The organism is Methylobacterium sp. 37f, from assembly GCF_023093475.1.
Lineage (GTDB): Bacteria > Pseudomonadota > Alphaproteobacteria > Rhizobiales > Beijerinckiaceae > Methylobacterium.
Map to the genome: position 1 here is coordinate 56,512 of NZ_JAGHKN010000004.1, position 114,445 is coordinate 170,956.

The following is a 114,445-nucleotide window of genomic DNA, read 5'->3' on the forward strand; positions in this document are numbered from 1 at the left end:
TCCAGCGCGCCAACACCTCGAAGCCGATCAGGTCTCGGCCGGGCAGCGAGACCACCGGCTGGTAGAACGGCTCGATTTCCCCGCGTTCGATTCCGACCCGCAGTTCGCCCTCCAGGCGTGCCCGCGCCTTGAGGGCGTGGCCCATGTCGAGGTGGAAGAACCGGAAGGTGGCGCGGCCGTCGCGTTTGCCCTGATCCATCGCGACGTCGGCGGAATGCAGCAGGGCTTCCGCGCTTCGGCATTCCTCCGTCGCCGTCGTGATCCCGACGGTGGCGCCGATCTCCAGATGCCCCTGTTCCCAGGCGATCGGTTGCGAGATCGAAGCGATGATCCCTTGCGCCAGGCGCGCCAGAACCTCCAGATCGTCACCGGGATCGACCAGGAGGGCGAATTCGTCGCCGCCGAGACGGGCGAGGAAACCCTGGGCGGGCCGCAGAAGGCGGAGCCGGTCGGCCACCACGCACAGGGCGGCATCGCCGGCGGCATGGCCGTGGAGGTCGTTGACCGGCTTGAAGCGATCGAGGTCGATCAGCATCACGGCGATGCGCGGAACGCCCGCCGCATCCGAACTGCCCTGAATGCGGGCCTCAAGGGTTTCGCGGAACAGGCGCCGGTTGGCGAGCCCGGTCAGCGCGTCATGGCGCGCCACCGATTCGGCCTGCGCCTCGGCGCCGTCGCGATCCCGCATGGCCCGGCGCAGTTTCAGCGATTTGCGCACGCTCGCCGCGACAAGGCCCAGGCTCATGCACAGCGACAGCATCAGGAGGTCCTGAAGCTCGTAGGTCCGGGTCGCTTCGCCGAGGAAAGTGAAGAAACCGAGTCGCGTTCCGAGAAGCCAGACGCAGGTTCCGATCATCATGAGACAGAGGAGCTCGCGAAGCTCCCCTTCCCCCCATGACTTATGACCGTGATCGGGCATCGACCGCTCCTTGCGCGCGGCGATCCTGCGGAGACAAGTCTTGCTTAGGCGTAAAGTTTACAGAGGAAGTCCGCCGAAACGGACGCAAATACGCTGGCTCACGCCGATGCCTGGGGCCTTATCGCAGAAAGGCCGCGCTGACCCACCAGTTCGGTTGTGCCGCCGACAGGTGCCGGGCCGCCCGCGCCGCGTCGGAGCGATGATCGAACAGCGCGAAGACCGTGGCGCCCGACCCCGACATGCGGGCGAGCCGGCATCCGGGTTCCTGGCGCAAGGCGGCCAACGCCACGTCGATGACGGGAGCGAGGGTCCGGGCCGGTGCCTCCAGGTCGTTGCGGGCGGGGCCGATTGCCTCGAGCAGGCCTGAGCGGGACAGGCGAGCCGCGATGACCGGATGTGCATCGGTGCCGTAGCGCTCGCCCACCGCGAGGCCGAGCGCCCGGAAGATCGGTGCGGTCTCGACCGGAACGCCCGGATTGACCAGCACTGCGGGAATGGGGGTGAGGTCGAGGGCCGGGCCGATCGATTCGCCCGCCCCTCGCATCATCCGGGCGCGCGGCATCAGGCAGACGGGAACGTCGGCACCGGTGGTGCGCGCGGCGGCGATCAGGTCGGGATGATCGGGCGCGAGATCGTTCCAGCGGCCGAGGAGGCGCAGGGCCGCCGCCGCGTCGGAGGAGCCGCCGCCGATGCCGGCAGCCACCGGAAGGCGCTTGACCAGGTGGAAGGCCCCGTGGCGAAGGCCGGGGCGCAGGCGCGCCAGATTGCGGGTCGCCTTGATGACGAGGTTGTCGTCGAGAGGGCCGGCAGGGCCAGCGGTCGGCCCGGTGACCGTCAGGGTCAGGTCGGGGCCGGGCTCCAGGGTCAGGGTGTCGCCGGCGCCCGTGAAGGCCACCAGACTCTCCAGCTCGTGATAGCCGTCGCCGGCCCTCCGGCCGAGGACGTGGAGCGTCAGGTTGATCTTCGCCGGAGCGCGGGTGACGAGGAGGGACACGGCGCCTCGGAGCTTGAGCGTGGAACGGGTGCGGGGCCGGTCTGGCCTCGCAACCCGCGCCGCGTCAAGCGTCCCGTGTCAGCCGCCGCTCTTCTTGTCGGCAGCGCCCGGAGGCTCGCTCGGGGCCGGGGCGCCCTTCGGCAGTTCCGGGTTCACCTTGCCCTCGGGCGGGTTCTCGGCCGTGGCCGCCGGCTTCTCCAGCTCGGGCAGCCCGTCCTTGAGCTTGGCGTTGATCTTCTCGAGTTCGTCCGGCTCGGGGTTCAGGTCCTTGGCATGCTGCCACTGGAACTTGCCCTCCAGGCGGCGCCCGGCACGCCAATAGGCGTCGCCCAGGTGATCGTTGATGGTGGGATCGCCGGGCTTCAGCTCGATCGCCTTCTCCAGCTCGCGCACGGCATCGTCCCAACGGCCGAGGCGGAAATAGGCCCAGCCCAGGCTGTCGATGATCATGCCGTCGCGCGGAGCCGCATCGACGGCCTGCTTCAGCATCGTGAAGGCCTCGTCGATGTTCAAGTTCTGGTCGACCCAGGAATAGGCCAGATAGTTCAGCACCTGCGCCCGGGCGCCGGGCTGGCTGGCCGGCACGAGTTCCAGCGCCTTCTTCAGGTCGGCCTCGGCCTTCGGCCATTGCTTGGCCCGCTCGTAGGCGGTGCCGCGGAAGTAGAAGGTCGTCCAGTAATTCGAGGCCGGGCGGTCGCCGATCAGCGCGATGGCGCGGCTGTAGGTCTCCGCGGCCTCCTCGTACTTCTTGCGCGAGCGCTGGACATTGCCGAGGGCCGTGATGACCTCGATGTCGTCCGGATGCGCCTTCATGGCGGCATCGAGGTGGGCGATGGCCTCCTCGCCCTTGCCCATCTGCTCGAGGTTCAGGCCGACCTGCACGTCGGCATTGAGGCGGAGCGGCGAGGTGGTGGGGATCTGCGCGTAGGCTTCGTTCGCCCGGTCGGTTTGCTTCATGCGGTCGAGAAGGTCGGCCAGGGTCAGGCGGGCCAGCGCGTGCTCCGGGGCGAGGTAGAGGGCGAGGCGCAGGTAGACCACCGCCGGCAGCTCGTCGCCCTGCGTCGAACCCGCCGAACCGAGCCCGTACAGCACCTCTCCGGCGCCCTCCTGCGCGGTGTTGACCAGGCGGTTGAGGGGCTTGCCCTCCTTCAGCTTGGTCAGGGCATCGCGCACGATCGGGTGGCGCGGCAGCAGCTTGTCGAACTCGGTATAGGCCTGGATCGCCAGATCGGTGCGGCCGGCCTGCGCCTCGAAGCGCGCATAGGCATCGACGATGCGCAGGGTGTTGCGGTCGGCGTCGTAGGCGGCCTTGAGCCGGCGCTCGGCCTCGGCCTGATCCCCCACGAGGCTGGCGATCAGCCCGGCGTGGAAGTCCCGGAAGGTGTTGTAGTAGCGCTCGCCCTTGAGTTTGTTGATGGTGTCCAGCGCGCGCTTGCCGTCATTGGCCCCGGCATAGGCCCAGGCGGTCAGCAGCGTGCCGGTCAGGTCGGCGGCGGCACCCCGGCCGCTACGGGCGAAGTTCTGGCGGGCCTGGGCGAACTGCCCGGCCTTGATCTGACGGACACCGAGGGCGAGCTGGGCGAGGCCGTTCGAGCCGTCGCGGCTGGTCAGGCGTTCGGCCGCCCGGAACGCGTCCGGCAGGGACCCGTCGGCGAGCAGGGACACGAAGGCGCGCTCCAGCAGCTCGGCGTTGCGCGGGTCGGCCTTCACCGCCTCGCGGTAGTAGCTCGCGGCGGCGGCCGTGTCCTTGGAAGCGCCGGCGATGTAGGCCGAGAGGAAGTTGCCTTCGAGCGATTCGGCGGGCTCGTACTCGGAGATCGGCGCGGATTCGCGCGGTTGGGCCGCGTAGGCGGCGGGCGAGACCGCGAGGCCGATCGCGAGAGCCGAGAGAACCCGGCGACCCGTCCGGGTGGTTTTGGCGTTTCCGTTCATGGGCACCGATCACGGCTCCTGCGCACCGGCCGCGTCGGCGGCCGCGCTCGATTGCGGCGGGACACTGGACTCTTAGCGCCATCCTCGCAAGGCGTGAGCAAGGCAGCAGGATGGCGCGCGGCGGGATCGGGCCCCGCCGCGCGAAGCCGTGACGGGGTGGGTTTCCGCAGGGCGGACGCGCGATCACATGTTCGGATAGTTCGGTCCGCCCGGTCCCTCCGGCGTCTCCCAGTTGATGTTCTGGTTGGGATCCTTGATGTCGCACGTCTTGCAGTGGACGCAGTTCTGGGCGTTGATCTGGTAGCGGACGCCGTCGCTGGCTCCCGCATCCGCGACCCACTCATAGACGCCGGCCGGGCAATAGCGCGCCGATGGACCGCCATAGACGTCGTGCTCCGACGCCTTCTGCAATTCGAGGTTGCGAACCTTGAGGTGGGCCGGCTGGTCCTCCTCGTGGTTGGTGTTCGACAGGTAGACCGAAGACAGGCGGTCGAAGGTCAGCTTGCCATCGGGCTTCGGGTAGACGATCGGCTTGACCTCACTGAGAGGCTTCAGCGTGGCGTGATCCGGCTTGCCGTGCTTGAGCGTCCCGAAGGGCGAGGCATCCAGGATGGTGTTCGACCACATGTCGAGACCGCCGAGGCCGACGCCGATCAGGGTGCCGTATTTCGACCAGAGCGGCTTGACGTTGCGCACGCGCTTCAGGTCCTGGCCGATGGCGCTGTCGCGCCAGCCGTGCTCGTAGGTGCTGAGCTCGTCGCCCTGGCGCCCGGATTCCAGCGCTTGCGCCAGGGCTTCGGCCGCCTGCATGCCGGACAGGACCGCGTTGTGCGAGCCCTTGATGCGCGGCACGTTGACGAAGCCGGCGGAGTCGCCGACGAGGCAGCCGCCCGGGAAGACGAGCTTCGGCACCGATTGCCAGCCGCCCTCCATGATGGCGCGGGCGCCGTAGCCGATGCGCTTGGCCCCCTCGAAGGTCTCGCGGATCATCGGGTGGGTCTTGAAGCGCTGGAACTCGTCGAACGGCGACAGGGTCGGGTTCTCGTAGTTCAGGTGCGTGACGAAGCCGACCGAGAGCAGGCCGTCGTCGAAATGATAGAGCCAGGAGCCGCCGCCGGCCTTGTTCGGCAGGGGCCACCCCATGGTGTGCTGGACGAGGCCGGACTGGAACCTGTCGGGCGCCAGCTGCCACAGTTCCTTGACGCCCAGACCGTATTTCTGGTGGTCGCTGTGGGCGTTCAGCTTGAAGCGGTCGATGACGGTCTTGGTCAGGGAGCCGCGGGCCCCCTCGCCGAAGACCGTGTATTTGGCCCGCAATTCCATGCCGCGGGTATAGTCGTCGCGCGGTTCGCCGGACTTGCCGATGCCGAGGTCGCCGGTGGCGACACCCACCACGATCCCGGAATCGTCGTACAGAACCTCGGAGGCGGGAAAGCCCGGGTAGATCTCGACGCCGAGTTCCTCGGCCTTGGCACCGAGATACTTCGTCACGTTGGACAGCGACCCGACGAAGTTGCCGTGGTTCGACATCAGCTTGGGGAAGAACAGGTTCGGCATGGTGACGCCGCTGTTCTTGGTCAGGAACATGAACTCGTCACGCTCCACGGCCGTCTTCAGCGGGCGCGCGTCATCCGTGCGCCAGTCGGGCAGCAGGCTGTCGAGCCCGGAGGGATCGATCACCGCGCCCGACAGGATATGGGCGCCGACCTCGGACCCCTTCTCCACCACCACGATGCTGGCATCGGCGGAAAGCTGCTTGAGGCGGATGGCGGTCGCGAGTCCGGCCGGGCCGGCTCCCACGATCACCACGTCGAACTCCATCGCCTCGCGTTCGGGCAGCGCCATCCGTCATCCTCCTGTGAGGCCCTGCTGTGCCGCCGGGCCTTCGTATTGCGTTTCGCACGTCCGACCGTAGGACCGGACGCTCACGTGTCTGGCGATCACTCTCAACCCATTCCAACCTGAGAACGCAAGCGCCGCCAAGGTCCAGAGGGCGCCCGGTGACGATGTCGCGCGGGGCAAATGCCGGTGCGCAGCGTCGCATGCGCGGTTGTCCACAGCCGCGTGAGGCGCCACATCGGATGGATGAGCCAGAGCGACGACCGACAGCGGGATCTCATCGCCAGCCTCGATTTCCATGTCGAGGCCGGACTCGACCTGTTCCTCGACGAGGCGCCCCACGACCGCTTCTCGGAAGCGGAGGCGCCCGAGCTGGTGCCGGCGGCGCCCCAGCTGGTGCCGGCAGCGCCCGCGCGGCTCGCCCCGACGCGCGACGGTCCGGCCCCGCAGCGCCCCCCGTTGCGCGGTGCCGACATGGTCCTGGCGGACCTGCCCGAGCGCGGTGCGGCCCCGCCTCCGCCGGCCCGGACCTTCGGCCAGTCGGCCTCGGCCAAGCCCGGAGAGGCGGCCGGCGATGCCCGGGCGCGGGCTCGCGAGGTGCAGACCCTGGAGGAACTGGAAGCGCTGCTCGCCGGCTTCGACGGCTGTCCCCTCAAGTTCACCGCCAAGAACCTCGTCTTCGCCGACGGCAATCCGGCGGCCAAGCTGATGTTCATCGGCGAGGCGCCGGGCGCCGACGAGGATCGCGTCGGCAAGCCGTTCATGGGCCGCTCGGGCAAGCTCCTCGACCGGATGATGGCCGCCATCGGCCTCGACCGGACGGCGGCCTACGTCACCAACATCGTGCCGTGGCGCCCGCCGGGCAATCGCAACCCGACCCCGCAGGAAGTCGCGATCTGCCGGCCGTTCATCGAGCGGCAGATCGAACTGGCCGATCCCGACCTGATCGTGTGCCTGGGAAGCCCGGCGACCCAGACCATCACGGGCACCAAGGACGGCATCCTCAAGGCGCGGGGCCGGTTCTATCCCTACCGGGTCGGGACGCGCGAGATCCGCGCGCTGGCGACCCTGCATCCGGCCTATCTGCTGCGGCAGCCCCTGCAGAAGCGCCTCGCCTGGCGGGACTTCCGCACCCTGCGGGCCGCCCTCGACGGAAAGGCCTGAGCCCGCTACGGCGTCTGCACAAGCGGAACCGTATTTGCGGGCTGCGACTTAACTCACGCGGTCGTGTTCCTTGCCGCGCGTCCGAACAGGGTGTCACGAGATCATGCGCTGGGAAGATTTCCGTTCTTCGGACAACGTCGAGGACCGGCGCGGTGAAGGTGGCGGCGGTGGTGGATTCGGATTCCCCGGCGGTGGTGCAGGCGGCCTCGGCATCGGCGCCATCGTGATCCTGACCATCATCGGATGGGTCACGGGCATCAACCCCGCGATCCTGATCAGCGGGGCCGAGCAGATGTCGGGCGGCGGGCGTCCGCGCCAGGAGCAGGTCGATCCGCAGACCCAGGCCCAGCGCAAGACCAAGCCCACGGATGAGAGCGGCCGTTTCGCCGCTGCGATCCTCGGCAACACCGAGGATGTGTGGAAAGAGATCATGCCGAACCAGACGGGACGCCAGTACCGGCCGACCGCGATGGTGCTCTATACCGGCGGCACCCGCAGCGGCTGCGGTTCGGCCCAGGCCGCCATGGGTCCGTTCTACTGCCCGCTCGACAAGAAGGTCTATCTCGACACCTCCTTCTTCAAGGAGATGGAGCAGAAGTTCGGCGTAAAGGGCGACTTCGCCTACGCCTACGTCATCGCCCACGAGGTCGGTCACCACGTCCAGGACGAACTCGGCATCCTCGGCAAGGTCCAGAGCCGCCAGCAGAGCGCATCGAGCAAGACCGAGGCGAATCAGCTTTCCGTGCGCGTCGAGCTGATGGCCGACTGCCTTGCCGGCGTCTGGGCCAAGAACTCGAACGACAAGTACAATGCCCTGGAGCCGGGCGACATCGAGGAGGCCATGCGGGCCGCGAGCGCTATCGGCGACGACAAGCTGCAGAAGCAGTCGCAGGGCTATGCGGTGCCGGACTCGTTCACCCACGGCTCGTCCGAGCAGCGGATGCGCTGGTTCATGACCGGCTATCGCAGCGGCCAGACCAAGTCCTGCGACACGTTTCGCGCGGCGCGTAACTGAGCCGCGTCCACCACGCTGTCGGGAGGAAGGCGGTTCGGCTAGACTCGTGGCCGTTCCACACCCATCCGATTGAAGGCACATCACGATGGTCGCATCGGACAAGACCCGCAGCTTCATCCCGCTGACCATCGCGGTCCTGACCGTGTCCGACACCCGCGGCGCCGAGGATGACCGCTCCGGCGACACCCTCGTCGAGCGTCTCAAGGCGGCGGGTCACGAATTGGCGGCCCGGGCCATCGTGCCGGACGAAGTCGAGGCGATCCGGAACCAGGTCGAGTCCTGGTGCCGCGACCCTGCGGTGGACGTGGTCATCACCACCGGCGGAACCGGCTTCACCGGTCGCGATGTGACTCCGGAGGCGATCGAGCCACTGTTCGAAAAGCGCATGGACGGCTTCTCGGCCGTGTTCCACCGCATCTCCTACGACAAGATCGGGACCTCGACGCTGCAATCGCGCGCCACTGCCGGCGTCGCCAAGGCCACCTACATCTTCGTGCTGCCGGGCTCGCCGGGCGCCTGCCGCGATGCCTGGGACGGAATCCTCGCCGCCCAGCTCGATTACCGGCACCGCCCCTGCAACTTCGTCGAGATCATGCCGCGCCTCGACGAGCATCTGCGTCGCGGCGCGTCGATCACGGTCTAGCCGATCGTCCGGCTTCGGACGGGCTGGTGTATTTCGGCTTTCGAACGCGTCGTTAACCGTACCGCAAGCGCCGCGCCGTCTCATGCGGAAGCATCGTCACCGTTCGGTTCTGCAGGGACATCATGGTCGCAAAGCACGCGTCGAACCTGGATCAGTTTCGCAGCCGCCGAAAATTCGAGCGGGTGGAGATGGCCGAGCAGGCGACGGCTGTCTTCGATGACGGAACCCGTCTCACCTGTTTGATCCACGACATGTCGAATGGCGCCGACGCGCGAATCGGGATGCGCATCGAACTGTTCGACTGTCCCGCCTCCGGCGTGCCGAAAAGCTTTCTGGTAATCATGAAATCCGGACGGGTGATCCGCTACACGCCGGGCTGGAACGAGCGCCTTTAGGCGCCCTCGCTCACCTCATGATCGCTCGAGACGGGCCGGAACCCGGCGGACCTTGAGCCGCCGCGCGAATTTCGGCCCCGACAGCAGCCGGTCCCGGCGTACGAGATCGCCCGGTCGCGGCGCGGTCACGCCGATGACGCTCTCGCCCCGCGCGGCGAGCCGGGAGGGCAGGCCGGTATGCGGACGGCGCAGGCGCGCCAGGGACACCTCCGGTCGGGCGGTGCCGATGAAGCGGTCGAGCAGGCGGATCCAGCCCTCCGCCGGGACATCGCCGGCTTCGAGGCAGAGCACCCAGTCCCGCCGCGCCGCTCTGGCGCCGGCCGACCACGGCGACGCGCCGCGTCCGCGCAGGACCACCTTGGCGCCCGTCGCCTCCGCGACCGTCTCGATCGCCGGGTTCGCACCGGCCACGATGATCACCGCATCGCCGACGAGGCCCGCCGCCACACCCGCCACCAGAGCGCCAAGGGTGTCGGCCAGCCGATCGATCGCTTCCGGGTCGTTGGGCCGCGTGATGGAGATCAGTGCCGAAATCATGCGCGCGCATACCGCATTTTTGCGTGAGGCCAAATTTCAACGTCTCTGATGGGCCATCTCACACAACGGAGGCGCGTGCAGGGGGGGAGGAATGCTGGCCTCGGACCAGACGGCCTCGCGAGTTCCCTGGGACGTACCTATTCGTTCGTGTTATGTTCTCGTCCGGGCAACGGGAATACTGGAGCGGATGCGGAACACGCGAACGGCCGATCTCACGGTGACGGAGAGCGCGCCCCGGCGTCTCGCCGAGACCACGCCCCTGCCGTCGGGCCGCCGCGGCCGGGGCGCCACGGCCAATCCGGGCAGCCGCTTCGAGTCGACGGGGCGGGAGGCCTTCGCGGATGGCTGGCCGGATCGCGATGCACCGGCGCCTCTGCGCACCGAGGTCCTGCCGGAGCAAGCGCGCACCCTGATCACCCGCAACACCTCGCCCGACATCTCGTTCGATCGCTCGATCAACCCCTATCGGGGCTGCGAGCACGGCTGCGTCTACTGCTTCGCCCGTCCGAACCACGCCTATGTCGGACTCTCGCCCGGCCTCGATTTCGAGACCAAGCTATTTCAGAAGGCGAATGCGGCCGTCCTGCTGGAGCGGGAACTGTCGGCTGCAAACTATCGCCCGGCCACCATCGCCCTCGGGACCGCCACCGATCCCTACCAGCCGATCGAGCGCGAGCATCGCCTGACCCGCTCGGTGCTCGAAATCCTGGCCCGTTTCCGCCACCCGGTCGGCATCGTCACGAAGTCGAACCTCGTCCTGCGCGACATCGACCTCCTGGCCGAGATGGCGCGGGACGGGCTCGTGAAGGTCGCGGTGTCGGTCACCACCCTGGATCCGGAGCTGGCGCGCCGCCTGGAACCGCGCGCCCCGCATCCGGAGAAGCGCCTGGAAGCGATCGGCCGGCTGAGCGAAGCCGGCATTCCCGTGATGGTGATTGCGGCACCGATCATCCCGTCGCTGAACGATCACGAGGTCGAGGCGATCCTGACCCGGGCGCGCGCCCTCGGGGCCATCGAGGCGAGCCATGTCCTGCTGCGGCTGCCCCTCGAACTCGATGCCCTGGTCGACGACTGGTTCGCCGAGCATTACCCGGGGCGGCGCCGGCACGTGATGTCGCTCGTCCGGCAGGCCCGGGGTGGCAAGGCCTACGACGCCGCCTTCGGCACCCGCATGACCGGCACCGGCGCCTATGCCGACCTGATCCGCGACCGCATGCGCCTCGCCCGGCAGCGTCTCGGTTATCCCGAAGAGCGCCGCCGCCTGCGCACCGACCTGTTCAGGGTGCCGACCGACCAGCTGTCCCTGTTCTGAGATCGTAGGCACGGGTGAAGCTGAGGCGGTGATGCGGCGAGCGGCCGACAGCCGCCAGCCCCGCCAGGTGCGTGCGGGTGCCGTAGCCGACATTGCTGGCCCAGCCGTAATCCGGATAGCGCCCGGCGAGGCGCCGCATTAGCGCATCGCGCAGGGTCTTGGCGACGATCGAGGCGGCGGCGATCTGCGGCACGAGCCGGTCGCCTCCAACGACGGCGCGGCAGGGCAAGGCGCGGCAGGGCAAGGCGAGGCCCGGAACCGGGTCGCGGCCGTCGACCCAGACCGGCGCATCGAGTTGCAGGGCCAGGACGGCCCGCCGCATGGCGTCGAGGGTGGCGCCGCGGACATTGATGCGATCCACGAGGGCGCGGGAGCCCGCGGCCACGGCGACGCGGGCATGGCGGCGGATCAGCGGCGTCAACGCCTCCCGTTCGGCCGCCTTCAGGCGCTTGCTGTCGTCGAGGCGTGCCAGGAGGTCGGGGGGGAGGGCGTCGGGCCGAAACCACACGGCCGCGACCACGACGGGGCCGCACAAGGCCCCGCGCCCCACCTCGTCGCATCCGATCACGGCTGGATAGGTCGCCGCCAGAAGCGGGTCGAACGGCGGCATCGCGGCAAGATCCGTGCACAGGGGGCCTGTTGGCCCGTCCCTAGCCCGGCCACGGCAACCCGTCCACGCCTCAACCGAGATGGATCGCCGCTTCCGCCTGAGTTTCCAGGGCTGGCCGGCGCGCCGGTACGGTGCCGTGCGCGACGGCGATGTTGTCGTAGAACTGGCGCGCGCTCTCCGCCCACGTATAGCGCAGGGCCTCCGCGCGGCACCGCGCCCGCGGCAGGTCCAGGGCCGCCATAGCCGCTGCCCGCAGATCGTGGTCGAGGATGCCGGCGCCGGAACCGCCGATGACGTCGAGGGGCCCCGTCACCGGATAGGCGGCCACCGGCACCCCGCAGGCCAGGGCTTCGAGGAGCACGATGCCGAAGGTGTCGGTTAGGCTCGGGAAGACGAAGACGTCGGCGCCGGCATAGAGGGCGGCGAGGTCGGCGCCGGTCCGGGTCCCGAGGAAGCGCGCGCCCGGATCGATGGCGGCGAGGCGCGCCCGATCCGGACCGTCCCCGATCACGACCTTGGTGCCGGGCAGGTCGAGGCGCAGGAAGGCCTCCAGGTTCTTCTCGACCGCGAGGCGACCGACCGAGAGGAAGATCGGTCGGGGCAGCCCGGCGAGATCGGCCGGTTCCGGCGCATTCGTCGGCCGGGGCTGGAACAGGTCGGTGTCGACGCCGCGCGTCCAGCGCATCAGCTTGGTGAAGCCGCGCGCGTCGAGGTCGCGTTCCAGGGAGGGGGTCGACACCATCGTGCCGTTCGAGGCTCCGTGGAACCGGCGCAGCCAGGCGTAGCTCCAGGCCTCCGGCACGGGCGCGCGCGCGGAGAGGTATTCGGGGAAGCGGGTGTGATAGCTCGTGGTGAACGGCCGGCAATGGGCGAGGCAGTAGCGGCGGGTGGCGTAGCCGACCGTGCCCTCGGTCGAGATATGCACATGGGTCGGGCGCAGATCGTCCCACAGCCGCGCGACGTGGCGCTTGGTGGCGTAGGCCAGCCGGATCTCCCGATATCCGGGCAGCGGCACGGAGGCGAAGTCCTGATGCGTCAGGAACACGGTCTCGAAGCCGAAAGCCGCGCCGGCCGCCGCCATGTTCTCCAGGGAGCGGACGACGCCATTGACCTGCGGGTGCCAGGCATCCGTGGCGATGAGGAGTCTCACGCGACGGCCCGGGCTCCGTCGGGGCGGGGATGCCCGACCAGATCGGCGCGGGCGGCGCGGGCGCGCAGCAGGCTCGGGTAGTGCAACACCTCCATGGTGCCGTCGTAATGCTCGACGATGGCGGTGCAGGATTCGACCCAGTCGCCGGTGTTCAGGTAGGTCAGCCCGTTGATCTGGCGGTTGGCGGCGTGATGGATGTGGCCGCAGATGACCCCGTCAGCCCCAACGCGCCGGGCTTCGGCGCTCAGCAATTCCTCGAACTTGCCGATGAAGTTGACCGCATTCTTCACCTTGAGCTTGGCCCAGGCCGAGAGCGACCAGTAGGCGAGTCCGAGGCGCCGGCGCGCGGTGTTGACGTAGGTGTTGATGAACAGCGCGAAGGTGTAGGCGCCGTCGCCCAGGAAGGCGAGCCACTTGGCGTGGCGCACCACCATGTCGAACTGGTCGCCGTGGATGACGAGGTAGCGCTTGCCGTCGGCGGCCACATGCAGGCGCTGGTCGGCGACCTCGATGCCCCCGAAGGTCATGCCGATGTAGTCGCGCAGGAATTCGTCGTGGTTGCCCGGCACGTAGACCAGGGTGGAGCCCTTGCGCACCTTGCGCATCAACTTCTGCACCACGTCGTTGTGGCTCTGGGGCCAGTACCAGCCCGACTTGAGCTGCCAGCCGTCGACGATGTCCCCAACAAGATAGATCTCGTCCGCATCGTAATCGCGCAGGAATTCGAGCAACAGATCGGCCTGACAGCCCTTGGTGCCGAGATGCATGTCCGACAGAAACAAGGTCCGGACGCGGGTCGTCTCGGTATCTTCGCCCACGCTCGCCTCCGGGACAGCCTCAGATGTGGCGAGCCAAACCGGATTCCCGTATCAGTTTGATGACGCCGACCCGTGCGTCGGCGAGGGTACCGCAACGCGACGTAAGCCCTTCTTCCACGAAAAAAATTTTGATTTGGAAGTAAGTATTTCGGGTTTTCCTTTCCCCGCGAAGGCGGGCATAGTCCTCCGCAAGGTGCCCCACCGGGCGGCGTTCGAAAACGCATGGCCGGAGCCCATCGAGGCAAATCAAGGGTGCCGTTCCCGGGGACGACGACGCTGAAACGGCCCAGCGGCGCGCGCATATCCAGCGTGCGACCCGGCCCATGGAGAAGAGGCGTGAGGCATTCGGTGGCGCGCGGGACGGAGGATGTCGGAGGTCGAACTCCGGCCGGCTCATCCGTCCGCACGGCGCGCGACCGGGTCCCGAACGCCGGCGGGCTCGTCCCACAATCCGGCACATCGGCGGCCGCGTCGGCCTAGTCCCGGACGTCTCGGGACAGAGCCGCGCGGTTCGTTCAAACCATCCAGAACCTTGCATGCCGCAGGTGAATGCCTGCGGAGACGAAGAGAAAGCGGAGAAACATCATGGCGGCAACGCGACGTCCCGGCCGGAACCACCTGTTCGTCCCGGGCCCGACGAACATCCCGGATCGCGTGATGCGCGCGATGATGGTGCAGTCCGAGGATCACCGTTCGGTGGACTTCCCCTCGCTGACCAAGCCGCTCTTCCAGGACACGAAGGCCGTCTACGGTTCGACCGAGGGCACCATCTTCCTGTTCCCGGCCTCCGGCACCGGCATCTGGGAATCCGCCCTGTCGAACACCCTGTCGCGCGGCGACAAGGTCCTGGCCGCCCGCTTCGGCCAGTTCAGCCACCTCTGGATCGACATGGCCCAGCGCCTCGGCCTGGAAGTCATCGTCCAGGACGAGGAGTGGGGCACGGGTGCGAGCCCGGAGCGGATCGGCGAGGCCCTGCGCGCCGACAAGAACCACGAGATCAAGGCCGTCATGGTCGTCCATAACGAGACGGCGACCGGCGTCACCAGCGATATCGGCGCCGTGCGCAAGGCGATCGACGCCGCCGGCCACCCGGCCCTGCTGTTCGTCGACGGCGTGTCCTCGATCGGCTCGCTCCCCTTCAAGATGGACGAGTGGAAGGTCGATTGCGCCATCGCCGGCTCGCAGAAGGGCCTGATGCTCCCCGCCGGCCTCGGCGTGATCTGCGTCAGCCAGAAGGCGCTCAAGGCCGCCGACACCTCGTCGGGCCAGAACGACCGCCTCGCGCACGTGTACTTCGACTGGGCCGACCACCAGAAGCAGAACCCGTCGGGCTACTTCCCCTACACCCCGTCGCTGCCGCTGCTCTACGGCCTGCGCGAGGCCCTGGCCTGCCTCAACGAGGAAGGCCTGGAGAACGTCTATCACCGCCACCACGTGCTCGGTGAGGCGACCCGCCAGGCCGTGGCGGCCTGGGGCCTGAAGACCTGCGCCAAGGAGCCCAAGTGGAACTCCGACACGGTCACCGCCATCCTGGTGCCGGAGGGCGTCGACGCCGCCGCGATCATCAAGCACGCCTACGTGCGCTACAACCTGGCGCTGGGCGCCGGTCTGAGCCAGGTGGCCGGCAAGGTGTTCCGCATCGGCCACGTCGGTGACATGAACGAGCTGTCGCTGCTGGGTGCCATCGCGGGTGCCGAGATGTCGATGCTCGACCATGGCATGAAGGTCCAGCCCGGCTCCGGCGTCGCCGCCGCGTCGAGCTACCTGCGCGAGAACCCGCTCCACAAGGCCTGAGCTTCTCGAAGCCCGACACGCGACCGGGATGGGTTCGCCCATCCCGGTCACACCCGCGACCCTATCGGTGACGTGCCCAAGCGGTGACGCGCCCTATCCGAGACTTGGCCGGATCGGCCAGAGGATTCCATGACGAAGAAGATCGTGTTCCTCGACCGCGAGTCCCTGGACGCCAAGGTCCGTGAATTCAACTTCCCGCACGAGTACGTCGAGTACGAGTCGACCTGGACGCCGGAAGAGATCGTCGAGCGCTTGAAGGGCGCCGAGATCGCCCTGATCAACAAGGTCCCGATGCGGGCCGACACCCTGAAGCAGCTTCCCGACCTCAAGTTGATCGCGGTCGCCGCCACCGGAACCGACGTGGTCGACAAGGAGGCCACCAAGGCCCAGGGCATCACCGTCGTCAACATCCGCGGCTATGCCTTCAACACCGTGCCCGAGCACGTCATCGGCCTGATGTTCGCGCTGCGCCGGGCCATCGTGCCCTATGCCAACTCGGTGCGCCGGGGCGATTGGGCGAAATCGACCCAGTTCTGCTACTTCGACTACCCGATCCACGACATCGCCGGCTCGACCCTGGGCATCGTCGGCTACGGCGCCCTCGGCAAGTCCATCGCCAAGCGGGCCGAAGCCCTCGGCATGACGGTCATCGCCTACGACGTGTTCCCCCAGGAGGGCCTCGTCGATTTCGAGACGATCCTGCGCGAGTCCGACGTCATTACGCTGCACGCGCCGCTGACGCCCGAGACCCGCAACATGATCGGGCGCGAACAGCTCGCGAAGATGAAGAAGCATGCGCTTCTCATCAACACCGCGCGCGGCGGCCTCGTGGACGAAGAGGCTCTGGCCGAGGCCCTGAAGGCGGGCACCATCGGCGGCGCCGGCTTCGATGTGGTGATGACCGAGCCGCCGAAGAACGGCAACATCCTGTGCGAGCTCGACCTGCCCAACCTCATCGTCACGCCGCACGTGGCCTGGGCCAGCAAGGAGGCCATGCAGATCCTCGCCGACCAGCTCGTCGACAATGTCGAGGCTTTCGTGGCGGGCAAGCCGCAGAACGTGGTCTAACCTGACCTCGACGTGGTCGAGGACCGAACTGCGCATCCATAAGAACCGATCGTCATTCCGGGGCCGCGAAGTGGAACCCGGAATCCCAGAACACAGGTGGTATTCCAGTCGGTGACCTCGGCGACTCTGCATTCCGGGCTCGACGTCGGCGCCCTGGATTGACAGCGCGGGACGTGCCGCCGAACGGACATACCAACACGAACGCCAGCCGCGCCGAGACGCGGGCGAGAGGACGCCAAATGAAGAAGCTTCTGTTCCAATTCGATACCGACGCCGTTCCGAGCGTGTTCGACGTGGTGGTGGGCTACGATGGCGGCGCCGACCACATTACCGGCTACGGCAACGTCACCCCGGAAAATGTCGGCGCCCTGGTCGACGGCACGATCTACACCCGCGGCGGCTCCGAGAAGAAGTCGACGGCGATCTTCGTCGGCGGCGGCAGCATGGCGGCCGGCGAGGCCGTGTTCGAGGCGGTGAAGAAGCGCTTCTTCGGCCCCTTCCGCGTGTCGATCATGCTCGATTCCAACGGCTCCAACACCACCGCCGCCGCCGGCGTCGCGCTGGTCCAGAAGGCCGCCGGTTCGCTCCAGGGCAAGAAGGCCGTCGTGCTCGCCGGCACCGGCCCGGTCGGCATGCGCTCGGCCGCGCTCCTCGCCCAGGAAGGCGCCGAGGTCATCCTGTGCGGTCGGTCGCTCGACAAGGCTCAGGCCGCCGCCGACCAGATCAACACCCGCTTCAAGGTGAGCATCAAGGCCGCCGAGACGCCCGACGCCGCCTCGCGCGCCCAGATCGTCAAGGGCCAGAACCTCGTGTTCTCCGCCGGCGCCATCGGCCTCGAGCTGCTGCCCGAGGATGCCTGGAAGGACGAGGCCAGCATCGAGTTCGTGGCCGATTACAACGCTCAGCCACCCCTCGGCTTCGGCGGCATCGAGGCCATGGACAAGGGCAAGGACCGGCACGGCAAGAAGGTGTTCGGCGCCCTCGGCATCGGCGGCCTGAAGCTCAAGCTGCACCGCGCCTGCGTCGGCCAGCTCTTCGACAACACCGAGCAGGTGCTGGACGCCGAGGCGATCTACGCCCTCGCCAAGAAGATGGCCTGATCGCCATGGCCGAGAAGGAAAATCCCGCGCACGAGACGATCCAGACCTTCCTTGACGGTCTCGCGAGTTCGGCGCCCACCCCCGGCGGGGGTGGTGCCGCCGCCATCTCGGGCGCCATGGGCGCCGCCCTCCTCAGCATGGTGTGCAACCTCACCATCGGGAAGAAGAAGTACGTCGAGGTCGAGGGTGAGCTGAAGGACATCCTCGGCAAGTCCGAGGCCCTGCGCGCCGAACTCACCGGCATGATCGCCGACGATGTCGCCGCCTTCGACGCGGTGATGGGCGCCTACGGGCTTCCCAAGACCACCGACGAAGAAAAGGCCGCGCGGGCGGACACGATCCAGGCCGCCCTCAAGGTCGCCACCGACGTGCCGCTCGAATGCTGCCGCGCCTGCCGCAAGGTCATCGACCTCGCCCAGATCGTGGCCGACAAGGGCAACCTCAACGTCATCTCGGATGCCGGCGTGGCGGTGCTCTCCGCCCATGCGGGCCTGCGCAGTGCCGCCCTCAACGTCTACGTCAACGCCAAGGGCCTCGACGACCGGGCCTTCGCCGACGAGCGCCTGCGCGAGCTGGAAACCCTGATGGGCTCGGCCGGTCCGCTGAACGAGTCCATCTACGAGATCGTCAAGGCCAAGGTGAACTGACGCCTCGGGTCAACTGGGGCGGTTAAACCCCCAGGCTAAGCCGCAAGGCATCGGGCCAAGACAAACCGGACGATCGGCGATATCAAGAGCTGCTCCCGACGCCATCGGGGCAGCTCTTGTGCAAACTGAATACAGTTCACCGCCCCTCAAGGCAGAGTGAACGCCAATGTAAAAAAATATAAACGGCCAAGCACTTTCCGTGAAGTGAAATTTACGAGACAGTCGGGCCAACGAAGAAACGCCGAGGAGAACGCTGATGGACGTGCACGAGTACCAGGCCAAGGAACTGCTTGCCGGCTTCGGTGTCGCCGTTCCAAAGGGCGCCGTCGCCTTCAGCGCCGATCAGGCGGTCTATGCCGCCACCGAGCTCGGCGGATCGTTCTGGGCCGTCAAGGCGCAGATCCATGCCGGTGCCCGCGGCAAGGCCGGCGGCATCAAGCTGTGCCGGACCTACAACGAGGTTCGCGACGCCGCCAAGGACCTCCTCGGCAAGCGCCTGGTGACGCTCCAGACGGGGCCCGAGGGCAAGCCCGTCCAGCGCGTCTATGTCGAGACCGCCGACCCGTTCGAGCGCGAACTCTACCTCGGCTACGTCCTCGACCGGAAGGCCGAGCGCGTCCGGGTCATCGCCTCCCAGCGCGGCGGCATGGACATCGAGGAGATCGCCGCCAACGAGCCGGAGGCGCTGATCCAGGTGGTGGTCGAGCCCGCCGTCGGCCTGCAGCAGTTCCAGGCCCGCGAGATCGCCTTCCAGCTCGGTCTCAACATCAAGCAGGTCTCGGCCGCCGTGAAGACGATCATGAACGCCTACCGGGCGTTCCGCGATTGCGACGGCACCATGCTGGAGATCAACCCCCTCGTCGTCACCAAGGACGATCGGGTGCTGGCCCTCGACGCCAAGATGTCCTTCGACGACAACGCCATGTTCCGCCGGCGCAACATCGCCGACATGCACGATCCCTCGCAGGGCGACCCGCGCGAGGCCCAGGCCGCCGAGCACAACCTCTCCTATATCGGCCTCGAGGGTGAAATCGGCTGCATCGTCAACGGTGCCGGTCTGGCCATGGCCACCATGGATATGATCAAGCATGCCGGCGGCGAGCCCGCGAACTTCCTCGATGTCGGCGGCGGCGCCTCGCCGGACCGGGTCGCCACGGCCTTCCGCCTCGTCCTGTCGGATCGCAACGTGAAGGCGATCCTCGTCAACATCTTCGCCGGCATCAATCGCTGCGACTGGGTCGCCCAGGGCGTGATCCAGGCGGCGCGCGAGGTGAAGATCGACGTGCCTCTGATCGTCCGGCTCGCCGGCACCAATGTCGAGGCCGGCCAGAAGATCCTGGCCGAGAGCGGCCTCGATCTCATCACCGCCAACAGCCTGTCCGACGCCGCCGCCAAGGCCGTCGAGGCCTGCGCCGCCGCCAAGAACAACCGCTAAGAGAGGGGAGGATACGTCATGAGCATTCTGATCGACGAGAAGACCCCGATCCTCATCCAGGGCATCACGGGCGACAAGGGCACCTTCCACGCCAAGGAGATGATGGAGTACGGCTCCAACGTCGTCGGCGGCGTCACCCCGGGCAAGGGTGGCAAGACCCATCTGGGCGTGCCGGTGTTCAACACCGTCAAGGAGGCCGTCGAGGCGACCGGCGCCACCACCTCCATCACCTTCGTGGCCCCGCCCTTCGCGGCCGATGCCATCATGGAAGGCGCCGATGCCGGCCTCGCGCTGATCTGCTCGATCACCGATGGCATCCCGGCCCAGGACATGATGCGGGTGAAGCGGTATCTGCGCCGCTACCCCAAGGATCGGCGCACCATGGTGGTCGGCCCGAACTGTGCCGGCATCATCTCGCCCGGCAAGTCGATGCTCGGCATCATGCCCGGCCACATCTACCTCAAGGGCAATGTCGGGGTGATTTCGCGCTCGGGCACCCTCGGGTACGAGGCGGCCGCCCAGATGATGGAAGAGGGCATCGGCATCACCACCTCGGTGGGCATCGGCGGCGACCCGATCAACGGCTCGTCCTTCCTCGACCATCTCGCCCTGTTCGAGCAGGACCCGGAGACCAAGGCGGTTCTGATGATCGGTGAGATCGGCGGCCCGCAGGAAGCCGAGGCCTCGGCCTGGATCAAGGAGAACATGACGAAGCCGGTCATCGGCTTCGTCGCCGGCCTTACCGCCCCGAAGGGCCGCCGCATGGGCCATGCCGGCGCGATCATCTCGGCGACCGGCGATTCCGCCGCCGAGAAGGCCGAGATCATGCGCTCCTACGGACTGACCGTCGCTCCGAGCCCCGGCGAGTTCGGTTCCACGGTGGCGCAGGTGATGCGCAAGCTGGCCGCGTGAGATCGAAAACCCTCTCCCATCCGTGGGGGAGGGTGGTCGCGGAGCGACCGGGAGAGCGGTAGGCCATCCGCGAAGCGGTCGCCTCCTCTCCCGCCTGCTCCGCAGGCACCCTCTCCCGCAGAGGGGGAGGGGGTCCGTCGCGCTTCCAGGCCCGAAGCTTGATCGTCCTGATCGCCGATCGCATGAGCCCGGCGGCTGCAACACACCAATCCATTGCCCGCCTCCGTCGCGGTCAATCGGCTGATACTCCCCTCGAGGTGGCCTTCGATGACGGATACCCTTCACGCCCCGGTCGGAGCCGTCGACCTCACCTTCGCGCCGCCCGTGATCACGGGCACCTCGTCGAAGGAAGCGCTCGACATCCTGTTCCATGCTCTCCTGGCTGTGGCGCGCCGCCATGAGCCCGAGCTTGAGGACGTGCTGCACGGCCGCGCCAACATCTCGGAATTCTCGCCCGAACTGCTGGCCCGCGCGCTGCAGGTGCAGGGCATCTGGTTTCAGCTTCTCTCGATCGCCGAGCAGAACGCCGCCATGCGCCGGCGCCGGCAGGTGGAGCGCACCAAGGGCCGCGAGGCGCTGAGCGGCAGCTTCAGCGCCGTCCTGGCCGACGCGGCGGCGAACGGCATCAAGGCGCCGGAGATCCACGCGCTGCTCAAGGACCTGCGCATCCGCCCGACGATCACCGCGCATCCCACCGAGGGCAAGCGCGTCACCGTGCTGGAGAAGTTCCGCCGCATCTACCTGGTGCTGCGTGAGCTGGAACTGCCGCGCTGGACCGAGCGCGAGCGCAACGGCCTGATGAACGAGCTGCGGGACCAGATCGAACTCGTCTGGATGACCGGCGAACTCCATCTGGAGAAGGCCACCGTCGAGCGTGAGGTCGCCTGGGGCCTGCACTTCTTCGACGAGACGCTGTTCGAGATGCTGCCCGAAGTGCTCTACTCCCTGGAGGAGAGCCTGGCGCAGTATTACCCCGACGAGAAGTTCGAGGTGCCGGCCTTCTTCCAGTTCGGCTCCTGGATCGGCGGCGACCGCGACGGCAATCCCTACGTCACCTCCTCGGTCACCCGCACCACCCTGCAGCGCAACGCGCTCGCCTCCCTGCGGCGCTACCGTGACGGCGTCACCGCGCTCGGACGGACGCTGTCCCTTACCGAACGCTCGCTGCCGGTGCCCCCGACCTTCAAGACCGAGCTGGCGCAGATGCTCGCCGAGAGCGGTGACGGCCGCGCCATCGCCAACCGCAACCCGGGCGAGGCCTATCGCCAGTTCCTCACCTGCATCCTGCGCAAGCTCGAGGCGACGATCCTGCGCAACAAGGGCCAGCGCTCGACCGGACCCGATTATCCGAGCGCCGACGCCCTCATCAACGACCTGCGCATTCTGGAACAGGGCCTCGCCGACGCGAAATGCGCGTCGCTGGCGGTCGACCTGGTGCGCCCGGTGCGCCGCATGGTCGAGATCTTCCGATTCTCCACCGTCCGCCTCGACCTGCGCGAGAACACCACCCGCACCACGAAGACCCTGCAGGCCCTGTGGGTTCAGTCGAACGGGCAGAACCGCACCCCGCCCGACGTCGATTCTCCCGAGTGGAAGAAGTGGCTCATCGACGAGCTGGCCAAGCCGCGCACGGGCGAGCGCAGCTTCGAAGACCTGCCGGACGACGCCCGCGAGACCCTGGAGACCTTCGCGCTGGTCGGCGAGATGCGCGAGCAGCTCGACCGCGAGGCCTTCGGCTCGTTCATCCTGTCGATGACCCGCTCGGTGCAGGACATCCTCGGCGCCTATCTGCTGGCCAAGGAGGCCGGCAACTTCCTCGACGCCGCCGGCACCGAGATCTGCTGCCTGCCGGTGGTGCCCCTGTTCGAGACCATCGACGATCTGCGCGCCGCACCGGCGATCATGAAGGAGCTGTTCTCGATCCCGGTCGTGCGCCGCTCCACCCGCTGGCAGGGCGGCGTGCAGGAGGTGATGATCGGCTACTCGGATTCGAACAAGGACGGGGGCTTCGTCGCCTCGAACTGGGAGCTGTACAAGGCGCAGGACAAGCTGACCCAGCTCGGCAAGGCCTCCGGCGTGCCGATCGCGTTCTTCCACGGCCGCGGTGGCTCGGTCAGCCGTGGCGGCGCCCCGACCGCGCGGGCCATCGCGGCCCAGCCGCCCGGCTCGATCAACGGCCGCTTCCGCACCACCGAGCAGGGCGAGGTGGTCTCGTTCAAATACGCCAACCGGGGCACCGCCGCCTACCAGATGGAGCTTCTGGCCTCCTCGGTGTTCGAGCACGCTTTGAAGTCGGAGCGCGAGGCCGCCAAGATCCCCCGCAATGAATTCGACGACTGCCTGGAGGCGCTGTCCGGCGCCTCGCGCGCGGCCTACGTCAACCTGATCCAGCACCCCGATCTGGTGACCTATTTCGGTGCCGCGAGCCCCCTCGACGAGATCGCGCTTCTCAACATCGGCTCGCGCCCGGCCCGCCGCTTCGGCGCCCGCTCGCTCTCCGACCTGCGCGCCATCCCGTGGGTGTTCGCCTGGTCGCAGAACCGCCACGTCATCACGGGCTGGTACGGCGTCGGTTCGGGCCTGAAAAGCTTCCTCGACGTGCGCGGTCAGCAGGGCGAGGCTCAGCTGAAGCGCCTGTTTGCCGAATCGAAGCCGTTCCGGCTCATCCTCGACGAGGTCGAGAAGACGCTGCTGATGGTCGATCTGGAGATCGCCCGCGATTACGCGAGCCTCGTCCCCGACGAGGGGGCGCGCAACAGCATCTTCCCGCTGATCGAGGCCGAATACGCCCTGACCCGCGAGATGGCCCTGCGGGTCAGCGGCGGCAGCGAACTGGCGGAGCGCTTCCCCCTGTTCCGCGATCGCCTCAACGGGCGCCTGCCGACGATCAACCAGGTCAGCCGCGAGCAGGTGGAACTCCTCCGCCGCTTCCGCTCGGAAGAGGACGAGGACCAGCGCGAGGCGGTGAAATCCGCCTTGCTGCTCTCGATCAACTGCATCGCCGTCGGCTTCGGTGCGACGGGGTGAGGATGCTGTCAGGAAACCGAGGGCCGCCCCAGGCCCTCGGGCTTGCGCTCAGGCGCATCCGGACCGGTATGGTGGCCCGACCGTCGGGTCTCATGAACGACCAGAACACTCCCAACAGGAAGGAATCCCAATGAGCTTCACCCTGATCCAGCAGGCCACCCCGCGCCTTCACCGTTCGGAGCTCGCCGTTCCGGGCTCCAACCCGACCTTCATGGAAAAGTCCGCCACCTCGAAGGCCGACGTGATCTTCCTCGATCTCGAGGACGCGGTCGCTCCGGACGACAAGGAGCAGGCCCGCAAGAACATCATCCAGGCGCTCAACGAGATCGACTGGGGCAACAAGACCATGATGATCCGCATCAACGGTCTCGACACCCACTACATGTACCGCGACGTGGTCGACATCGTTGAGGCCTGCCCGCGCCTCGACATGATCCTGATCCCCAAGGTCGGAGTGCCGGCCGACGTCTACGCCATCGACGTGATGGTGACGCAGATCGAGCAGGCCAAGAAGCGCGAGAAGAAGATCGGCTTCGAGGTCCTGATCGAGACCGCGCTCGGCATGGCCAACGTCGAGGCGATCGCGACCTCATCGAAGCGCCTCGAAGCCATGTCGTTCGGCGTCGCCGATTACGCCGCTTCGACCCGCGCCCGCTCGACCGTCATCGGCGGCGTCAACAAGGACTACTCGGTCCTGACCGATAAGGACGAGTCCGGCAACCGCGAGACCCATTGGCAGGACCCGTGGCTGTTCGCCCAGGCCCGCATGATGGTCGCCTGCCGCGCCTACGGCCTGCGTCCCATCGACGGCCCCTTCGGCGACTTCTCCGATCCGGACGGCTACACCTCCGCCGCCCGCCGCTGCGCCGCGCTCGGCTTCGAGGGCAAGTGGGCGATCCACCCCTCGCAGATCGATCTCGCCAACGAGGTGTTCACCCCGTCGGCCGCCGAAGTCGACAAGGCCCGCCGCATCCTGGCGGCCATGGAAGACGCCGCCAAGGCCGGCAAGGGCGCCGTGTCCCTTGATGGCCGCCTGATCGACATCGCCTCCATCCGCATGGCCGAGGCACTGATCGAGAAGGCCAACGCGATGTCGGCGAGCTGACACGCGAGCGACCAGACGAACTAACCCGCACCTTGGCCGCCTCTTCGGGGGCGGCCCTTTTGTTTGGCGAGGGTTCTGGGGATGCCAGGGCACCGAATCGGGCCCTCGTCCGTTAGCAGACCGCCGTCATCGGCAAGCGTTGCTGAAAATCTACAAGATCAGCGTGTCACGCTCTCGCATGACACGACACCACGACTAGGTATTCAGGGAGATCCGATCATGCACGTGACCATCGAAGACGCGCACAAGGCTATCGAGGCAGCGCGCGCCAAGGCCGTCGAGCTCGGCACACAGATGTGCATCGCCGTGGTTGATTCGGGTGGAAACCTGAAGGCGTTCTACCGGATGGACGGCGCCTGGGTCGGCTCCATCGATATTTCGCACAAGAAGGCCAAGACCTCCGTGTTCTTCGGCATGATGACCGGCCAGATCGGCCAGCTCTCGCAGCCGGGCGGGCCGCTTTACGGCATCGAGCACTCGAACGACGGGCTCATCACCTTCCCGGGCGGCATCCCGATCGTCGACAAGGACGGTGAGATGTCCGGCGCCATCGGCGTCAGCGGCTCCACCGTCGAGAACGACCACGCGGTGGCGCTGGCCGGTGCCAGCTCGATCGGATCGACGGAACTGCCTGCCCACCCCTGGCGGACCTGACCCGACCCCGTCACCGACGCGGGCGATCCGGCACCGAACAGCAAAAAGCCCCGCTCGCGAGAGCGGGGCTTTTCTCGTCCGGGACGTCCCGGTCCGGCGACCCCGCAGGGCCGCCGGACCGAATGATCCTAGTACGAGCCGAATTTGTAGTTGAAGCCGGCCTTGATGAGGTTGCCCTCGGTGTTGAAGCGCGAGGTGTACGAGCCGGTGGCGGGCGCACCCAGACCGGTGTTGTTCACCAGCACGTTGCGGCTGCCGAGGTCGTAGCGCAGGTACTCGGCCTTCAGCGTGATGGCGCTGGCGCCGATGAGACCGCCGATGAAGTTGAAGCGGTTCAGGAAGCTGTCGGTGGGGATCGCGTACTCGACGCCGCCGCCGTAGACGTAGCCCGTCTCCATGCCCTTGTAGCGGCCGAAATAGGCGAGCTGGCCGGCCGTGTTGAAGAAGTCGGCCTGATACTTGACCTCGCCGTAGGCGAAGCCGCCGGTCCCGTAGACCAGGAACCGGTCGAAGGCGTAGCCGAGGCGGCCCTGCACGGTGCCGAGGTAGTTCAGGCGGTTCCGGTAGCTGCTCGGATCCGGGATGAAGTTGTTCTGCGCGATGGCCGGGCCGAGATAGTCGCGGCGCTTGCCGATATCCGTCCAGGTCACGTCGGCCTCGGCGCCGATGACGAAGCCGGAGCCCGGGGTGAGCTGATAGTTGTAGCCGATGCCACCGCCGATATTGCCGATGCCGTCCTGCTCGGCCTTGAAGTTCGGCGCGCGGCGGCCGAGAGCGACGTTCCTGGCAGTGTTGTCGTTGTTGCCCAGCGTCCGGATGTTCTGGCTGTCGCTGAAGGTGTAGGAGCTGTGCGTTCCCACATAGATGCCGGTCCAGGTAAAGACCGGGATCGGGGTGAAGACCGGCGCCACTTCGCGGCGCGGAAGGTCAGCAGCGTTGGCCGCGCCGAGGGCGACGAGCGAAGCAACGCCGGCCAGGAGGAATTTTGAGATCATCGGGGTGTCTGTCCCAGGGTCGGAGAGTTGTTGGCCAAGCTATCCTCGGTTGTTCATCTCGACTATGCCCCGCAAGACACACCCCCCTCGGAAGCGTCTCAGGCCGTACCGAATTTCTACGCCCGGACTTCGCGGATCGGAGAATGTGGGACGATGCGCGAGGCGGTGCGATGCCGGATCCGACAACGGCCGGTTAAGCACGTTGCGCTAGATCGATCCGGCACCCCTCCAGCCGTGACAGGAGCGACGATGACACGGGACCAGCTCGCCGCCGAACTGAAGCGCATCGCCACCGACCAGGTGAGCGACATCGAGCGCGCGGTGAAGGACGGCCACAAGACGATCGCGCTGAACGAGATCGCCGATCTCAACCGGAACCTCAAAGCCCTCGCGGCGGCCGTTAAAGGAAAGGGGCTCGTGCGAGCCTGAAACCGGCTCGTGCGCGCATAAGAATCAACGCGTGCGCGCTGCGGAAAGCGCGTGCGTTTCTTAACGATCCCGCGCCGACACATCGTTCTGTGGCGGCGCCTTTCGAACCGACCTCGGGGAAAACCTGCGAATCCCGGTTGACCCACCCTGGCGGGTCGGATCATGTTCCTGATCTGTTCTCAATCAGGATCCGCGATGCAGCCTCGTCCCAACACCCTGTCCGAGTGGGCGGCTCCGGCGGAGGCCATCGTGTCCGCTTACCTGGAGGAGGCTGGCGGCGATGCGATCCTGGCCCTGCACCGCGCCGTGGCCGATGCCCTGACGGATCTGTGCGAGGCCGAGCGGCGAACCCTGCGGCGGGACCGCCTGATCTCGCACGGCTACGTCCGGGGCCGGGCGGATTCCGCGGGCTGAGCCCGGCTCACGCCTCGCCGTCCGATTCCTTCTGGGCCTCGACCTCCGGAGCGACCTGGCCGAAATTGAGCACCGCCACCAGGGCCGTGCCGCCGAAGACGTTGCCGATCAGCGTCGGCAGGAAGAAGCGCCAAACATAGTCGACCATCGAGGCCTCGCCGGTGAAGACGAGGTAGAACGTATCCACCGATCCGGCGACGATGTGGCTGAGGCCGCACATCGAGACCAGCCACGTGATCAGGATGACGACGAACACCGCCGCCGAACCGGTCGCGGGCAGCATCCAGACCATCAGGGCGATGAGCCACCCGGCGAACCCCGCCTTGATCACCGTGGTGGCGAAGGCCGAGGCCAGCGCGTGATGGCTGATCTGCGTGAAGGCGGCATGGAGGCCGGGTTCGAAGGCGTCCGAGAAGGCGAGCACCGCCGCGATCGCCGCCGTGCCGACGATGTTGCCGAAGAGCACGATGCCCCACAGGCGCAGCACCCGCCGCAGGGTCGTCCGGCTTCGATCGTGCAGGAGCGGAAGGATCGGCGTCAGCGTGTTCTCGGTGAAGAGCCGCTGGCGCCCGAGCACCACGATGAGGAAGCCTGTGGCGTAGCCGAGGCTCGTGATCAGGCTGGCCCAGGGAGCCTCCGGCAGATGCGCCTGGAGCACCCCGGGCACGATCAGCGAAAAGCCCATCGAGAGGCCGGCCGCGAGGGCCGAGATCAGCAGCGCGCCGCCACGCCGCCGCAACTCCTCGTCGCCCTCGCGGCGGATGACCTCGTGCAGGACGAAGGCGTCCGGCCGGCCGCTCTCGGCCACGCTCTCCGCTTGTTCGGCATCCTCGTTCTCCGTCTGCTTCGCCATCGTGTCCGCTCCACAGGTCGCATTGATGCAAGCGGGTCACGGCGGCCCGGGTTCGGGCGGTCGCGTCAAATCCGCAAGGTGGCGAGCAGCGCCACGATCTCGGCCTTCGCCCGCGCGACGGCCTCGGCGTCCTTGCCCCGCACCACGATGCGGTTGGCGAACCCGGTCTGCGTCATCGACGGATACGACCCGATGGAGACAGCCCCGTGCGCCTTGGCGATAGCGGCGAGGCCGCCCGCATAGGTGCCCTCGGGCATGTTGCCGGCCTCGATGGTTTCCGACAGCACCCTTGCGCCGGTGTCGAGGGTCGGGCCGATCGTGTCGAGCATCGCCTGCATGATCGCCGGCACGCCCGCCATGACGAAGACGTTGCCGATGCGGAAGCCCGGCGCTTTCGAAATCGGATTGGCGATCAGGTCGGCGCCGGCCGGGATGCGGGCCATGCGCAGACGCGCCTCGTTGAGGTCTTCCGGCTTGTGGCGCTCCAGCAGCATCGCCTTGGCGCGCGGGTCGATGTCGATCGTCACCCCGAAGGCGGCGGCCACGCAATCGGCGGTGATGTCGTCGTGGGTCGGGCCGATGCCGCCGGTGGTGAAGACGTAGGTGTAGGCGTGCCGGAGCGCGTCGAGGGCGGCGACGATGCGGTCGGCCTCGTCGGGAACGATCCGCACCTCCTTCAGGTCGATGCCGATGGCCGTGCAGTAATCGGCGATGGTGCCGATGTTCTTGTCCTTGGTCCGCCCGGACAGGATCTCGTCCCCGATGACCAGGATTGCGGCCGTGATGACATTGCGAGCAGCGGGTTCGGGGGCAGCGGCTTCGGCGGTAACCGCTTCGGGGAGGACGGTTCGGGTTTCGGTGGAATCGGTCACGGCATGTCCGGGGCAGGCGGCTGAGATCCTGCCACCTAGCGCGGCGGGGCCTCGCTGACCATGTCGGGCGGCGCCGGGTCAGCGCGCCCCGCGCTGGCGGTCCCCGTCGAGTCAGCGCGCCCCGCGCTGGAGGTCGCCGTCGATCAGGAGCGCGCTCTTGCCGTCGAGCCGGTTACGATAGACCTGCAGGTTCTCCATCACCCGCTGGACGTAGTTGCGGGTCTCGGTGAAGGGGATGCGCTCGACCCAGTCGATGGGGTCGACGCCGCCCTTGCGCGGGTCGCCGTAGGCGTCGATCCACTTCTTCACGTTGCCGCCGCCGGCATTGTAGGAGGCGAAGGCCAGGATGTACGAGCCGCGCCAATCCTCCATCAGCTCGCCGAGATGGGCCTGGCCGAGTCGGGCGTTGTAGGCCGGGTCGCTGGTCAGGCGGTCCTGGTCGAAGCTGGCGCTGACGCGGCGCGCCGTGCGCTGGGCGGTCGCCGGCATCATCTGCATCAGGCCGCGGGCGCCGACGCTCGATTGCGCCTGCGGGTCGAACTGGCTCTCCTGGCGGGCGATGGCGAAGACCATCGCCTTCTCCACCAGGGGCACGGCGGCGGAGGCCTCGTAGTTCGGAATGCCGATGGTCGGATAGGCGTGGGCGTCCAGGGGCAGGCCGCGCTGAACCGCGGCCTTGCCGATGGCCACGAGGGCGCGGGAGTTGCGCTGCTCGGCCGCGATGTTGCCCAGCGCTTCGAGTTCGGCGGCATCGGTCAGGCGATTGGCCGCGTCGATGTAGAGGGGCAGCGCGAGATCGCGGATCGCCGCGGCTTCCAGCATCTTCAGGGCGCGCACGTAGAGGCGCTGGTCGAAGGCGCCCTGCTGCTTGGCGTCGAGGCTGGGAATGCTGCGCAGCGACAGGCTGGAACGCCCGAGCTTGGTGCGCGCCAACTGCCCGTAATAGGCGATCGGCTGCAGGGCGGCCCGCTCGTAGAAGGTCTTGGCGGCCTCGGCCTGTCCCAGGGCCTCGGCCGCGCGACCCTGCCAATAGGCGACGCGGGCGAGCGAGATCGGGGTCTCGGCGATCTCGGCCGCTTCGGCGAAGTGCCCGGCCGCCTTGGCGGCGTCGTCCTGGAAGCGCAGGGCGATCCAGCCGGCGTGGAACGCGGCCTCGATGCGCTTCTCCACCGTGCGGGCGCAGGGAGCGCGGGCGACCGCGTAGGCACCCGCGGGGTCGTTGGTATCGATCAGCTTGCGGGCCACGATCCGGCGCTCGACCCACCACTCGTCGCCGTCGACGAGGACATCCCCGTTGGTCGGCGCGGTCGCCAGCATCGCGGCCGCCTCCGCGAACTTGTCATGGCGGCGCAGGTACTGGGCCCGTGACAGGATGTAGGATGAATCGCTGCGCAGCGACGGCGGCACCGCGTTGAGGGCGGCGGGCGCGGACGAACTCTTGTCCTCCACTGCGCGGCGGGCGCGCACCAGGGTGGCGTAGCTGCCGCCGGCCAAAGCCGCGGCGCGCCCGGCGGTGTCGTAATCCTCCTTCAGGAGCGCGCGCTCCATCCGGTAGCGGTGATCGATTCGGGTCAGCACCGTCGGAAAGGCGTCGACCACCTTGGTCTCGAGGTTCCGGCCGAAGGTCTCGGACCGCCACAGGTCGCGCACCAGCGCGGCCGCGTCCTCGTCCAGCCCGTCGGCCTTGAAGGCGAGCGCCAGGGCGAACTTGCCCGGCGCACTCGCGGGCTTCGCTGCGGCAAAGAACGCCCGAACGGTCGCGGCATTGCGGCGCTCGGTCAGCAGGGCCTCCTCGGCCCGGCGCCGGAGCAGCGGGCCGGCCGGCCAGTCGGGATGGAGGCGGGTGAACGACACCGTGCGCTCGAAGCCGATGCCGGCTCCCGCCCGGATCGCCACCCATTCGAGGAGCGCGCGGGCGGCCGGGTCCTTGAAGCCGTCGCGCAGGCGGTCGCCCTCGGAGACGCGGCCCTTGCGGTAGGCATCGATGGCCTGCCGCAGGGCCGGCAGGTCGATATCCGGCGCCACCTGGGCGGCGCGGGCCGGGTCCGGCACCTCGGGGATCGGGGCGACGGGGGAGACCGCCGCATCGGGGAGCGGAAATGCGATGCCGGCCTCGGGGTCGGCCGACGCGTAGGCCTTGGCGGCGGCCGGGAGGGCCTGGCTCGGGGCGGCCTCCGGCGCCTTCGCGTCGATCTTGAGGGCGTCGGCCGCGACCGGATCGGGGATCTTGGCGTCCGGCAGGGCGGCGGAGGGCGCCACCGCATCGCTCGCCGGCCGCAGGCTCGGCTCCCCGTCCGGCCCGGCAGAGGCCGCGAGGGCGCCGGCCGAAGCCAGGCTGAGGGCCAGCATCAGGGCTGCGCGCTGCGTCGAGAACACCATGGTTCTTCCAGTCCCATCACCGTGGACAGACCATCAAGCTCACCCAGAGGGCATTAAGAAGGCATTAACCCCGGCAAAGCAGCGTTTGCGCCGGTGCGGGCGAGCGCCTATGTCTGCCCGTCCGCGACACGCGGTGCCGCTGCCGGAACACCGGCCATGACAAGACCGACGGCTGGGAACGCCAGGATGACCGAGACCTCCACCCGACGCCTCCGGGGCGCGATGACCGCGCTCGTGACCCCGTTCAAGGACGGGGCCTTCGACGAGGCCGCTTTCCGCAAGTTCGTGAACTGGCAGATCGCGGAGGGCATCCACGGGCTCGTTCCCACCGGCACCACCGGCGAGAGCCCGACCCTGAGCCATGCCGAGCACGACCGCGTGGTCGAGATCTGCATCGAGGAAGCGGCCGGCCGCGTGCCCGTGATCGCCGGCGCCGGCTCCAATTCCACCGCCGAGGCGGTGTCCCGCGCCCGCCACGCCGAGAAGGCCGGGGCCGACGCGGTGCTGGTGGTGACGCCCTATTACAACAAGCCGACCCAGGCCGGGCTCTACGCGCATTTCAAGGCCGTCAACGATGCCATCGGCATCCCGATCATCCTCTACAACATTCCCGGGCGCTCCATCGTCGACATGAGCGTCGAGACGATGGCGCGCCTGTACGAACTCAAGAACATCGCCGGCGTGAAGGATGCCACGGCCAAGCTCGACCGGGTCAGCCTTCAGCGCCAGGCCATGGGCGAGGATTTCATCCAGCTGTCCGGCGAAGATGCGACGGCGCTCGGCTTCAACGCCCAGGGCGGCTGCGGCTGCATCTCGGTGGTGTCCAACGTGGCGCCCCGGCTCTGCGCCGACCTCCAGGACGCGACGCTCGGTGGCGATTACGCCAAGGCGCTGCAGATCCAGGACCGTCTGATGCCGCTCCATGCCAGCATGTTCGTCGAGCCGAACCCGTCGCCGGCGAAGTACGCCCTGGCGCGGCTCGGCCTGATGACCGACGAGGTGCGGTTGCCGCTCCTCCCGGTCGGCGACGAGACGAAGGCGCTCGTGGATGCCGCCCTGCGCCATGCGGGCCTGCTCGACGCCTGAACCATCTGGCAAATCGGCGACGACGAACCATATTCCTCGGCCCGGTCGCGACTCTGCGACCGGCCTGACCCGACGTTGTGATGGCTCCCAAACCTGAATCGAACCGCCGCGTCGTCGCCGACAACCGCGCCGCCCGCTACCATTACGAGATCACCGATACCCTGGAGGCCGGGCTCGCGCTGACGGGAACCGAGGTGAAATCCCTGCGCAAGGGCAAGGCGACGATCGGCGAGGCCTATGCCGGTCCGTCCGGCACCGATCTGATGCTGTTCAACGCCTACATCCCCGAATACGTCGAGGCGAACCGCTTCAACCACGAGACCAAGCGTCCGCGCCGGCTGTTGCTGCATCGCAAGCAGATCAACAAGCTGATCGGTGCGACCCAGCGCGAGGGCTTCACCGTGGTGCCGCTGAAGATCTACTTCAACGAGCAGGGACGGGCGAAGATCGAACTCGGGCTCGGCCGAGGCAAGAAGCTGCACGACAAGCGCGAGGCCTCGAAGGAGCGCGACTGGCAGCGCGACCGCGCCCGCATCATGCGCGACAAGGGCTAGGATCTCCGGGGCGAGGCTTGCGTCCACCCGAATCGATGAAAGATGCGAAAAGGCCGGGCGTCGCGAGACGCCCGGCCTTTCGTCTTTCGCACGATGGCTCGGCCTGAGGCTCTAAGACTCCACCGGTTCGTCGCTCTGCCGAATGCCGTAGCGGCTTTCCAGGGCCGCAGCCGGGACCGGGCGCGCCGAGCGCTCCGGGGTTTCGCCGCGCGAGCGGGTGCCGGTATCGCCCGATCCACGATTGTCCTGGCTTCGGCTATCCTGGCTTCGGCTATCCTGGCTTCTGACGTCGGGATTGCGGCTGTCCGGCGCGCGCCCCCCGGTGCGTTCGCCGGGATCGCGGCCGATCCGCGGAATGAGCTGGGCGAGGTCCACGAACTCGTCGGCCTGCCGGCGCAGGTCGTCGGCGATCATGGCCGGCTGCGTCTGGATGGTGCTGACCACCGTCACGCGCACGCCGCGCCGCTGCATGGCTTCCACCAGGGAGCGGAAATCGCCGTCGCCGGAGAACAGCACCATGTGGTCGATTCGTGGGGCGAGCTCGAGGGCATCGATCGCCAGCTCGATGTCCATATTGCCCTTCACCTTGCGCCGACCCATCGAGTCGACAAATTCCTTCGCGGGCTTGGTGACGACCCGGAAACCGTTATAGTCGAGCCAATCGATCAGCGGGCGGATCGACGAGTATTCCTGGTCTTCGACGATCGCCGTGTAGTAGAATGCCCGAAGGAGATTATCGCGGGACTGGAATTCCTTCAGCAACCGGCGATAATCGATATCGAAACCCAGAGCCTTGGTCGCCGCGTAGAGGTTTGCGCCATCGATGAATAGCGCGCTGCGCTGTTGTGCGCTCATGAACCGGTCCATTTAATAGAGAAATGTTGCAAGAAATAAGGTAACAAAGTCCGTTAGATATTCTCAGGCGAAGGAATTCATGCGCGGACTTGATCTTGGGCGCCGGCAGACCAAAGCAGGGCGAAAAACGCCGAACGGCCTCTCAGCTCAGATATAACGCCTGAAATACCTATGTTTGTTTAAATCCTGCGGCGACAAAAAGTCAAATCTTCCTGTTGAACACCACTTTGGCATGCAACTGCAAATATCAATCGATCTTAGCCCCGGGCATTGGGGGCGCTGTGCTGCGCCCCGTCACGACCCCGAGGCCCAGGCTGATCCGTCCTGAATCACCGAACGGATGCAGCACCATAGCCGAACAGGCCGCCCCGGGCACGCCGTCAGCCGTTCACCCGTTCGACCTTGTTCACCGTGCGCTTGCCGCGCAGTTCAGCGATGATCGCGTTGAGGTGCTTCAGGTCCCAGACCGACAGGTCGATGATGATCTGCGTGAAATCCTGGGTCTTCCGCTTCATCGAGACATTGTCGATGTTGCCATCGTGGTCGGCGATGACCTGAGCGATCTGGGCGAGAACGCCAGGCTCGTTGATCGATTGCAGGGCGAGGCGCGCCGGGAAGCGCTCGCTGGCCCCAGCCTCCACATCCCAGCGCACGTCGAGCCAGCGGTCGGGCTCGTTGTCGAAATCGGCCAGGGCGGCGGACTGGATCGGGTAGATCGTCACCCCGATGCCGGGCGTGAGAATGCCGACGATGCGGTCGCCCGGCACGGCGCCGCCATTGGGCGCGAAGCTCACCGGCAGGTCGCCGTCGAGGCCGCGGATTGGAATGCCGTCCGCGCGTCCGTGCTCGGCGGCGCGACCCTCCGGGAAGGTCAGCCGCATGGTCTGGTCCTTGGCGAGACTCAGGCGGCCGGCGCCGTCGCCGGAGGTCGGCTGCGGCAGGGGCGCGGGCGCCCCGCGGCGCTCGTCCTTGTGGTCGGGATAGACCGCGCGCACCACGTCGCCGGAGAACATCTCGCCCCGGCCGACGGCGGCGAACACGTCCTCCAGGCTCTGCCGGGCGAGGCGCGGCAGCGCCCCCCGCAGCTTGTCCTCGGAGAAGCTCTTGGCGGCGCGCTCGAAGGCCCGGTCGAGAATCTGGCGGCCGAGGCCCGCATATTGGCGCCGCACCGCCGAGCGCGTGGCCCGGCGGATGGCCGAGCGCGCCTTGCCGGTGACCACCAGGGATTCCCAGGCCGCCGGCGGCGCGGCGCCGTCCGAGCGCGCGATCTCGACCTCGTCGCCGTTGACCAGTTCGTGCAGCAGCGGCGCCATCCTGCCGTTGATCTTCACCCCGACTGCCGAATTGCCGACATCGGTGTGGACCGCATAGGCGAAGTCGATCGGGGTCGCGCCCCGGGGGAGGGCGATGAGCCGGCCCTTCGGGGTGAAGCAGAACACCTGGTCCTGGAAGAGTTCGAGCTTGGTGTGCTCCAGAAACTCCTCCGGGCTGTCGCCCTCGGCCAGCAGCTCGATGGTCCGGCGCAACCATTGGTAGGCGCCGCTCTCGGTGGCGAGGCGGGGATGACCTCCGCCGATCTCGTCCTTGCCGCCGCTCTCCTTGTAATGGGCATGGGCGGCGATGCCGTATTCGGCGATCTCGTCCATGGCGGCGGTGCGGATCTGCAGCTCGACGCGCTGACTCTTCGGGCCGATCACCGTGGTGTGGATCGAGCGGTAATCGTTCTGCTTCGGCGTCGAGATGTAATCCTTGTACCGGCCCGGCACCATCGGCCAGCTGGTGTGGACGACGCCGAGCGCCCCGTAGCAATCGGCCAGGGTCTCGACCACGACCCGGAAGCCGAAGATGTCGGACAATTGCTCGAAGGCGACCGATTTGCGCTCCATCTTGGCCGAGATCGAGTAGGGCCGCTTCTGCCGGCCGGTGACCACCGCCTTGATGCCCTGGGCCGCGAGCTTCGCCGTCAGATCGTGCTCGATGCTCTCGACCAGCCGTTCCGATTTGGCCGAGAGGTCGGCGAGGCGCTGCGCGATGGTGGCGTAGATCTCCGGCTTCAGATTGCGAAGCGCCAGATCCTCGAGTTCCTCGCGCAGCTCCTGCATGCCCATGCGGCCGGCGAGCGGGGCGTAGATGTCGAGGGTCTCCTGGGCGATGCGCTCGCGCTTGTCGACGCGCATGTGGTGCAGCGTGCGCATGTTGTGCAGGCGGTCGGCGAGCTTGACCAGAAGCACGCGCACATCGGCCGCGACCGCCAGCAGCAGCTTGCGGAAGTTCTCACCCTGCGCCGCCCGCTTGGAGACGAGGTCGAGGCGCTTCAGCTTGGTCAGGCCATCGACCAGCGCCCCGATTTCCGGGCTGAAGATCTCGCGGATCTCGTCCAGGGTCGCGGCGGTGTCCTCGACGGTGTCGTGCAGCACGGCCGCCACGATGGTGGCGTCATCGAGCCGGAGGTCGGTCAGGATGGCGGCGACTTCGAGCGGATGGGCGAAGAAGGGATCGCCGGAGGCTCGCTTCTGGGTTCCGTGCGCGCGCATGGCATAGACGTAGGCGCGGTTGAGCAGGGCCTCGTTCGCGGCGGGATTGTAGCGCTTGACCCGCTCGACAAGCTCGTATTGGCGCATCATCCGCCGGGAGACCCTTCCGCAACGCAACGCATCCGGCAGCGGATGCCGCTTCCCGATGTGTCCCGCATCGCACGCGTCCACGCCAGCCCCACGGCGTCGCATCCGCGGAAATTCCGGGGCCCACCGTAGGAAAAGCGATTCTCCCGCCCCGATCCCAGCATGAAAAAACCCGGCGCGAAGGCCGGGTTCTCGTCGCGTCGTCGCGAAGGTAGGAGGCCTACTCGGCCTCTTCGTCCGTCTCGGTGGGCGGCGCTAGGTTCTCGAGGCCGCGCAGCAGGTCTTCCTCGCTCATGCGATCGAACTGCACCGCGCCGTCGTCGCTCGACGAGGGCGGGGCGACGGCGGCGGCGGCCGGCGAGCTCGACAGCAGCGGCACGGTCTCGGCCTCCGGCTCGTCGACCTCGACATATTTCTGCATCGAGTGGATGAGCTGTTCCTTCAGGTCATCCGCCGTGATCGTCTCGTCGCCGATCTCGCGCAGGGCGCAGACGGGATTCTTGTCGCGGTCGCGATCGATGGTCAGCGGGGCGCCGGCAGCGAGCAGGCGCGCCCGGTGGCTGGCCAGCAGAACCAGCTCGAAGCGGTTCTCGACCTTGTCGATGCAGTCTTCAACGGTGACGCGAGCCATGGCGGACGGCTCCTTCCTCGGACGGAATTTCTGGGCTGAGCCCGATGCATACACCCCTTGGCGCCGGGCAACAAGCGGCAGGGTCAGCCTATCCCATTGCCCACGTTCATCGATCCCCGGCAATCCCATCGCCATCTCCCGCATAACGCCTCAGGGACCCTCCGCGTTGACCGGTTATAGAGGAGACGAGTCGCGGCGAAGAACCGGCGCGGCCGGGGGACGAACCGACCATGACTGCACATCTCACCCGCCGCGGCCTTCTCGGCTGCGGCTGCGCTCTCGGGGCCGCGTGCTTTGCCGCGACGGCGCTGCCGAATCTCAGTCTCGCGGCGGTCCCGTCCTCGAAGAAGACGACCCTGACCGCCGATCAGGCGCTGGAGGCCCTGAAGGAGGGCAACCGGCTCTACCAGACCGACAGTCCGGTCCGGTCGGTGCAGGGCCGCGAGCGCCGGATCGAGATCGCGCTGGGGCAGACGCCGTTCGTAGTGCTGGTGAGCTGCTCCGATTCGCGCGTCTCACCCGAAATCCTGTTCGGGCGCGGCCTCGGCGAGCTGTTCATCGTGCGCAATGCCGGCAACTGCGTCGACACCGCGGCCCTCGGCTCGATCGAGTATGGCGTCTCGCAACTCGGCGTGCCGCTGGTGCTGGTGATGGGCCACAGCCGCTGCGGCGCCGTCGAGGCCGCCATCGACGTCGTCAAGAACAACACCGTCTTCCCGGGCTCCATCGGCCGGATGATCGAGCCGATTGTGCCGGCGGTGCTGTCGCAGCGCGACGTGCCGGGCGATTTCACCGAGAACTGCGTGCGGGCCAACGTCAACCGGGTGGTGGAGCGCCTGCGCAGCGCCTCAGAGCCGTCGCTGCTCGATCCGCTGAGGGCCGGCAAGCTGCGCATCGTCGGGGCGTCCTACAGCCTCGATTCTGGCACGGTCGACTTCTTCAACCAGGGCTGACACCCGCCCGCCTCGCTGCGGTGCCATGTTGACACAGGTGGCGGGCGGTGCGACTGCGCCGCCCTTCCGGTTTGGGCTATCCGGGCCGGGCAATCCTGGCCCGACGACGAGGAGATCACATGGCGCGCGCTTGCATCTTCCCCGGCCAGGGCAGTCAGGCCGTCGGCATGGGGCGAGCGCTGGCCGAGCACTTCCACCAGGCCCGCGACGTGTTCGCGGAGGTCGATGAAGCCCTGAACCAGCCGCTCTCGCGCCTGATGTTCGAGGGGCCGGTGGAGGACCTCACCCTCACGGCCAATGCCCAGCCGGCCCTGATGGCCGCCAGCTTGGCGACGCTGCGCGTGCTGGAGGCCGAGCGCGGCCTGGACCTGAAGCGCGACGTCGCCTGCGTCGCCGGGCATTCGCTGGGCGAATACACGGCCTTGTGCGCCGCGGGTACCTTCTCCATCGCCGACGCCGCCCGGCTGCTGCGCATCCGCGGCACCGCCATGCAGGGCGCCGTGGCTCCGGGAGAGGGCGCCATGGCGGCGCTGATCGGCGCCGATGCCGACATCGCCCAGGCGATCGCCGCCGAGGCCGCCGAGGGCGCGGTCTGCGAGGTCGCCAACGACAATGGCGGTGGCCAGGTGGTGCTCTCCGGCGCGAAGGCGGCGGTCGAGCGGGCCGTCGCCCTGGCGCAGGCGCGCGGGATCAAGCGCGCGGTCATGCTCAACGTCTCGGCCCCGTTCCACTGCTCGCTGATGGCCCCCGCCGCCGAGGCCATGCGGCAGGCGCTCGGCGAGGTCGCGATGCACAGCCCGGTGGTGCCGGTCTACGCCAACGTGCGGGCCGCCCCCCTGACCGATCCGGCCGCGATCCGCGAGGCCCTGGTGGCCCAGGTCACCGGCACCGTGCGCTGGCGCGAATGCGTCGCCGCGATGGCGGCCGCCGGCATCGACCAGTTCAACGAGATCGGCACCGGCAAGGTGCTCACCGGCCTCGTCAAGCGCATCGCGCCCGGCGCCGTCGCGGGCGCGGTCGGCACGCCCGACGACATCGCTGCCTTTCCCGCCTTCGGCTGAACCTCAAGGAACGCCCATGTTCGACCTGACCGGCCGCAAGGCCCTCGTCACCGGCGCCACCGGCGGCCTCGGCGGCGCCATCGCGCGGGGCCTGCACGCGCAGGGCGCCACGCTCGCCATTTCGGGCACCCGCCAGCCGGCCCTGGAAGCCTTCGCGGCCGAACTCGGGGGCGAGCGCGTCCACCTCGTGCCGTGCGATCTCTCCGACAAGGCCTCGGTCGAGGCGTTGATCCCGGCTGCCGAAGCGGCCCTCGGCGGCCTCGACATCCTGGTCAACAACGCCGGCATCACCCGCGACAACCTCGTGCTCCGCATGAAGGACGACGAGTGGGATGCGGTCATCGCCGTCAACCTGTCGGCGGCGTTCCGGCTGTCGCGGGCGGCGGTGAAGGGCATGATGAAGCGCCGCCACGGCCGCATCGTGAACATCGGCTCGGTGGTGGGCGCCACCGGCAATCCGGGGCAGGTCAACTACGCCGCCGCCAAGGCCGGCCTCGTCGGCATGACCAAGGCGCTGGCCGCCGAGGTCGCCACCCGCAACCTGACGGTCAACTGCATCGCGCCGGGCTTCATCACCTCGCCGATGACCGACGCGCTGAACGACAAGCAGCGCGACGGCATCCTCACCCGCGTGCCCATGGGCCGCCTCGGCACCGGCACCGACATCGCCGCGGCCGCGATCTACCTCGCCTCCGACGAGGCCGCCTACGTCACCGGCCAGACGCTGCACGTGAACGGCGGCATGGCGATGTATTGAGGCCGGGCGCCTCTCTACTCTCTTCCACCTTGTGGGGGGGCACCGGCGCAGCCCCACCCCTGGCCCCTCCCCACAAGGGGGAGGAGGACGGTTTCTGCTGCACCGCACAGGGGATAATTTCGGGGACCGGCTCGAAAAGGCCACACCGATGAACGGGTTGTGAACCGCCCCTCGCCAGCGTCGGAACCCTGTGTTAACACCCCGGCTGCCGTGCGAGGGGGGTGCCGATTCAGCGTGTTGCGGAGGTTGGAAAATCACGGGTCACCGACTGGACAAGTCCGGTGACTTGACCGAAACGCGCGATCGATCACACCGGCCGCTCCATCCGACAGTCAGTCCCGAGACGGGACGGCGGCCACGGCACCTTTAAAAACAAGACCTCCCAGAACAAGACCTCCACCAGCAAGACTCTTCACACAAAGATCCTTGCACCATCACGACCTTGAAGAGCTAAGGACCAAGACCGATGAGCGATATCGCTGAGCGCGTGAAGAAGATCGTTGTCGAGCACCTCGGCGTGGAGCCGGAGAAGGTGGTCGAGGGCGCGAACTTCATCGATGATCTCGGCGCCGACAGCCTCGACACCGTCGAGCTCGTGATGGCGTTCGAGGAAGAGTTCAACGTCGAGATCCCCGACGATGCCGCCGAGACCATCCAGACGGTCGGCGACGCGGTGAAGTTCCTCGAGAAGAACTCCGCTTAAGGCCACGGATCGCGCGTGCGCGGGGCCGATCCGGGCCCCGCACGCCATTCGTTGTGATGACAGGACCGGTTCGGGATAGCGCGATGCGTCGGGTAGTGGTGACGGGCTTGGGGATGGTGACGCCGCTGGCCAGCGGGGTCGAAGCCACCTGGAGCCGGTTGATCGCCGGCGAGTCGGCGGCCAAGGTCGTGACGGCGTTCCCCGTCGACGATCTGGCCTGCCGCATCGCCTGTTCCGTGCCCTTCGGCGACGGCACCGACGGCAGCTTCAATCCCGACGCCTTCATGGAGGCCAAGGAGCAGCGCAAGGTCGATCCGTTCATCGTCTACGCCATGGCGGCCGCCGGCGAGGCCCTGAACGATGCCGACTGGCACCCGACGACCTACGAGGACCAGTGCGCCACCGGCGTCATGGTCGGCTCCGGCATCGGCGGCATCGGCGGCATCTACGACGCCTCGGTGACCCTGCACGACAAGGGCCCGCGCCGCATCTCGCCCTTCTTCATTCCCGGCCGCATCATCAATCTGGCCTCGGGCCAGATTTCGATCGCGCATGGCCTGAAAGGCCCCAACCACGCGGTGGTGACGGCCTGCTCCACCGGCGCCCACGCCATCGGCGACGCGGCCCGGCTGATCCAGTTCGGCGATGCCGACGTGATGGTGGCGGGCGGGGCCGAATCGCCGGTCAACCGCCTCGCGCTCGCGGGCTTCGCCGCCTGCCGCGCCCTCTCCACCGGCTTCAACGACGACCCGACCCGCGCCTCGCGCCCCTACGACAAGGATCGCGACGGCTTCGTCATGGGCGAGGGCGCCGGCGTTGTCGTCCTTGAGGAATACGAGCACGCCAAGGCCCGCGGCGCCAAGATCTACGCCGAGGTGATCGGCTACGGCCTCACCGGCGACGCCTACCACATCACCTCGCCGGCCCCGGACGGCGACGGCGCCTTCCGCTGCATGAGCGCCGCCGTGAAGCGCGCCGGCATCCAGGCCAGCGACCTCGACTACATCAACGCCCACGGCACCTCGACGCCCATGGGCGACGAGCTGGAGCTGAAGGCCGTGGAACGCCTGCTCGGCGACCACGCCGCCCAGGCCTCGATGTCCTCGACCAAATCCTCGATCGGCCACCTCCTCGGCGCCGCCGGCTCCGTTGAAGCGATTTTTTCGATCCTGGCCATCCGCGACGGCATCTTGCCCCCGACCCTCAACCTCGACAATCCCTCCGTCGAGACCGCCATCGACCTCGTGCCGCACGAGGCCAAGCGCAAGCGGGTGGATACGGTGCTGTCGAATTCGTTCGGGTTCGGTGGGACGAATGCGAGCTTGGTGATGCGGCGGGTGGATTAAGACACAGACTGATCGCTCGGAAACTACGGCCTATCCACGCGCTCGATTGACACAACAATTTCGTTGTGTTCATATCGTTCAGTGAGCACGATACCCAAAATCTTGAATGAACGAGAGCTTCAACGAGCGAGGAAAGAGCTCGCCCGGCTGGATGCGGCTCGCGGCAACAGTTTTCTCCTGAATTTACTCGAAGATGGAATAGCCCCTGAAGTTATAGAGCTTCAAAGGGAAGGCATAGACTCAGCAATAGCTCGATTGAAAACTGATATTGAAAATTTCGAGATTATTAAAAAACAACATAGCTTTAACTACAAAAATTTATCAAGTTTCGATATTGGTAAATTGCCAATCATCGCAAGAATTGTATCAGGTTTCTCTCAAAAAGATTTAGCCGATAAGCTTGGCGTTAAGGAGCAACAGATTCAGCGATACGAAGCTGAGTCTTACTCATCGATCAAGCTTGGCACATTCATTGGTTTGCTTGAGAAACTAAACATTGAAATTTCAGCGTCAGGAAGTTCAACTTCTAATACAGAATCCGATACGGATAATGATTTTGCGCTAGACAAGAAATTTTCTAATCACATCAGAAAGCATAATTGGTTTGGGAATCGGACAAATGATTTGTCTGATGCCGAAATCGAAAAACTTACTAAAGATTTGGTGGTCACCAGTTCTAAGGCTTATTCTTCGAAAGCTTTATTCAAGTCAGGCAAAAACAGGCTTGAAAACACAAGAACTTTTGAAGAGAAAATCTGGATTTCTGAAGTAATAAATAGGGCGTTGTGTCAAAGGGCGCAATTAAGCTGCAAATTCGATTTTCTGCGTCTTGATTATATTTCAGAACTCTTATCATTAAGTACTGTTTCGAATGGCCCCGTCCAAGCTGTTGATAAACTTCTAGACTTAGGTCTGATCGTAATCATCCTGGCTGGATTTCCCGGTATGGCGATTGATGGCGTTGCGCTTCTCGTTGAAGACACTCCAGTCATCGCCTTAACTATCAGGCATGACCGGATAGACAGTTTTTGGTTTACGCTACTTCACGAAATTGGACATATACACCTTCATCACTCGAAAGGCCTTGATGCTGGCTTCTTCGACGATTTTGATACAATTTCCGACTCACCTTTGGAGCACGAGGCTAATACCTTCGCCGGGGAGCTTATTATTTCCTCAGAAAAATGGCGAACCTCTCCTGCAAGACTATCTAAATCTGCTGAGTCAGTTTCAAAGTTAGCTAAGAACCTCATGATACATGAGGCACTACTATTTGGAAAAATTCGTAAAGAAAGAGGATATAATCTCTTTAGTGACAAAGTAGGTCAGGGAAAAATCCGCAGTCTTTTTTTTGGTAATCAATAGGAGCCAGGCTCGTGGTTGAAATGGATAGTATCCTTTACTCCGCAATGCTCAGATTTAAGCGTGGAGAATATATTGGAGTAGCATCGCTTTCACCAGAGGTTATGGACCGGTTCCTACCGCATTTTATAGCCCCCCCCATCATAGAGCGAGATCCAAGTCGTAAGCGAGTGATTACACCGGATGAGGCCATCCATTTAACGGCACGACGTGTTGCAAAATATTGGCCATCGAGATTGTCTCTGCTTGATGTGAGTCAGTTGCTAGATCCCTTGGGCAGAATGAAAGCGCACGAGTGGATGCCGGAGTTGTTTACGATAGCTCATCGAAAAGGTGCATATTGCTCACCAGTACTTAGCCTTACGAGCAATTCTAGCGAGAGATTAGGCTGTCAAAAAATATTCTCGATACTAAGAACCCCTCTCGCGATACGGGTTCCGATCGGCAATACGCAAGATAAAGATATTCATAAGCAAATATATGATATTATCAATATAGTTGGGATTTCACCTAAGAATGCACTCATTGTTCTAGACTGTAACGACACGGCATTGGATGTAATAGAAGACGCAGTAATCGTTATCTCAGAGGCGGTGCGTGTCATTCAATCATTAGGTGAATGGCGAAATATTATCGTATCCGCAACATCCTATCCGACTAAAAATCCTGCTGCTAAAAACAGCGAATGCATAATCATTCGAAATGAATTCGTTATTTGGGAAAAATTGGCTGATCTCGGATTGGTAAAAGAGAAGCCTGTCATTTTTGGCGACCATGGGGCTGATTGCTCTATCTTAAACTTTGGCCAAAAGGGTGGTCGTGGAGTAATACCCCATCTTCGGTATGCTACACGAAAATATTGGGCGATTTTCCGAGGCGGCGATTGGCTGAATTCAGAAGACAATGGGACAATTCGTTCCGTCGCAAGTAAAGTAAAAAATTCTGAGCATTACGACGGCTTCGATTTTTCGGCGGCTGACGAGTTTATTGACCTATGTGCAGCTGGTGTTGGAAAGACCGGTAATGCGACGACTTGGCGTCAAATTAACACTAATAGACACATAACTAAAATTGTATTCGATCTAATGGACATGAGGGGTGAGCGTTTGAAGAGACTGAAGCGGGCTAAACGATATGTTCAGCAAAACTTATTCGCGTAATGATGTCGAGAGCTTCACATATCATCAACATGTTTTAGAACAGGCAGAGAACGTGTCGCTCGCGAAAGGAGGGGGGATCACTTTCTGATCCTGCATTTTGCCACAAAACTGTTTAAGCTTGCCCCCTAATGGCCCGCACGGCGTAGCCCGAGAACACTCCACGACCGAAACAGGCCGGGGAGGGGGCCTAAAGGCCCGAACAGGATGTCCATGTTCTTCCGCAAACGTCAGAATCCGGCGCCCACGCCGATCCCGTCCGACGAGCCGGCCCTGCCCAACCGTTTGTCGCCGCGCAGCCCGAGCGAGGCGATCAAGCCCACCGCCGCGCCGCCGCCGCCCGACCGTCCGGTCCGTGAGCGCGGCGGCTTGCTCGCCCGTATCTCCGGCCTGCTCACCGCCTCCGTGGTGCTGGCCATCGCGGTGATGATCGGCGTGACCCTGTTCGAGCGTCAGACCAAGGAGCCGGGGCCGCTGCCCGCCGACAAGGTGGTGGTCATCCCGCCGCGCAGCGGCACCTCCGAGATCGCCGAAGCGCTGAGCCGCGAGGGCGTGATCACCCACACCGCCCTGTTCGAATGGGCCGCCCGCTTCTCCGGCAAGGCGCTCAAGGCCGGCGAGTACACCTTCAAGGCCCATGCCAGCATCGGCGAGGCCATCGACACCCTGTCCTCCGGCCGTCAGGTGCAGCATGCCATCACGTTCCCGGAGGGGCTGACCTCCGAGCAGATCGTGATGCGGCTCAACGACAACGACATCCTCACGGGCGACATCAACGAGATCCCGCCGGAAGGCTCGCTGCTGCCCGACACCTACAAGTTCGAGCGCGGCGCCACCCGCCAGCAGATCGTCAACCTGATGCGGACCAAACAGCGCGAGGTGCTCAACCAGATCTGGCTGCGCCGCTCGGCCGAGATCCCGGTGAAGACCCCGGCCGAGATGGTGACCCTGGCCTCCATCGTGGAAAAGGAGACCGGCCGGGCCGACGAGCGTCCCCGCGTCGCCGGGGTGTTCGTCAACCGCCTCAACAAGCGCATGAAGCTGCAATCGGACCCCACCATCGTGTACGGGCTGGTGGGCGGGCGCGGCACCCTCGGGCGCGGCATCCAGCGCACCGAGATCGAGCGCGCCACGCCCTACAACACCTACGTGATCGAGGGCCTGCCCCCGGGACCCATCGCCAATCCCGGGCGCGCCGCCCTGGAGGCCGTGGCCAACCCCTCGCGCACCAAGGACCTGTTCTTCGTGGCCGACGGCACCGGCGGCCACGCCTTCGCCGAGACCCTCGAAGGCCATTCGCGCAACGTCGCCCGCTGGCGTCAGGTCGAGAAGGCGCGCCAGACCCCGACCCCGGACGCGGTGGTCGACAAGGCCGATCCGCCCGGCACCCCCGCCGCCACCGTGCCCGGCGCCGCCTCGGCCTACGCCCCCGACGGCACCAACATGGCGGCGACCCCGGAGCCCGGCAGCGTCCGCCCGCGGGCCTTCGACGCCTCCGAGGGCACCCGCCTCGACCCCCTGCGCAACAAGACCTTCGACCTGAATTCGCCTAAGACCGTGCCGGTGCTGAAGCAGCCGTAGGGGTTCGGTACGCAGCTCTTGAGTCTCTTTGCGAGCCAAATAAATCGATGAACCACCCCGTCATTCCGGGGCGCCGCAGGCGAGCCCGGAATCCAGAGCCGCCGACGGTGTAAAGTCTGGCACCCGTTGTGGTTCTGGATCCCGGGCTCCGCTGCGCGGCCCCGGGATGACGAGGTGCCACCCCATGCGATGGCCCTGCCTCGGCACCCGCAGGGTCGCCCAACCACCCCCACCCTCGGTCCCTCCCCACAAGGGGGAGGGAAGGCGGTCGGTCCGACGCGGACACCACGATGATCCTCTCCAGCATGACCGGTTTCGCCCGGGCCGCCGGCACCACCGGGCCGGTGCAATGGGCCTGGGAAGTCCGCAGCGTGAACGGGCGCGGCCTCGATGTGCGCCTGCGGGTGCCGAGCGGCTACGACGCGGTCGGGGAGGTCGCCCGCACCGCCCTGCAGAAGAGTCTGGCGCGTGGCCAGTGCCAACTCAACCTGACGCTGACCCGCCCCGATTCCGCCCCGCGCGTGCGCGTCAACGAGGCCCTGCTGGGCCAGCTCGCCGCCGCCATCGCCCGCGTGCCGCGCCCCGAGGGGCTGGCCCCGGCCTCCCTCGACGGGCTGCTCGGCATCCGGGGCGTGATCGAATCCGACGAGGAGCCCGGCGCCGACACCGACGCCCTGGCCCACGATCTCGCCGCCGGCGTGGTCCAGCTGGTGGCCGACCTCGTCGAGGCCCGCCAGGCCGAGGGACGGGCTTTGCGCGCCGTCATCGAGGGCCAGCTGTCCGAGATGGCCCGGCTCACCGCCGCCGCCGAGGCCTGCCCGGCCCGCAAGCCGGAAGCCGTCAAGGCGCGCCTTGCCGCCACCGTGGCGACCCTGCTGGAGGCCGGCAGCCTCGATCCCGACCGCCTGCACCAGGAGGCGGTGCTGATCGCCGCCAAGGCCGATGTCCGCGAAGAGCTCGACCGGCTCCAGGCCCATCTGGCCAGCGCGGCCGAACTCCTCGCCGCCGGCGGCGCCATCGGCCGCAAGCTCGATTTCCTGGCCCAGGAGCTAGGGCGCGAGTCCAATACCCTGTGCGCCAAGGCCAACGACGTCACCCTGTCGCGGATCGGACTCGACTTGAAGGCCGTGGTGGAGCAATTCCGGGAGCAGGTTCAGAACGTCGAGTAGGTTGGTCCCGAAATGCAGGCCTCATCGAAGGAGAGCGCACCGTCGATCGGGCGGCGCGGGTTCATCCTTATTCTGTCGTCCCCGTCCGGCGCGGGCAAGACCACGCTGACCCGGGCGGTGGCGGCCGACCCGAAATGGGGCCTCGACCTCTCGATCTCGGTGACGACGCGCCAGCGCCGGCCCTCCGAGATCGACGGCAAGCACTACACCTTCATCGACCGCGAGGCCTTCGACGCCCTGCGCAGCGCCGACAACCTGCTCGAATGGGCCGAGGTGCACGGCAATTTCTACGGCACCCCGCGCCGCCCGGTGGAGAAGGTGCTGGGCGCCGGCCGGGACATGATCTTCGACATCGACTACCAGGGCACCCGGCAGGTGCGCTCCAAGCTCGCCGAAGACGTGGTCACGGTGTTCATCCTGCCGCCCTCGCTGGCCGAACTGCGCCACCGCCTGGAGCGCCGGGCCGAGGATTCGCCGGACACCATCGAGAAGCGCCTCGCCAATGCCCGGATGGAGATCCAGCGCTGGAGCGAATACGACTACGTCATCGTCAACGACGATCTCGACGACGCCTTCCGCTCCCTCGAGGGCATCCTCATCGCCGAGCGCCTGAAGCGCGAGCGCCGCGTCGGCCTGACCGCCTTCGTCGAAGGCCTGCTGGCCGAGCCGGACTGACGGAAGGCCGCAGCCGCCCCAGGAACGTTCGCCGGACCGGCGTGTTGGCCCGCCGCCCCGCACCGCCTCGCCCTTGCAGGGCCCAGCGGCGCCAACCTGCGAGACCCCGACGCGATGCGCGAGAGATTCTGTGACATCGCCGTGATCGGCGCCGGCACCGCCGGCCTCGCCGCCTTCCACGCCGCCCGCGCCGGCGGCGCCGACGTCGTGCTGATCGAGGCCGGCCCCGGCGGCACCACCTGCGCCCGCGTCGGCTGCATGCCGTCGAAGCTCCTGATCACCGCCGGCAACGCCGCCCATGCGGCCCGCCGGGCCGGGATTTTCGGCGTCGAGGCCGGTCCCGTCCGCATCTATGGCCCCGCCGTGATGGCCCGGGTCCGGCGCGAGCGCGATCGTTTCGTCGCCGGCGTGCTTGACGGCGTCGAGGCCATCGACGCGGAGGCCCGAATCGACGGCCGCGCCCGCTTCACCGGCCCCGGCACCCTGATGGTCGACGATCACACCCGCGTCGCCTACCGCGCCGCGGTCGTCGCCAGCGGGTCACACCCGGCGATGCCCTCCAACCTGTGTGACCTCGACACGTTGCTGGTGAATACCGACACGGTGTTCGAACTGCCGGATCTGCCCGAATCCCTCGCCGTCCTGGGCGGCGGCGCCGTCGGAATCGAGCTGGCCCAGGCCATGGCCCGCCTCGGCGTCGCCGTCACGCTCTTCGATCCCGGCACCCACCTCGCCGCCCTGCGCGACCCCGGCCTCGCCGCCGAGGCCCGCCGGATCTTCGGCGCCGAGATCACCCTGGAACTCGCCTCCGAGGTCACCGGCGGCCGCATCGACGAAGGGCGCGCCTGTCTGACCTGGACCGGCGCGGACGGCGCCGCCCATAGCGGCAGCTTCGCCCGGGTGCTCGCCGCCATCGGCCGTCCCCCGAACCTGCATCACCTCGGCCTCGACCAGGCCGGCCTTACCCTCGACGCGGACGGCATGCCGGACGTCGACCCCCGCTCGCTGCTCTGCGCCGGCGCACCCATCTTCCTCGCCGGCGATGCCAACGCCGAGCGGCCGGTGCTGCACGAAGCCTCCCGCCAGGGGCACATCGCCGGCGCCAACGCGGCCCGGCTGATCGCCGACGGGGGCGGCTCCGTCGCGGCGCCCCGGCGCTGGACGAACCTCGCCATGGTGTTCACCGAGCCGCAGGCGGCCAGCGTCGGTATTCCGTTCGATCCAGAGGACACCAACACCTTGATCGGCAACGTCGATTTCGGCGACCAGGGACGGGCCAGGATCATGGCCGAGAACGCCGGCGGTCTGCGCCTCTACGCCGACAGAACCGGCCGCCTCACGGGCGCCGAGATGCTCGGCCCGTCGTGCGAACACCTCGCGCACCTGCTCGCTTTGGCGATCGAGGACGGCCTGTCGGCCCAGACCCTGCTCGACCGGCCGTTCTACCATCCCACCGTCGAAGAGGGGCTGAAGACCGCCCTGGACGATATCGTCTCGCAGTCGGCTACGCCCTGAACCGAAAGCCGGCGGATCGTCAGACCGGTGAGACTCCGACCGCCGCGCCTCTGTTCCGTCGGCGATGCCCCGTGATGGTGTTACCGATGGAGGCCACCACGATGCATAGGATGGCGATCCACTCCGTGGGGGTGAGGCGCTCACCTAAGATCATGAAGCCTGCAAGCGACCCGACTGCGGGCTCAAGGCTGAGGAGTACGCCGAAGCTCTGCTTCGACAGACGCTGCAGCGCGACCATCTCGAGGGTGTAGGGCAGCGCGCTCGACAGGGCGGCCACCGCGAGTCCGAACCCTAGAATCGCGGGATCGAGCAGTGCCACGCCCGCACTGGCGATGCCGAAGGGCATGACGAACAGGGCCGCCACCGACATCCCGATCGCAACGGCACAGCCCCCGTGGAGATGCCCGACCCGCTGTCCGAAGACGATGTAGAGCGCCCAGCACACGGCCGCACCAAGCGCGCAGGCGACGCCGACCGGATCGAGCCCGCTGGAGAGGCCGCCGAGCGGCAGCAGCAGGCCGAGCCCCAGGATCGCACAGCCGATCCAGGCGAAGTCGATCGGCTTGCGCGAGACCACGAGCGCCAAGGCCAGCGGGCCGGAGAACTCGATGGCGATGGCAAGGCCCAGCGGGATGGTCCGGAGCGACAGGTAAAACAGCAGATTCATCGCGCCCAACACCGTGCCGTAGAGCACCAGTGACCGGGCATCGGCGAAGCTCAGTTGCAGGCGCCAAGGCCGCCACAGGAGTACCAGCATCACCGCCGACAGGCCGACGCGGAGCGTGGTGGTGCCCTCGGCACCGAGCATCGGGAACAGGCGCTTGGCGAAGGACGTGCCCACACTCAGCGAGACGATGCTGCCGAGGAGGGCACCCACCGGCAGCAGAGTCGCGGCCAGAACACCCCGTGCTGCCATGGGCCCGCGAATGGTCGTAGACACGTCGCGCTTCAAGGCGTCGGCGGCAGGATCAGTGCGCGCCGCGCCTCCAGCGCCTGCCACAGCAGCAGGGCAGGGAGGCCGAGAACCACATCGGGAACGCGCTTGATCAGCGAAAGGGCGAGCGCGGTGCCGGCATCGATGCCGAACAGGCTGCCTAGGAGGACGAAGCCGCCCTCCTGCACGCCGAGTCCGCTTGGAACGGGGAAAGCGGCGGACTTGATCGCCTGGCTTAGCGCCTCAATGACCATGACCTCGGCGAAACCGACATTCGCCACGCCGATGCACGCCAAAGCGATCCAGATCTCGACGGCGCCCAGCATCCAGGCCACGAGATGCAGAAGCACGGAGGCAGCGAGCCGCCCACTCCGGTTCGCGCCCCAGATTGCATCGAGAGCGTCGTAGACGCTGCCTCCCGTCTGCTTCGTCACGCCACCCTGTCCGCGGAACGTCCTGCGCAGGCGGTCGATGGCCTTTCCTGCAACAGTCCGCGCTGCGGCGCTGCGTTGTACAAGCAGGAAAGCGGTGAGCAGCAGTGCGGTGACGCCCAGCACGCGCAAGACCCAGGTCGCGAGGCCCTGAGCCGAGTCCCCTCCAACCTGCAGCAGAAGCACTACCCCGCCCAAAGCGAAGAGCGCCTGGGTGCCCGCCTGGAACAACATATCGACCAGGATCGATCCAGCCGCGAGGGTCCCCGTCGCGCCCCAGAAGGTGAGCAGGCGGCCACCGACGACATCACCTCCGATCGAGGCGACCGGCAGCAGCACGTTGATGCCCTCGCGGACGAATCTCAACAGGACGAAGGCGCCGGTCTTTGCTTGTCCGAGACCGGCGATGCCCCGCACGATCTGGGCCCAGGCCAGCCCGCAAAAAAGGATGATGGCCACGCGAACCAGCACGATGCTCACGAGACCCACCGCTCCCACGCGCCCGAAGGCGTCTGCGACGGACCCGAGATCGTTTGTTGCGATCAGCCAGACCCCGAGTCCAAGTCCCAGCAGGGTTCCAACGAGGGGTAGGCGACGCATCACGCCACGGCCGAGACTTGTCGTTCGCGAGTCTCCTGCGGGCGAAAGTGCTTCCGCAGATGACGACTCAGGCAAGAGGTCGGTCAAGTGTCGTCCGCTCCAAGCTATACTTACCCTGGGCCGCGATGCAGGTGACGAAACTCGCCCAATCTGAATCTACCGACCCGAATTCATCGATCCACCCCCAGCGCTAAGCGGACTTTGGGGCCGAAATCGGGGAACAGTGCATCAACCGATTCAGCTGCAGAGGCGGTTGGATCGAGAAGATGGATCCGCTGTTTTACCAAGCTCCCCGTCGTCGCGACAGCCATCAACCGTTTTGGACAGGGACCAAGGCAGCCGGTTTCGACGATGCGGAGCTTGCCAACCGTGGTTCGACCCTTCAGCTCACGCTTCAGAAGTTTCCGTAACGAACCCTTTGTCAAACCCTGACGCTTGACGCATTTGCTGCAGACCAGCACCAACTCCGAAAATCCAGCCCTGGCCAGGCGTAAGCGTGCCCGGTGCCCTTCCACCTCATTCTTGCTGTTCATTCACCCACCGGTTTATCGAGCGATCGAGGTCTATTGGTACCGTCACCGAGGGTGCAACGGATGACGAGGCGCCTTAAAAAGGGCCGAAAACCGCAACATGCCAAAACACAACGCCAGAGTGTCGAGAGGGCTCCGAAGGCGTGACCATATGCATCGTCGTCTGGCTTCGTCAGGATGACTGCCCTTGACGGGCCGTCCACAGCTAGCCCGCATCGAGCCGAGTCCCGGGAACCTAGAAGCATGAGCGTCGACGAGGTCAAGCAGAGGGACCGGGTGCGCGGGGTCATCGACGTCGCACTGAATTCGGTACCGGATCTGCGGCGCGATGCCGAAACCGTCCCTCCGGTCACGCCAAGCCGCGTCCCGGCCCTGTTGAAACGGGCACAGGAGCAGCTCGACTGGCGGCGCCTGCCTGGGATTCGCCCTCCATCGGCAACGCCGAAGAACCTGATAGGCGGTCTCCTCCGTCAATTCGGCTTTTTCGTTCTTCTGCCGACAGCCATCGCAGGGCTCTATCTTTTCGTCTTCGCCTCGGATCAGTACATCGCGACTGCCCAGTTTGCGGTGCGCGGCAATGTCGAGCCGATGGACGAAAGTCCGGGCGGGCAATTCTCAGACTTGATGATGAAGCATAACAGCCAGGATAGCTTTATCATCCGAGATTACATCGATAGCCAAGCAATCGTTTCAAAGGCGGAGCAGCATCTCAAAGTCTCGGAGATGTTCTCTCGGAGTAATGCAGATTTCTGGGAACGCTACCGGCCGGGGCAACCGATCGAGGAGTTGGTCAAGTACTGGCGCCACCATGTGACGACACGGATCGAGGTGCTATCCGGCATCATCACCTTGAACGTACGTGCGTTCACGCCCGAGGACGCTCTGACCATCAATCGGGAAGTGGTGGCGCGCAGCGAAGCCCTGATCAACGACATCTCGCGACGTGCTCAAGGTGACATGGTCAAACATGCCGAGATTGAAGCGGCGAAGGCGCAGGAACGGCTGCGCAACGCCCATCTGGCTCTCCAGGTCTTCCGAAACCGCTGGGGGATCATCGATCCCGCCAAGGCGGCAGAATCGACGCTGACCACGATCGCGTTGCTGCGCAAGGATCGGATCAAGGCCGAGTCCGACCTCGTTGTGCTGCGCGGCTCAAACCTCGACGAGAAATCGCGCAGCATTCAGAATCTGGTTTCCGGCATCAGCGCTTTGGATCAGCAGATCAAGAAACTGACCGACCAACTCACCACCGAGGGGTTGTCCGGCTCGGATCCGAGCACGAACATGACGCGCGCGTTGCTGGAATACGAGGGCCTGCAGGTCGAGCGCACCATCGCGACGAAGCTCAACGAATCTGCGAACCTCATGGTCGATCGGGCCAGAATCGCTGCCGGCAAGCAGCAGATCTACCTGGCGACATTCGTCGAGCCCTCTTTGCCGACCTACTCTGAGTATCCGCAGCGCGGGTACAGCCTGATGGTGGTGTTCTTCGGCTTCCTGGTCGTCTGGAGTTCACTGGCGTTGATCCTGGCCGGTATCAACGACCAACGCCTCTGACGCCGCCCCAGCGGCGTTGGTATGGACCTGCCGCAACCGCCAGTTTTTCCAAGCCAAGGGGTTCCTTCAGACCGTATGTCGGACTTCAACGATCTCATTGCCCGGGCGGTCAATCCCGCGATGTCCCGCTCGGAACGCGAGGCAGTCTACAGCGTCGTCAAAGAGGCGGTCGAGCGTCTCCAGGCGCGGGACGGCCTTACTGCGGATGATCCCCGGACTGCCCTTCAGCAGCATCTGGTCCAGGAGACGATCCGCGATGTCGAGGCCGAAATCGCGCGTTTCGTCGCCTTGGAAAAGTTGGAGCGCGCCCATGCCGTCCAGATGGCGACCGAGCAGGCTTATGGCGATCGCTGAGCGCGACCGTGCGGTGAGCAGTGCACTCTATCGCTGGAAAATCGATCAGCCGTAGGCGGCGACAGCCCTCACGTTGCCGGGTTCCGCAACGGACAGGCCGGCATCGACGTACTCGTTGAGCTTGTTGCGCAGCGTCCGGATCGAGATACCCAAAATGGTCGCAGCATGCGTCCGGTTGCCGAGACAGTGATCCAGGGTATCGAGAATCAGATCACGCTCCACCTGGGCCACAGTCTGTCCAACGAGACCGCGGGTTGCGGCCTCGGCCACTCGGGCAGCCCGCTCGGCCGGACCTGCAGAGACCGGCGCGATACTGTCCCCTTCGGGGGTCAGAATCGCATCGTGACCGATCTCGGTTCCAGAGGCGAGCAGCACGGCTCGATGGAGGGTGTTCTCGAGTTCGCGCACGTTGCCGCGCCAAGGATTGGCCCGGACGAGGCTCTGCGCCGCCTGACTGAGCGGGCGCATCGGCAGTCCATTCACGTCGGCGTATTTTCGAGCGAAGTGAGCGGCGAGTTCAAGGATATCGGCCGGGCGTTCCCGTAGGGCCGGTAGGCGGAGATGGACGACGTTCAGCCGGTAGTACAGATCCTCGCGGAATGTGCCCTTGCGGACCTCTTCCACCAGATTGCGATTGGACGTCGCAAGGACGCGGATGTCGACTTTCACCGGTGAGGTTCCACCGACCCGGTCGATCACGCGCTCCTGGAGAGCGCGCAGCAGTTTCGACTGCAGGCGCACATCCATCTCGGAGATTTCGTCGAGCAGCAACGTTCCGCCATTGGCCTCCTCAAATCTGCCGATCCGACGCGCGATGGCTCCAGTGAACGCCCCTTTCTCGTGGCCGAACAACTCGGATTCGAGCAGTGCTTCCGGAATGGCTGCGCAATTGACGGAGACGAAGGGGCGGTTGGCCCGGTTCGACTTTCCGTGGACGTGGCGGGCCAACACCTCCTTGCCGGTGCCGCTTTCGCCGGTGATCAGCACCGACGCTTCGGAGCGAGCCACCTGCTCGGCGAGTTTGACCACCTTCTCCATGGACGCGTCGCGCCACACAAAGGCACGGCCATCTTCGGATACCGCCTGGAGCACTGCCGCGATCATGTCGGGGTCGGGAGGCAGGGGAATGTACTCGCGAGCCCCAGCTTGGATCGCCGCAACGGCGGCCTTGGCATCGGTGGCGACACCGCAGGCGATGACTGGCGTGCGGATACGCTCGTCGGTCAACGCGGTGACAAGATCGCGGATCGCCAAGCCGACATCGATCATGATGAGGTCGGCGCCCTTGGAGCGGAGAACGGCCAGGCCCTGCGTCAGGTTCTCGGCGTTGGTCACGGACGCACCGCGGTTCATGGCGATCTTCGACGCCGTGATCAGTTCGCTGTTCAGGCGTCCGATGATGAGAAGCCGCATGGCCCATGGTCTCCGTCAGATTTGGCTTCGCGCGGGTGCGCGGCGGCCGGAAAGGTGAGAAGGTTCAGTGATCGCTCTTGATAATCTCGGTCATCGTAACGCCAAGTCGGTCTTCGACGAGGACGACCTCACCACGCGCCACGAGGCGATTGTTCACGAAAATGTCGATGGCTTCGCCGACCTTTCGGTCGAGTTCCAGCACGGCGCCGGGTTGGAGTCGGAGCAGATCTCCGATCGGCATGCGGGAGGATCCGAGAACCGCGGAGACGACCACTGGCACGTCGAAGACCTGCTCCAGGTCCGCAGCGCTCTTCGGGGTCGTTGGGGCCTCGCGGATCGACTCGGTCCCGAGCCCGTCGAAGGACGCATCGCCGCTATTGAGTTGGGGAAGGCTGAAATCGTCGGACATGCTGGCTCTTCCTGATCCGGTGTCGGGTTAGGCGGGGATGCCAATGGCGGAGAGCACGGCGGCCTCGATGCGGGCGCGGTCTCTCACCACACCACCATCGGCCCATTCCATGCGCGCGTCGCCCGGTGCGAGATCGGGCTCGCCGAGCACGACGAGACGGCCCTCGAAGCCGCGCTCGCGCGCCAGTCTCTTCACAAGAGCCTCAGAGTCATCGACGAGACTCTCGTGAACCCGGACCACTAGGTGAGGCACGCCGCGCAGGTGCTGGAGCGCGGCGCGGGCGGCGTCGCCGATTGCCGCTAGGGGCTGAGCATCAAGGGCCTCGCCGGCGATCTTGCGGGCAAGGGCGACCGCGAAGTCCATCGCTTCGTCCTCACGCGACAGGTCACGTGCATCCGATTGCCCGATCAGGCCGGCGGCTGCGAGCCCCAGTCGGGTGATTGCGTCCGACAGGCGCGCCTGGATCTGCTGTTCGGCGATGGCCTGCCCTTCGCGAAGTCCGCGCGCATAGCCCTCGGCCTCGGCGCGCGCGACGGTCTCCGCCAGAGCGGCCGCCTCCTTAACGGTGGCAGGGTTGTCCGGGCGGGGACGGAAATCGGTGTCGAAGAGGAAGCGACGTGCGTTCAATAGACCAGTTCCTCCTCACCGCTCGACTTGGCGATCATGATCTCGCCCTTCTCCGCCAATTCCTTGGCGAGTTCGGTCATCTTGGCCTGCGCCTCATCCACGTCCTTGAGCCGGATCGGGCCGAGCGAACCCATCTCGTCGGTGATGTTCTTCGCCGCACGGGTGGACATGTTTTTGAGGAAGAAGGTGCGCACCCGCTCGTCGGCCCCCTTGAGGGCCCGGCACAGCGTCTCGTTATCGACCTTGCGCAGGAGGGTCTGAACGCTGCCGGCATCGAGCTTGAGCAGATCCTCGAAGGTGAACATGAGCTGGCGAATCTTCTTGGCCGACCCGCGATTGGCCTGGTCGAGGGCCGTCAGGAAGCGACCCTCGGTCTGGCGGTCGAACGCATTGAACACGTCGGCCATCAGCTCGTGCGCGTCGCGACGCGTGGTCTGCGCGATGGTCGAGACGAATTCGACGCGAAGGGTTTCCTCGATGTGCCGCAGCGCCTCCTTCTGCACCGTTTCCATGCGGAGCATCCGATTGAGGACGTCGATGGCGAATTCCTCGGGCAGAATGGTCAGAACCTTGGCGGCGTAGTCGGAGCGCACCTTCGAAAGGACGACCGCGACGGTCTGCGGGTATTCGTTCCGTAGGAAAGAGGCGAGGATTTCGGGGTCGATCTGCGTGAGGCTTGCCCAGACCCGCTTCCCCGAGGCGCCCTTGATCTCTGCCATGATCGCCGAGACCTGCTCGGTCGGAAAAATCTTCAGGAGCAGAGATTCGGTGCGCTCGAAATTCGACGTGATTCCGCCGCCGGAGGACAGACGCGAGACGAAGTCGACGATGAGCTTCTCGACGGTCTCGGCCTCCAGCGAGCCGAGCTGCACCATGGCGTGCGAGACGAGCTTGACCTCGTCCTCGTCGAGCATCTGCCAGATCGGTGCGCCTTCGCTTTCCCCCAGCAAAAGCAGAAGAGCAGCGGCGCGCTGAGCCCCGGTCATGCCCGGGAAGCCGCCGCCGTTACCGCTGCCGAGCTTGGCGAGTTCCGCCTGAAGGTTCAGTCCCGAGGCCATGGCCTCACCTCCTCACCGGGTGATGCAGGGAATGGTTTCCAGCCGCAATCGACATCAGGTCTCGTGGATCCAGTTGCGGAGCACTTCCACGGTCTCGCTCGGGCTGGCGCGAACCATGTCGACGACACGCTGGACCGTCTCAGCCTGTACCTTGCCGTTCAACTGCGCAAAATCGACGAGCCGCGCAGTGGTATTCTCGGGCGGCACCATCAGAGCTTCGGCGACCGCGGCTCCGGCGCCCGACGCGATCGCGATCTGGATCGGCTCCGAGGCCAGGACCTTCTTCAGCAGGGGGCGCACGACCGCCATCAGGACGATCAGCGTCAGCATGCTGAGAACAGCTAGCTCGACGATCCGCATGATCTCCTCTTTGGACGGGGATAGCAGCGACTGAACCAAGCTTGGCTCGGCGAACTCAACCTGTGTCGGGGTCTCTGCAAACCGAAGGTTCATCACCTCCACCTGATCGCCGCGGGCTTTGTCGTAGCCGATGGCCGATCGGACCAGGGCAGCGATGCGATCGACCTCATCGGCCGGGCGCGGCTGGTAGACCGGCTTGCCATCCGGTCCCGGGACGTAGGCTCCGTCGACCACCACCGCAACCGAGAGCCGCTTGACCCTTCCGCCCTCGGCAATTTCGGTTTTGGTGACGCGGGAGATCTCGTAGTTCGTGGTCTCCTCATTCTTGTTCGTGGAATCTTTCGGGGTCGGAGCCGGCCCCGGCTGATTGGCACCGGGAAGCTCGTTGCCCACCGTGACCGCGCCTTCGGAGCCACTCGTGATCGAGATCTCGCTGCGTGTCTGGGTGGAGCGCATCACGCGGCTCTCGGGATCGAAGCTTTCCGAACGACTTTCGATCCGGTTGAGGTCGAGTTCGGCGCTGACCTGGATGCGAGCGCGGCCGGCCCCGACGATTCCGGCGACGATCTCCTCAATCTGCGAGCGCAGGCGGCGCTCGATGCCGACCTGCTTCTCCTCCATGCCGGCACCGGCATCGGCCTCGGTGCCGCGTGCACCGTCGGCCAGAAGACGCCCGCGCTCGTCGACGATGGACACGCGTTCCGGCTTCAGGCCCTCCACCGCAGAGGCCACGAGGTGGCGGATAGCCCGGACCTGGGAGGGGTCGAGATCTCCCATCAGCTTGAGGACGATGGCGGCGCTCGGTGTTTCACGATCGCGCTCGAACAGGCGGCGCTCCGGGATCACGAGGTGAACACGGGCGGCCTGGACCCGAGCGATGGCCCGAATGGAGCGGGACAGCTCGCCTTCCAGGGCCCGAAGGTGGTTCACGTTCTGAACGAAGTTGGTGGACGAGAAGGCGTCGCCCTTGTCGAAGATCTCGTAGCCGACGCCGGCGGCGCCCGGAAGGCCCTTACCGGCGAGGTCCATGCGCAGGCGGGGAAGGTCGGCGCGGGGCGCCAGGATGGTCTGACCGGCGTCGCCGCGGGTTTCGTATTTGATGCCGCGTGCGTCGAGGTCACGGATCACGGCCGAAGAATCGGACATCGACAGGTCGGCGAAGAGCACACCCATGTCGGGCTTGGAGACGCGCAGGATCACGAAGGCGAAGAAACCGATCAGCGTCATCGTGACGGCGGCCATGGCGGCGAGACGCGCCGGGCCTAACTTGGTCACGAGGTCGAGGACCGGTTTCACGAAGCGACGTACCCACACGAGACGCGGCACCGGACTCCCGGCACCTACTAGGCAAAATTTGCCTGGGTCGTGGTTACCGCGAAGTTAACGTTCCGTGAGGAAGGACGGGTGGTCCTATGATGGAGGACAGGTAGTCCTATACAGGTCGCCGGAAACGCGAAAGCCGCGCCCGGATGAGGAGACGCGGCTTCCGTGTTCGGATGAGACCGACGGGATTGACGGAAATCCCGGCGGTCGGGGACTCAGTGACGGTAGTGCTGGATGCGCGTCGTGCGCAGGCCGGCCAAACCGTGTTGATCGATGGAGAATTGCCAGCTCAGGAACTCCTCGGTGGTGAGGGTGTAGCGCTGGCAGGCCTCCTCAAGGCTGAGCAATCCGCCTCTCACGGCGGCGACCACTTCGGCCTTGCGACGGATGACCCATCGCCGCGTGGTGGTCGGCGGAAGGTCCGCAATGGTTAACGGACTTCCATCAGGCCCGATCACGTACTTCACTCTCGGGCGGCTTGGTTCGGTCATGATACGCTCTACAACTCGACTGACCTGTCGAGATTGGAAGCTACTTGTGGCCGCTTAAGATATCTTGAAGCGGATCACTCGCATTGGATTCGCCCAGTTCGTCATGTGGACAACTTCGCACCGATGTCCTGAACCGCCGACACCGGGACCTTCGATTTGCCGACGAGAAGCACCGGTTCGGACCCGCTGAGATCGATGCTCGACACCGTTCCCTTGACCTTGGTGTCAACCACGATCTTGGTGCCGGTGACGTCGACCGCATCCACTTTGATCGAGTAGGTTCCGTTCGCCGAGGTGAACCCGCTCGACGAGCGCCCATCCCAGGTGAAGGACTGGGCGCCCTCCGCGAGGGCCTTGGTCTGGGTTGCCACCACGTTGCCCTTAGCATCGCTGATCGTCATCGTGGCCTGCTTGGCGGCCCGTGACGGCGTCAGCGTCCATTGCGCGGCGCCGTCCTTGAGCGTGGTCGTCTTTCCGTCCGCCGTGATGGTCTGGCCGATAAAGTCTGTCGCCGACGCTGCGCTCGACGATTTGGCGTTGCTGAGGATCGAGTCTAGACGGTCGTTCGACTTCAGCTGCTGCTCGACGCCGGCATATTGCACCAGCTGTTGGGTGAACTGGTTGGTGTCCATCGGGTCAAGGGGGTTCTGGTTCTTGAGCTGCGTCGTCAGCAGCGTCAGGAACTGGGTGAAATTCCCCGCCAGTTCCTGCTGAGAGGTCTTGGTGGTGCCTTTCGCGTTCGCCGCGCTGGCGGCGCCTGTGATGCCTGAAGCCATGGTTCGGTTCCTCAGATACGGATGTCGATGCCGAGGAGGGCGCCGTAGCGGCGCATCGGAACGGCGGTGAGGGATGGGATGACGTCGGAGGCGTGGGAGCCGGCGCGCGCAGCGCCGTGCCGGTCCGAGGCGCCCCCGTCGGCGCCGGAGCCGTTCGACTGTCCGCTGGCGGCTCCATCGCCCCTCAGGGACAGGTTGATGCTTCCGTCGCCCGCGCTGAGACCGGCCTGGGCCAGCGCCTGCTGGAGATTGGCGGCATCGCGCTGGAGCAGAGCCAGGGTTTCCGGCCGATCGACGACAAGGTGGGCCTGAACCGCCCCGGTCGCCTTGTCGATGTCGAGGTTCACGTCGATGCGGCCGAGATCCTTCGGGTCGAGGCGGATTTCGAATTGATTGCTGCCGGCCAGGGATCGCAGGCCGATTGTCATCGGGACTGCGCCGAGAGGCACCGGTGCCGAGGCCTGGGCACTCGCCGGATTCTGGGCCGTCGGCTCCGCGCCCCTGGCACCGGAGGGAGCGGGGTTCGCCACGGAAGAGGGCGCCAGATCAGTCCGTGCCGTCGCATCGGAAGCGGCGCCCAGAGCCTCGGCAAAGGCCCCCTCGGCCTTGGCGAAAGGCTGGTCGCCAGCCCCCGCGCCGTCATTTTCCGCGGCTACCTTCAGAGCCGGCAATCCGGTGAGGGCCGACGCATCCGGCTTCACCACAGGCGTCATTCGGGCCTCCACCGAACCGGCAATATCGTCACCGGCCTTCGAAAGATCACCCGGCTTCCCAGACCCGCTCTGGGCTGCACCTGCGCCCAGGGCTGCAGCCACCTGCTTTGCAAGCGGAGGGGCAACGGCCGGCGCAAGAACCATCTGCGCCGCGCCCAGCGCCGCTTCCTTCGTCTCGTCTTCGGAGGCCCTACCATCCTCGGGGATCGCCTTGCCGTCGTCAGAGGCCGCATCCGCGTTGGATGTTTCGTCCGATGATCCGGCTGCCCCTGGGGGGGGCGTACCGACCGTTTCGGCAGTTTCCTGGCGGTCAGCGGTGGACACCCGGTCCCGAACCTGCGGGGCAGCGGCCCGCTGGCGCGCCTCCGGGGTCGACCGAGCGCTCTTCGCCCTTTCAGCCCTCTCGGCCTTTGCCGCGTCGTCCTGCCTTGCATCATGCCGGTCCTGCGCCGCTCGACGTGCGGCATCGGCGCGGTCCGACGCCACTCGGTCATTCCGAGTCGCCGCCGCCGCGTAGTCGCCCCGGGGTCGCAGTGCCGCCGAACGCAGGTTGGACGAAGCGTCGCGGGACGCCGCGTCCGATGCCTCGATGCGGAAGCTGGCAAGGTTTGCCCCCGGCGACGGAACCGTTCCGGTCGGGGCTGGCCGCCGCGCCAGGGAACTCCGGTCGATTGGCGAGACAGGCATGGGTCGCTTACTCCTCGGCTCCGACAGAGCAAGGCGCAGGCCAGGAAATTTTTGATCTAAGAGACTGTGATTGATTAGGAATTTTGGTCGACTGTCGAGCTGATGAAAACGCGGGTCGGCAATTTCTGCCTCAGGACCGGCAGCTTTCACCCGTCTGAGGGCCTACACTTGCCTTGTCCCGCTTGACCTATCTCCCTGGAACTACCGGGCGAGGATCGCTATAGACTCACGCGCGGGACCGGACCGGTCCTCACCGGCAAACCCTGGCGCGATGAATTCCCTCGATCTTCCCAAGGCTCCGCACGAGACGCGCGTCGTCGTCGCCATGTCCGGCGGCGTCGATTCCTCCGTCGTGGCCGGTCTCCTGAAGCGGCAGGGCTACGACGTCGTCGGCATCACGCTTCAGCTCTACGATCATGGCGCCGCCACCCATCGGAAAGGCGCCTGCTGCGCCGGCCAGGACATCCATGATGCCCGCCGCGTGGCGGAGGCTCTCGAGATCCCGCATTACGTTCTCGACTACGAGGACCGCTTCCGCGAATCCGTGATCGATCGCTTTGCCGAAAGCTACCTCGCCGGGGAGACGCCGATCCCCTGCGTCGAGTGCAATCGCTCGATCAAGTTCCGCGATCTGTTACGCACTGCCCGCGACCTGGAAGCCGATTGCCTCGCGACCGGGCATTACGTGGCGAGCCGCCCGGAGGCTTCCGGTGGCCGCGGCCTCTACCGCGCCCTCGATCCGGCGCGGGACCAGAGCTACTTCCTCTACGCCACCACGGCGGAGCAACTCGACTTCCTCCGTTTCCCCCTGGGGGAACTGCCGAAGGACGAGACCCGGCGCCTCGCCCGTGACCTTGGCCTTGCGGTCGCCGAAAAAGCTGACAGTCAGGACATCTGCTTCGTTCCGCAGGGACGCTACGCCGATGTGATCGCCCGGCTGCGGCCGGACGCGGCCCGCGCTGGCGAGATCGTCGATCTCGGAGGGCAGGTGCTCGGCCGGCACGAGGGCATCATCCACTACACCGTCGGCCAGCGACGGGGCCTGCGCCTCGCGGTTGGCGAACCGCTCTACGTCATCCGCCTCGAGCCCGACAGCGCCCGTGTTGTGGTCGGTCCACGCTCGGCCCTGGCCACCAGCCGAATTCGGATCACCGACCTGAACTGGCTCGGCGGCGACGAAGCTTTCGAGGGCCTGCCCGTGGCGGTGCGGGTGCGCTCCACCCGCGAACCCCGCCCGGCGCTTCTAACCCGTGATCCCACCGACCATTCGGCCGAGATCGTCCTGGCGACGCCCGAGGACGGCGTCTCGCCCGGACAGGCCTGCGTGATCTACGCCGACGACGGCCCACGCGCCCGCGTCCTCGGTGGTGGCACCATTCGGCGTATCGACGCGTTGGCGACCGGCACGGCCCAAGCCGCCTGAGCGAGAGCCGCGTCATCATAAGCCCCGCCATCGGCGCGGGCGAACCCCGATCCCCTCACAGGACGACGAGACTGACATGCTGAGCGAGCCGCGGGAGGCTGGTCCGAGCACCGCCCTGATGCGCAAGGCCTATGCCCGCTGGGCACCGATCTACGATGTCATCTACGACAAGCTGACGGAGCCGGCGGCGCGCGACGCGGTGAACGCGGCGGTGGCTTGCGGTCCACGCATCCTGGAGGCGGGCGTCGGTACCGGCCTGTCGCTCGGCTATTACCCGCCCACCAGCTTCGTCTGCGGCGTCGACCTGTCCGAGGACATGCTGAAGCGGGCGCGCGCCAAGGTGCTTCGTCGCGGCCTGCGCCACGTGCACGGGCTCCAGGTGATGGATGTGTGCCGCCTTGGTTACGCCGACAAATCCTTCGACGCGGTGGTGGCGCAATTCCTCATCACCCTCGTGCCGGACCCTGAAGCGGCGCTTTCCGAGTTTCTGCGCGTGGTCCGGCCCGGTGGCGAGATCGTGCTAGCCAACCATTTCGGCCAGACCGCCGGTCCGGTGGCGAAGGTCGAGGAGATCGTGGCCCCGCTTTGCACCAAGATCGGCTGGTCCTCGGCGTTCAAATCGACTCGGATCGAAGCCTGGGCCCGAGCCAATGGAGTCGAATTCATCGGTGTCTCGCCGACCTTCCCCGGCGGATTTTTCAAGATCCTCCGGATGCGCAAGCCCGGGTGAGCGAGCCGCTCGCCCGCCCACCGGCATCGACGCGGACGAAACGTCTCTTCCGCTGGATACCGTTGCTGCTCCTCGTCGGTGCCTCTCTCGCCGTTCTTGTCTCGGGTGCTTCGCATCTCCTCAGCCTCGATCGGCTGCTCGCCTCGCGCGCCTGGCTCAACGCGTGGGTGGCGGAAGATCCATTCCGCGCGATGGTGGCGGCCTACTGCGTCTATGTCGGCGCGGTCGTGGTCTCCGTGCCCGCCTCGCTGTTCCTGACGATGCTGTGCGGATTTCTCTTCGGCATCGTGCCGGGCGCGCTCATCGCCCTGGCCGCCGCCACCACCGGGGCCGCCATCGTCTTTACGATCGGGCGCGGACCCGCTTCCGATCTGCTCCTACGGCGGGCCGGCCCACGTCTCGCCAGCTTGGCGGCGGGATTTCGAGAGGACGCTTTCGGCTACATCGCCTTCTTGCGGCTGCTGCCGATCTTTCCGTTCTGGATGACCAATCTGGCGCCGGCCGCCTTCGGCGTGAAGCGCAGCACCTTCGTGCTGGCGACTCTGGTGGGCCTGCTGCCCGGCGCCTTCATCTATGCCTCGACCGGGGCGGCCATCGAGGATGTCGTCGCCGTCCATGAGACCGCGAAGACCGCCTGCCTCGCGGCGCAGGGGCTCGATTGCGACAATGCCCTCACGCTGCGAGCCCTTATCACTCCCAAAATGGTCGCCGGTCTGGCCGCCTTGGCCGCCTTCGCCCTCGTCTCGGTAGTCCTACGACGTCGCCTGACCCGTCGTCAGCCTTAATTTCTGATCGAATTTAGCCATGTACCTGATCTAAAGAGTTCGGGAGCTGGACGCAGCCTTCGACGATTCGGAGCGTTGGCACGGCAATCACGCGCCGAGCCTTCGCCCTGAAAACGCCGCTGGATGGTCCTCCAGATCGAATTCACGCCGTTGCACGTCGCGCCACAGGACACCGGAAACGCAAAGTGCCGAGATGGGTGTGACGTCGCGCGTCGAATTCCAGCAGCAGGTCACCTCCGTCGAGCCGACGCCGTCGCGCGGGCTCGGGCGTCACCTTGGGCTATCCGGGCGGCTGTTCCTGCTCACCGTGGCCTTCGTGGCCCTGATCGAAGTTCTGATCTACGTCCCGACGGTGTCGAACTACCGCCGGATGTGGCTCTCTGACCGGATCGCCGCAGCCCAGGTGGCGGCCCTGGTGCTGGACGCCGCCCCGGACCAGCAGGTCTCCGAGGGCTTGTCCCAGCGCCTCCTGGCCGGAGCGGGTGCTCGTGCCATCGCGGTTCGGGGCAATGGCGCCCGACGTCTGCTGTCGATCGAGATGGTGCCGGACACCGTGTCGGAAATCATCGATCTGCGTGAGGATCATTGGATCGCGTCGATCCGCGGCATCGCCCGGACCCTTCTGGCCGAAACACCACACCCGATTCGGGTCATCGGACATGGACGGGACGGCTTCGATCTCGTCGAGATCCTGATGGATCCGGGTCCATTCCGTGAGGCGGTGGCAGACTTCGCCATTCGCCTCGCCCTGTCATCCCTGGCCATCGCGGCGGCTGTGGCGGGGTTGATCTTCCTCGTGCTCCAGCGCGCGATCGTTCGGCCGGTCGGCCGCCTCGTGCGCAACATCACCGACTTCGCCGAGAACCCCGAGGCGATCGATGGCGTCATCGTGCCCTCTCGCCGGACGGACGAGATTGGACAGGCGGAAATCGCCCTGGCCCGGATGGAAACTGCGCTCGCGGGCGAGCTCCGTGAGAAGCGGCGCTTGGCCGGGCTCGGTCTCTCGGTGAGCAAGATCAACCACGAACTGCGCAATCTGCTGACCACCGCGCAGTTGCTCAGCGACCGACTGGATGGCGTCACCGATCCGGTCGTTCAGCGCGTGGCCCCGCGCCTCGTGGCGACCCTGGATCGCGCGATCCGCTTCTGCGAGGAAACCCTGGCGTATGGCCGGACCTCGGAGCGCAAGCCGAACCGGCGCACGGTTCCGCTGGCTGCGCTGTTCTCGGAACAGGCCGACCTCGCCGGACGCGGCCGCGATTCAAAGATCGCCATTCACGAGATCTGCCCGGGCGATCTCAAGATCTTCGTCGACCCGGATCAGTTCTCACGGGCGCTCGCCAACATCGTGCGGAACGCAGTCCAGGCGCTGAGCCCTTCGGCCAATGGGGCGGAGGCTTCGGTTCGCGACAATCCTGCGATCACCATTGAGGCCAAGCGTGTCGGCGCGGCGGGATCTGGCGAGACCACGATCCTCGTGGCCGATAACGGCCCGGGTCTTCCGGCGCGTGCTCGCGAACACCTGTTCAGCCCGTTCAAGGGGTCGTCGCGCTCAGGCGGAACCGGTCTCGGCCTCGCTATCGCATTCGAGCTGGTCGAGCTGAACGGGGGACGCTTGACCCTCGACGAGACCGCGTGTGGAACCTGCTTCCGCATCACCATCCCGGACGCCGCCGGCGGGTGAGCCGCGGCGGGTTTTGGGAGAGGGAGGCTACTCCGCCGCCGCGAGCGTCAGGCCCGGAACGGTGATGCCGATGTCGCGCAGCAGCTCGGCATCGGAATCGGTCTCGTTGTTGGCCGTGGTCAACAGGCGCTCGCCGTAGAAGATCGAGTTGGCGCCGGCGAGGAAGCACAGGATCTGTGCCTCGCGGGTCAGGCCCTTGCGCCCGGCGCTCAGCCGCACGCGGGCGCGCGGCATGACGATGCGGGCGGTGGCGCACATCCGAACGAGATCGAGGGGATCGACGGCCGGACGATCTTCCAAAGGCGTACCCTCCACCGCCACCAGGGCATTGATCGGAACGCTTTCCGGATGCGGCGCATGGTTCGCCAGCACCTGAAGCATGCTCGCACGGTCCTTGACGCCCTCGCCCATGCCGACGATGCCGCCGCAGCAGACGCCGATACCGGCGTCGCGCACGTTCTGCAGGGTGGTCAGGCGGTCTTCGTAGGTGCGGGTCGAGATGATGTCGCCGTAGAATTCGGGCCCGGTGTCGAGGTTGTGATTGTAGGAGGTGAGCCCGGCCTCCGCGAGGCGCTCGGCCTGCGTCGGCGAGAGCATACCCAGCGTCACGCAGGCTTCCATGCCGAGGCCGCGCACGCCGCGCACCATCGCCAGCACGGCATCGAATTCCGGGCCGTCCTTAGGCTGGCGCCAGGCCGCGCCCATGCAGAAGCGGTGAGCGCCGGCGGCCTTCGCCTCCGCCGCTTCGCGCAGCACCGCATCCGCCGGCATCAGGCGCTCGCGGGCCATCCCGGTGCCCTTGTGGTGGGCCGATTGCGGGCAATAGGCGCAATCCTCGGGGCAGCCGCCGGTCTTGATCGACAGGAGGCTGGCGCGCTGGATGTCGGCGGGATCGTTGTGGGCGCGGTGAACCTGCGCCGCCCGGAACACGAGATCGAGGAGCGGCAGATCGTGGATCGCCTGGATCTCGACCACCGTCCAGTCGTGACGGATGGCCGAGGTTTCGGCGGCCGGGAAGGGGGCGAGGGGGGCCAGAGTGTCGGTCATGTGCCCAGAAGGCGAATCCTGGCCGGAAAATCAAGCCGGCCGCGCATTCAGTGGGTTGGCTCGCCGGCCGCCACCTTGGCGGTCCAGTCGTCGAAGGCGATGATCTCCTGGCGCTGCTCGCCGAGACCGTCGATGCCGAGGGTCACCACGTCGCCGTTGCGCAGAAAACGAGGTGGCTTGCGCGCCATGCCGACACCGGGCGGCGTGCCCGTGGTGATGATGTCACCGGGCTCCAGCATCATGAAGTGCGAGACGTAAGCGACGAGCTGGGCAGGATCGAAGATCATCGTAGCGGTCGAGCCGGTCTGCATGCGGGTGCCGTTGAGGTCGAGCCACAGACCGAGCCGCTTGAGGTCGGGGATCTCGTCCAGCGTGACGAGCCAGGGGCCGAGGGGACCGAAGGTCGGGCAACCTTTGCCCTTCGTCCAGGTCCCGCCGCGCTCCATCTGGTATTCGCGCTCCGACACGTCGTTGCAGATGCAGGCGCCGGCCACGTAGGACAGGGCCTCGTTGGCGTGGACGTAGGAGGCGCGGGCGCCGATCACCAGCGCCAGTTCCACCTCCCAATCGGTCTTGGCCGAGCCCTTGGGCAGGATAACCCGGTCGTTGGCCCCTGCCAGGCACGACGGAGCCTTGTTGAAGAGGATCGGCTCGGGCGGAATGTCGGCGCCGATCTCGGCGGCATGGTCGGTGTAGTTCAGCCCGATGGCGATGACATTTCGCGTCGCGCCGACGCAGGGGCCGAGGCGTGTCCCGGCGGGCAGGGCCGGAAGGCTGGCCGGATCGATCCGGCGCAGGCGCTCCAGAGTTTCGCGCGACAGGGCGGGGCCGGCGATGTCCTTCACGTGCGCCGACAGATCGCGCAGGACGCCCTGCGCGTCGACGAGACCCGGCTTCTCATCCCCGTTCGCACCGTACCGAACCAGTTTCATGGCTGATGCCTCTCTCTACTTCCCGAAGCAACAGATCGATCCCCGGACAACAGGCGGCAAGAGGCGACACGCGACAGATGCCGCGGAATCTGTTCGCTTCAGAAACGTCGGAGGTGCCCGACGACGGCGCTTTTGTCGCCTAAAGGCCACACCGATGCCCGGAGATGCGTCTGCGCCGATTTTCCCGGAAGGGCGCTTACTCACAAATGAGAGAGTTTAGATATGAACCATTCTGCGACCCATCTCATACAGGGGATTACGAGGATGAAATATTACGCACATCAAAGTATAAACGTGAATATTAACGCGATATTTACTTAAGTTTAGCAGGATTGCGAAGTCGACCTGACCACGTCATTGTCTCACCCAAGGTGCAGGGCCGCCCCGTTCGGGACGGGACAAGCGAGCATCAGCAACAGGGGTGGGTCTTACATCATGATGGGCACGTTTCGGGGCCGTTCCATCCGCAGCTTCGCGCGGTCGGGCGTTTCGGCAGCCTTTATCTGCGCGAGCGTGACCGCTGCCTCGGCCGGTGCCTTCGGCATCCGCGAGCAGAGCACGCAGGCCCAGGGCCTTTCCTTCGCGGGTGCCGCCTCCGGCTCCGGCGGCGTGTCCTCGATGTTCTGGAACCCTGCCACCGTGACCATGCGGCCGGGCTGGGTGACCGAGCAAAACCTCTCCTTCATCAACCTGTCCGGGCGGATCACTCCCGAGGCCGGCACCAACCCGGCGTTTGCCCGCCTCGGTGGCAGCGGCGATATCGGCCAGGGCGCCGTAGTGCCTGCGGGCGCCACCTCCTACCAGCTTAACGAACGTCTCTGGATCGGCATCACGACCGGCGCGCCCTTCGGCCTCGTAACCAAGCCGCGCAACACCTGGGCCGGCGAGATCTACGGACGCTCCAGCCGGATCTTTTCCCTCGCCTTCAATCCGCTCATCGGCTTCAAGGTCAACGAATGGCTGTCGGTCGCCGCCGGTCCGAACATCGAATATTTCAAGCTGACCCTGCGTCAGGGGTTTCTCTCGCCGATCAATATCGATCCCGCGAACCTGCCGAGTTCCGGCATCAAGGCGGATTCCTGGGGCGTCGGATTCACCGCCGGTGTTCTGATCACACCGCTGGAAGGTACCGCAATCGGCGTCGGCTTCCGCTCGTCGGTGCATCACGACATCGGTGGTCAACTCATCCTTCCGGGCCCGTTCGCCGCTTTGGGCGGTGACGTGAAGGCGAAGCTCAACACGCCCGAGAAGCTGAGCGTCGGCCTCACGCAGGCGATCAGCCCGGTGGCCCGCATCAATTTCGGCTTCGAGTGGGACAACTGGAGCCGCCTCGGGGAGGTCAATGTCCTCTCCAATCGGACCGGTGGCGTCGCGACCGTCCTACACCTGAACTACAAGGACGGTTATACCTATTCCGTTGGTGGCGAATACGATTGGTCTCCGGCGCTGACGGTCCGCGCCGGTGTCGCCTACGAGCAGTCGCCCATCAACGACGCGAACCGCACCGTCCGCCTCCCGGACGGCGACCGGGTCAACCTCTCCTTCGGCGGAAGCTACCGCTGGAGCGAGAAGCTGACGCTCAATCTCGCCTATTCCCACCTGTTCGTGGACAAGAACAGCATCGTGACGCGCGACAACCCGCTGGTGCCCTTCGTCGGGACAGCGAACGGCAGCGCCGACATCGTGTCGGTCGGCTTCCGCTACGTCTTCGGCGAGCCGGCAGTGGTCGCACCTGCGCCTCTGGTGCGTAAATTCTGAAGCTGGTGCCGGCGGCGGTGCAGACGCGATCTTCAACGCCGCCGAGACGCCCAGGACCGGCCGCTCATCGCTGAAAGCCGACAGACCCGGGCCGCAGGCAAGGCCGTTCCAGAACGCAACCAAAAGAACGATTGACGCCGCATCGAGATCTTCCAGCCTGCGATATATCCTACGAGATCACGGGCCGCCCCCATCAAGCAGATGATTTTTCTGCGCCGGCAGTGAGCGACCAAGGCCTGTAATGGCCATTACTTGAAAGATTTTCTGACAACCGGTCCGGATCGCAAAAAAGCTGGACGACCCGACCCAGGGTCGAATGCTCATTTATTAAGAACTTTGAGAAAAGCGCGTCGATACCTTGATGGACGCGATGTCTCGCGTCACCATGGCCGATCTCGGCACATGGAGTGGCAGGAATGATCACGAATCTTGGTCCAGATGACGATCGAGTCGTCGGTTCGTCTGGCGCGGACACCCTGTCGGGAGGCTTGGGCTCGGATACCCTGACGGGCAGCGGCGGAGACGATATCCTGTACGGGTTCGGGTCCGCCGATCGCGCCCTCGATTCAGGCGCCATCGACGTTCACCGCCTACCGGTCGGCTTCGCAAGTCCCGTCTATGCCGCATCGCCGCCCGGGCAGCCGGGCCTTCTCTACGTGGTCGAGCAGCATAGCGGTCGGATCGTCATCCTCGATACGGCCAGCGAGACCAAGTTGGCGATTCCGTTCCTCGATCTTCCCGACACCAGCCTCGCGCCCGGTGGAGAGCAGGGCCTTCTCGGCCTGGCGTTCGATCCTGGCTACGCCGCCAACGGCAAGTTCTACGTCTATCTGACCAACCCGACCGGAGCCGTCGAGATTCGCGAGTACACGCGATCCGCGACCCAACCGAACCAGGCCGATCCGGCCTCCGCCAAGGTCATCCTCGCCTTCGACCATCCGGGAGACCAGCATTACGGCGGCTGGATGGACTTCGGTCCGGACGGCTTCCTCTACATCGCCACCGGCGATGGCGGGTTCCCGGGACGCGTAGAGGACACGGCGCAGGACCCGAACTCACTCCTCGGCAAAATGCTGCGGATCGACGTCCGTGCCGATGGCTTTCCGAACGACTCGACCCGGAACTACGTCATCCCGGATGGGAATGCGTTCGCGCCGGGCGAGGGTGCACCCGAGGTTTGGGCGCTCGGCCTGCGCAATCCCTGGCGGAACAGCTTCGATTCCAAGACAGGCGATCTCTACATCGGCGATGTGGGCGAGGACCGAACCGAGGAGATCAATTTCGTCCAAGCCGGCACCGGTGGCGGTTTGAATTTCGGCTGGCGCGTGAAGGAAGGATCGATCGGCCCGGACGATCCGGCCTATACCGATCCGACCTTGGAGTACCAGCATGGCAGCGGCCCACTGAACGGGTCCTCAGTCACCGGTGGCTACGTCTACCACGGCCCCGGTGGTGCGCAGGATCTCTACCTCTTCACCGATTTCTCGGCCAATCATCTCTGGGCCACCCGTATCGTCAACGGCGAACCCCAGTTCTTCCGAAATCTGGTTCAGGATCTGCGCATCGATAATGGCCGCTTCAGCGCCATCGTGTCTTTCGCCCAGAGCGGCGACGGCAGCCTCTACGCAATGGGCGTCGACGGCAAATTCCTCCGCCTGAGTTTCTCGGAAGGTGCCGGCGACGGGAACGACACGCTCGACGGCGGCGTGGGGAACGACATGCTCTTCGGCGGGAGCGGCGACGATCGGCTTTTCGGCGGCGCCGATGCCGATCAACTCGTCGGCGGGCTCGGCAATGACGTTCTCGATGGCGGCACCGGCGACGACATCGCCCGCTTCTCCGGAACGTTGGCGCAGCATGCCATCCGGTACGACGCCCCCACCGGACGCTTCACTATCAGCGACACGCGCCCTGGTCTCAATGACGGGACCGATATCCTGAGCGGCATCGAACGTTTCCAGTTTGACGATCAGGTGGTCAACGCGTCGAGCTACCAGCCGACGGTCTTCTCGCTCGCCGCCCTCTCCGCTGCTGCGCTGGAGGGGAACGGCGGTTCGACACCTTTCCAATTCGACATCACCCGTGACGGGTCCGTCGATGCCGCCGCGACCATCCGCTTCTCGGTCACCAGCGACACGGCGGACGGCGCCGATTTCTCCGGTAATGTTCTCCCGTCCGGTACCGTGACGTTCGCTGCCGGGCAGAGCACGGCGCGCGTCACGATCGCGGTTGCGGGCGATGCGCTGGTCGAGCGCGACGAGGCCTTCACGGTCACCCTCGCATCCCCCAGTACCGGCAGCATCGACCCGCTTCATGCAACCGCATCGGCGACGATCCGCAACGAAGACATTGCGTCAGGGAGCTACGTTCGCGGCACGGCATCGGCCGACGTCCTCGATTTCTCGACCTCGACCACGCGCGTTCAGATCGCTGGCCTCGACGGCGACGACACACTTCGCGGCGGCCGCGGAGATGACTCCCTGAATGGGGGCGCCGGCAACGACGTGCTGTCCGGGGGCAACGGCAATGACGTGCTCACCGGGGGCCTCGGAGCGGATCGCATGGCCGGTGGTGCCGGAAACGACACCTTCCTGATCGCGCGCGGAGACTTGGCTTTGAAGGGCGCCACGGACCTGATCGTCGATTTCCAGGGTGCGGGCGCCATCGGCGGCGATCTGATCAAGCTCACCGGTTTCACGGCCGGCTCGACCCTGGCTATGGTGGGGACATCGGGGAACGCGATGGTCTACGAGATTCACGATACCGCTGGCCTATCCGAAGGACAATTGCTGATCAGCACCGGCGGCACACCGGGCACCCTTCTGATTCCGAGCGACTACGCCTTCGCCTGATCGGCAGACGCGACGAAGCATCTGTTCTTTGAGGGCAGCCATGAATGCCCTCCGGGGACGGTGATGAATGCCCTCAGGGCCGATCCTTCAGGATTGGCCCGTCGTCAAAGACGATCGGAACGGCACGTCGTCGATGTACCGCGAGGGCGCAGCCCTTACGCTTTCATCCGCACGTAGGTGCCGGGTGCCGGGCCAAGAGAGGCAAGGCCGGCTTCGCCGGGAATCCGGGCCGGGACGCGGGCCGGGGCCTGATGCTCCAACCACTGGAACCAGTAGGGCCACCACGATCCCTTGGTTTCAGTCGCCGCCGCCAGCCAGTCCTCGAATTTTCCCTTGGCCGGGCCGCCGGTCCAGAACCCGTATTTCGGCTTTGAGGGCGGGTTCACCACTCCGGCGATGTGACCCGATCCCGCCAGCACATAGTCGACCGGACCGCCGAACTTCGAGGAACCCTCGAACACCGACAGGGCAGGAGCGATGTGATCCTCCTTGGTGGCGAGATTGAAGATCGGAATTTTGACCTTCTTCAGATCGAGCCGCACGTTGCCGAGGATCATCTTGCCTTGCGCCAATGTGTTGTCGAGGTAGCAGTTGCGCAGGTAGAACGAGTGGTTGGCCGCCGGCATCCGGGTCGAATCGGCATTCCAGTACAGAAGGTCGAAGGGCATCGGCGACTGGCCCTTGACGTAGTTGTTGACCACGTACGACCAGATCAGATCGTTCGGCCGCAGCATGTTGAAGGCTGTGGCCATGCCGGTGCCCTCGAGGTAGCCGCGCTTCTCCATCCGCGACTCGATCAGGCGGATCTGGTCCTCATCGGCGAACACCTTCAGGTCGCCCGCATGGGTGAAGTCCACCTGCGTGGTCAGGAAGGTCGCGCTCTTGATGCGCTTGTTGCCGGTTGCGGCCTGCATCGCCAGTGTGACGGCGAGCAGCGTGCCGCCGACGCAGTAGCCCGCCGCCGCGACCTCGCTTTCGCCGGTGGCCACCCCGATCGCGTCGATCGCGCTCTCGATCCCCTCCCGCATGTAGCTTTCGAAGTCCTTGTCGGCGTGCCGCGCATCGGGGTTGACCCAGGAGATGCAGAACACCGTCAGGCCCTGGCTCACCATCCAGGCGATCAGGCTCTTCGAGGGGTTGAGATCGAGGATGTAGAACTTGTTGATCCAGGGCGGCACGATGAGGAACGGGCGCTTGAGCACCGTGTCGGTGGTGGGCGCGTACTGGATCAGCTCCATCAGATCGTTGCGGAACACCACTTCGCCCGGCGTCACCGCTACGTTGACGCCGACCTCGAAGCCGGCGGAGGGGTCGGTCTGGCGCACGCGAAGCTGGCCCTTGCCGGCCTCGATGTCCTCGGCCAGCATCTTCATGCCGCGCACCAAGTTGGCGCCGTTCTCCTTCAGGGTGTGCCGGATCAACTCCGGATTGGTCATCACGAAGTTCGAGGGCGAAAGCGCGCCGGTGATCTGGCGCAGGTAGAACTGCGCCTTGTGCCGGGTGTGCTCATCGATGCCCTCGGCGTCCTCGACCAGCCCTTCGGCCCAGCGGGACGTGATGAGATAGCTCTGCTTGATGAAGTCGAAGATCGGGTTGGTCGACCATTCCGCGTGGGCGAAGCGGTTGTCCTTCGGCTCGGGCTGCGCCACGGGCGCGGCCGCTTCGCCCTGCAGCCTCTGCCAGGTCGAACCCCACAGGGTGATGAAGGCCTCGCTCAGTTTGGTCTGGGCCTCGACCGTCCGCTTCGGATCGGACAGCCAGGTCTCGGCCACGGTGCCGAGGGTGCGGACCACGTCCTTGACCTCCTCGGGCGGCTCGACCGCCTCGACCGGGAGGGCATCCGGCGTTCCAACCGGTTTCATGTAGCGAGAGGCAGCACGCCCGAATTCCTCGACCAGAAGGCTGGCGTTGCGGGACAGAGCTTCGATGTCGGGCAGCGGCGGCGTCGTCCGTTCGGTCGTCACGCGTGCGTTTCTCCCCGAGTTCGGCCCGACCCTTGTGCGTGCGACGCCTGTCGCGCGACCGTGGGAAGCCTCGTTTCCGACAAATTAACGCGCCATCGCGCAGTTCCGCCAGAGCGCCCGCTTCCGAAACGGCCGAGTACCCCCATGTCCCGGCGTCACAACCGTCAGTTTGTCGCCCTTGCGATCACCGCCGCGCTGCTCGGCGGCTGTTCCAGCGATCTCAATCCGATGCGGGCCGCCTATGGCACGGGCGAAGCGGGTCCTCAGGCCAAGGCGCCGGAATTCGTCGCCGAGTCGCGGCGCAAGGATGATGGTTTCATGCCCGTCGGCGTCTCCGCCCCGGCTCGACCCACCCGCGCCAAGACAGCCGAGGGCACCAAGGCGCTGGAGGAGGAGCTGGTGGCCGCCCGCGGCCGCAACGAGGCGCGCGGCCGCTCGGCGGAGAGTGCCGCGCAGGCCGGCAAGGCGCAGTAGCCGGATCGCGCGCCCGCTGATTTCGTTCGGCGTCGTGGCACAAAACTGCTAGACCCTTGCGAAGCGCGCGATATCTGCGATGGCCCTGTGCCCGGCAAGGTCACCATGAGACGTCCGGATTTCCGCCCGAGGGACCTCCGGACGAAACCACGATTCCGCTCGGGTTGATGACAGATTCGCGCGTCGGGAGAATCCCGCGCCCACCTTTGCTCCTGGACACCGTGAAGGCCATGACCGACTTCCACCGCATCAAGCGCCTGCCGCCCTACGTGTTCGAGCAGGTGAACCGGATCAAGGCCCAGGCCCGCGCCAACGGCGCCGACATCATCGACCTCGGCATGGGCAACCCGGATCTCGACGCCCCGAAGCACGTCATCGCCAAGCTGGTGGAGACCGCCGGCCGCCCGCGCACAGATCGCTACTCGTCGTCGAAGGGCATTGCCGGTCTGCGCCGGGCCCAGGCGAACTACTATAAGCGCCGCTTCGGCGTGAGCCTGCATCCCGACACCCAGGTGGTGGCGACTCTGGGCTCGAAGGAAGGCTTCGCCAACATGGCCCAGGCCATCACCGCGCCGGGCGACGTGGTGCTGGTGCCGAACCCGAGCTATCCGATCCATGCCTTCGGCTTCCTCATGGCCGGCGGCGTGATCCGCTCCGTGCCGGCCGAGCCGACCCCGGCCTTCTTCCCCGCGGTCGAGAAGGCGATGCAGCACTCGATCCCGAAGCCGGTGGCGATCGTGGTGTGCTACCCCTCGAACCCGACCGCCTACGTGGCGAGCCTCGATTTCTATCGGGACCTCGTTGCCTTCGCCAAGCGCCACGAGATCATCATCCTGTCGGATCTGGCCTATGCCGAGGTCTATTTTGACGGTGATCCGCCGCCCTCCGTTCTGGAAGTGCCGGGCGCCATCGACTGCACCGTCGAGTTCTCCTCCCTGTCGAAGACCTTCTCCATGGCCGGCTGGCGCATGGGCTTCGCGGTCGGCAACGAGCGCCTGCTCGCGGCGCTGACGCGGGTGAAGTCGTACCTCGATTACGGCGCCTTCACGCCGATCCAGGTGGCGGCCACTGCCGCCCTCAACGGGCCGGAGGACTGCATCGTCGAAATGCGGTCGATCTATAAGAAGCGCCGTGATGCGCTGATCGAGTCCTTCGGCAAGACCGGCTGGAAGATCCCGACGCCCTCCGCCTCGATGTTCGCCTGGGTGCCGATCCCGGAAAAGTACCAGGCGTTGGGCAGCCTCGAGTTCTCGAAGCTGCTGCTGGAGAAGTCCGACGTGGCGGTGGCCCCCGGTATCGGCTTCGGCGAGCACGGCGACAACTATGTCCGCATCGCCCTGGTTGAGAACGAGCAGCGCATCCGGCAGGCGGCGCGCAATGTCCGGCGCTTCTTCGAGACCTCCGACAAGACCCTGCACAACGTGGTGCCGCTGTCCGATGCGCCCCTGTCGAAGGCGGGCTGACCGCGCGCCGGCTGCTTCCGCCGCAGCCTGTTGCGGTCGGGAGACAGGCGGCCGCAAAGCGGTCCGGCGATCATCGGCGTGCTTGTCACGACGGGGCCGGGTCAGCAGGGTCTTGCGTGGCCGCGTCCGGGTTTCCCCCGTATCGCGCGGCCGGTTCGCCGAGGCCCGAGGAACGTATGCGTCGCCTGACCCTTGCCGTCGCCCTGGTGCTAAGCGCCTCCGCGGGAGCCTGCGCTCCGAAGCCTATCGTGGCCCGCGATCCGGTGCCGGCGCCAGAGCCGACCCTCGGCTACGAGTGCACGTCGCGCTCGACCGTGCTGAACGCCTATCACACCAATTGCGAGCCGATCCTGCAGGAGCGCTCGGTGGTGGTTCGCGCCAAGGGCTGACCCTGGCCCGATGGATCGCGTTTGCGACTCGCCGGTCCAACCCCGCGCCACCTTCGGATTTCTCCGCCTTACCCACAGGGTACCGTGCGAATCCTGCCGCAGCGCGTCCGATCGGATACGGACAGTACCATCGGGTTGAGGCATAAGGGGATCGGGCGCGTTTCTCCCTGAGTCTGTCTGCCCACCGGAGTTCTTCGTGCTGACCATGCGAACCGTCCTCGCCGCCGGCCTGATCGCGCTCGGGCTCCCGGGTGCCGCCTCGGCACAGATGCGTTATCTCGGGGCCGATGGTCCGATCGTTCTACCGACGAGCCCGAGCAGTGGTCGTCCGGTTCCGGACGTGCCGAACGCCATTCCGGTGCCGCAGGTGATGAACGGCGGCGGCTTCGGCCTGACCGGAACCGATTATTTCAGTGATGGGCTCAGCGAAGGTCCGCTGAACAGGAAGCACCGGCCGCGCGAATTCGTCCTCGCACCGGCCCGGATCGGTCCGGCGGACTACGTCCGCCCGGCCCTGCGTTAGCGCCGGTCGCGCAGCCGCCCTTCCGCTCCAGCGACGGATCCGCGCCGGACGAGGTGCTTGCCGTACCGATTGCGCCGCCGAGACGAACACCGGCGCGGATTCGATGCGACATGCCCATCCAGGGCGGGGGCCATCGCGCGCCCGGGCGACTGATCTGCCTCACGTGTCAATTCTTGAGGTCGGCCCGGCGCGTAGGCATGGAGGACAAGATCGGCGATGATCGGTGAGCGCGTTACTCGCAAGCGAGGTACGCCGAAACCCGTTCGATTCCGGTGATGCCGTCCGCCCAGGAGACGCCAGACCCAAGGTTTCGGCACGCGCCGTTTACACCATCCGGTCCGCTCGGTATCACCCGATCCCACATCCTTAAATACGAGCCCGAAACACCAGATGCGCGCCGAGATCGAACAACTCTCGGATGCCGCCAAGCAGTCGATCGGACTGCTGAGGAGGCATCTTTGACTGGGATACCGTCGAAAAACGTCTCGCGGAGCTGAACGCAGCTTCCGAGAACCCCGAACTCTGGAACGACGCCGAGGCGGCCCAGAAGGTGATGCGCGAGCGCACCCAGCTCGATGATGCGGTCAACGCGATCAAGAAGCTGTCCCAAGACCTCGAGGACGCCCATACGCTGATCGAACTCGGCGAGATGGAGGGAGACGAAGCCACCATTCAGGAAGGTGAGGCCGGCGTGCGCGCCGTCGAGAAGGAGGCCGCGCGCCGCCAGATCGAGACTCTGCTCTCCGGCGAAGCCGACGGCTTCGACACCTACCTCGAAGTGCATTCGGGCGCCGGCGGCACCGAGAGCCAGGACTGGGCCAACATGCTCCAGCGCATGTATGGACGCTGGGCCGAACGCCGGAAGTACAAGGTCGAGATCGTCGAGTGGTCGGATGGCGACGAGGCCGGGATCAAGGGTGCGACGCTCCTGATCAAGGGCCACAATGCCTATGGCTGGCTCAAGACCGAGTCGGGCGTGCATCGGCTGGTGCGGATCTCACCCTACGATTCGAGCGCAAGGCGGCACACCAGCTTTGCCAGCGTCTGGGTCTATCCGGTCATCGACGACCGGATTGAGATCGAGATCAAGGAATCCGACTGCCGCATCGATACCTACCGGTCGTCCGGTGCCGGTGGCCAGCACGTCAACACCACCGATTCGGCAGTGCGCATCACGCACATTCCGACGGGTATCGTGGTGGCGTGCCAGCAGGAGCGCTCGCAGCACAAGAACCGGGCGACCGCCTGGAACATGCTGCGCGCCCGCATGTACGAGGCCGAGTTGAAGAAGCGGGAGGAGAAGGCCAGCGCCGAGGCCGCCGCCAAGACCGACATTGGCTGGGGTCACCAGATCCGAAGCTACGTGCTGCAACCGTACCAACTGGTAAAGGACCTGCGGACCGGCACGCAATCGACCGATCCCGACGCGGTGCTGGATGGCTCCCTCGATCCATTCATGGAAGCCTCCCTGGCCCAACGCGTCTATGGCGGCGCCGACGTGGTCGAGGACATCGAGTAGGGCAGGGGCGCTCTCGGAGCGCCGCGGCGACCCTCAAAGCGCCTCGGCGACCTTCAGGAAGCGGATCGGATCGACGGGCTCGCCGTCAATCCGGGTCTCGTAATGCAAGTGACTGCCGGTCGAGCGCCCGGTCGATCCGACGCGGCCGACGATCGCTCCGGGTTCGACCCACTGCCCCGGCACCACGTCGAAGGCCGAGAGGTGGGCGTAACGGGTGATCAGGCCATGGCCGTGATCGACCTCCACCATGTTGCCGTAACCGCCGTTGTAATCCGCCAGCGTGACGCGTCCGGCCGCGGTGGCACGGGCCGGCTCGCCGGTCTCCGCCCGCAGGTCCATGCCGGTATGCATGGCATAACTGCGCGTGAACGGATCGAGCCGCCCTCCAAAATTGCTCGACAGGCTGAACTCCCCCGACAGGGGACGCCGCACCGGCAGCGTGGCCGCGATGCGGCGGAGGCGCGCCTCGTCGGCGAGCGAGCGCTGGGCCTGAGCCAAAGAAAGGCCGAACGCATCGGGATCGAGCGGAACCAGGGGGCCGCCGATGCCGCCGGTGGACTCGCGTTCGAAGCGCGCAGGGTCCAGCCCGAGCCGGACGACGAGACCGCGAAGGCGCTGGGCGCCCTGGCCGGCCCGCAGGCCGATGCGGTTGAGCACGCGGGACTGCGCTTCGGCGAGTCCGTCGAGGCGCTGCTCCAGCGAGGCGAGCCGTCCCTCCACGGCCCTGGCCGACTGGCGCCCAGGTGCGAGGTCGTCCTGGGTACGAAGTTGCAGCGTGTCGGGAGTCGGATAGGGCTTCGATCCATTGGCCGGCTTCGATGATGTCTCGGCAGCCCGCTCCTCGACCGGAGTTGCGCCGGGCAGGGACGGGCCGGGTTCCCCTGCCAGAGTGGCGATGGCGGCCTGACGGGCTTCCATCGCGGCCTGACGGCGGACGAGTTCGGCCAGGCGCTGGGTGATACCGTCCCGCGCGGCGGCCTGCTCCATCGTCACCCGGTCGAGTTGCAGGCGCAGGGCGCCGATGCGCTCCTCGTATCCATACTGGATTGCGCTTTGCTGGGAGACGAATCGGGCGAGGACTTCGTCGTGAAAGACGAGGTAGTATGTCGCCCCGCCGGCCCAGGCCACGGCCAGGGCCAGCGCTCCCGCGAGGAGGCGTGTCCGAACCACGGAACCGGGGACGACGGGGGTCGCCTTCCGAGGTTGATGTCGAGAGGACGATGACGACAGTGACATGGGACGCGTGACCTGATCCACGACGTCACCCTGCCGAATCAGGGTTAACGAACCGCCAAGGCGTCCTGGCGCGAACGAGTTGCGAGATTTCGCTTCAGGCGAGGTCCCGCGCTGCCGCCAGCACCTCTTCGGCATGTCCCGGCACCTTCACCTTGGGCCAGAGCCGCGCGACGCGGCCATTGCGGTCGATGAGCAGCGTGGTGCGCTCGACGCCCATATATTTGCGGCCGTACATGCTCTTCTCGACCCAGACCCCGTAGGCTTCCAGCATCGCCTTGCTCTCGTCCGACGCAAGGGGGAAGGTCAGGCCGTACTTGGCGCGGAACTTGTCGTGGCTTTTCACTGAATCCGGTGAAATCCCGATCACGATGGTGTCAGCGGCGGCGAAGTCGCCCTCGAGAGCGTTGAAGCCCTGAGCCTCCAGGGTACACCCGCTCGTGTCGTCCTTGGGATAGAAGTACAGGATCGCCTTGCGGCCCCTTAGGGCGCTGAGACTGATCGTTTCGTCACCGGTGCCCGCAAGAGTGAAGTCGGGCGCCTGATCTCCGGTCGCGAGGGGCATCATGCCTTCCTTTCGGCTGATTGATAGTGTGCGTCTGCGGTTGCATCCCGATGGAGCCCGATGCTCCGAAAAACGCGTCGCCGCGGACCTGATAAGCCCCGCGAAAGCCGAAACCCGTAGGACAGCCGCTCGATAGCCCGGGGGGACGTTCCGATCCAGCGGCACAAGGATTGATGGACCAGGAAACGGCCAACGTTGTGCAACCCGCGCGGCCCGGCGTGCGATGGCGCGCCTTGCTCTGGCTGGTGGCAGCCCTGGGGCTCATCGTAGTCTTGAGCGTCGGCGGTCTCATCCTGCGCCTTTCGCAGGGACCGATGCGGTTCGATGGACTCTCGGAACGGGTCGCGTCCGCGATCGCCGGAAGCATCGGACCGGGCTGGCGCGTCGGGCTGAGCGACAGTGCGGTCGAGCTGGATTCAGAGAACTCGCTGGCCCTGAGGGTCGTCGGTCTCGACATCCACAATCCCGAGGGCGACCTCGTGGTGCGTGCGCCCCAGGCCGTGGTCAGCCTGGACAGCTGGAGCCTCCTGCGCCTCTCGGTCCTGCCCCGCGCCATCGAGTTCCGCGACCTGCAGATGACGGCGCTGATTCACCGGGACGGCAGCATCGCCTTCGCGGCTTCCGACTCGACCCAGGCCGGGTCCGTCGAGCCGCACACCCTCCCGAGCGTCGATGCGGTGCTCGGCCGCGTCTCACCGATCTCCGCCACGGTCGCCTCGATCTTCGGCGTCGTGCTCGACTCGGCCGGCGTGATCGGGGCCCTGGACCGGGCGCGGATCACCAACGGGCGGCTCACCCTCATCGACGACGACGCCCGCCAACGCGCCGTGTTCGAGCACGTCAATGGTCTGTTCCGCCGCGATGCCGTGCGGGACGCCCGTATCTTCGAATTGCGGATCGACGGCCCGCACGGCGAGTGGCGCTTCGGCGGCGACCTGCACGAGGCGGGCGGCACGAAGCGCACCGGGACGATCACCCTCGACGATCTGCCGATCAACGATCTCCTGCTGCTGTCGGGTCAGTCCAAGCTTCCGGTCGAGACCGACCTGAAGGTTTCGGCCAAAACGGACGTCGCCATCGATGCCGGCCGTATCGAGACCATGAAGGCCGAAATCCGCACCGGCGGCGGCAATGTCCTGATCGAGGAGAAGGACTTCAACCCGGTCACCATCGACAGCCTGGTGGCCGAACTCAGCTGGGACGAGGCCGGTCGCGCGATGAAGCTTGACGGGCTCGATTATCGCGGCGCCGGCAATGCGGTCCATCTCACCGGTGCCTGGACGGCGGCCCCGTCCGGCGCGGATACGGCCTGGACCCTGGTGCTCGCCGGCAAGGACGCGGTGCTGCGTGGTGCCAGCCCGGCTGACAGGCCGGTGACGCTCGATGCGGTCTCCGCCCACCTCACCGGTAAGGCCGGCGGCGTCGTCATCGACGATTTCGCCATCAAGGCGGGGGCGGCGACCGGTCGGATCACCGGGACTCTCGGAACGACCGCCGACGATGACGGCCTGACCCTGAAGATCACCGCCGCCTCAACCGACGCGCGCACGGCACTGCGGCTGTGGCCCGAACACGTGGCGCCGCCCGCTCGCAACTACCTCGTCGACTATCTGCGCGGCGGGACCGTCAACGCCGTCGACATCAGCGTCGACATGAGCGGGACCGAACTGGCCGCTGCGACGCGCGGCGAGCCCATGCCCGACAATGCGGTGCACATCAACTTCGCCGTGTCGGACGCGACCCTGACGGTCGTGCCGGAATCGCCGCCGCTGACGCGCGGACGCGTGACCGGCACCATTACGGGGCAGACGACCAACATCCGCAACGTCACGGCCGATGTCCAGATGCCGGACAACCGGATTTTGTCGATCTCGGACGGATCGTTTGTCATCCCGAAGATTACCCCCGACATGGTCACGGCGCAGATCGGGCTGCGGCTCAGCGGGGGGGCGGATGCCCTGGTCTCCCTGCTCCAGACCAAGATGTTCAAGACCCTCACGGGCCTCGACCTCGATCCCGCGACGGTGAAGGGCAGTGCCGACCTGCGGATCGACTTCCACCTCGACCTGAAGCACATCCCCGACTTGGCGGATCTGCCGGTGGGCATCAAGGGCACCCTGTCCGACATCGGTGTCGACAAGGTCTTCGGCAAAGATCGGCTCGAGGGTGGGCGCTTCACTATCCTCTGCGAGCGCGGGGCGTTCTCCCTGAAGGGCGAGGGGCGGGTGATGGGCACCCCCCTGACCGTCGACCTGCGTCAGCCGAAGGCCGGCGCGCCGGGCGAGGTCAATATCGGCTTTGCCCTCGACGACGCCCTCCGCGCCCGCAAGGGTCTGCCGGTGGCGCCGCAGCTCTCAGGCTCCATCCCGGTGCGGATCACCATGCCGATCGGCCGGCCCGGCCCCGGCAAGGCGCCGGCCCGGGTGGAGGCGGATCTGAGCCGGGTCGGCAGCGACGACCTGCTGCCCGGCGTCACCAAGGCGGCGGGCAAGCCGGGACGCGCCAGCTTCACGGTGGTGGAGGGCGCGAACGGCGCTCAGGATCTGCGCGATCTCAGCGTCGATGCCGGCCCCCTGATGGCGCGCGGCAGCATCAGCCTGAACGGCGAGGGCGGGTTCGAACGCGCGGACCTGACCGCCCTCAAGCTGTCGCCCGGCGACGACATGCGCCTGTCGGTCGACCACACCAGCGGCAACGCCTATCGGGTCTCGGTCCGGGGAGCGGTGGCCGATGCGCGCCCGTTCCTGCGCGGGTTGACCGGGCCGGCCGCCAAGGGCGGCCGTGAAGCGAGCCCGAAAGACATCGACGCCGACATCAACCTCGCCATCGTCAGCGGCTTCAACGGAGAAGCGTTGACCAACGCAAGTGCCAAGCTCCTGTTGCGCGGCCGCGACCTCCGAAGCGGACGCATTCTCGGAAAGTTCAGCAGCGCGCCCTTCTCGGCCCAGATCACCCATGCCGATCGCGGCGGATCGAGCATCGCCATCGAGACGCTGGATGCCGGCTCGGCGCTCCGTTTCGCCGACATCTATAAGCGCATGTACGGCGGCAAGCTGATCATGAGCAGTTCGCTGAACGACGGGCCGCAGCCGGGCTCGGTCCAGATCCGCAACTTCATCCTGCGCAACGAACCCGCGCTGTCGAGCATCATGGCCCAAGGACCGGCGACCAGCGAGGTCACCGATGCGCGCGGCCGGAAATACGTGGTCCAGAACGCCGGGAACGACGTGGAATTCGACCGGCTTCGGGCGATCTTCACCCGTACGGGGAGCCGGATCGACATCAGCGATGCGGCGATCTCGAATCCCGCCATGGGCTTCACCATGACGGGTTACCTCGACACCGCCAAGGAACGCACCGACATCAACGGCACGTTCGTACCGCTCTACGGCCTCAACAACGTCGTCTCGCAACTGCCGATCCTCGGCCAACTCCTCGGCGGCGGCCGAAACGAAGGGCTTTTCGCCCTCAACTTCCGCGTCTCGGGACGCCTCGCCAAGCCGGATGTGAGCGTGAACCCGCTCTCGGCACTGGCACCCGGCATTCTGCGCAAGCTATTCAGCGCCGGCGGCGGCAACGACGGCGTCGCAGCCGGACCGCCGATGGACGAAACCGAGCGCTGAACGGAGTCAGTCCGAGACAGCGGTAGCAGGACCGCAGCCAGACGGGACGAGAGTCAGTCCGGTTCATTCTGAACCAGCCAGACTCTCGGGTCTTTGGTTTTCGTTTGTCTTATCGGGATAACCGATTTCCACTCATCCCTGACAAACTCTAGAACAGGATTCTGACAAACGACGGACTATGACGTGACCCTCGACATCGCTACTCTGCTCATCGCCACGACGGTGATCGACTTTGGTATTGCGGTCTACTTCTGGGTATTGTGGGTCAGCGGCCGCGCCGCCCGCATCCATCTCTGGATCGCCGCCTCGGCGACCAGCGCGACGGCGGGATGCCTGCTCTTCATGCTGCGCCAGATCGCGCCGGACTGAGTCGCGATTTGGCTCGCCCAGGTCTGCTTCATCCAGACCTTTGCCTTCCTGTGGGCGGCGGTCCGACTCGTCCACCACCGGTCGCATTCTCCGATCGCGATCTGGGCCGGCACGACGGTCTGGACGGCAGCCTGCCTGGTGCCGGCCTTCTTCGCGGGCGAGCAACTTCGCAACGTCGTCGCAACCCTCGGCTTCACGGCCTATTGCATCGCCATGTCGATGGAGATGCTGCGGCCGGATCAGGTACGGCCAACCCCCAACCGCGTTCTTGCCGCGTTTCTGCTCTGGCTGCTCTCGATCGCCTCTCTTGGACTGACGGCCTACTCGGCCGTCCAGCAGGACATCGTCGTCCCGCTCGATCAGGCCCGGACCCGGGCGGCGCTGTGGCTGATGCTGTATCTGGTGATCTGCATCGTCCTGATCCTGGCCGTGACCACGCTGGAACTCGGGAACGAAGCGGAGCGCCAGCGCAAGGTGGCGACCACCGATGGCCTGACCGGATTGCTGAACCGGCGCGCGTTCTTTGATTGCGCCGAGGGGCTCGCGGCACAGCACCGGGACAGGGCCGTGCTGATGCTCGACATCGATCATTTCAAGCGGATCAACGACAGCGGCGGGCATTCGGCCGGTGACGCGGCTCTGATCCGCTTCGCGGCGCTCCTGCGCCAGACGGCCAGGAGCCTGCGCGAGACACAGCCGCGGTCGACCGAAAGGCTCGGCGAACCGGTCCTGGCTCGGATCGGAGGCGAGGAGTTCGTCTGTCTGATTCCGGGTGGAACCCGCTCGGACGGCGCCCGTCTCGCCGAGGCAATTCGCTTGAGCGTCGAGACCGACGGGCCGGCCACGGGCCGGCCCGGCATGACCGTTAGTATCGGCTGTGCCGCGGCGCCGGTGACGGGTAGCACCCTCATAGACCTGCTGCAGGTTGCCGATGCCGCCCTCTATCGCGCCAAACGGGCGGGTCGCAATCGCGTCGAAGCGGAAAATTCGTTGATCGAACCGGCGACCGATACCCTCTCGGATTCCGGGACCCCACAGCAGCGGTTTGCCTGAGCCCGGGCGCCACGCCGTCCGGGCCGCAGGCAGTCATCGGGCCTGCCGGCGGTATCCTGGTCCGAAACGACGTGCCGGTGACGGGACGTCCCCGCTTCAGCCCACCCGCACCAGCACGTGCTTCTTGCGGCCGAACGAGAGCTTGATCACACCATCTGCCGACAGGTCGGCGTGGCGCAGCACCGCCCGTTCGTCGGTGACCGGCACATCGTTGACACGCAGGCCCCCGCTCTTGATCTGACGCCTGCCTTCGCTGGTGGAGGGCAGAAGCTTGGCGTATTCGGGCCCGAAGGCCGAGAGTACGCCGAGGCCGGCGTCCAGCAGATCGGCCGAGACCGTGATGCTCGGCAAATCCTGCGCCACCGTGCCTTCCACGAAGGTCTTCCGCGCGGTCTCGGCCGCGGCGTCTGCAGCCTCGCGGCCATGCATCAGGGCGGTGGCCTCGGTGGCCAACACCTTCTTGGCCTCGTTGATGCCGGCACCGGGAAGGGCTTCGAGGCGCGTGATCTCGTCCATCGGCAGCAGCGTGAACAGCTTGAGGAAGCGGCCGACATCGGCGTCCTCGGTGTTGCGCCAGAACTGCCAGTAATCGTACGGGCTCAGCATCCCGGCATCCAGCCAGACCGCGCCGGCCGCGGTCTTGCCCATCTTGGCGCCCGAAGCGGTGGTGAGGAGCGGGCAGGTGAGCCCGTAAAGCTGCGGCGTGCCCATGCGACGGCCGAGATCGATGCCGTTGACGATGTTACCCCACTGGTCGGAGCCGCCCATCTGAAGCACGCAGGCGTAGCGGCGATTCAGCTCGACGAAGTCGTAGGATTGCAGGATCATGTAGTTGAATTCGAGGAACGACAGTTCCTGATCGCGCTCCAGACGCATGCGCACGCTGTCCATCGACATCATGCGGTTGACCGAGAAGTGGCGCCCGATGTCGCGCAGCATCTCGATGTAGTTCAGCTTGGTCAGCCACTCGGCATTATCGACCATCGTCGCAGCATTGCCACCGTCACCGAAGTTCAGAAACCGCGAGAAGGTCTTCTGGATGCCGGCCTTGTTCTCCTCGATCTGCTCCAGGGTGAGGATCTTGCGTGATTCGTCGCGGCCCGAGGGGTCGCCGACCCGCGTCGTGCCGCCGCCCATCAGGGTGATCGGAGTGCCGCCGGTGGCCTGAAGCCAGTGCAGCATCATGATCGACAGGAGGTGACCCACATGCAGGGACGCGGCGGTGCAGTCGTAGCCGACATAGGCCGTCAGGCGGCCCTCGCGCGCGGCCGCGTCGATGCCGGCGAGGTCCGATCCCTGGTGGATGTAGCCACGCTCGGTGAGGACCTTCAGGAACTCGGATTGCGGCTGGAAGGGCGCTGCGGCGGGAGCAACCTGGGTGGCGTCGGAGGACATGCGAAGTTCCGGTTCGAGGGAATCGCGGCGCGGGACAGGGTCGAAGGCCGCGTGATAGCACCGCACGGGATCTGAGCGGCTCTTAGCAGGGCTGCACACGGAAGGCACGGGGCGGAAACCATGGCGATGATGCGCGCGATCGGACTGATGAGCGGCACGTCCCTCGACGGCGTCGACGTCGCGCTGATCGAGACGGACGGCGAGACCGTGCGGGTGGTGGTGAGCCATAACGGCTATCTCGAACCCCTCGGGCCCACGGGCTATCGCGGCTACTCGGACGATGATCGGTCCCTGCTGCGCCAAGCGCTGATCGATGCGGAGGGCATTAACGCGCGCGAGGACCGTCCGGGATGCCTTGCCGAGGCCGAGGCCTTCGTCACCGCAGCCCACGCCGAGGCGGTCGAGAGCTTCCTGGCCGATAACGGCCTCACGGCCGCCGATATCGATGTGGTCGGCTTCCACGGCCAGACCGTGGTGCACCGGCCGGACCAGCGCATGAGCGTGCAGATCGGCGACGGCGCGGCCCTCAGCCGCCGCCTCGGCATCGCCGTGGTCTCGGATCTGCGCCACGCCGACGTGCTGGCGGGTGGGCAGGGAGCCCCCCTGGTACCGGTGTTCCACCAGGCGCTGGCCCGCGCCTCCGGCTTCGAAGGGGCGCTGGGCATCCTGAACATCGGCGGCGTCGCCAACGCCACGATCCTGTCGGCGAACGGCGACGTCATCGCGTTCGACACCGGACCCGGCAATGCCCTGATCGACGACTGGATGCGCGAGCGCACCGGCCGCCCCCTCGACGACGGCGGCCGCACCGCCGCCCGCGGCCGGCCCGACGAGCCGCTGCTCGCCTGGCTGCTGATCCACCCGTTCTTCGCCCGGCGCCCGCCGAAATCGCTCGACCGGAACTGGTTCTCGCACAAGCTCGCGGGCCAGCTCTCCACCGAGGACGGCGCGGCGACGCTCACAGCGTTTACCGCGCGGGCGGTGGCGCGCGCCCTCGACCACGCGCCCGAGATACCCGCACGCTGGATCGTGGCCGGCGGCGGCGCTCGCAACGGCGAACTGGTGCGCCTGCTGAATTATCACCTGCGCGCCGAGATCACGACGGCCGACGCCATCGGCTGGTCCTCGGCCTATCTCGAGGCGCAGGCCTTCGCGCATCTCGCGGTGCGCTCGGTGAAGGGCCTGCCGATCACCTTCCCGTCCACCACCGGCGTCCGTGAACCAACGACCGGCGGCGTGCTGGCACGACCGGAGGCTTAAGGTTCGGCCCGTGTCCTGGCGCACGGTCGTCCCCGAACCGGCGCATGGCCCCGCGCTGGCCCTCGGGGCAAACCCGCGCTAGAGCGGGTGCGCCATGTCGCACAATACGTTCGGACACCTGTTTCGCGTCACCACCTTCGGCGAGAGCCACGGGGTCGCCCTCGGCTGCGTGGTCGATGGCTGTCCGCCCGGATTGGCCCTGTCGGCGGAAGACATCCAGGCGGAACTCGATCGGCGCAAGCCCGGGCAGTCGCGCTTCACCACGCAGCGGCGCGAACCCGATCAGGTCCGCATTCTCTCGGGCGTCTTCGCCGACGACCGCACCGGCGGCGTCCAGTTGACCACCGGCACCCCGATCGCCCTCGAAATCGAGAATACCGACCAGCGCTCGAAGGATTATTCCGAGATCCGCGACAGCTACCGGCCGGGCCACGCCGACTACGCCTACGACGCGAAGTACGGCATCCGCGACTATCGCGGCGGCGGGCGCTCCTCGGCGCGCGAGACCGCCGCGCGGGTCGCGGCGGGCGCCGTCGCCCGCAAGGTCCTGCCTGCCGGCGTCACCATCCGCGCCGCCCTGGTGCAGATGGGACCGCACGCCATCGACCGGTCGCGCTGGGATTGGGAGGCGGTGAACGCCAATCCGTTCTTCTGCCCCGATCCCGAGACGGCAAGCTTTTACGAAGACTTTCTCGACGGCATCCGCAAAGACGGCTCGTCGGTTGGCGCCGTGATCGAGGTGGTGGCCGAGGGCGTGCCCCCCGGACTCGGGGCGCCGATCTACGGCAAGCTCGACGCGGATCTCGCCGCCGCCATGATGTCGATCAACGCCGTGAAGGGCGTCGAGATCGGCGACGGCTTCGCCTCCGCGGCCCTGCGCGGCGAAGACAATGCCGACGAGATGCGGTCCGGCAATGCCGGCGCCCCGACCTTCCTGGCCAACCATGCGGGCGGCGTCCTCGGTGGCATCTCCACCGGACAGCCCATCGTGTGCCGCTTCGCCGTGAAGCCGACTTCGTCGATCCTGACCCCGCGCATGAGCGTCACCCGTGACAACCGCGACGTCGACCTCATCACCAAAGGGCGGCACGACCCCTGCGTCGGCATTCGCGCCGTACCGGTGGCCGAAGCCATGATGGCGTGCGTCCTCGCCGATCACTATCTGCGCCATCGGGGGCAGGTCGGCGCGCGGGACTGATCCCGCTTGCGCCCGCCATCGTCCGATCCGCGAAACGTCAAGAGACAGCCCGTGCCCCACACCCAAGTCACCGAGGCCATCGAGGCCTATGCCCGCGGCGAGATCGTCGTCGTCACCGATGACGACGACCGCGAGAACGAGGGCGATCTCGTCGTCGCGGCCTCGCTCTGCACCCCGGAGAAGATGGCGTTCATCATCCGCAACACCTGCGGCATCGTCTGCGCGCCTCTGACCCGCGCCGAGGCCCGGCGCCTTCGCCTCGACCCGATGGTGGCCTCGAACGACGCGCCGCTCGGCACCGCCTTCACGGTCACGGTGGACACCAAGCACGGGCTGACCACCGGCATCTCGGCCGAGCAGCGCTGCAACACCGTGCGGGCGCTGGCCAACGGCAACATGGGCGAGGACGATTTCGTCCGTCCCGGCCATGTCTTCCCGCTGATCGCCAAGGATGGCGGCGTACTCATGCGCTCCGGCCACACCGAGGCGGCCGTCGACCTGTGCAAGCTCGCCGGATTGCCGCCGGTCGGCGTCATCTGTGAACTCGCTAACGACGACGGCACCGTGATGAAGGGCCCGCAGATCACCGCCTTCGCGGACCTTCACAAGCTTAAGCGGGTTTCGGTGGCCGATCTGATCGCCTACCGGCAAGCGCGCGAAACGCTTGTCGAGCGGGTCAGCACCTTCCCGGTGAAGACCGAGTTCGGCGAAATGACGGGCTACGCCTACACCACGCCGTTCGAGACCGTGCAACAATTCGCCTTCGTCCATGGCCGCATCGGCGATGGCAAGGACGTGCTGGTGCGGCTCCACCGCTCCAATGTGGTCGCCGACGTGATCGAGGGGGGCCGTCAAATCGAGGCGGTGATGCGCCGCTTCGCTCAGGAAGGCCGGGGCGTTCTGGTCTACCTGCGCGACGGTACGGCCGGCGTACCCCTGAAGCCCTTCGCCGAAGAGGGTTCGGAGGCCCAGCGAGTGGCCCAGTGGCGGGAAATCGGACTTGGGGCGCAGATCCTGCGCGACCTCGGCGTCGCGTCGATCCGCAACCTCGCGACCTCGTCGCGCGCCTATGTGGGCCTGTCCGGTTTCGGGATCGAGTTCCTGGGTGACGAGCGCATCGACGGATAGGGCGCGCGAAGCGTCCGCTCGCGCGTCAAGCACCCGGTCCAAGCCTCGAATGCACGCGCCGAAGAGCGAGGCTTACGCCCGACCTTTCGGTTTCCCAGGTGCTTGCGAGTTTGAGGCGTAGCCCCCGCGGGCGGCGTGCTCCTTCACCGGCCCATCAGGGCGTCGACATGGGCCGACACCGAAAGTCGCAGTCCCTTCAGGCTGTAGCCACCCTCCAGTACGGAGACCACGCGGCCGCCTGAATGCTTGGCGGCGAGGTCCACCAGACGGCGCGTCGCCCAGCCGAAATCGGCTTCCGTCAGCTGGACGTGTCCGAGCGGGTCGAGGTGGTGCGCATCGAACCCAGCCGAGATGATGATGAGGTCGGGCGCGAAGGCGTCGAGACGGCGCAGGATGCCGGCCTCGAAGACCTCGCGGAAGCGCTCGCTATCGTCGCCGGCGCGCAGGGGCACGTTGACGATGGTGTCGTGGTTGCCGCGCTCGGACGCCGCCCCCGTGCCCGGGAAGAGCGGCATCTCGTGGGTGGAGGCATACATCACCGATTTGTCGTCCCAGAAGATGTCCTGGGTTCCGTTGCCGTGGTGGACGTCCCAATCGACGATCGCGACCCGGCTCGTCCCGTACGCCTCCCGGGCATGGCGGGCCGCGATGGCGGCGTTGTTGAACAGGCAGAACCCCATGGCGGTCATGCGCTCGGCATGGTGCCCCGGCGGGCGCATGGCCACGAAGGCGTTGGTGCATTCGCCCGCCATCACGGCATCGACCGCATGGACCGCGCCGCCGACCCCGCGCAGCGCGGCTTCGAGGGTACCGGGCGACAGTAGGGTGTCGCCGTCGATCTGGACGTAGCCGTCCATCGGCGACGCTTCGATGATCGCCTGGACGTAGGGGACGGGATGGACCAGGGCCGGAACGGAGGCGTCGGCTTTCGGTGCCAGCCCGCGGAGCAATCCCGCGAAGCGCTCGTCCTCCAGCGCCCGCTCGACGGCGCGGATGCGATCAGCCCGTTCGGGATGCCCTTCGGGCATGGCATGGTCGAGGGCGGACGGATGGCTCACGTACAGCGTCGTCACGGTCGTCCCTCCGGTGGCGAACCTGTGCTGCGGCATTCCCGCAACACATGGTGCCAATGTATCACATCTTGCGTGCGATCGTCGTGTTGGGATGCGCGTTCGGCCCTGGTTGTGCAAGACCTGATCCACCCAGAATCGATCGGGCCGCGTCACAGGTGGGCAGGTCGAAACCAGCCCTTCCAAGACAGGCCCCACCCATGCGCACTCCCGCCACCGCCCTGCTGTTGGGTGCCCTGCTGCCCCTTGGGGCCTGCAACCCCCGGACGACGGGGATTGCCACCGCACCGGCGGCTGTCCAAGTCGCCGCGGTCACACCCGCGCCTGGCAGCGCCGCACCGATGGACCCCGTTGCCCGCGACAAGGCCTGGATGAAGCTGGCGCCAACGGCGGTCGTCGATCCGAAGATCGCCCGCACCACCGTAGATTACCCGACGCGGGAAGCCCCCGGTACGGTCATCGTGGTCACCAAAGAGCGGCGCCTGTACTACGTGCTGGCCGACGGCAAGGCGGTGCGCTACCCCGTGGCGGTCGGCCATGCCGGCATGGCCTGGGCCGGGACGGCCAATGTCGATCGCAAGGGCGAGTGGCCCGATTGGAACCCGCCGCCCGAGATGCTGGCGCGCCGGCCCGACCTGCCGAAGCGCCTGGAAGGCGGACCGACCAGCCCCATCGGCGCACGGGCTCTGTACTTGGCCGAGGGCAAGAAGGACACGCTGTTCCGCATCCACGGCACCAACGAGCCCGAGAAGATCGGCCAGGCGGTGTCCTCGGGCTGCATCCGCATGCTCAACGACGATGTCGTCGACCTCTACGACCGCGTGCCGATCGGCGCGAAGGTGGTGGTGCGCTGAGGCGCAGTGTGGAAGGTCATCTTTTCGAAAGGCTCATTCGTGATCAGGCTTTAACCTGAACGTCGATTCAGATTTGGGCGTTAACTGCTTGAACGATGCCGTCCTGCATAGTCAAACCATCGACAGGGACACAGACCGGCCAAGACAAAGCCGGGGAGGCATCAAGACATGATCAACCTTTCGCTGCAGGTTTTCTGTAACCGTATCGTCGCCGCCGGCGCCATCACCGCCGCCGACGTCGTCGCGCTGACCCGCCACGTCCTTCCGGATGGCCTCACCAGCCGCGACGAGGCCGACATGCTGATCGCCCTCGACCGGGTCGTGACCGCGACCGACGGCGCCTTCGGGGATTACCTGACCGCCGCCGTGGTCGACTTCGCGGTCTGGGGCGAGCGTCCCACCGGCTACATCAACACCGAGCTGGCGTGCTGGCTGGTCAGCTCCCTGCGCGCCGGCAGCGGCCCGAGCCCCCTTGCAGCCCGGATCGCTCGCGAAGTGGTCCGCGAGGCCCAGGTGAGCGACGAAGCACTGATCGCATTCGCGCTCTCCGCGAAGTCGGTTCATCAATACACGCAGAATGATAGATCATTTGTTAAGGCAGCGTGACTTATCCTGAGGCCGTCACCCGTTCAGGCCTTGGCAGCAGGTGCTTGTCTCAACCCGGATTTCCTGATGAGGCAGTCGACAGTCGGAAAGGCAGCGAAGATGCGGGCCAGCCGATGGCGGGCGCCCATTGATGCCTTGGACCCCGCAGGACGAGCGGAACTGCTGACCGAGGTCGAAGCCGTCCTTGACGGCCGCATCCGCGACCTCAAGCTGACGAAACGTCTCGAAGCCCTCTATCACAGCAGCACTTGGCATGAACGCGCCAAGCGTATTCGCTCATGGCTGATTTGGGTAGCGATCCTGAATACGCCCATCTTCGCCATCGATGTTCTGCAGAATCCACGCATTTTTGAAGTTGCGCTCCTGTCGCATTTCATCTTCCTCCCAGTCATCTACGGCAGCCTGAGCTGGGCGATGACCCGGTTTCGGTCGCAAAAAGCCGAAAGTCTCATCCTGCCGGTCGCGGCCGTATCCCTGATGCTGATGTCCGGCGTCCTGGGCCACACCGGTGAGGGCGCAATCCCCGAGCGCTACCTGAGCGGTGGCTTGTTCGTCCTGGCGACCGGCTTGGTGATCTTCCCGGTTCGCCTCGTCTCGACCATCAGCGCCGCCATCCTGGCGATCGGCATCTACGGGGCTTTCTGCCTCCGGAACCCGGCCATGGATCCCGTCATTCGGGGAACGATGGTGGTCTTCTACGGGGTGATACTGGGATGCCTGATCCCGGCGCGGCGGAGTATGAACATCCTCCATCGCCATTCCTTCATGCTCAGGTTGGAAGACCTGCTCAAGGCAGATCGATTGACCGAGATGAACACGCGCCTCGCGGTGCTGGCCGGGACCGACGACCTCACCGGTCTCGCCAATCGCCGCGCCATCCGTGGCCGTCTGGTCGATGCGTGGGCCTGGGCGGCACAGCGCGACGGCAGCCTCGGCGTCGCCCTGCTCGATATCGATCACTTCAAGAGATTCAACGATACCGCCGGACACGATGCGGGTGACCGCTGTCTCATCGCCGTCGCGGAGGCCATACGGCAGGCGATGCCGGCCCAAGCGGTGGTCGGTCGCTTCGGCGGAGAGGAATTCATCGCCGTTTTACGGGATGCAACGCCGGAGAGCCTCGTGGCACTGGGCGAGGTGATCCGCTGCGCGGTCTCGGACCTCGGCATGCCTCATCCCGGGCTCGAAGGCCGGAAGGTGGTCAGCGTCAGCGTCGGGATCGCACTGGCGAAACCCGACGCCTCGACCATCTGGCCGGACGATCTGGTGAAGCAGGCCGACATCGCCCTCTACCGCGCCAAGGCTGCCGGCCGGAACCGCGTCGTGGCGGCCTGGGACGCGCAGGCGGCCGTTGCGCCGCCGGCACGGCAGGTAGCGTGAACACAATTCACGGTTCAACGGGCGCCTCCCGGTTCGGTCTGCTTCCCGAAGCCGCATAACTGCTTTATCGGAGACAAGCTTGGGCGCCGACCGCGCCTCGATGTTTACCGTTTGAATACAGAGTGCGCGGATCAATGTTCGATAAAATTCTGATCGCGAACCGTGGCGAGATCGCCTGTCGCATCATCAAGACCGCCCGCCGCATGGGCATCAAGACCGTGGCGGTCTACTCGGATGCCGACCGCGATGCCGTGCACGTCGCTATGGCCGACGAGGCGGTGCATATCGGGCCCGCGCCGGCGGCACAGTCCTACCTGCTGATCGAGAAGATCATCGAAGCCTGCAAGCAGACCGGCGCCCAAGCCGTGCATCCGGGTTACGGCTTCCTGTCCGAGCGCGAATCCTTCCCGCGCGCTCTGGAGGCGGCCGGCATCGTCTTCATCGGTCCGAACCCAGGCGCGATCGCCGCGATGGGTGACAAGATCGAGTCGAAGAAGGCGGCGTCCGCCGCCAACGTCTCCACCGTTCCGGGCTTCCTCGGGGTGATCGAGAGCCCCGAGCACGCGGTGACGATCGCGGACGAAATCGGCTATCCGGTCATGATCAAGGCGTCGGCGGGCGGCGGCGGCAAGGGCATGCGCATCGCCCATTCCTCGTCGGAGGTCGCCGAGGGCTTCGCCCGTGCCAAATCGGAAGCTGCTTCGTCCTTCGGCGACGATCGCGTCTTCGTGGAAAAATTCATCACCGATCCGCGCCACATCGAGATCCAGGTGATCGGCGATAAGCACGGGAACGTGATTTACCTCGGCGAGCGCGAGTGCTCGATCCAGCGCCGTAACCAGAAGGTTATCGAGGAGGCGCCGTCGCCGCTTCTCGACGAGGCCACGCGCCGGAAGATGGGCGAGCAGGCCGTCGCCCTCGCCAAGGCGGTGAGCTACGATTCCGCCGGCACGGTCGAGTTCGTCGCCGGACAGGATAAATCGTTCTACTTCCTTGAGATGAACACCCGCCTGCAGGTGGAGCATCCCGTCACCGAGATGATCACCGGGCTCGACCTCGTCGAGATGATGATCCGGGTCGCGGCCGGTGAAACGCTTCCGCTCGCGCAAGCCGATGTGAAGCTGAATGGCTGGGCCGTCGAGAGCCGCGTCTATGCCGAGGACCCGACCCGCAACTTCCTGCCCTCGATCGGCCGTCTCACCACCTACCGGCCGCCGGCCGAGGGCGAGTTCGGCGGCGCCATCGTCCGCAACGACACCGGCGTAGAGGAGGGCGGCGAGATCGCGATCCACTACGATCCAATGATCGCCAAGCTGGTGACCTGGGCGCCGACACGGGCCGAGGCCATCGAATCGCAGGGCGAAGCCCTCGACGCCTTCGCCATCGAGGGCATCCGCCACAACATTCCGTTCCTGGCGGCCCTGATGGCCCATCCGCGCTGGCGTTCGGGCAACATCTCCACCGGCTTCATCGCCGAGGAGTTTCCCGAGGGCTTCGTCGCCCCCGATCCGAAGGGCGCCGTCGCCCAGCGCATGGCGGCGGCCGCGGCGGCCATCGACCACAAGATGAACCAGCGCAAGCGCGGGATCTCCGGCCAGATGCGCGATCCCGCCCTGCTGCATTTCGAGCGCGACCGCATCGTCGTGCTGGCCGGCGAATCCTACCCGGTCACCGTCGACGCCGTCGGCGGTACGCTGCTGGTGACGGGCGAGGACGGCAACACCTGGACGGTGTCCAGCGAGTGGCGTCCCGGCGAGCCGGTCTGGCAGGGCGAGATCGCCGGCACCCGTGTCGCCATGCAGGTGCGTGGCCTCCTCAACGGCGTCGCTCTGCAGCATGCGGGCGCGGCGGCCGAGGCGCGCGTCTACACCCGGCGTGAAGCGGCGCTGGCAGCCCTGATGCCGATCAAGGAGGATGCAGGCTCCGGCAAGCAGGTGCTCTGCCCGATGCCCGGTCTGGTGAAGGCGATCCTGGTGAAGGAAGGCCAGGAGGTGAAGAACGGCGAGCCGCTGGCCATCGTCGAAGCGATGAAGATGGAGAATGTCCTGCGTGCCGAGCGCGACGCAACCGTCTCCAAGATCTCCGCGAAGGAAGGTGACAGCCTTGCCGTCGACGCGGTGATCCTCGAATTCGCCTGAGGTATCGCTGAGCCGCACCGTGCACCCTCCTCCATTCGGGGAGGGCGCACGGTCGGGACGGACGCCAGGAACGGTCGATGCCCCTGTACTTCGCCTATGGCGCGAACATGGATGCCGCCGCGATGGCGGCGCGCTGCCCACGCTCGACGCTGATCGGGCAGGGACGGCTCAACCGGCACCGCTTCATCATCATGCGCGAGGGTTACGCCTCGGTGGTGCGTGACCCGCGCGCGACTGTGTTCGGAATCCTATGGGACCTGTCCCTCGGAGACGTACCGGCCCTGGACCGCTACGAGGGCGTCGCGGCCGGCCTCTACATCAAGGCGATGCAGCCGGTCTCGCTGCAGGGCGGCGCGAAGCGGGCACTGATCTATCTCGGCGGCAGCAGCGCTACGGGCGCGCCCCGTCCGGGCTACCTGGAGGCGGTGATCGCGGCTGCATCGGCGGCACAACTACCGCCAGCCTACTGCGCCGAGTTGAAGACTTGGCAGCGTGGCCGCGCAGGGTAGGGCGCCGGCGCGGAATGTTTCGCAGGGCCGCGTCGGTCTTGGATCGCGCCATCGCTCTCCGTGATCGTAGTTTGGCCTTCCCCTTGCGTCGAGCGTCCTCAAAACTCCTTGAGGAAATCTGCCGATGGACTTCGTAAAACCTGCCGACATGGCCGCCGCGATGAGTGACGCCGGCGTCGTACGCGCGGATCTGTCGATCCGGGACATGCTGGTGCGCGGCATGATGGCCGGCGCGCTGCTCGGGATCGCCACCAGCCTCGCGCTCACCGGTGCCGTTCAAAGCGGCGTTCCTTTCGTGGGCGCCATCGTGTTCCCCGTCGGTTTCGTGATGATCGTTTGCTTGGGCCTCGAACTCTGCACAGGGAATTTCGGCATCCTGGCGCTGTCCTTCATGGAGGGACGGATCGGCTTTCGGCCGATGATGCGCAACTTCGCCTGGGGCTTCGTCGGCAATCTCGTCGGCAGCGTTCTCTACGCCGTGCTTCTGGTCATCGCCCTCACCAATGCCTGGCACACGCCGCCGGCCGGTGTGGCGCAGAAGATCATCGACATCACCCTGTCGAAGACGGTCGCCTACGAGCCCCTCGGCAGCGCCGGCATGCTGACCTGCTTCGTGAAGGCCATGCTGTGCAACTGGATGGTCTGCCTCGGCGTCACCATGTCGATGATGTCGACCTCGACCTTCGGCAAGATCCTGGGTGCCTGGCTGCCGATCTTTCTCTTCTTCGCGCAGGGCTTCGAACACGCCGTCGTCAACATGTTCATGATTCCGGCGGGCATGATGCTCGGGGCACACGTCTCGTTCGAGCAATGGTGGGTGTGGAATCAGATTCCCGTTACGCTCGGCAACTTCGTCGGTGGCGTGCTCTTCATCTCAGTGGCGTGGTATCTCACTTTCCGCAGCGGAACGGCTCAGCCGGCCCCGCTCGCGAGGCCGCGCGCGGGCGGGATCGTTGCGCGCTGAGAGTCGGAGCAGCTGATGGAGACCTCCGAGATCCGAACCGTTGACGTGATCATCCGCGGACGGGTCCAGGGGGTCGGCTACCGGATGTGGACGCGGCGCGAAGCCGGGCGTCTCGGCTTGGCCGGTCATGTCCGCAACCGGCCGGACGGCTCGGTCGAGGCGCGCTTCTGTGGCCGACCCGACACCATCGACCGGATGCTGGAGGCCTGCCGGACTGGACCGCCGGGCTCACGCGTGAATGAGGTTGCGGTGACGGATCGCACCGATGCGGTGGTCGAGGTCGGTTTCGCGATTCGGTGACGTCCGAGGCCGGTCGGCGCGGGTACGGTCCGGCAGTGCTGGACAGGGCGGCGGAAACCGCGCTAGCGCCCGGGGACGAGGCGCCCCCGACCCGGTCGTCGAAGAGCGGACGCGATGCTGACCCCCGACTTCTCCTACCTCGACCTCGCGGCGCTCTGCTACTTCGTGGCCGCCTGGGCCGGATACGGCGTCGCGGTGGCGCGGATGCGCGGGCGCCGCACCAGTCTCAGCCAGATCATGAACGCACAGCGGGCGGAATGGACGCGCCAACTCATCGAGCGCGACAACCGCGTGGTCGACACCACCATCAACGCCTCGCTGCAGAACGGAACCGCCTTCTTTGCCTCCACGTCGCTGATTGCCCTCGGGGGTGTGCTCACCCTGTCGCGCTCGGGCGACGACGTGCTCACGCTGTTCGCGGCTCTGCCGTTCGGGGCCATCGCCTCGCGGGTGACCTGGGAGATCAAGGTCGCGGGGCTGGCGGTGGTGTTCGTCTATGCCTTCTTCAAGTTTTCCTGGGCCTACCGGCTGTTCAACTACGGCGCGATCCTGCTCGGCGCGGTCCCGCCGAAAGGGTCGAGCGCGACAGCGGAGCAGATGCAGCGTGCGGCGCGCAAGGCCGCCGCCATGAATATCGCTGCGGGCAGTCACTTCGCTCGCGGCCAGCGGGCTTTCTTCTTCGCCTTGGCTTATCTCGGCTGGTTCATCAGCCCATGGCTGCTCGTTCTCACCACCACGGCCGTCGTCCTGGTGATGTGGCGCCGGCAATTCGCTTCGCGAATTCGCGCCGCCCTGCTAGCGGAAGACGACGGGACAGGGCAGGGGTGGCAGCCATGACGATACCGAAGAAGCCGACGCGCCAGCGCACATCCTCACCCAAGAAGCCGGCGGCCGAGCCGGCTGCCAAAACCGCCGTGAAACCGGCGGTCAAACCGACGCCCAAGGTTTCGGGCCGTCCCGAGCGGAAGGGGCCGTCCGAGGACCTCATCGCGGAGACGATCCTGCGCCTCGTGGCGGCCCGCGATGTCGGCAAGACGGTCTGCCCATCGGAAGTGGCGCGGGAACTCGGCGGCTCGCAACCCGAGGCGTGGAGCCCGCTGATGCAGCCGATCCGCCGCATCGCGGTGCGCATGACCAAGGCCGGACAGGTCGCGATCCTGCGCAAGGGCAAGGCCGTCGAGGACCCCGATGATTTCCGCGGCGTCTACCGGCTCGGCTCGGTCGCGGACGGCGCCTGAGGCGCCGGCAACCACGCGTCGGTGTAGCCGGCGAGCCGATAGGCCGTGAGGCCGATCCACTCCTTGGTCACCAGATCGAGGAGGGCCAGTCCTTCCGACGCGAACCCGTTGATGCGCCAGATGTCGTCCCAGCCGCCGGTGCGGTAATCGACCGGATAAGCGGTGACGTCGAAGCCGGCCTGCCGGAAGCAGCCGACGGCACGAGGCATGTGCCAGGCCGACGTGACGAGGAGCCAGCGCTCGTCGGGCTTCGGCTTGACCATGTCGGCGGTGAACAGGGCGTTCTCCCACGTGTTGCGCGATCGATCCTCCAGGATCAGTCGCGTCCGCGGCAGGCCCGTGGAATCGGCGTACCGGCTGACGGTCTCCGCCTCGGACGGTTTTCTATTCACCAAGCTGCCGCTGCCCCCGGTGAAGACGAGCCGGGTCGTCGGATAGCGCCGGGCCAGATCCGCCATCGCGATCTGGCGCTCGGCAGCATCGTTCAGGACGAGCTGACCACGCTCGCCCGAGAGCCGCGTTTCGATTGCACCGCCCAGCACGATGATCCCCGCGACCGGTCTGCCATCGTCGACGAAAGCCGGAAAGCGCTCCTCCAGGGGTAGGGCGACAGTGACGGCGAGAGGAGAGAGCCCCGCGATGAGGAGAAATAGGCCGGCGACGGCCGCCAATCCGAAACCGAATTGCCGCGATCCGGATACGCCGAAACCGAGCCCGACGAGCATCAGGAGCACGAGCGCATTCGAGGGTGTCACCACGAAAAACAACAGCTTCGAAAGCGGAAAGAACATGAGGCGCAGCCGGACCACACAAGAAGGATGCGCTTGATAGCGCAGGGGTCGACGGCCTGTCCGCCGTCACGGTTTCGGATGGCCGCTTTCTCCGACGGGCGATACAGACCCGCGACACTGGCGGCAGATTGCGTCGATCAGGGCGCCGACAAATCTGTCCGGGAGGCGACCTAAGTGGACAGCACCAATTGCGCTCGGTGCTCGAACAGCCTAGGTTAATCATATGGAGTGGGATAAATTCCCACGGGTGTTATTGTCTATGCCGCGCTTCTTTATTGATCTTCATGACGGAGCCAATTTCGTCAAGGACAATGTTGGCTTCGAATTAGCTGATGAGAGCGCAGTGCGCAGCAAGCTTGTACGCATCATGGCCAAGATCGCGCAAGAGTTCGGCACCGAGACCGAGCGCCAGGACTATCTGGCGATCGTAAGGGGGGAGGGGGCGCAGGTTCTCTACCGCGCCCACTTGTCCCTCGACATCCAGCAAGTCGACGGTTCCGTCGAGGTTACTTCAACCGATTCTTGAGCTTCCCGTTTAGACAACAAGTTAACCGAATGTCTGCGGAGTGAGGCCGTGCGCCGACCCTCGGGGCGCCGCTTGACTGCACCGGAGGGCCGAGCCCGCTCAGGCTGTCGGACGCCGACGGCGCCGGTCACAGCCTGAGTCCGATGCCGCCGCGTCGGTCCCGACCGCTCTAGCGGCCGTAGATGTCCTCGACGCGGATGATGTCGTCCTCGCCCGTATAGGAGCCGACCTGAACCTCGATGAGCTCCAGGGGGATCTTGCCGGGGTTGGTCAGACGGTGCATCGAGCCGATCGGCAGGTAGATCGCCTCGTTCTCGTGCACCAGGACCACGGACTCGTTCAAGGTCACCTCGGCGGTGCCCTTCACCACGACCCAGTGCTCGGCGCGGTGGAAATGCTTCTGCAGCGACAGCCGACCGCCCGGCGTGACCATGATCCGCTTGACCTGGAAACGCTCGCCGATGTCGATGCGCTGGTACCAGCCCCAGGGCCGGTACATCCGCCGATGGGCATCCGCCTCCGGGTGAGCCTTGTCGCGCAGGCGGGTGACGAGGTCTTTCACCTGTCCGGAGCGCGCCTTCGAGGTCACCAGGACGGCGTCCGGCGTGGTGACCACGACGACGTCGTCAAGGCCGACGACCGTGGTCAGGTGCTCGCCCTCGCTGTGGATCAGGCTGCCATGGGTGTCGATGGTCTCGACCCGTCCGCGCACCGCATTGCCGTCGGAATCATGCGCGAGCACGTCCCAGACCGCATCCCAGGTGCCGACATCCGACCAGGGGAAGGACACCGGCCGGACACCGGCCCGGCCCGTACGCTCCATCACGGCGTAGTCGATCGAGGTCTTGGGCGCCCGGCCGAAGGCCGCCGCATCGAGCCGGACGAAGTCGAGGTCGATCACGGCGGCCTCAAGGGCGGCCCGCGTGGCGGCCAGGATCTCGGGCGCGTAGGTCTCGAGTTCGGCCAGCATCACGTCGGCCCGGAACAGGAAGTAGCCCGAATTCCACAACGCCCCCTCGTCGATGAGCCGGAGGGCGCCGTCGCGGTCCGGCTTTTCGACGAAGCGCTCAACCTTGTGGTTGCCCTCGCCCCCCGTAAGAGCCGCGCCGACGCGAATGTAGCCGTAACCGGTGGCGGGCGCGGTCGGGGTGATGCCGAGAGTCATGATGGCACCCGCGCGGGCACCGGCGGCGGCGGCCCTGGCCGCCTCCACGAAGGCGGCCGCGTCGCCGATCACGTGGTCGGCGGCCATGATGAGCACGATCGCCTCCGGATCGCGCCGGGCGGCATGCAGGGTCGCGACCGCGACGGCAGCGGCCGAATCCCGGCGCTCCGGTTCGAGGATGATGTCCGCCGCGATGCCCACATGCTGCAACTGCTCTGCGACGATGAAGCGGGCATCGCTGCTGGTGAGGATGGCGGGTCGCGAGAAGACCGAGCCGTCACCGAGGCGCAGGGCGGTATCCTGGAACGTCGACGAATCCGGATTGACCAGCGGCGTGAACTGCTTGGGCATGCTCTCGCGCGAGGCGGGCCAGAGCCGCGTACCGGAGCCGCCACAGAGAATCACCGGATGGATCAACGCGTTGGCGTGCTGCGACATTTGACCATTCATCCCGAAAAAATCTGCCTATCGTGGATCGAAGAAATCCGCGCAGACCGCACTGCAACAATAATGTGCTCTACCAGTTCAAAGACCAGTTCGCCACCACGGGCACCAGCGCAAAACCATCGATCACGCTTAATGATCGATGCAGCGTTTGGGGGTCGACTTCCCGAAAACACAATCGTCGCCGGGGAAGCTTCCAGGGCCGGCGTCCACTGGTCCGGCACCAACGTCAGCGCCGTGGCTTCACCGCCTTGCGGACGCCCGTTTGCGGGCGTCCGATCGGCAGGCGTGGCGTTTGCGCGGCAAGGGCCGTCCGGGCAATCTCCTGCGGCCGAGGGGCCCCGCTGGCGATCCGCTTCAGCGCTTCGGCCATTTCCTCGATCATCTGAGCCGATTCGCCCTCCAGGGTCTCCTCGGCCTTGATGCCGTTCAGTTCGGGCGCGATCTCCTCGGCGGCCTCGCGAAGTTCCGCGACGAGTTCCGCCGGCGACCAGCGGGGATAGGACGTCTGTGACATTCCCTGATCATGCCAGGGTGTCGGAGACTCGACAACGGCGGTGGAACGCCAGAGCAAGGAAAACGCGGACGCTCGGCTCTCCGAGAGGGCGGATTGTCATGCATGGAAATGGTGGGTCCGGAAGCGCGTCGAACCGTCTCGATGGAGCGATCGATCGGCCGATGCCAAGAGGGGGCTGGCCGAGTTGTCGGGCGTTCCGCGTCGGCTTCTGTTCCCGTCCACCGGGCTGACAGTGACGGGGTTCGGTCGGCGCCGATCGCGCGAGGATACTCTTGTCGGGCCAGCAGTGTCGGGAGGCAGCATGCTGTTCGCGGATGGATCGAAGCGGCACCTCCCTAGCCGGCTCGACCCCCTGTCCGTCATCCGTCATCGATGATCGGTTCCTGACGGCGCGTGCCGGCGAAGCACGCCCGATCCGAGTGACCGCCTCCGAGCGATCTGCCGCGTCGGATGAAGACCTTGCTTGCGCCGCAACCGCGTCCCGGGCTTTCGTCATAGTTGACAACGCGGGACGGATTGGTCGCTTTACCGACCCATGGACGAAACGCGACGCCCATCGCCCGAGAAGCTGCGGGTTTCGATCACGTACTGCACGCAGTGCCAATGGTTGCTGCGTGCGGGATGGATGGCGCAGGAACTGCTCTCGACCTTTCGCGACGATCTCGGCGAAGTCGCGCTGATTCCAGGCAGCGGCGGCACGTTCGTCATCCTGTGCGGAACGGAAATGATTTGGGACCGGACCCGCGATGGCGGCTTCCCGGAGATCAAGGTTCTCAAGCAGCGTGTGCGGGATTGTCTCGCCCCGGGTCGGGATCTTGGCCACATCGATCGCCGGAAAGACGATCGCCCGCCTGCGGATCCCGCATGAGCGATCGTACCCCGAAGGATCCGGTGACAGGGCGCGGTTCGGCGACGGGTGATCCGGGGGGACGTCCCAGGTGGTGGCCCCGCTCCGTGGCCGAAGTGATCGACCGGGTCCGTCACCGCGGGTTCTCGACACAGGTCTACCTGGTCGCCTTGGTGGTGGCGCTGATCGGGCCGGGCCTTCTCTTCACCGCGATTCTCCTCGTCCGCTATGCCGGCACCGAGCGGGCACGCTTCGAGCAGGATGCCCGTGAGAAGGTGCGGGGTATCGCCCTCTCGGTCGACCGCGACACCGCCGGCCTCGTCTCCGTGCTGCAGACCCTGGCGACCTCGCCGCGGCTCAAGGACGGCGAGTTCGACAGCTTCGACGCCCAGGCCCGGCTCGTGCGCGATACGGTCGGCCTGGAGATCCTCCTGCGGCGCCCGGACGGACAGCAGGTCGTCAACACGGCGGTCCGGCGCGGCGCGCCCCTGCCGCGCACTGGGCTTCCCTTCGATCGCGAGGTCGCCTCCGGCGCCCAGCGGGCGATCGTCTCAGGGTTCATCAAGGGCATGAAAGCGGACGACGCGACCTATGCGGTCGCGGTGCCGGTGCTCAATGCGGGCAATGTCAGCCACATCCTCAGCTTCTCGGTCCCGGTTGGGCGATTGGACAGCCTCGTCGCCCGGGAGACCGTCGACGGCTGGACCACCGGGTTGTCGGACCGCGACGGCATCATCCTGGCTCGCGTCCCCGACCGCGACACCCTCGTCGGATCGATGCGCCTGGGCAGCCTGCGCCAAAACGAGACGGCGACGCAGGGAGTCTGGGACGGCAAGGATCATGGCAGGAAGCCGGTCACGGTCGTGGAGGCGCGCTCGCGCCTGACCGGATGGACGGCGGCGGCGATCATTCCGCAGGCCCTGGTGGAGGCGCGCCTGCGCAACTGGATCTGGGCCTTCTGTGGATTCGGCCTGATCGTCCTGGCAACCTCGTCGATGCTCGCGGTTCACCTGTGGTCACGGGTATCCCGGCCCCTGCGCCGGCTTGCCGCCACGGGACCGGCCTTGGCGCGCGGCGAGGTCATCCCGCGCATCACCTCGCCGATCCACGAAATCCGGCGTCTCGGTGATGTCCTCGCCGAAGCCTCCCAGCGTCTGCGCCTGCGCAGCGACGAGCGCGACCGGGCGCTCGCCGAGACGGAGCGGGGTCTGAGCGCCCTGCGCGAGAGCGAGGCGCGGTTCCGACATATGGCGGATTCGGCGCCGGCCCTGATCTGGATGACCGACGAGGCGGCCCAGATCAGCTTCGCCAACATGCACTTCGACCACATGTTCGGCGGCCAGACGGCGGCCGAACTCAGCGGGGAGAACTGGCAGCGCATCATCTTCGCGGACGATTTCGAGGCCTTCACCCGACGGTTCAACGACGCCTTCGCGGCACGGGTGCCGTTCCAGGCCGACGTGCGGGTGATCGACCGGGACGGGGTGGTGCGCTGGCTCCGCTGCGAGGGCGTGCCGCGCACGGACGATACCGGCAACTTCCTCGGCTATACCGGCTGCAACGTCGACATCACCGATGCTAAGCGCGCCGCCGAGCACCAGCAACTCCTCATTCATGAGCTGAACCATCGGGTGAAGAACACCCTGGCCACCGTGCAATCGATCGCCGGCCAATCCCTGCGCAGACTGGACGGGCCGGAAGCCACCGCCGCCCGCGCGGCCTTCGAGGCGCGGCTCCTGGCGCTGGCCCGGGTCCACAATGTCCTGACCCGCGAGAATTGGGACGGGGCCGAGCTGGGAACGGTCGTCTCCGATGCCATCGCGCCCCTGGACAGCGGGGAAGGACAACGATCGCGCTTCATCGCCTCCGGTCCGACTCTCCGCCTGCCGCCGCGCCTCGCTTTATCGATCGCGATGGCGCTGCATGAACTCGGGACCAATGCGGTCAAGTACGGGGCGCTGTCGCAGGAAGGCGGCACCGTCACCATCGCGTGGTCGGTCGAGCGCCTGACCGAAACCCGCCTGACCCTGAAATGGACCGAGGACGGCGGTCCGCCCGTCGTGCCGCCGAGCCGGACCGGTTTCGGATCGCGGCTGATCGAACGCAGCTTGGCGCGCGAACTCGATGGCACGGTCCAACTCGCGTTCGCCCCGACCGGCGTCGTGTGCACGATCGAAGCTCCCGTTCCGCCGCCGACCCTTCTGGAGCGGAAGGTCGATCTGATCGGTCCCCGCGAGGTCCCGCTGTCCCGCTCGGCCTGACCGGGAACGGGAGACCGTGCCCGACGCCGGCCTGCGTTACCCGAACGTCATCGGGTCCGGCCCCATCCGGCCGTCGGGGCGGTCGAGAGTCTCGATGGCCGTCAGCTCGTCCGTCTCCAGGGTGAAGCCGAAGACGTCGAGATTCTCCGGAATGCGGGAGAGCGTTGCGGTCTTCGGGATCGCCACGAGACCCTGCTGGATCTGCCAGCGCAGCACGACCTGCGCCGGCGTCCGGCCGTGCCGCTCCGCGATCCCCATCAGGATCGGATCGGACAGAGCCTGCCCGCGGCCGAGGGGGCTCCAGGATTCCGTGACGATCCCGTATCGCGCATGGACGGCGCGCAGCGTCTTCTGTTGAAAGCGCGGGTGCAGTTCGATCTGATTGACGGCCGGGACCACGCCCGTCTCCGTGATGATGCGATCGAGGTGATCGGGCTCGAAATTCGAGACGCCGATCGATTTCGCCCGACCCTCCGCCTGGAGACGCACGAAGGCCTTCCAGGTCTCCAGGAAGAGGCCCCGATCGGGACACGGCCAATGGATCAGGTAGAGATCGACATCATCGAGGCCGAGCTGGACCAGGCTTTCGTCGAAGGCCCGCAAGGTCGCCTCGTAGCCCTGGCGGTCGTTCCAGAGCTTTGTGGTGACGAAGAGATCGCTGCGTGACACCACGCTCGCCCGAACGGCCTGTCCCACACCAGCCTCGTTCTCGTAGATGGCCGCCGTATCGATCGAGCGGAAGCCGGCGCGGATCGCTGCGCCGACAATCTCCGGCGCCCGGTCGTCCGGCAGCTGATAGACCCCGAAGCCGAGCTGCGGGATCGTGCGTCCGTCGCAGAGGTTGATTGCCGGGATATCAGTCGCGTCAGCCATCAGGTCGATCTCCTAGGCGTGGGGTTGCCGCCATCGGCGACCTCGGAATGTGAGCCCGCCAGGGATCGACGGGTGAGGTGCGGCAGACGGTCCGGCAGGCGTCGTCGCTACCAAATCGAGGCCATCGCCACGGCCAAAGCGAGTTGGTTGAAGATCGAAACCGATCAAAAGTTATGAATCGCAGAAGTACGTCGTCAGGCCGATCATCTATCTGAAATTGTATTCTATCAATTCACACGAAACAGATGAATTATGAGGGGAGTCCTATCCGTTTGGCTCACAACTAAGATGAAAACTTTTTTGCTTTAACGAAACAGGAAATTTTCTGCCGTTAGAACATGCCAGTGTATCGTGCGATGGCTGATGTCGGGTTTCCTTTCCAGGGTTTGTTGTTGGTGAGAACGAGAGCCAAAGGCATCCGCCGCAGTTTTGCACGGATGAACCGGCATTTGTGTCTTCCAGCAAGTGCTCGCTCTAGAGCTAAGATTCGCCGGTCACGGTCGCAGATTTCGTCGCTTGCAAGACGCGCTCCGCGCTCGTTGCGCAGATCTTTGACACTTCGATCTCAATTCGAAACCGCAATCATTGAATAAATCGAAAGCGGCGACCTTATCGATCTTTTTGCGTTGCAACGATATCCGGATTGACAAGTCCGTGATCAACCCCCGGTTCTTCCACGGTGCTATTGCGCATAACGATAACTTAAGGGGGTTCGGCTAAACCCTGTCGTTACGCTCAACAGGACTCATCCCGATGCTCGGACTCCCCTTCGCTCGTTCCACTCCGAAGCAGCCCTCGACTGATGTTCAGTCGGACACCGGACGTGGCACTGAGGAGGTCCGTCTCGTCCGCGCCGTCGAGGCCCTGATGGCGAGCCAGACCCTTGCGGCGGTCGACCTTCCGGAGGGCGCCCTGCGCGCAGCGATCGAGCGTCTGCACGCCGAGCGCGAGAGCGACCTGCTGCGCAGCCTCGCCAACACCGCCGCCGTCGCCCGCGAAGCCTCCGAGGCGGCCACCAACACCGGCTGGATGACCTACGATGTCGGTGAGGTGGCGAGCGCCACCCAAACCATCGCGGGCGCGACCGAGGAAATGGCGGCCTCCGTCGCCGAAGTTGCCCAGACCTCCGAGACCGTCGTCATGGTGGCGCAGGGCGCCCTGGCGGAGACGCAGGCCTGTATCCTGGACGCGCAGAAGGCGCGGACTGCGATGCATGAGATCGACACCCGGACCGCGCAGATTTCCGATCGGGTCGTGGTCCTCGAGCGTGCCATCGCGCAGATCGAAGTGATGGCCACCACCATCGCGGCGATTTCCGCCCAGACCAACCTGCTGGCCCTGAACGCCACCATCGAGGCGGCCCGTGCCGGTGAGGCCGGCCGCGGCTTCTCCGTCGTCGCCGCCGAGGTGAAGTCGCTTTCGGCCCAGACGGCCAAGTCGACCGGCGAGATCCGCGGTCTTCTCAGCACCCTGACCAGCGAAATGGGCGCGATTTCGGAGGCGGTCGGCGAGAGCCGCAGCGCCGTCACCACCGGACGCACCATCGTCGACCATCTCGAGCACCGGATTGTCGAGACGAATACCCGCATCGCTCAGGCGAGCGACCTGAACCAGGCGATCTCGCAGATGCTCAGCCAGCAGCGCGCGGCCACGTCCGAGATCTCCACGAGCGTCCAGAACATCGCCGCCAAGGCGGCCAAGACCCACGAGGAGATCGAGAAGATCACCACCCGCCTCGTCCGTGCCGAAGCGACCGGCCAGGCGGCCCTGAGCGCCAACGCCCGCGACGTGCCGGTCTACGGGCTCGTGCGGCTGCCCGCGGATGTGGGCGCCTGGAAGCGCAAGCTCGCGCGCGTCCTCGTCGGCATGGCGCAGCCGGAGCCGTCCCTGGCGAACCTGTCGGGGCAGCCGGGCCGCAGCCTGCGCACCGACCTTGCTGGAACGGCGCCTGCCGCCCATCCGGCCTTTGCCCGCTTCGCCGCGGCCGAGACCAAGGCCTGCGCCGAGGCCGCCAAGATGCTGGAAGCCATCAAAGTCAGCAACTGGGATATCGGCACGCCCGCCTATCAGGCAGCCGCAGACGCCATGAAGGATATGCTGTCGGCCGCCAAGGAGATCACGGGCTGATACGCTCAGTACGAAATGGCGCAGCCGTCGGCGCTCTTGTGCCGCCGGCGGGTTTCGGTTTCCCTGCGGGCCGAACGCCACGGAGCCTGCCCGCTTGCCCCCATCGTCGGACGCCACCGCCCCCGAATCCCGCTTCAACGGTGCCCGCTACTGCCTGGCCGAGAACGCCCGGCTCCGGCCCGACAAGGTCGCGCTGATCATGGCGGGGGCCGACGACGACGTCAGGTCCCTGACCTTCGCGGAGGCCGACCGGGCGGTCCGCGGCATCGCGGCCGGCCTCCAGGGACTCGGCCTCGCACCCGGCGCCCGGGTCATGATCCGTATGGGCAACGAGATCGATTACGTCCTGGTGTATTTCGGCGCGCTGGCGGCGGGCCTCGTGGCGCTGCCCTCCTCCCCACAATTGACCGAGGCCGAAGCGGCATTCCTGATGGAGAATGCCGATGCCGCGGTCGTCGTAGTGGGCCGCGATCACCCGGCCGATCCGGCCGGCCTCGGTGGCCGCATCCTGTTGAAGCCCGACGCGATCGCCGCGATGAAAGCGGGACCGGCGCTGGTCGATTATGCCGATACCGGCGCCGAGGATCCCGCGACCCTGGTCTACACCTCCGGCACCACCAGCCGGCCGAAGGGCGTCCTGCACGCCCATCGGGCCATTCGCGGCCGCCGCCCGATGCATGAACACTGGCTTGGTATGTCCGAGCACGACGTGATGCTGCATGCCGGCACGATGAACTGGACCTACACTCTGGGCGTCGGCATCACCGACCCCTGGGCCTGCGGTGCCACGGCGGTGCTGTACGACGGCCCGCGCGATCCGGCCGTCTGGCCGGCACTGATGGCGCGCCATCGGGCGACCCTGTTCGCCGCCGTCCCCAGCCTGTACCGACAGATTCTGAAATACGGCGATCTCTCGTCCGTCGACCTGCGTGCCCTGCGTCATGGGGTGACGGCGGGCGAAGCACTCTCGCCCGCGCTGCACGCGGCCTGGACCGAGGCGACCGGGAAACCCCTCTACGAAGCGCTCGGAATGAGCGAGGTCTCGACCTACGTGTCGACCGGACCGACCATTCCGGTGCGGCCGGGCTCGCCGGGCAAGCCTCAGCCTAGGCGGCGCGTCGCGATCCTGCCGACGGACGGGCCGGAGGAGCCGCTCGGTCCCGGCGAGATCGGCCTGCTGGCGGTCCATCGGTCCGAACCCGGCCTGATGCTGGGCTACTGGAACCGACCCGAGGAGGAGGCCGCGGTACGGCGCGGGGATTGGTTCGTCGGGGGCGACCTCGCCAGCCTCGATGCCGATGGCTACCTCACCTTTCACGGCCGCAACGACGACCTGATGAACGCGCTGGGTTATCGGGTTTCGCCGAACGAGGTCGAAGGCGTGCTGGGCGCCCATCCAAGCGTGGCCGAAGTCGGCGTGACGGAGGTTGCGGTGCGCAGCGATCTCAGCGTGATCACGGCCTTCGTCGTCGCGAGACCGGGTGCCGAGTTGGAGGCTGACGACCTCATCGCCTGGTGCCGCGATCGGCTGGCGGCCTACAAATGCCCTCGCGAGGTCCGGTTCCTCGACGCCTTGCCGCGCACGCCGAACGGCAAAGTCCAGCGCAAGAGACTGGCTGGCCCGTGATCAGTCTCTCGACGGCGACCGTGCCAAGCGCTGCTCCATCGGGCTCTCGGCCTTTGTGCTCCCCACGGCACAGCCCTCTCAAAGCCGCCGAAATCCCCACCGTTGGCCGAAACGCGGCTTGACCCGCCGGATGCGAAATTCTAGATCGACGGCCTGCGGAGACGTGGCCGAGCGGCTGAAGGCACTCGTTTGCTAAATGAGCATACCCCGAAAGGGGTATCGAGGGTTCGAATCCCTCCGTCTCCGCCAGACCCCAATCCCCCGCGTCGCGATCGTCAGTCCGATTTGGGCTGAGCGGATGTCTGTGACCGCTCGCCCGCTGCTGTCAGACGTGCTTTGCCGGCGTGCGATAGGGGACCGGGAAAGCGCTGGGCCGCCCCTGCCGGCGAACGCGACCTGTCCAGCTCGGGGCCGATCCGTCCGAACCGATCGTCCGATCCCGATTCGATGTCGGCCCCCTCACATGCGCTCCTTGCGGCCGGTGGTGATCAGCCGCCAGTTGACCGGGTAGCTGGTCAAAAAACCGCTTACCATCGCGATCTGCATCACGAACCAGAACTCGGGCGTGTTCACCGCCGCCCGCGGCGCGCCGAGGGCCGGGAGCAGGACGAACTGGGCCAACGCCATGAAGCCGTACATGCCGATCTGCCACGCGATGAGGGAAGCCGTGTCGGCCTTCAGGGCCGCAACGAGTCCTTGGACCGGCGAGAGATTCCGCATCGGCACGATGGCGAAGTACTGAAACACGATGCCGAGCCCGAAGGCGAACACGAAATCGAGGATCCAGACCGCGTACATCTTCTCGGCGAACACGGTCTGCCAGCCGAACCAGACCGCCACGGCCGGGATCAGGAAAGCAAGCCACTCCGCCGCGATATCGCCGAGCATGCAGCCACTGCCGCAGTGAAGGGCGCCCTTGCCGACCATGACGGGGAACGGGGGCTCGGTCCGGTGCGCGGTCGCTGTGTCCCGATCCCTCCCCGCATGATGCACCTCCGGGATGACGGACCGTCCATAGCGGAGATAGGCCCACGCGGCTGCGATCGTCCCGAACAGGGCACAGACCGGCCATACGACATTCATGATGCCCATAGGTTGGGGATGCCGGACAACGTCGATGGAGATCAAGAGGGCACAGACAGCGCCCAACAGCAGGGCGGTGATCGAAAGACCATGAAGCCATCCAGGAAACATCGGGATCCTCTCTCCATCGCACTCCCAATTCAATGGGAGGTTGTTGCGCGATCGATTGTTCCCGCAGATCTGCCGTGTCCGGACCGCGTTCAGACATCGCTCTCCCGGCGAAAGAGAATCTCCAGTCGCGCCGCCGGCTGCACCCGTTCGCTGGGTAGGCTCTATTGCCGCGTCGGTTACGATGCGTTCCAGCGATGGAGAAGCCTGTCACCGATGCAGGCGGATGGCAGCCGGACCATGCCGTTCGCCTCGGCCCTATCGTCCTCTGCGTCGGAATGCCAAGTTTCGTCCGGCCGATCATCGCCACCATCACGCCTGCAGCCGATCCGACCGCCGCGCATGCCCAGGGTCGTGCAGGCCCATCAATGCTGCGTGTCCAACTGACACTGAATTGAGGGCCATGAGGTTGAGGGCCATCGGATTGAGGGCCCTCAAACTGACGGCCATGCGGCGGCTCGGTCGACCGTCCAGGGTTTGCGAAGGACGGCTGTTCCGGAGCGCCTTGAGTTCCGCCAAGCTGATCAGCAGATTGGGCCGCGTGTTCACCCGTCGCCCGCTGGAAAAGTCTTCATCCGTCAGACGGCTGACGATCGCGATGTCCGCCCTCCAAGAGCCGGAAGTCCATAGGGACGCGCGGGCGGTCGAGACTTGCTCGGTGCATTCGATGGTGGCCGGCAGGCACGGGCCCTCTCGCGGCCGAAGACGAGGGGCTCATCGGATCGCAATGGGTGTCTTGATCCGATCGAAGCGGAGCCGGCCTGACCTTATTGCACGGCCGGGATCGTAAAGTCGCCGCCGGTGGGCAGGAGTGAGGTCGGGTCGGACGGCGCCGGTGTCTCGACGCTCGACGTGCCCGTCGCCGTCGCCGTCGCCGGTGCGGCCGCGAGGTGCAGATCTGATGGGAGAAGGGCTACGCTCGCTCCCATGAGCCCAGCAAGGGCGCGAATCTCATCAGGTTCACGCGGATCGCGGGAAATACGCGCGGCGTCGCGCTGCAGACGGAGATTGCAGGCACGCGATGGCAACCCGCTGGACGGGGTGCACGCATCGTGGCGGGCGCAGGCCGCGTCGAGGGCATCGATCGGTGGACGCGGAGCGTTGTTGCCGGGTCCGCAATAATTGCCATGCACCAGCAGCGCCGGTGGAGCGTCAGACGGCGCCGGTTGGGCCAAAGCGGGCACCACTGCGCCGACGAGGAGGGCGAGGGACAGGCTCAGACGAACCATGGGATGACATCCTTCCATTACGGGTCGGCTCCCCGACTGGCAGCCGACGCGATGGTCTCGGTGATGAGAAACAGCCGGTGGGGGCTCGCATGCGGGGGGCTCGGCCGTCCGGCCTATCGCTCAGTCCTGCGTTCCTCGGGACGGACGGGGGGACCGGGATTGCAGGGCCGGCGTCCGAAACCCTTCGCTCAGCCCATCCAACCGCGTGCTTTCCGCTGTAGTTCCGCAGCCATCGGCTGGGTTACGGCACAAACCCGGTGCGCCTAACATCTGTTAAGCCACATCGAAGAAGATTCTATACTGTCTATCCATAACAGCGCATGACGAAACGTTGCGAGAGGTCAGACTGTTCGGGGATTGTGATTCACGCGCGGTTCTGGATCAGAACGGTCATTGCTGGGCGAGGCGCCGAGCGCCGGACGATGCGTCCGTTTCCGACTCCAGCCATCGAAGGGACGCTGTTCCTTGGACAACGCGGCGGTCTCGTTCAGCGCGCACCGTGATCGCACAGCCTGCCGTTCGCGAAAGGCGTCGGAGCAGTTTTGCATGCGGGAATAGGATCGCTCGCAGGAATGTTTACCGTCACGAGACGGAGCGGCATCCGGTGATGCGCCTTCAGCCCCGACGCGCCCGGGCCAGAGCCGACCAAGATTTGGCGCACATGGAAACGGCGTGCCCCGGCATCCGGGACACGCCGTACCTGCTGTCTGGTGGCGGCGGCCGCCGATCAGCGACCTTGTTGCGGCATCAGCGAACGCGCTTGCTGGACGGCCTCGCGGCAAGATTGGTCGCCCTTGGCGTTCAGGTCGGTCGCGCGCTGAAGGGCCGTCTTGGCCTGGGAGACCTTGTCCTCGGCCGAGAGGCTGGGCGAAGCCGAGGCCTCTCCGCCGTTGGCAGCCTTGGCGGCCGCCGTCGGCTTGTTCTCGGATTGCGCGCGAACGTCGGCCGGAGAGGTGGCGATCCGCCCGGAGGCAACCGAATCCGCCTGTCCGGTCCCGGTGGCAGCAGCCACGGGTCCGGAAACGCCGCCCACGGTACCCGGCGATCCACCGGTCTCACGGGACGCTCCGCCCTGCTGGGCGCGATCCGTCTCGGCATTGCCGTCGGGCTTGGCGTCGGG

Annotated in this window: 102 protein-coding genes and 1 tRNA gene (2 of these 103 running past the window's edge); 63 read left to right on the forward strand and 40 right to left on the reverse strand. The window is 66.4% G+C overall.

Annotated elements, in window-relative coordinates; genetic code table 11:
• The 4 genes from J7U37_RS04030 to J7U37_RS04045 all read right to left on the reverse strand — a co-directional run.
• Positions 1–859, reverse strand: partial view of an EAL domain-containing protein gene (locus J7U37_RS04030; protein ID WP_247634890.1) — the 5' portion only. The gene continues 743 nt to the left of window position 1, outside the view; only the first 859 of its 1,602 coding nucleotides appear in the window; its start codon is at positions 857–859; its stop codon lies beyond the left edge, outside the window.
• Positions 860–1,037: 178 nt separating this feature from the next.
• On the reverse strand, positions 1,038–1,913 hold the full coding sequence (locus tag J7U37_RS04035) for a 4-(cytidine 5'-diphospho)-2-C-methyl-D-erythritol kinase (RefSeq protein WP_056189435.1): 876 nt from the start codon (positions 1,911–1,913) through the stop codon (positions 1,038–1,040).
• Between the two features lie 78 nt (positions 1,914–1,991).
• Positions 1,992–3,845 (reverse strand): tetratricopeptide repeat protein, encoded by a 1,854-nt coding sequence (locus J7U37_RS04040; RefSeq protein ID WP_247634891.1) that lies wholly within the window; start codon positions 3,843–3,845, stop codon positions 1,992–1,994.
• Positions 3,846–4,028: 183 nt separating this feature from the next.
• Complete coding sequence (locus tag J7U37_RS04045; protein ID WP_056189428.1) at positions 4,029–5,690, reverse strand: electron transfer flavoprotein-ubiquinone oxidoreductase; 1,662 nt, start codon at positions 5,688–5,690, stop codon at positions 4,029–4,031.
• 240 nt (positions 5,691–5,930) lie between these two features.
• Between J7U37_RS04045 and J7U37_RS04050 the strand changes: the two genes are divergently transcribed.
• The 4 genes from J7U37_RS04050 (at position 5,931) to J7U37_RS04065 (ending at position 8,901) form a co-directional block, all read left to right on the forward strand.
• Positions 5,931–6,848 (forward strand): uracil-DNA glycosylase, encoded by a 918-nt coding sequence (locus J7U37_RS04050; protein ID WP_247634892.1) that lies wholly within the window; start codon positions 5,931–5,933, stop codon positions 6,846–6,848.
• A gap of 103 nt (positions 6,849–6,951) precedes the next feature.
• A complete protein-coding gene (locus J7U37_RS04055; RefSeq protein WP_247634893.1) occupies positions 6,952–7,863 on the forward strand; it encodes a neutral zinc metallopeptidase in 912 nt (303 codons plus the stop codon).
• Positions 7,864–7,948: 85 nt separating this feature from the next.
• Positions 7,949–8,506 carry a molybdenum cofactor biosynthesis protein B gene (gene moaB, locus J7U37_RS04060; RefSeq protein WP_247634894.1) on the forward strand — a complete coding sequence of 186 codons (558 nt, stop codon included), beginning with the start codon at positions 7,949–7,951 and terminating at the stop codon, positions 8,504–8,506.
• A gap of 122 nt (positions 8,507–8,628) precedes the next feature.
• The gene (locus J7U37_RS04065) at positions 8,629–8,901 is read left to right on the forward strand and encodes a PilZ domain-containing protein (RefSeq protein ID WP_056189418.1); all 273 of its coding nucleotides are present in this window, start codon (positions 8,629–8,631) and stop codon (positions 8,899–8,901) included.
• 15 nt (positions 8,902–8,916) lie between these two features.
• On the opposite strand, the gene J7U37_RS04070 is transcribed toward J7U37_RS04065, so the two are convergent.
• Complete coding sequence (locus J7U37_RS04070; protein ID WP_247634895.1) at positions 8,917–9,438, reverse strand: hypothetical protein; 522 nt, start codon at positions 9,436–9,438, stop codon at positions 8,917–8,919.
• 187 nt (positions 9,439–9,625) lie between these two features.
• Between J7U37_RS04070 and J7U37_RS04075 the strand changes: the two genes are divergently transcribed.
• Positions 9,626–10,750 carry a PA0069 family radical SAM protein gene (locus tag J7U37_RS04075; RefSeq protein ID WP_247634896.1) on the forward strand — a complete coding sequence of 375 codons (1,125 nt, stop codon included), beginning with the start codon at positions 9,626–9,628 and terminating at the stop codon, positions 10,748–10,750.
• On the opposite strand, the gene J7U37_RS04080 is transcribed toward J7U37_RS04075, so the two are convergent.
• From J7U37_RS04080 to J7U37_RS04090, 3 genes are all read right to left on the reverse strand, one after another.
• A complete protein-coding gene (locus tag J7U37_RS04080; RefSeq protein ID WP_247634897.1) occupies positions 10,716–11,360 on the reverse strand; it encodes a ribonuclease HII in 645 nt (214 codons plus the stop codon). The two genes, J7U37_RS04075 and J7U37_RS04080, sit on opposite strands and share 35 nt — an antisense overlap.
• A gap of 70 nt (positions 11,361–11,430) precedes the next feature.
• Positions 11,431–12,510 carry a glycosyltransferase family 1 protein gene (locus tag J7U37_RS04085; RefSeq protein WP_056189407.1) on the reverse strand — a complete coding sequence of 360 codons (1,080 nt, stop codon included), beginning with the start codon at positions 12,508–12,510 and terminating at the stop codon, positions 11,431–11,433.
• Complete coding sequence (locus J7U37_RS04090; RefSeq protein ID WP_056479103.1) at positions 12,507–13,328, reverse strand: UDP-2,3-diacylglucosamine diphosphatase; 822 nt, start codon at positions 13,326–13,328, stop codon at positions 12,507–12,509. The genes J7U37_RS04085 and J7U37_RS04090 overlap by 4 nt, the downstream gene beginning before the upstream one ends.
• Positions 13,329–13,913: 585 nt before the next feature.
• Between J7U37_RS04090 and J7U37_RS04095 the strand changes: the two genes are divergently transcribed.
• The 9 genes from J7U37_RS04095 to J7U37_RS04135 all read left to right on the forward strand — a co-directional run bounded on the left by J7U37_RS04095 (position 13,914) and on the right by J7U37_RS04135 (position 25,070).
• Positions 13,914–15,122 (forward strand): aminotransferase class V-fold PLP-dependent enzyme, encoded by a 1,209-nt coding sequence (locus J7U37_RS04095; protein WP_056189401.1) that lies wholly within the window; start codon positions 13,914–13,916, stop codon positions 15,120–15,122.
• Positions 15,123–15,251: 129 nt separating this feature from the next.
• On the forward strand, positions 15,252–16,190 hold the full coding sequence (locus tag J7U37_RS04100; RefSeq protein ID WP_247634898.1) for a D-2-hydroxyacid dehydrogenase: 939 nt from the start codon (positions 15,252–15,254) through the stop codon (positions 16,188–16,190).
• Positions 16,191–16,429: 239 nt separating this feature from the next.
• Positions 16,430–17,290, forward strand: coding sequence for an NADP-dependent methylenetetrahydromethanopterin/methylenetetrahydrofolate dehydrogenase (locus J7U37_RS04105; RefSeq protein ID WP_247634899.1), 861 nt, complete (start codon positions 16,430–16,432; stop codon positions 17,288–17,290).
• A 5-nt stretch (positions 17,291–17,295) separates the two neighbouring features.
• A complete protein-coding gene (fchA, locus tag J7U37_RS04110; RefSeq protein WP_247634900.1) occupies positions 17,296–17,937 on the forward strand; it encodes a methenyltetrahydrofolate cyclohydrolase in 642 nt (213 codons plus the stop codon).
• A gap of 256 nt (positions 17,938–18,193) precedes the next feature.
• On the forward strand, positions 18,194–19,372 hold the full coding sequence (locus tag J7U37_RS04115; protein WP_056189389.1) for a malate--CoA ligase subunit beta: 1,179 nt from the start codon (positions 18,194–18,196) through the stop codon (positions 19,370–19,372).
• A gap of 18 nt (positions 19,373–19,390) precedes the next feature.
• Complete coding sequence (gene sucD / locus J7U37_RS04120; RefSeq protein WP_056189386.1) at positions 19,391–20,284, forward strand: succinate--CoA ligase subunit alpha; 894 nt, start codon at positions 19,391–19,393, stop codon at positions 20,282–20,284.
• A gap of 267 nt (positions 20,285–20,551) precedes the next feature.
• Positions 20,552–23,311, forward strand: a complete 2,760-nt coding sequence (locus J7U37_RS04125) for a phosphoenolpyruvate carboxylase (RefSeq protein WP_247634901.1) — start codon at positions 20,552–20,554, stop codon at positions 23,309–23,311.
• Between the two features lie 130 nt (positions 23,312–23,441).
• Positions 23,442–24,416 carry a CoA ester lyase gene (locus tag J7U37_RS04130; RefSeq protein WP_056189381.1) on the forward strand — a complete coding sequence of 325 codons (975 nt, stop codon included), beginning with the start codon at positions 23,442–23,444 and terminating at the stop codon, positions 24,414–24,416.
• Between the two features lie 219 nt (positions 24,417–24,635).
• Positions 24,636–25,070 (forward strand): heme-binding protein, encoded by a 435-nt coding sequence (locus J7U37_RS04135; RefSeq protein ID WP_056189378.1) that lies wholly within the window; start codon positions 24,636–24,638, stop codon positions 25,068–25,070.
• Positions 25,071–25,198: 128 nt separating this feature from the next.
• Here J7U37_RS04135 and J7U37_RS04140 read toward each other — a convergent pair whose 3' ends face one another.
• The gene (locus tag J7U37_RS04140) at positions 25,199–26,065 is read right to left on the reverse strand and encodes a porin family protein (RefSeq protein WP_056189375.1); all 867 of its coding nucleotides are present in this window, start codon (positions 26,063–26,065) and stop codon (positions 25,199–25,201) included.
• A gap of 249 nt (positions 26,066–26,314) precedes the next feature.
• Between J7U37_RS04140 and J7U37_RS04145 the strand changes: the two genes are divergently transcribed.
• On the forward strand, positions 26,315–26,494 hold the full coding sequence (locus J7U37_RS04145) for a hypothetical protein (protein ID WP_056189372.1): 180 nt from the start codon (positions 26,315–26,317) through the stop codon (positions 26,492–26,494).
• 195 nt (positions 26,495–26,689) lie between these two features.
• Entirely contained in the window at positions 26,690–26,908 is a 219-nt protein-coding gene (locus J7U37_RS04150; protein ID WP_056189369.1) for a hypothetical protein, read from the forward strand.
• Between the two features lie 7 nt (positions 26,909–26,915).
• Here J7U37_RS04150 and J7U37_RS04155 read toward each other — a convergent pair whose 3' ends face one another.
• From J7U37_RS04155 to J7U37_RS04165, 3 genes are all read right to left on the reverse strand, one after another.
• Positions 26,916–27,761, reverse strand: coding sequence for a formate/nitrite transporter family protein (locus tag J7U37_RS04155; protein WP_247634902.1), 846 nt, complete (start codon positions 27,759–27,761; stop codon positions 26,916–26,918).
• Positions 27,762–27,826: 65 nt separating this feature from the next.
• Positions 27,827–28,546, reverse strand: coding sequence for a molybdopterin-binding protein (locus tag J7U37_RS04160; RefSeq protein ID WP_056189694.1), 720 nt, complete (start codon positions 28,544–28,546; stop codon positions 27,827–27,829).
• A 198-nt stretch (positions 28,547–28,744) separates the two neighbouring features.
• A complete protein-coding gene (locus J7U37_RS04165; protein WP_247634903.1) occupies positions 28,745–31,012 on the reverse strand; it encodes a lytic transglycosylase domain-containing protein in 2,268 nt (755 codons plus the stop codon).
• Between the two features lie 186 nt (positions 31,013–31,198).
• Between J7U37_RS04165 and dapA the strand changes: the two genes are divergently transcribed.
• Both dapA and smpB read left to right on the forward strand, forming a co-directional pair.
• Positions 31,199–32,098: a 4-hydroxy-tetrahydrodipicolinate synthase gene (gene dapA / locus J7U37_RS04170; RefSeq protein ID WP_056189361.1), complete on the forward strand. Its 900-nt coding sequence runs from the start codon at positions 31,199–31,201 to the stop codon at positions 32,096–32,098.
• Between the two features lie 80 nt (positions 32,099–32,178).
• A complete protein-coding gene (gene smpB, locus J7U37_RS04175) occupies positions 32,179–32,652 on the forward strand; it encodes an SsrA-binding protein SmpB (RefSeq protein WP_056189358.1) in 474 nt (157 codons plus the stop codon).
• A 111-nt stretch (positions 32,653–32,763) separates the two neighbouring features.
• Here smpB and J7U37_RS04180 read toward each other — a convergent pair whose 3' ends face one another.
• The 3 genes from J7U37_RS04180 to rpoZ all read right to left on the reverse strand — a co-directional run bounded on the left by J7U37_RS04180 (position 32,764) and on the right by rpoZ (position 36,759).
• Entirely contained in the window at positions 32,764–33,507 is a 744-nt protein-coding gene (locus J7U37_RS04180; protein ID WP_247634904.1) for an NYN domain-containing protein, read from the reverse strand.
• A gap of 380 nt (positions 33,508–33,887) precedes the next feature.
• Positions 33,888–36,131 (reverse strand): bifunctional (p)ppGpp synthetase/guanosine-3',5'-bis(diphosphate) 3'-pyrophosphohydrolase, encoded by a 2,244-nt coding sequence (locus J7U37_RS04185; protein ID WP_056189352.1) that lies wholly within the window; start codon positions 36,129–36,131, stop codon positions 33,888–33,890.
• 217 nt (positions 36,132–36,348) lie between these two features.
• A complete protein-coding gene (gene rpoZ, locus J7U37_RS04190; protein WP_056189348.1) occupies positions 36,349–36,759 on the reverse strand; it encodes a DNA-directed RNA polymerase subunit omega in 411 nt (136 codons plus the stop codon).
• 230 nt (positions 36,760–36,989) lie between these two features.
• Between rpoZ and J7U37_RS04195 the strand changes: the two genes are divergently transcribed.
• The 11 genes from J7U37_RS04195 to J7U37_RS04245 all read left to right on the forward strand — a co-directional run bounded on the left by J7U37_RS04195 (position 36,990) and on the right by J7U37_RS04245 (position 49,038).
• Positions 36,990–37,712 carry a carbonic anhydrase gene (locus tag J7U37_RS04195; protein WP_056189341.1) on the forward strand — a complete coding sequence of 241 codons (723 nt, stop codon included), beginning with the start codon at positions 36,990–36,992 and terminating at the stop codon, positions 37,710–37,712.
• A gap of 119 nt (positions 37,713–37,831) precedes the next feature.
• Positions 37,832–38,773 carry an ACP S-malonyltransferase gene (gene fabD, locus J7U37_RS04200; protein WP_247634905.1) on the forward strand — a complete coding sequence of 314 codons (942 nt, stop codon included), beginning with the start codon at positions 37,832–37,834 and terminating at the stop codon, positions 38,771–38,773.
• 16 nt (positions 38,774–38,789) lie between these two features.
• Entirely contained in the window at positions 38,790–39,530 is a 741-nt protein-coding gene (gene fabG, locus J7U37_RS04205; protein ID WP_056479132.1) for a 3-oxoacyl-[acyl-carrier-protein] reductase, read from the forward strand.
• Positions 39,531–39,996: 466 nt separating this feature from the next.
• Positions 39,997–40,233, forward strand: coding sequence for an acyl carrier protein (locus J7U37_RS04210; protein WP_018044468.1), 237 nt, complete (start codon positions 39,997–39,999; stop codon positions 40,231–40,233).
• Between the two features lie 83 nt (positions 40,234–40,316).
• On the forward strand, positions 40,317–41,579 hold the full coding sequence (fabF, locus tag J7U37_RS04215) for a beta-ketoacyl-ACP synthase II (RefSeq protein WP_247634906.1): 1,263 nt from the start codon (positions 40,317–40,319) through the stop codon (positions 41,577–41,579).
• 102 nt (positions 41,580–41,681) lie between these two features.
• On the forward strand, positions 41,682–42,944 hold the full coding sequence (locus J7U37_RS04220) for an XRE family transcriptional regulator (RefSeq protein WP_247634907.1): 1,263 nt from the start codon (positions 41,682–41,684) through the stop codon (positions 42,942–42,944).
• 20 nt (positions 42,945–42,964) lie between these two features.
• The gene (locus J7U37_RS04225) at positions 42,965–44,101 is read left to right on the forward strand and encodes a beta family protein (RefSeq protein WP_247634978.1); all 1,137 of its coding nucleotides are present in this window, start codon (positions 42,965–42,967) and stop codon (positions 44,099–44,101) included.
• Between the two features lie 210 nt (positions 44,102–44,311).
• A complete protein-coding gene (gene mltG / locus J7U37_RS04230; protein WP_056189326.1) occupies positions 44,312–45,679 on the forward strand; it encodes an endolytic transglycosylase MltG in 1,368 nt (455 codons plus the stop codon).
• A 290-nt stretch (positions 45,680–45,969) separates the two neighbouring features.
• Positions 45,970–46,848 carry a YicC/YloC family endoribonuclease gene (locus J7U37_RS04235; RefSeq protein ID WP_247634908.1) on the forward strand — a complete coding sequence of 293 codons (879 nt, stop codon included), beginning with the start codon at positions 45,970–45,972 and terminating at the stop codon, positions 46,846–46,848.
• Positions 46,849–46,860: 12 nt separating this feature from the next.
• Positions 46,861–47,523, forward strand: a complete 663-nt coding sequence (gene gmk / locus J7U37_RS04240) for a guanylate kinase (RefSeq protein ID WP_056479147.1) — start codon at positions 46,861–46,863, stop codon at positions 47,521–47,523.
• A gap of 114 nt (positions 47,524–47,637) precedes the next feature.
• Positions 47,638–49,038 carry a dihydrolipoyl dehydrogenase gene (locus J7U37_RS04245; protein WP_247634909.1) on the forward strand — a complete coding sequence of 467 codons (1,401 nt, stop codon included), beginning with the start codon at positions 47,638–47,640 and terminating at the stop codon, positions 49,036–49,038.
• A 19-nt stretch (positions 49,039–49,057) separates the two neighbouring features.
• Here J7U37_RS04245 and J7U37_RS04250 read toward each other — a convergent pair whose 3' ends face one another.
• The 3 genes from J7U37_RS04250 to J7U37_RS04260 form a co-directional block, all read right to left on the reverse strand.
• Positions 49,058–49,954: a DMT family transporter gene (locus tag J7U37_RS04250; protein WP_247634910.1), complete on the reverse strand. Its 897-nt coding sequence runs from the start codon at positions 49,952–49,954 to the stop codon at positions 49,058–49,060.
• A 32-nt stretch (positions 49,955–49,986) separates the two neighbouring features.
• On the reverse strand, positions 49,987–51,003 hold the full coding sequence (locus J7U37_RS04255) for a lysylphosphatidylglycerol synthase domain-containing protein (protein ID WP_247634911.1): 1,017 nt from the start codon (positions 51,001–51,003) through the stop codon (positions 49,987–49,989).
• Between the two features lie 170 nt (positions 51,004–51,173).
• Complete coding sequence (locus J7U37_RS04260; RefSeq protein WP_247634912.1) at positions 51,174–51,536, reverse strand: (2Fe-2S) ferredoxin domain-containing protein; 363 nt, start codon at positions 51,534–51,536, stop codon at positions 51,174–51,176.
• Between the two features lie 240 nt (positions 51,537–51,776).
• Here J7U37_RS04260 and J7U37_RS04265 point away from each other — a divergent pair, with 240 nt between their 5' ends.
• Both J7U37_RS04265 and J7U37_RS04270 read left to right on the forward strand, forming a co-directional pair.
• Positions 51,777–53,090 carry a capsule biosynthesis protein gene (locus tag J7U37_RS04265; RefSeq protein ID WP_056479155.1) on the forward strand — a complete coding sequence of 438 codons (1,314 nt, stop codon included), beginning with the start codon at positions 51,777–51,779 and terminating at the stop codon, positions 53,088–53,090.
• A gap of 75 nt (positions 53,091–53,165) precedes the next feature.
• The gene (locus J7U37_RS04270; RefSeq protein ID WP_056479158.1) at positions 53,166–53,444 is read left to right on the forward strand and encodes a hypothetical protein; all 279 of its coding nucleotides are present in this window, start codon (positions 53,166–53,168) and stop codon (positions 53,442–53,444) included.
• A 45-nt stretch (positions 53,445–53,489) separates the two neighbouring features.
• Here J7U37_RS04270 and J7U37_RS04275 read toward each other — a convergent pair whose 3' ends face one another.
• The 8 genes from J7U37_RS04275 to J7U37_RS04310 all read right to left on the reverse strand — a co-directional run bounded on the left by J7U37_RS04275 (position 53,490) and on the right by J7U37_RS04310 (position 60,614).
• The gene (locus J7U37_RS04275; RefSeq protein ID WP_247634913.1) at positions 53,490–54,857 is read right to left on the reverse strand and encodes a sigma-54 dependent transcriptional regulator; all 1,368 of its coding nucleotides are present in this window, start codon (positions 54,855–54,857) and stop codon (positions 53,490–53,492) included.
• Positions 54,858–54,921: 64 nt separating this feature from the next.
• Positions 54,922–55,266, reverse strand: a complete 345-nt coding sequence (fliN, locus tag J7U37_RS04280) for a flagellar motor switch protein FliN (protein ID WP_056189298.1) — start codon at positions 55,264–55,266, stop codon at positions 54,922–54,924.
• Positions 55,267–55,293: 27 nt separating this feature from the next.
• Entirely contained in the window at positions 55,294–55,893 is a 600-nt protein-coding gene (locus J7U37_RS04285; RefSeq protein WP_247634914.1) for a FliH/SctL family protein, read from the reverse strand.
• On the reverse strand, positions 55,890–56,951 hold the full coding sequence (fliG, locus tag J7U37_RS04290) for a flagellar motor switch protein FliG (protein WP_056189294.1): 1,062 nt from the start codon (positions 56,949–56,951) through the stop codon (positions 55,890–55,892). Before fliG ends, J7U37_RS04285 begins: the two co-directional genes overlap by 4 nt.
• A gap of 54 nt (positions 56,952–57,005) precedes the next feature.
• Entirely contained in the window at positions 57,006–58,607 is a 1,602-nt protein-coding gene (gene fliF / locus J7U37_RS04295) for a flagellar basal-body MS-ring/collar protein FliF (RefSeq protein WP_247634979.1), read from the reverse strand.
• Between the two features lie 242 nt (positions 58,608–58,849).
• The gene (locus J7U37_RS04300; protein WP_018044452.1) at positions 58,850–59,125 is read right to left on the reverse strand and encodes a DUF1153 domain-containing protein; all 276 of its coding nucleotides are present in this window, start codon (positions 59,123–59,125) and stop codon (positions 58,850–58,852) included.
• Positions 59,126–59,226: 101 nt separating this feature from the next.
• Positions 59,227–59,901 (reverse strand): flagellar hook capping FlgD N-terminal domain-containing protein, encoded by a 675-nt coding sequence (locus J7U37_RS04305; protein WP_247634915.1) that lies wholly within the window; start codon positions 59,899–59,901, stop codon positions 59,227–59,229.
• Between the two features lie 11 nt (positions 59,902–59,912).
• Positions 59,913–60,614, reverse strand: a complete 702-nt coding sequence (locus tag J7U37_RS04310) for a flagellar hook-length control protein FliK (protein WP_247634916.1) — start codon at positions 60,612–60,614, stop codon at positions 59,913–59,915.
• A 958-nt stretch (positions 60,615–61,572) separates the two neighbouring features.
• On the opposite strand from J7U37_RS04310, the gene mnmA reads away from it, so the two are divergent.
• The 4 genes from mnmA to J7U37_RS04330 all read left to right on the forward strand — a co-directional run bounded on the left by mnmA (position 61,573) and on the right by J7U37_RS04330 (position 65,923).
• Positions 61,573–62,724: a tRNA 2-thiouridine(34) synthase MnmA gene (gene mnmA, locus J7U37_RS04315; protein WP_056189287.1), complete on the forward strand. Its 1,152-nt coding sequence runs from the start codon at positions 61,573–61,575 to the stop codon at positions 62,722–62,724.
• Between the two features lie 76 nt (positions 62,725–62,800).
• Entirely contained in the window at positions 62,801–63,454 is a 654-nt protein-coding gene (locus tag J7U37_RS04320) for a class I SAM-dependent methyltransferase (RefSeq protein WP_247634917.1), read from the forward strand.
• On the forward strand, positions 63,451–64,239 hold the full coding sequence (locus tag J7U37_RS04325) for a VTT domain-containing protein (RefSeq protein WP_247634918.1): 789 nt from the start codon (positions 63,451–63,453) through the stop codon (positions 64,237–64,239). Before J7U37_RS04320 ends, J7U37_RS04325 begins: the two co-directional genes overlap by 4 nt.
• A 199-nt stretch (positions 64,240–64,438) precedes the next feature.
• Positions 64,439–65,923, forward strand: coding sequence for a HAMP domain-containing sensor histidine kinase (locus J7U37_RS04330; protein ID WP_247634919.1), 1,485 nt, complete (start codon positions 64,439–64,441; stop codon positions 65,921–65,923).
• Between the two features lie 27 nt (positions 65,924–65,950).
• On the opposite strand, the gene bioB is transcribed toward J7U37_RS04330, so the two are convergent.
• Together bioB and J7U37_RS04340 are read right to left on the reverse strand one after the other, a co-directional pair.
• Complete coding sequence (gene bioB, locus J7U37_RS04335; RefSeq protein WP_247634920.1) at positions 65,951–66,970, reverse strand: biotin synthase BioB; 1,020 nt, start codon at positions 66,968–66,970, stop codon at positions 65,951–65,953.
• A gap of 47 nt (positions 66,971–67,017) precedes the next feature.
• Complete coding sequence (locus tag J7U37_RS04340; protein WP_056189272.1) at positions 67,018–67,902, reverse strand: fumarylacetoacetate hydrolase family protein; 885 nt, start codon at positions 67,900–67,902, stop codon at positions 67,018–67,020.
• A gap of 435 nt (positions 67,903–68,337) precedes the next feature.
• On the opposite strand from J7U37_RS04340, the gene J7U37_RS04345 reads away from it, so the two are divergent.
• Together J7U37_RS04345 and J7U37_RS25085 are read left to right on the forward strand one after the other, a co-directional pair.
• Entirely contained in the window at positions 68,338–69,660 is a 1,323-nt protein-coding gene (locus tag J7U37_RS04345) for an outer membrane protein transport protein (protein ID WP_247634921.1), read from the forward strand.
• Positions 69,661–70,076: 416 nt separating this feature from the next.
• Positions 70,077–72,512, forward strand: a complete 2,436-nt coding sequence (locus J7U37_RS25085; protein WP_282103613.1) for a PQQ-dependent sugar dehydrogenase — start codon at positions 70,077–70,079, stop codon at positions 72,510–72,512.
• 155 nt (positions 72,513–72,667) lie between these two features.
• Here J7U37_RS25085 and phaC read toward each other — a convergent pair whose 3' ends face one another.
• Entirely contained in the window at positions 72,668–74,476 is a 1,809-nt protein-coding gene (gene phaC / locus J7U37_RS04360; RefSeq protein WP_247634922.1) for a class I poly(R)-hydroxyalkanoic acid synthase, read from the reverse strand.
• A 144-nt stretch (positions 74,477–74,620) separates the two neighbouring features.
• On the opposite strand from phaC, the gene J7U37_RS04365 reads away from it, so the two are divergent.
• The 5 genes from J7U37_RS04365 to prfB all read left to right on the forward strand — a co-directional run bounded on the left by J7U37_RS04365 (position 74,621) and on the right by prfB (position 78,844).
• Positions 74,621–74,950: a hypothetical protein gene (locus J7U37_RS04365; protein WP_247634923.1), complete on the forward strand. Its 330-nt coding sequence runs from the start codon at positions 74,621–74,623 to the stop codon at positions 74,948–74,950.
• Positions 74,951–75,180: 230 nt separating this feature from the next.
• Positions 75,181–76,413, forward strand: coding sequence for an LL-diaminopimelate aminotransferase (locus J7U37_RS04370; protein WP_247634924.1), 1,233 nt, complete (start codon positions 75,181–75,183; stop codon positions 76,411–76,413).
• A 176-nt stretch (positions 76,414–76,589) separates the two neighbouring features.
• The gene (locus tag J7U37_RS04375) at positions 76,590–76,802 is read left to right on the forward strand and encodes a hypothetical protein (protein ID WP_056189261.1); all 213 of its coding nucleotides are present in this window, start codon (positions 76,590–76,592) and stop codon (positions 76,800–76,802) included.
• Between the two features lie 205 nt (positions 76,803–77,007).
• Positions 77,008–77,325, forward strand: a complete 318-nt coding sequence (locus J7U37_RS04380) for a hypothetical protein (RefSeq protein WP_056189683.1) — start codon at positions 77,008–77,010, stop codon at positions 77,323–77,325.
• Positions 77,326–77,715: 390 nt separating this feature from the next.
• Positions 77,716–78,844, forward strand: a protein-coding gene (prfB, locus tag J7U37_RS04385) for a peptide chain release factor 2 (RefSeq protein WP_156375915.1) whose coding sequence is annotated in 2 segments (ribosomal slippage) — positions 77,716–77,784 and positions 77,786–78,844 — 1,128 coding nt in all. Because the reading frame shifts where the segments join, the coding sequence is not laid out codon by codon here.
• Between the two features lie 33 nt (positions 78,845–78,877).
• Here prfB and J7U37_RS04390 read toward each other — a convergent pair.
• The gene (locus J7U37_RS04390; protein ID WP_247634925.1) at positions 78,878–80,014 is read right to left on the reverse strand and encodes a M23 family metallopeptidase; all 1,137 of its coding nucleotides are present in this window, start codon (positions 80,012–80,014) and stop codon (positions 78,878–78,880) included.
• Between the two features lie 160 nt (positions 80,015–80,174).
• Positions 80,175–80,642, reverse strand: a complete 468-nt coding sequence (locus J7U37_RS04395; RefSeq protein ID WP_247634980.1) for a peroxiredoxin — start codon at positions 80,640–80,642, stop codon at positions 80,175–80,177.
• Positions 80,643–80,815: 173 nt separating this feature from the next.
• Here J7U37_RS04395 and J7U37_RS04400 point away from each other — a divergent pair, with 173 nt between their 5' ends.
• The 3 genes from J7U37_RS04400 to J7U37_RS04410 all read left to right on the forward strand — a co-directional run bounded on the left by J7U37_RS04400 (position 80,816) and on the right by J7U37_RS04410 (position 85,687).
• On the forward strand, positions 80,816–84,265 hold the full coding sequence (locus J7U37_RS04400; protein ID WP_247634926.1) for a DUF3971 domain-containing protein: 3,450 nt from the start codon (positions 80,816–80,818) through the stop codon (positions 84,263–84,265).
• A gap of 183 nt (positions 84,266–84,448) precedes the next feature.
• Positions 84,449–84,634: a hypothetical protein gene (locus J7U37_RS04405; protein ID WP_247634927.1), complete on the forward strand. Its 186-nt coding sequence runs from the start codon at positions 84,449–84,451 to the stop codon at positions 84,632–84,634.
• A 213-nt stretch (positions 84,635–84,847) separates the two neighbouring features.
• A complete protein-coding gene (locus J7U37_RS04410; RefSeq protein WP_247634928.1) occupies positions 84,848–85,687 on the forward strand; it encodes a GGDEF domain-containing protein in 840 nt (279 codons plus the stop codon).
• Between the two features lie 96 nt (positions 85,688–85,783).
• Here J7U37_RS04410 and tyrS read toward each other — a convergent pair whose 3' ends face one another.
• Positions 85,784–87,082 carry a tyrosine--tRNA ligase gene (gene tyrS / locus J7U37_RS04415; RefSeq protein ID WP_247634929.1) on the reverse strand — a complete coding sequence of 433 codons (1,299 nt, stop codon included), beginning with the start codon at positions 87,080–87,082 and terminating at the stop codon, positions 85,784–85,786.
• Positions 87,083–87,202: 120 nt separating this feature from the next.
• Between tyrS and J7U37_RS04420 the strand changes: the two genes are divergently transcribed.
• The 3 genes from J7U37_RS04420 to ribB all read left to right on the forward strand — a co-directional run bounded on the left by J7U37_RS04420 (position 87,203) and on the right by ribB (position 90,668).
• Positions 87,203–88,342, forward strand: a complete 1,140-nt coding sequence (locus J7U37_RS04420; RefSeq protein ID WP_247634930.1) for an anhydro-N-acetylmuramic acid kinase — start codon at positions 87,203–87,205, stop codon at positions 88,340–88,342.
• Between the two features lie 94 nt (positions 88,343–88,436).
• A complete protein-coding gene (gene aroC / locus J7U37_RS04425; RefSeq protein ID WP_056479219.1) occupies positions 88,437–89,540 on the forward strand; it encodes a chorismate synthase in 1,104 nt (367 codons plus the stop codon).
• 51 nt (positions 89,541–89,591) lie between these two features.
• Positions 89,592–90,668: a 3,4-dihydroxy-2-butanone-4-phosphate synthase gene (gene ribB, locus J7U37_RS04430; RefSeq protein WP_247634931.1), complete on the forward strand. Its 1,077-nt coding sequence runs from the start codon at positions 89,592–89,594 to the stop codon at positions 90,666–90,668.
• Positions 90,669–90,811: 143 nt separating this feature from the next.
• Here the strand turns inward: ribB and J7U37_RS04435 are convergent, their stop codons facing one another.
• Positions 90,812–91,741 (reverse strand): histone deacetylase family protein, encoded by a 930-nt coding sequence (locus tag J7U37_RS04435; protein WP_247634932.1) that lies wholly within the window; start codon positions 91,739–91,741, stop codon positions 90,812–90,814.
• 197 nt (positions 91,742–91,938) lie between these two features.
• On the opposite strand from J7U37_RS04435, the gene J7U37_RS04440 reads away from it, so the two are divergent.
• The 9 genes from J7U37_RS04440 to J7U37_RS04480 all read left to right on the forward strand — a co-directional run bounded on the left by J7U37_RS04440 (position 91,939) and on the right by J7U37_RS04480 (position 99,727).
• Positions 91,939–92,592: a L,D-transpeptidase gene (locus tag J7U37_RS04440; protein ID WP_247634933.1), complete on the forward strand. Its 654-nt coding sequence runs from the start codon at positions 91,939–91,941 to the stop codon at positions 92,590–92,592.
• A 168-nt stretch (positions 92,593–92,760) separates the two neighbouring features.
• Entirely contained in the window at positions 92,761–93,198 is a 438-nt protein-coding gene (locus tag J7U37_RS04445; protein WP_247634934.1) for a hypothetical protein, read from the forward strand.
• Positions 93,199–93,297: 99 nt separating this feature from the next.
• Positions 93,298–94,578, forward strand: coding sequence for a GGDEF domain-containing protein (locus J7U37_RS04450; protein WP_247634935.1), 1,281 nt, complete (start codon positions 93,298–93,300; stop codon positions 94,576–94,578).
• A gap of 134 nt (positions 94,579–94,712) precedes the next feature.
• The gene (locus J7U37_RS04455) at positions 94,713–96,716 is read left to right on the forward strand and encodes an acetyl/propionyl/methylcrotonyl-CoA carboxylase subunit alpha (protein WP_247634936.1); all 2,004 of its coding nucleotides are present in this window, start codon (positions 94,713–94,715) and stop codon (positions 96,714–96,716) included.
• Positions 96,717–96,793: 77 nt separating this feature from the next.
• Positions 96,794–97,225, forward strand: coding sequence for a gamma-glutamylcyclotransferase (locus tag J7U37_RS04460; RefSeq protein WP_247634937.1), 432 nt, complete (start codon positions 96,794–96,796; stop codon positions 97,223–97,225).
• 124 nt (positions 97,226–97,349) lie between these two features.
• Positions 97,350–98,189: a formate/nitrite transporter family protein gene (locus J7U37_RS04465; protein WP_247634938.1), complete on the forward strand. Its 840-nt coding sequence runs from the start codon at positions 97,350–97,352 to the stop codon at positions 98,187–98,189.
• Between the two features lie 15 nt (positions 98,190–98,204).
• Entirely contained in the window at positions 98,205–98,489 is a 285-nt protein-coding gene (locus tag J7U37_RS04470) for an acylphosphatase (protein ID WP_247634939.1), read from the forward strand.
• Positions 98,490–98,603: 114 nt separating this feature from the next.
• Entirely contained in the window at positions 98,604–99,326 is a 723-nt protein-coding gene (locus J7U37_RS04475) for a DUF599 family protein (RefSeq protein WP_247634940.1), read from the forward strand.
• 149 nt (positions 99,327–99,475) lie between these two features.
• Positions 99,476–99,727, forward strand: a complete 252-nt coding sequence (locus J7U37_RS04480) for a DUF3253 domain-containing protein (RefSeq protein ID WP_247634981.1) — start codon at positions 99,476–99,478, stop codon at positions 99,725–99,727.
• Here J7U37_RS04480 and J7U37_RS04485 read toward each other — a convergent pair.
• Entirely contained in the window at positions 99,694–100,518 is an 825-nt protein-coding gene (locus J7U37_RS04485) for a YdcF family protein (protein WP_247634941.1), read from the reverse strand. The genes J7U37_RS04480 and J7U37_RS04485 overlap by 34 nt on opposite strands.
• Before the next feature lie 259 nt (positions 100,519–100,777).
• Here J7U37_RS04485 and J7U37_RS04490 point away from each other — a divergent pair, with 259 nt between their 5' ends.
• A complete protein-coding gene (locus J7U37_RS04490) occupies positions 100,778–101,044 on the forward strand; it encodes a hypothetical protein (RefSeq protein ID WP_056480146.1) in 267 nt (88 codons plus the stop codon).
• 169 nt (positions 101,045–101,213) lie between these two features.
• On the opposite strand, the gene J7U37_RS04495 is transcribed toward J7U37_RS04490, so the two are convergent.
• Both J7U37_RS04495 and J7U37_RS04500 read right to left on the reverse strand, forming a co-directional pair.
• Positions 101,214–102,647: a mannose-1-phosphate guanylyltransferase/mannose-6-phosphate isomerase gene (locus tag J7U37_RS04495; protein ID WP_247634942.1), complete on the reverse strand. Its 1,434-nt coding sequence runs from the start codon at positions 102,645–102,647 to the stop codon at positions 101,214–101,216.
• A 235-nt stretch (positions 102,648–102,882) separates the two neighbouring features.
• On the reverse strand, positions 102,883–103,170 hold the full coding sequence (locus J7U37_RS04500) for a hypothetical protein (protein WP_247634943.1): 288 nt from the start codon (positions 103,168–103,170) through the stop codon (positions 102,883–102,885).
• Between the two features lie 535 nt (positions 103,171–103,705).
• On the opposite strand from J7U37_RS04500, the gene J7U37_RS04505 reads away from it, so the two are divergent.
• Together J7U37_RS04505 and J7U37_RS04510 are read left to right on the forward strand one after the other, a co-directional pair.
• Positions 103,706–104,038: a SelT/SelW/SelH family protein gene (locus J7U37_RS04505; RefSeq protein ID WP_247634944.1), complete on the forward strand. Its 333-nt coding sequence runs from the start codon at positions 103,706–103,708 to the stop codon at positions 104,036–104,038.
• Between the two features lie 95 nt (positions 104,039–104,133).
• Positions 104,134–106,278 (forward strand): HWE histidine kinase domain-containing protein, encoded by a 2,145-nt coding sequence (locus J7U37_RS04510; RefSeq protein ID WP_247634982.1) that lies wholly within the window; start codon positions 104,134–104,136, stop codon positions 106,276–106,278.
• A gap of 36 nt (positions 106,279–106,314) precedes the next feature.
• Here J7U37_RS04510 and J7U37_RS04515 read toward each other — a convergent pair whose 3' ends face one another.
• Positions 106,315–107,151, reverse strand: a complete 837-nt coding sequence (locus tag J7U37_RS04515; protein WP_247634945.1) for an aldo/keto reductase — start codon at positions 107,149–107,151, stop codon at positions 106,315–106,317.
• A gap of 753 nt (positions 107,152–107,904) precedes the next feature.
• Here J7U37_RS04515 and J7U37_RS04520 point away from each other — a divergent pair.
• The 3 genes from J7U37_RS04520 (at position 107,905) to J7U37_RS04530 (ending at position 111,154) form a co-directional block, all read left to right on the forward strand.
• Positions 107,905–109,278 carry a methyl-accepting chemotaxis protein gene (locus J7U37_RS04520; protein WP_247634946.1) on the forward strand — a complete coding sequence of 458 codons (1,374 nt, stop codon included), beginning with the start codon at positions 107,905–107,907 and terminating at the stop codon, positions 109,276–109,278.
• A gap of 94 nt (positions 109,279–109,372) precedes the next feature.
• Positions 109,373–110,905 carry an AMP-binding protein gene (locus J7U37_RS04525; RefSeq protein WP_247634947.1) on the forward strand — a complete coding sequence of 511 codons (1,533 nt, stop codon included), beginning with the start codon at positions 109,373–109,375 and terminating at the stop codon, positions 110,903–110,905.
• Positions 110,906–111,062: 157 nt separating this feature from the next.
• Positions 111,063–111,154: transfer RNA gene (locus tag J7U37_RS04530), tRNA-Ser, on the forward strand.
• A gap of 210 nt (positions 111,155–111,364) precedes the next feature.
• Here J7U37_RS04530 and J7U37_RS04535 read toward each other — a convergent pair.
• The 3 genes from J7U37_RS04535 to J7U37_RS04545 all read right to left on the reverse strand — a co-directional run.
• Positions 111,365–112,099, reverse strand: a complete 735-nt coding sequence (locus tag J7U37_RS04535; protein ID WP_247634948.1) for a DUF4396 domain-containing protein — start codon at positions 112,097–112,099, stop codon at positions 111,365–111,367.
• A gap of 764 nt (positions 112,100–112,863) precedes the next feature.
• Positions 112,864–113,325 carry a hypothetical protein gene (locus tag J7U37_RS04540; protein ID WP_247634949.1) on the reverse strand — a complete coding sequence of 154 codons (462 nt, stop codon included), beginning with the start codon at positions 113,323–113,325 and terminating at the stop codon, positions 112,864–112,866.
• Between the two features lie 727 nt (positions 113,326–114,052).
• On the reverse strand, positions 114,053–114,445 hold the 3' portion of the coding sequence (locus tag J7U37_RS04545; protein ID WP_247634950.1) for a hypothetical protein. The gene runs 213 nt beyond the window's last position; only the last 393 of its 606 coding nucleotides appear in the window; the start codon falls outside the window, past its right edge; the stop codon is at positions 114,053–114,055.

Excerpts from the sequence above, each read along its gene's own strand:
- J7U37_RS04185 (WP_056189352.1), bottom strand. The coding sequence starts at position 36,131 with ATGATGCGCCAATACGAGCTTGTCGAGCGGGTCAAGCGCTACAATCCC.
- fabG (WP_056479132.1), top strand. The coding sequence starts at position 38,790 with ATGTTCGACCTGACCGGCCGCAAGGCCCTCGTCACCGGCGCCACCGGC.
- fliN (WP_056189298.1), bottom strand. The coding sequence starts at position 55,266 with ATGTCCGACGATTTCAGCCTTCCCCAACTCAATAGCGGCGATGCGTCC.
- J7U37_RS04070 (WP_247634895.1), bottom strand. The coding sequence starts at position 9,438 with ATGATTTCGGCACTGATCTCCATCACGCGGCCCAACGACCCGGAAGCG.
- J7U37_RS04100 (WP_247634898.1), top strand. The coding sequence starts at position 15,252 with ATGACGAAGAAGATCGTGTTCCTCGACCGCGAGTCCCTGGACGCCAAG.
- J7U37_RS04465 (WP_247634938.1), top strand. The coding sequence starts at position 97,350 with ATGGACTTCGTAAAACCTGCCGACATGGCCGCCGCGATGAGTGACGCC.
- J7U37_RS04245 (WP_247634909.1), top strand. The coding sequence starts at position 47,638 with ATGCGCGAGAGATTCTGTGACATCGCCGTGATCGGCGCCGGCACCGCC.
- J7U37_RS04075 (WP_247634896.1), top strand. The coding sequence starts at position 9,626 with ATGCGGAACACGCGAACGGCCGATCTCACGGTGACGGAGAGCGCGCCC.
- J7U37_RS04305 (WP_247634915.1), bottom strand. The coding sequence starts at position 59,901 with ATGGCTTCAGGCATCACAGGCGCCGCCAGCGCGGCGAACGCGAAAGGC.
- J7U37_RS04310 (WP_247634916.1), bottom strand. The coding sequence starts at position 60,614 with ATGACGCCTGTGGTGAAGCCGGATGCGTCGGCCCTCACCGGATTGCCG.
- J7U37_RS04180 (WP_247634904.1), bottom strand. The coding sequence starts at position 33,507 with ATGAGCGCACAACAGCGCAGCGCGCTATTCATCGATGGCGCAAACCTC.
- J7U37_RS04235 (WP_247634908.1), top strand. The coding sequence starts at position 45,970 with ATGATCCTCTCCAGCATGACCGGTTTCGCCCGGGCCGCCGGCACCACC.
- sucD (WP_056189386.1), top strand. The coding sequence starts at position 19,391 with ATGAGCATTCTGATCGACGAGAAGACCCCGATCCTCATCCAGGGCATC.
- J7U37_RS04105 (WP_247634899.1), top strand. The coding sequence starts at position 16,430 with ATGAAGAAGCTTCTGTTCCAATTCGATACCGACGCCGTTCCGAGCGTG.
- J7U37_RS04270 (WP_056479158.1), top strand. The coding sequence starts at position 53,166 with ATGTCGGACTTCAACGATCTCATTGCCCGGGCGGTCAATCCCGCGATG.
- J7U37_RS04400 (WP_247634926.1), top strand. The coding sequence starts at position 80,816 with ATGGACCAGGAAACGGCCAACGTTGTGCAACCCGCGCGGCCCGGCGTG.
- J7U37_RS04395 (WP_247634980.1), bottom strand. The coding sequence starts at position 80,642 with ATGCCCCTCGCGACCGGAGATCAGGCGCCCGACTTCACTCTTGCGGGC.
- fchA (WP_247634900.1), top strand. The coding sequence starts at position 17,296 with ATGGCCGAGAAGGAAAATCCCGCGCACGAGACGATCCAGACCTTCCTT.
- J7U37_RS04370 (WP_247634924.1), top strand. The coding sequence starts at position 75,181 with ATGACCGACTTCCACCGCATCAAGCGCCTGCCGCCCTACGTGTTCGAG.
- fabF (WP_247634906.1), top strand. The coding sequence starts at position 40,317 with ATGCGTCGGGTAGTGGTGACGGGCTTGGGGATGGTGACGCCGCTGGCC.
- J7U37_RS04540 (WP_247634949.1), bottom strand. The coding sequence starts at position 113,325 with ATGGTTCGTCTGAGCCTGTCCCTCGCCCTCCTCGTCGGCGCAGTGGTG.
- J7U37_RS04410 (WP_247634928.1), top strand. The coding sequence starts at position 84,848 with ATGTCGATGGAGATGCTGCGGCCGGATCAGGTACGGCCAACCCCCAAC.
- J7U37_RS04320 (WP_247634917.1), top strand. The coding sequence starts at position 62,801 with ATGCTGAGCGAGCCGCGGGAGGCTGGTCCGAGCACCGCCCTGATGCGC.
- J7U37_RS04475 (WP_247634940.1), top strand. The coding sequence starts at position 98,604 with ATGCTGACCCCCGACTTCTCCTACCTCGACCTCGCGGCGCTCTGCTAC.
- J7U37_RS04535 (WP_247634948.1), bottom strand. The coding sequence starts at position 112,099 with ATGTTTCCTGGATGGCTTCATGGTCTTTCGATCACCGCCCTGCTGTTG.
- J7U37_RS04275 (WP_247634913.1), bottom strand. The coding sequence starts at position 54,857 with ATGCGGCTTCTCATCATCGGACGCCTGAACAGCGAACTGATCACGGCG.
- J7U37_RS04300 (WP_018044452.1), bottom strand. The coding sequence starts at position 59,125 with ATGACCGAACCAAGCCGCCCGAGAGTGAAGTACGTGATCGGGCCTGAT.
- smpB (WP_056189358.1), top strand. The coding sequence starts at position 32,179 with ATGGCTCCCAAACCTGAATCGAACCGCCGCGTCGTCGCCGACAACCGC.
- J7U37_RS04195 (WP_056189341.1), top strand. The coding sequence starts at position 36,990 with ATGACTGCACATCTCACCCGCCGCGGCCTTCTCGGCTGCGGCTGCGCT.
- J7U37_RS04265 (WP_056479155.1), top strand. The coding sequence starts at position 51,777 with ATGAGCGTCGACGAGGTCAAGCAGAGGGACCGGGTGCGCGGGGTCATC.
- J7U37_RS04040 (WP_247634891.1), bottom strand. The coding sequence starts at position 3,845 with ATGAACGGAAACGCCAAAACCACCCGGACGGGTCGCCGGGTTCTCTCG.
- J7U37_RS04260 (WP_247634912.1), bottom strand. The coding sequence starts at position 51,536 with ATGAACAGCAAGAATGAGGTGGAAGGGCACCGGGCACGCTTACGCCTG.
- fabD (WP_247634905.1), top strand. The coding sequence starts at position 37,832 with ATGGCGCGCGCTTGCATCTTCCCCGGCCAGGGCAGTCAGGCCGTCGGC.
- J7U37_RS04520 (WP_247634946.1), top strand. The coding sequence starts at position 107,905 with ATGCTCGGACTCCCCTTCGCTCGTTCCACTCCGAAGCAGCCCTCGACT.
- bioB (WP_247634920.1), bottom strand. The coding sequence starts at position 66,970 with ATGACCGACACTCTGGCCCCCCTCGCCCCCTTCCCGGCCGCCGAAACC.
- aroC (WP_056479219.1), top strand. The coding sequence starts at position 88,437 with ATGTCGCACAATACGTTCGGACACCTGTTTCGCGTCACCACCTTCGGC.
- J7U37_RS04365 (WP_247634923.1), top strand. The coding sequence starts at position 74,621 with ATGTCCCGGCGTCACAACCGTCAGTTTGTCGCCCTTGCGATCACCGCC.
- J7U37_RS04130 (WP_056189381.1), top strand. The coding sequence starts at position 23,442 with ATGAGCTTCACCCTGATCCAGCAGGCCACCCCGCGCCTTCACCGTTCG.
- J7U37_RS04440 (WP_247634933.1), top strand. The coding sequence starts at position 91,939 with ATGCGCACTCCCGCCACCGCCCTGCTGTTGGGTGCCCTGCTGCCCCTT.
- J7U37_RS04045 (WP_056189428.1), bottom strand. The coding sequence starts at position 5,690 with ATGGCGCTGCCCGAACGCGAGGCGATGGAGTTCGACGTGGTGATCGTG.
- dapA (WP_056189361.1), top strand. The coding sequence starts at position 31,199 with ATGACCGAGACCTCCACCCGACGCCTCCGGGGCGCGATGACCGCGCTC.
- tyrS (WP_247634929.1), bottom strand. The coding sequence starts at position 87,082 with ATGTCCTCCGACGCCACCCAGGTTGCTCCCGCCGCAGCGCCCTTCCAG.
- fliG (WP_056189294.1), bottom strand. The coding sequence starts at position 56,951 with ATGGCCTCGGGACTGAACCTTCAGGCGGAACTCGCCAAGCTCGGCAGC.
- J7U37_RS25085 (WP_282103613.1), top strand. The coding sequence starts at position 70,077 with ATGATCACGAATCTTGGTCCAGATGACGATCGAGTCGTCGGTTCGTCT.
- J7U37_RS04255 (WP_247634911.1), bottom strand. The coding sequence starts at position 51,003 with ATGCGTCGCCTACCCCTCGTTGGAACCCTGCTGGGACTTGGACTCGGG.
- mnmA (WP_056189287.1), top strand. The coding sequence starts at position 61,573 with ATGAATTCCCTCGATCTTCCCAAGGCTCCGCACGAGACGCGCGTCGTC.
- rpoZ (WP_056189348.1), bottom strand. The coding sequence starts at position 36,759 with ATGGCTCGCGTCACCGTTGAAGACTGCATCGACAAGGTCGAGAACCGC.
- J7U37_RS04340 (WP_056189272.1), bottom strand. The coding sequence starts at position 67,902 with ATGAAACTGGTTCGGTACGGTGCGAACGGGGATGAGAAGCCGGGTCTC.
- J7U37_RS04210 (WP_018044468.1), top strand. The coding sequence starts at position 39,997 with ATGAGCGATATCGCTGAGCGCGTGAAGAAGATCGTTGTCGAGCACCTC.
- J7U37_RS04145 (WP_056189372.1), top strand. The coding sequence starts at position 26,315 with ATGACACGGGACCAGCTCGCCGCCGAACTGAAGCGCATCGCCACCGAC.
- moaB (WP_247634894.1), top strand. The coding sequence starts at position 7,949 with ATGGTCGCATCGGACAAGACCCGCAGCTTCATCCCGCTGACCATCGCG.
- J7U37_RS04165 (WP_247634903.1), bottom strand. The coding sequence starts at position 31,012 with ATGGTGTTCTCGACGCAGCGCGCAGCCCTGATGCTGGCCCTCAGCCTG.
- J7U37_RS04125 (WP_247634901.1), top strand. The coding sequence starts at position 20,552 with ATGACGGATACCCTTCACGCCCCGGTCGGAGCCGTCGACCTCACCTTC.
- J7U37_RS04250 (WP_247634910.1), bottom strand. The coding sequence starts at position 49,954 with ATGGCAGCACGGGGTGTTCTGGCCGCGACTCTGCTGCCGGTGGGTGCC.
- J7U37_RS04470 (WP_247634939.1), top strand. The coding sequence starts at position 98,205 with ATGGAGACCTCCGAGATCCGAACCGTTGACGTGATCATCCGCGGACGG.
- J7U37_RS04505 (WP_247634944.1), top strand. The coding sequence starts at position 103,706 with ATGGACGAAACGCGACGCCCATCGCCCGAGAAGCTGCGGGTTTCGATC.
- J7U37_RS04050 (WP_247634892.1), top strand. The coding sequence starts at position 5,931 with ATGAGCCAGAGCGACGACCGACAGCGGGATCTCATCGCCAGCCTCGAT.
- J7U37_RS04135 (WP_056189378.1), top strand. The coding sequence starts at position 24,636 with ATGCACGTGACCATCGAAGACGCGCACAAGGCTATCGAGGCAGCGCGC.
- gmk (WP_056479147.1), top strand. The coding sequence starts at position 46,861 with ATGCAGGCCTCATCGAAGGAGAGCGCACCGTCGATCGGGCGGCGCGGG.
- J7U37_RS04455 (WP_247634936.1), top strand. The coding sequence starts at position 94,713 with ATGTTCGATAAAATTCTGATCGCGAACCGTGGCGAGATCGCCTGTCGC.
- J7U37_RS04490 (WP_056480146.1), top strand. The coding sequence starts at position 100,778 with ATGCCGCGCTTCTTTATTGATCTTCATGACGGAGCCAATTTCGTCAAG.
- J7U37_RS04080 (WP_247634897.1), bottom strand. The coding sequence starts at position 11,360 with ATGCCGCCGTTCGACCCGCTTCTGGCGGCGACCTATCCAGCCGTGATC.
- J7U37_RS04095 (WP_056189401.1), top strand. The coding sequence starts at position 13,914 with ATGGCGGCAACGCGACGTCCCGGCCGGAACCACCTGTTCGTCCCGGGC.
- J7U37_RS04500 (WP_247634943.1), bottom strand. The coding sequence starts at position 103,170 with ATGTCACAGACGTCCTATCCCCGCTGGTCGCCGGCGGAACTCGTCGCG.
- J7U37_RS04420 (WP_247634930.1), top strand. The coding sequence starts at position 87,203 with ATGGCGATGATGCGCGCGATCGGACTGATGAGCGGCACGTCCCTCGAC.
- J7U37_RS04345 (WP_247634921.1), top strand. The coding sequence starts at position 68,338 with ATGATGGGCACGTTTCGGGGCCGTTCCATCCGCAGCTTCGCGCGGTCG.
- J7U37_RS04515 (WP_247634945.1), bottom strand. The coding sequence starts at position 107,151 with ATGGCTGACGCGACTGATATCCCGGCAATCAACCTCTGCGACGGACGC.
- J7U37_RS04140 (WP_056189375.1), bottom strand. The coding sequence starts at position 26,065 with ATGATCTCAAAATTCCTCCTGGCCGGCGTTGCTTCGCTCGTCGCCCTC.
- J7U37_RS04055 (WP_247634893.1), top strand. The coding sequence starts at position 6,952 with ATGCGCTGGGAAGATTTCCGTTCTTCGGACAACGTCGAGGACCGGCGC.
- J7U37_RS04380 (WP_056189683.1), top strand. The coding sequence starts at position 77,008 with ATGCGAACCGTCCTCGCCGCCGGCCTGATCGCGCTCGGGCTCCCGGGT.
- mltG (WP_056189326.1), top strand. The coding sequence starts at position 44,312 with ATGTTCTTCCGCAAACGTCAGAATCCGGCGCCCACGCCGATCCCGTCC.
- J7U37_RS04375 (WP_056189261.1), top strand. The coding sequence starts at position 76,590 with ATGCGTCGCCTGACCCTTGCCGTCGCCCTGGTGCTAAGCGCCTCCGCG.
- J7U37_RS04450 (WP_247634935.1), top strand. The coding sequence starts at position 93,298 with ATGCGGGCCAGCCGATGGCGGGCGCCCATTGATGCCTTGGACCCCGCA.
- J7U37_RS04460 (WP_247634937.1), top strand. The coding sequence starts at position 96,794 with ATGCCCCTGTACTTCGCCTATGGCGCGAACATGGATGCCGCCGCGATG.
- J7U37_RS04445 (WP_247634934.1), top strand. The coding sequence starts at position 92,761 with ATGATCAACCTTTCGCTGCAGGTTTTCTGTAACCGTATCGTCGCCGCC.
- J7U37_RS04065 (WP_056189418.1), top strand. The coding sequence starts at position 8,629 with ATGGTCGCAAAGCACGCGTCGAACCTGGATCAGTTTCGCAGCCGCCGA.
- J7U37_RS04150 (WP_056189369.1), top strand. The coding sequence starts at position 26,690 with ATGCAGCCTCGTCCCAACACCCTGTCCGAGTGGGCGGCTCCGGCGGAG.
- J7U37_RS04155 (WP_247634902.1), bottom strand. The coding sequence starts at position 27,761 with ATGGCGAAGCAGACGGAGAACGAGGATGCCGAACAAGCGGAGAGCGTG.
- J7U37_RS04115 (WP_056189389.1), top strand. The coding sequence starts at position 18,194 with ATGGACGTGCACGAGTACCAGGCCAAGGAACTGCTTGCCGGCTTCGGT.
- J7U37_RS04485 (WP_247634941.1), bottom strand. The coding sequence starts at position 100,518 with ATGTTCTTTCCGCTTTCGAAGCTGTTGTTTTTCGTGGTGACACCCTCG.
- J7U37_RS04495 (WP_247634942.1), bottom strand. The coding sequence starts at position 102,647 with ATGTCGCAGCACGCCAACGCGTTGATCCATCCGGTGATTCTCTGTGGC.
- J7U37_RS04225 (WP_247634978.1), top strand. The coding sequence starts at position 42,965 with ATGGATAGTATCCTTTACTCCGCAATGCTCAGATTTAAGCGTGGAGAA.